Consider the following 112,982-nt stretch of genomic DNA (forward strand, 5'->3'; position numbering starts at 1 on the left):
GGCGGCGCGCGACGCTGGCGGTGGTGCCGTAGGCGAGGAAGACGCACAGGCCCACGGCGGTCTGCAGCACCACCGCGGCGATGCCCAGACCGGCCAGCTCGGTGGTGCCGAGCCGGCCCACGACGGCCGCGTCGCCGAGGAGGAACAGCGGCTCGGCGACCAGGGCGAGGAAGGCCGGGACGGCCAGCCGCCAGATCTCGCGGTCGGTGGCCCGGTGCTCGGATCGACCGGGTCGTGGGCTCACCTGCGGATCGTAGGCGGCGGGCGGACCAGACCGGCCGGCGGTCTCTCTCCCGAATTGGGGACAAGTTGTGGAAAGTGCGCTAGCGGAACCATTGTCGACAAACCTCCAGGGCGGCATCGAGGTGACGGGCCGGTGAACGAGACGACCGCGCCACAATTTTCTGTCCACAGGTGGGGACAAGCATCGCCGCAGGTCAGAGGGTGTGTGTGACATGGTTTGATCGCTTTTTCCACAGCTGTGTCCCCAGGCAGTGCACACGCCACCGCGTGTCGTCCACGGGTGCAGGGCAGTTATCCCCAGGGCCTGTGGACAACTGGCTTTCGGCTACGGCCGATCGGCACGTACGGTCACGCGGACGAGGTCCTCGAGACGTCGTGCGGGACCGGTCTCCACACGGTCCGGCGCCGGTCTGTCGGTGGCCGGACCTAGCGTCGTGGGCACCGGCCCAGCCGGCACGGGGTCGATCCGGGACCAGCATGGGAGAGCACGTGAGCATCACCGAGCAGAGCGGTCGCACGGCCGAGGAGCCGCCGTACGAGGACTGGGGCGACGGCCCCGTCTCCTACGCTCCCGGCGAGCGTCCGCGCAGCGGTCCCAACGATCGCACGCCGCCGCAGGACATGGCGGCCGAGCAGTCGGTGCTGGGCTCGATGCTGATCAGCAAGGACGCGATCTCCGAGGTCACCGAGCGGGTCCGGGGCGGCGACTTCTACCGGCCCTCGCACGAGACGATCCACGACGCGATCATCGACCTCTACGGTCGCAGCGAGCCCGTCGACATGGTCACGGTCGCCGCCGAGCTGCAGCGCCGCGGCGAGCTGCAGAAGGTGGGCGGCGCGCCCTACCTGCACACGCTGTCGGCCAACGTCCCGATCGCGGCCAACGCCGGCTACTACGCCGAGATCGTGCGCGAGAAGGCGGTGCTGCGCCGCCTGGTCGACGCCGGCACCAAGATCGTGCAGATCGGCTACGCCGGCGAGGGCGAGGTCGACGACATCGTCGACCAGGCCCAGGCCGAGGTCTTCAAGCTCGCCGAGAAGCGCTCCGGCGAGGACTACGCCCCGCTCTCCGACATCATGGACGGCGTCCTCGACGAGATCGAGGCGATCGGCAACCGTGAGTCGGGCATCTACGGCGTGCCCACCGGCTTCGCCGACCTCGACGAGCTGACCAACGGCCTGCACAAGGGCCAGATGATCATCGTGGCGGCGCGTCCCGCCATGGGCAAGGCGCTGGCGCTCGACACCCCGCTGCCGACCCCGACCGGGTGGACGACCATGGGCGACGTGGCGGTCGGCGACCTCCTGTACGACGCCGAGGGTCGCCCGACCCGAGTCGTCGCGGCCACCGACGTGATGACCGGGCGCCCCTGCTTCGAGGTGGAGTTCTCCGACGGTTCGCGGATCGTCGCCGACGCCGAGCACCAGTGGTTGACGGAGACGCGGGCCGCCCGCAAGTCGCGCTGGGCCGCAGCGAACCAGTACAACCGCGCCCGCAACCAGCGGATCCACTCCCAGGTCGTCACCACCCAGGAGATGGCAGCCACGGTCCGGGTCGGCGGGGAATCACGGGCCAATCACGCCGTGCTGAACGCCGCCCCGTTGTCGGGGTCCGTCGCTGACCTGCCGGTTCCCCCATACGCCCTGGGTGCTTGGTTGGGCGATGGACACAGCGCCAGCGCTCGCATCACCTGCGAGACCGATGAGATCCCGATGTTCCTGGAGGGATGCGGTCTGCGGGTGGAGCCGCACGGCAACATGTCGTACACGATCCGGCTGCCCGAGCGCAGCGGAGACATGGCGGCTCGGACGTGCCCCGACTGCGGTGGGTCCTTCGCCGGTGGCGTGATGTGTCGTGACTGCCGAGCTGACCACGGCAGCTTCCAAGCCCAGCTGCGGACCCTCGGTGTGCTGGGGAACAAGCACATTCCGATGAACTACCTGCGTGCCTCCGAGGCAGCCCGACGCGAGCTGCTCGCGGGTCTGATGGACACGGACGGGACTGTGGTGAAGGGAGTGGGCTCGTGTCAGTTCGCCGTCACCAACCAGCGGCTCGCTGATGATGTGTACGAGCTGGTGGTGAGCCTGGGCTATCGCTGCGGTCGTACGACCAAGCGGGTTGCGGGCCGCTCGGAGGACTCGTCCACCTGCTTCATCTTGAACTTCTCCACGACCGACGACGTCTTTCGCCTCGAGCGCAAGCGCATCTTGCACAAGGAGGAACGACCCACCTCGACCGTGCGGATCGGACGTCGCTACGTGACGGACGTACGGCCGGTCGAGTCGGTCCCGGTGCGCTGCGTGCAAGTGGACAACGAGGACCACCTCTACCTCGCGGGACGCTCGATGATCCCGACCCACAACTCGACCCTGGCCCTGGACTTCTGCCGCGCGGCGTCGATCCACAACAACCTGACCAGCGTCTTCTTCAGCCTCGAGATGACGCGCTCCGAGATCACGATGCGCCTGCTCTCGGCCGAGGCGAAGGTGCCGCTGAACCACATCCGCAACGGCGCGATGGGCGACGACGACTGGACCAAGCTGGCCCGCAAGATGGGCGAGGTCTCCTCTGCCCCGGTCTTCATCGACGACAGCCCCAACATGACGATGATGGAGATCCGCGCCAAGGCGCGGCGGCTCAAGCAGAAGCATGACCTGCAGCTGATCGTCATCGACTACCTGCAGCTGATGAGCTCGGGCAAGAAGGTCGAGTCGCGCCAGCTGGAGGTCTCGGAGTTCTCCCGCCAGATCAAGCTGCTGGCCAAGGAGCTCGAGGTCCCGATCATCGCCCTCTCGCAGCTCAACCGTGGCTCCGAGCAGCGCGCCGACAAGCGACCGGCGATGAGCGACCTCCGCGAATCGGGCTGCCTGACCGCCGAGACGCGGCTCCTGCGCGCCGACACCAACGCCGAGATCAGCCTCGGCGAGCTGATGGAGACGGGCGCGACCGACATCCCGGTCTGGGCGCTCGACGAGCGGCTCAAGCTGGTGCCGCGCACCCTGACGCACGCGTTCCCGAGCGGGACCAGGGCGACGTACCGGGTGACGTTGACCTCGGGCCGCACGGTGGAGGCAACCGGCAACCACCCCTTCCTGACGTACGACGGCTGGGTGCCGCTCGCCGAGCTGACCGTCGGCTCCCGCGTGGGGTCGGTGCGCCACGTGCCGCCGCCGCTGCAGATCACGCCGCGTGACCCTGACGAGGTCGTGCTGCTCGCGCACCTGCTCGGCGACGGATCCTTCGTCAAGCGCCAGCCGCTGCGCTACGCCAGCATCGACGAGGCCAACCTCGCCGCGGTGGCGGAGGCGGCGCACCGCCGCTTCGGCATCACGGCCGTGCGCGACGACTACCCGGCGGCCCGGGTGACGACGCTGCGGCTCCCGGCGCCGTTCCGGCTGGCGCGTGGTCGTCGCAACCCGATCGCGGCCTGGCTCGACGAGGACGCTCTCTTCGGGCTCCGCAGCCACGAGAAGTTCGTGCCCGACTGGGTCTTCGGACTCCCCAAGGAGCAGGTCGGCCTCTTCCTGCGCCACCTGTGGGCCACCGACGGGTGCGTGCACCTCGACGAGAAGCGGCGGATGGGCCGGGTCTACTACGCCTCCACCAGCCGGCGCCTTGCCGACGACGTGGCCCGGCTCCTGGCGCGCTACAACGTCTTCACGCGGATCAAGCGGTCCCGCAAGGCCGGCTACCGCGACGGCTGGCAGGTGCACGTGGTCGGCGCCGAGAACCAGCTGCGCTTCCTCGACGACATCGGCGTGCACGGGGCCCGCGGCGAGCAGGTCACCCGCCTCGCGGCGGCGCTGCGCGACGTCCGGCCCAACACCAACCTCGACACGGTGCCGCAGGAGGTGTGGGGACGAGTGCGCCAGGAGCTGGCGGATCGCCAGATGACGCACCGCGAGTTCGCCACCGCGATGGGGACCTCGTTCGGCGGCTCGACCATGTGGAAGCACGCGCCGAGTCGAGAGCGGCTGGCCAAGGTGGCCGGCGTCCTCGGCGACGCCGACCTCGAGGTCCTGGCCACCAACGACGTCTACTGGGACGCCATCGCCAGCGTCGAGCCGATCGGCGAGCAGGCCGTCTACGACGCCACCGTCCTCGGCGTGCACAACTTCGTCGCCAACGGCATCGCGCTGCACAACAGCATCGAGCAGGATGCCGACATGGTGATCCTGCTGCACCGCGAGGACGCCTACGAGAAGGAGTCGACCCGCCCCGGCGAGGCCGACCTGCTCGTGGTCAAGCACCGCAACGGCCCGACCCGCGACATCACCGTCGCCTTCCAGGGCCACTACTCGCGGTTCGTCGACATGGCGCACTGACCTCTGCGGTCAGGGGTCTGCCGTGGGCCCGCCGTCCGGACCTGTCACTCGTCTATACGGCAGCCTGTGGACTCCGCGCACTGGGCCGTGACGGTCTTCGCCTGTACGAGCGCCGACGTCGACGGCAGCGTTCTCGGATGGCAGGAACGCGGAAAATCCCTAGTCCATCGTGCCGGCGTGCTGACTGAGTAGCGCGCCGTTACTACGATCCGTCGAGCTCGAGACCGCGGATGTCGCGCCACATCTCGGCGACATCACCAGTCATGGCCCAGTACACCTCGTGGGTCAGTCCGAGTTTTTCGCGTCCACCAACCGCAACCAGCGGCCAAGAGTCCAGCGGAACGACCTCGGGGTAGTGCTTCTTGAGGTGGTTGGGGAGCTTGCGGGGCGCGTCGCGCCACTGGTTCAGTTCCAGCGTGGTCGCTTCGACGACCTGAGAAGTGGAGAAGAACGTGTTGGGCTCCACCGCGCAATGGTCCATGACCAGCTTCCACCGCTCTACCGTCTCGTACTCGGAGCGAGCGAACCTCTCCAAGGACTCCCGCGGCCATGCCGGGTGCTGGATCAGCGCCGTCTGCGCCGCCTCACAGGTCTCGCGGTTCCACGCCAGCCACGGCTGCAACGCGCGAGTCGAACCAGACCCGTCCTGCACCTCGGCGTCAGTGCGTCCGGCCCCCGCCATCGTAAAAGGGTGCTCGCCCTGAAACTGCCCGGACGCTGAGTCGCGCTCCAGACCACGACGGCGAACCGTCGCCGCGAAGTCCAAGAAGTCGTCCGTGTGAACCATGAGCGGGATGTAGGTCATGTGTAGCTCCTTATGTGCGATCCATTACGTTCTCCATAACGTAATGGATCACGTAGTGCGGTGCAAGCGATAGCCACAACATCGCCGCTTGAGGATGCGAGTCCTCGACGGCCGGCGTCTCCCGAAGCACCGCTGGACTGGCCGCGGCCGAGCGCGCCGAGAAGTGTGGAGTCCTGTATCAACCAGGTTCATCCGCGACTCCACACCCTCGCGGACCCACCGCGGATACCCTCAGGGGTTCCCCCCTGTCGTTCATCCCCCGGAGCAGCCCCCATGCCCCTGACCAGTCCTGCGCGCCCACTGGCGCTCGTCCTCGCAGCCGTCCTCGCTGGATCGGTGCTGCTCGCCGCGCCCTCCGCGCAGGCCAAGGAGGTCGACGCCTACCCGACGTACCAGGGGCAGGTCTCCTGCGACCCGGTCGCCAAGCCCGGCGTGCTGGCGGCGCGCCGGCTGCTGCTGGGCAAGTTCGGGGGCGGCAGCGGTGGGATCACTCGGTCCTGCAGCAGCGGCGGGCTCTCGGAGCACAAGGAGGGGCGGGCCTGGGACTGGTCGCTGCGGGCCTCGAAAGCCAAGGACCGGCGCATCGCCCGCCGAGCGACCACGTGGTTGACGCGTGGCGTGAAGGGCGAGGCCGCGGCTCGTGCCCGGCGGCTCGGGGTGATGTACATGATCTGGAACCGCAAGATCTGGCGCGGGTACGACGCCGGCTCCGGGTGGCAGCCCTACGGCGGCGAGGACCCGCACACCGACCACATCCACCTGTCCTTCACCTGGAACGGCGCCACCAAGCGCACCTCGTGGTGGGCCGGCTCGCCGCGTGCCCTCGACCACGGGCCCTGCGCGAAGTGGGTCGGCGAGCTCGCCCCCGCCTGGACCGCGCCCACCCTCTCGCCCTGCCCGACCCCGCTGCGCCGCCCCGTCGCCAACCACCGCGGCATCTACCGCGCCCAGGAGGGCGAGACGGTCGCCCGGGTCTCGCGCTGGTTCGACCGGTCGAGCACGAAGATCCGTCGCTGGAACGGCTGGCCGGCCAAGGGACGGGTGGACATCGAGCCCGGGCAGAAGGTGCGCGTGCGCCCACGGTCCTGACGACCCACACGGATCCGTGGCGTGTCGCGGTGAGGTTCGTCAGGACGGGTGACAGGGGTTGAGCAGGCCCGCCGGCCTGCGGCACCGTGGGCCGTACGACGCCGACGACCGGAGGTGAGCATGCTCCCGACATCGACGACCCGTCCCGCCACCAGGCTCCTGGCGCTGCCCGCGGCCACGCTCGTGGCCGCCGCCGGGTGCGCGGGCGAGGAGGACCTGGACACCGCCCCCGCCCCGACCGCGACGGCGACAGCCACCGCCACCGTCACCGCGACGGCGACAGCGACGGCGACCGCGACCGCGACCGCGACGGTCACCAAGACGCCGGGCAACGGTGGACGCTCCCGCGACTGCGGGGACGTGGCCTTCGAGCCGAACACCGACGCCGGTGCCTTCGACATCACCGCGAGCGGCGTCGGCTGCAACGTCGCACGCCAGGTGGCCCGCGCCGCGGAGGAGGCCGGCGGCGAGGCCTACCGGTCGGGCCCCGGCTTCCGGTGCGAGCCCGTGGGCACCGTCGGGCAGCTGCCCAGCGTCGTCTACGAGTGCGACCGGGCGGCCGGGGGCAGCCTCAGGTTCGAGGCGAGCTGACCCGGGCGCGGCTAGCATCCGCGACATGGCCGACTCCCTGCTCGACGTCCTGACCCGCCTGCGGACCTGCGAGTGGGTCGACCTGACCCATGCGTTCGGGCCGGGCATCCCGCACTACTTCGCCTTCCCCGACGAGGAGCGCGAGACGCTCTTCCACTTCGACGAGGGGGTCGGGTCGGTGGGCACCGGCTTCCTGGCCCACCGCTACACCCACATCGGCCAGTGGGGCACCCACGTCGACCCGCCGGCGCACTTCGCGCGCGGGGGACGCACGCTCGACGAGCTGCCGGTCACCGAGATGATCCTGCCGCTGGTGGTCGTCGACGTACGCGCGCAGGTGGCCGCCGACGTCGACCACCTCGTCACCCCGGCCGACATCGAGGCCCACGAGCAGCAGCACGGGCGCATCGGCCCGGGGTCGTTCGTGGCGCTGCTGACCGGGTGGGGCGCCCGGTGGCCCGACGGCGAGGCGATGGCCAACCGCGACGCCGACGGGGTCGCGCACTACCCCGGCTGGGGCGTGGACGCGCTGCGCTGCCTCGTCGAGGAGCGCGAGGTCGCAGCCGTCGGCCACGACACGACCGACACCGACCCCGGCGCGGTGGTCGGTGGCGGCTCCGCGCCCGCCGAGACCTACATCCTGGCCGCCGACAAGTGGCAGATCGAGCTGCTCGCCGACCTCGACCGGGTACCGGCCACCGGTGCCCTGGTGGTCGCGACCTGGCCCAAGCCGCGCGAGGGCTCCGGCTTCCCCGCGCGCGTGTTCGCCATCGTCGAGCGCGAGGAGACCCGACCGACCGGTGGCTAGCGGGTCGTGACGACCCGGGTGCCGACGGCCTTGTCGTGCCAGCCGCGGCGCTGCGGGTCTTGGGCGAGCAGGATGGCGTTGACGATCTGCGGCAGGTAGCAGAAGAAGTTCAGCAGGGCCAGGATGACCTGGCGCCCTGCCGCCTTGCCCCAGCCGGGCACCTGGCCGTCGTCGACGCGCACCACCTTGGTGCCGAGCAGCTTCTTGGCCAGGGTCTGGCCGTAGAGCGCGGTCGGCACGATGTAGTACAGCGCCGAGACGACCAGGCCGGCGAGCATCCCGCTGCCGCCGACCGACATCCCCATCTCGCCACCGCCGCTGGTCGTGGTGGCGAAGGGGAGCATGACGACGGCGGCGATGATGGCCAGCACGACCACGTCGAGCACGAATCCGCCGATGCGCACCCCGGTGGAGGCGACGTCGCCGACGCCGGCGGGGGCGCCGTACCCGGGCTGTCCCGGCTGTCCCTCGGGGGGCGGGGGGTAGCTGCTGCCGTACTGGTCGCTCATGGGTCTCTTCCGTCGACGGTGTCGCTGCACCCGGGACCGGGCGGGCCCAGGCTAGGGGTGCGCGACACCGTCGGCGACGGCAGCCGGGTCAGCGCACGTGCCGCAGGGCCTCGTCGATGGGGGAGTCACCGTCGTTGAAGGGGATCTTCAGCCCGGCCACGGCGGAGGGGTCGGAGCCGACGACGGCGCGGATCACCTCGGCCACGTTGCCGCGCGAGACCTGGCCGGCGTCGTTGGCGTGCACGTCGATCTTGCGGGTCGTGGGGCCCTCGGTCAGCCCGCTGGGCTGCAGGATCGTCCACTTCAGGGCCGACTCCTCGAGGTGCGCGTCGGCCTGGGTCTTGGACTCGGCGTAGGCGTAGAAGTCGTTGTCGGGCGGGACGCCGTGGTCGGGCCCGGCGCCGAAGTAGGAGACCATCACGTAGCGCTCGGCGCCGGCGGCCGCGGCGGCGTCCATCGAGCGGATCGCGGCGTCGCGGTCGAGGGCGTAGGTGTTCTCGGGCGAGCCCCCACCGGCGCCGGCGGCCCACACGACGACGTCGTGGCCGCGCAGCAGCTCCTCGAGGTCGTTCTTCTGCATCGACGCCACGTCAGCGATCGCCGGCTCCGCGCCCAGCTTGGTGATCGTCTTGGACTGGTCGGGGTCGCGGATGACCGACGTGACCTCGTGGCCGTCCTCGACCAGCAGCGGCGTCGCCTTGCGGGCCACCTTGCCGTGGCCTCCGATGATGATGATGCGCGTCATGCGTCCTCCTCGAACGTTCGTGGGGGACGGGCCGCGGTCCGCGACCCGACACCGGGCCCAACCGCGGGCCCGACCGCGATTGTTCCGAGCCGTGCGCGTCGCGAGCACACCCGGACGTGTCCCGTCGGGGCGCACCGGTCGTGTGCTCTGATGAGCCCCGACGAGAGGAGCGCCGATGCCGACGCTGAGCCAGGACGGTGCGCTGTGGACGCTGCACCTGGGTGACGACGAGAACCGCTTCACCCCCGCCTTCCTCGACGAGACCGACGGCTTCCTGGCCGACCTGGCCTCCTCGAGCGAGCCGGCCGCGCTGGTGACCACCGGCGGGGGCAAGTTCTACTCCAACGGCCTCGACCTCGAGTGGCTCGGCGCTCACCCCGAGCGCCTGGGCGAGTACGTCGCGCGCGTGCAGCAGCTCTTCGAGCGGGTGCTGACCCTGCCGGTGCCGACCGTGGCCGCGGTCAACGGCCACGCCTTCGGGGCCGGTGCGATGCTGGCGCTGGCCCACGACCACCGCGTGATGCGCGACGACCGTGGCTACGTCTGCCTGCCCGAGGTCGACATCCACATCCCCTTCAGCCCCGGCATGAACGCCCTGGTCATGTCGACGCTCCGCCCCCGCGCCGCGGTCGACTCGATGACGACCGGGCACCGCTTCCCCGCCGACGAGGCGCTCGCGGCCGGCATCGTCGACGCCACCGCCAGCCTCGAGGACCTGCCGCAGGCGGCCGCCGCGCGGGTCGAGCACCTGGCCGGCAAGGACCGCACCACCCTGGGCACCATCAAGCAGCGCATGTACGCCGACGTGGTCGCCGCCCTGCGGCTGCCCGAGGTCTGAGCGGGCCTCAGCTGTTGCCCAGCGCCGCGGCCTCGGCCACGGTGCCGACCACGGCGGGGCGGATCCCGTCGCCGCAGTCGGGGTCGGGCAGCGTCGTCTCGGGGTCGACGAGCGTGACCCGGATGTCCTCGAGGTGCAGGCGGCGCACGGTCTCGAGCAGCATCCGCCGCGCCACGTCGTTGATCGAGTGCACCCGGCTCAGGTCGAGCACCACCGCGTCGGCGAGCCCCCCGTCGGCGTCGGCGTCGCTCAGGTCGCGCACCAGCCGCTCGGCACCCGCGAACTGCAGCGAGCCGTGCAGGGCCACGACCATCGCCGGGCTGCCGTCGACGTACTGCACGGTGTGGGTGCGGCGGATCGTCGAGCGCGCCGGCTGCGGCGGGTCCATCATGTGCAGGCCCATGTCGGCGGAGAGCCGCCGGCAGACCTCGACGCCGCGCACGCTGGAGCCGTGCGGGTCCAGGCGGGGCGAGAACGCCGCGATGCCGAGCTGGCCCGGCAGGGCGCCGATGATGCCGCCCGAGACGCCGCTCTTGGCGGGGAAGCCCACGGTCGAGATCCAGTCGCCGGCCGAGTCGTACATGCCGCAGGTGGCCATCACGCTCATCACCTGGCGCGCCACCCACTCCTCGACGACGCGCTCCTCGCTGAGCGGGTGCACCCCGCCGTTGGCCAGGGTCGCGGCCATCAGGGCCAGGTCGCGGGTGGTGACCCGCACCGAGCACTGCCGGGTGTAGGCCGCCACCACGTCCTCGGGGTCCTCGACGATCGAGTCGCGGCTGCGCAGCATGTTGGCGATCGCGTAGTTGCGGAAGGCCGTCTCGCTCTCCGAGGCGTACGCCGCCTCGTCGACGCCCAGGGGGCGCCCGGCGAAGGCGGAGAGCCCGGCCAGCACCTGCTCGCAGCGCCCCTGCGGGTCGCCGGGGTCACCGAGCATCGTGTGCACCACGATCGCGCCGGCGTTGATCATCGGGTTGAGCGGGCGCCCCGAGCCCTTCTCGAGCGACAGCTCGTTGAACGCCTCGCCGGAGGGCTCCACGTCGACCTGGGCGAGCACCGCCTCGAGGCCGCGCTGCTGCAGGGCCAGGGCGTAGACGAACGGCTTCGAGATCGACTGGATGGTGAAGCCCGCGTCGGCGTCGCCGGCCTCGTAGACCGCGCCGTCGACGGTGGCCAGCACCACGCCGAGCTGCTCGGGCTCGACCTGCGCGAGCTCGGGGATGTAGTCGGCGACGGCGCCGCTGGCGTCGGCGGCACACGCGGCGAGGACCTCGGCGAGGTAGTCCGGGATGGGGGTGTCCACCCGGGCAGGATGCCGCCTGCGGCGCACGCCCCGTGAATCGTGGTGGGGCTGTGGTGGGGTTGGTGGTGGGATGGGGGTCATGGACGCCACCGCTGCCCTCGCCCGCTGGCACGCCGTCGCCGAGGCGGGCGACGTCACCGCCCTGCCCGACCTGGTCGCCGCCGACGCCGTCTTCCGCTCACCGGCGGTGCACACGCCGCAGGAGGGCCGCGACAAGGTCGTGGGCTACCTCAGTGCTGCCTTCACGGTGCTCGGCCCGGGGCTGCGCTACCACCGCCAGTGGGTCGCCGAGGACTCCGCGGTGCTGGAGTTCAGCACCCTGGTGGGCGGCAAGCAGGTGCAGGGCGTCGACATGATCACCTGGGACGAGTCGGGGCTGATCGTCGACTTCACCGTGATGGTGCGCCCGCTCCAGGGCCTGCACGCGGTGGTCGAGGAGATGGGCGCCGAGCTGCTGCGGATGCTCGAGGCCGCGGACGAGTGAGCCCGCGTCAGCGGCGTACCCACTCCTGCACGGCGCGGTAGACCGGCTTGGGCCGCAGGGCGTTGGTCATCAGCCCGTAGCCCTTCATGTGCCGGCCCGCGTCGGTGCGGGCGCGCTCGTTGTAGAGGAACGCCTTGCGCACGAACGGGAAGCGGGTGCGCAGCGCCTCGAGCGCCGCGACGGTGAAGGTGGCCTGCTGGCGCTTGCTGACCCCGCGCTCCCAGGGCTGCTCGTCGCCGCGGTCGCGGTGGGAGGACCAGCCGAACTCGGTGACCCACACCGGTCGCCGGTCGCCGTGGCGGCGCATCAGCTCGCGCACCTGCGCCAGGTGGGAGAACTCCCACTCGGCCTCGCCGGAGCCCGACATCGGCCCGGTGTCGGAGGGCGACTGGTAGGGGTGGGTGGCCATCACGTCGAAGCAGCCGCCGGCACCGGCCTCGTAGGCGGCCTCGATCCAGTCGGAGTCGTTGTGCATGGTGCCGCCGAACACGACCGGGGTGGCGCCGGCGGCCGAGGCCTGCACCGCGTCGTGGGCGGCGCACAGCAGGTCGGCGTACGCCGCCGGGTCGGCGCCGGTGAGGAAGTCCTCGCTGTTGGGCTCGTTCCAGACCTCCCAGGCGCGCACCTGGCCGCGCCAGCGCTCCGCGGCCCAGGCCAGGGCCTTCGCGTAGTCGCGGGGGTCGGCGGGCAGCGAGCGCGCCCCGGCCTCGGGGCCGGCCCAGTCGGGGGTCAGCCAGAAGGTGGCCAGCACCTTGAGCCCGCGGTCGGAGGCCATGGTGACGACCCGGTCGACGAAGCGCACGCCCCAGCCCTGCGGGTCGATGCGGCCGCGCTCGGGCTGGATCATCGACCACGACATGTCCAGGCGCACCCAGCCGGCGCCCATGTCGACCAGCCGGTCGAGCGCCGTGGCGCGCTCGGCGTCGGTGTAGGAGGTCCAGAGGCCGTGGAACTGCACCCCCACCTCCGGGCCGCGCGCCGCGCGCCGGCGCTGCGGGGCGTCGTACGACGCCGCGGTGGGCGCCGCAGCGGATGCGGGGACCTGGGCCGGCACGGAGGTGGGGAGGGGGGCGGGGCCGGCCGTGGCGGGCAGGCCGCCGGCGAGCAGGCCGACGCCGACGACGGCGGCGGCGAGGCGATGCGTCGCGCGGGGGCGCGACGCTGCGGGCGAAGGACGCACGAGCGGTCTCCAGGGGGGTGGGGGGAGACCGCAGTCTGACCGGCGCCGATGTCAGGGCGCCTCCGCCGATCGGTCAGTCGTGGACCACCGGTGGGGTCAGGCCGGCGCGTCGAGCGGCAGCAGCACCCGCACGGTCGTGCCCGCGCCGGGGGCGGACTCCAGGGCGATGCTGCCGCCGTGCCGGTGCACCACCCGCCGGGTGATGGCCAGGCCCAGGCCGCTGCCCGGCACCTCGACGTCGCCGGTCTGCGGGGCCCGGGTGAACTCGTCGAAGATGCCCGGCTGGTCGGCGAGCGGGATGCCCTGGCCGGTGTCGGCGCAGGTCAGCTCGACGCCGTCGTCGCGGGTGGCCAGGCCCAGGCGCATCGAGCCGCCGGCCGGGGTGTACTTCAGGGCGTTGCTGAGCAGGTTGGAGACCACCATCGCCAGCTCGGGCGCGTCGCCGGTGGTGCGGTGCGGCCGGTCGGCGCCCTCGAGGCGCAGCGAGATCCGGCCGCGCTCGGCCTGCACCGCGGCCAGCTCGTGTGCCTCGCGGACCAGCTCGGAGAGGTCGACGCTCTCGTGCACCGGCTGCTGCTGGGGGTCGCTGACACGGGCCAGGGTCAGCAGGCTGGCCACCAGCGACTCCATCCGGCGCGCGGCCCGGCTGATCGAGGAGACGCTGCGTCCGAGCTGGGGCGCCGACCCGGCGGCGTCCTGGAGGATCTCGACGTGGCCGAGGATCGAGGTGAGGGGGTTCTTCAGCTCGTGGGTCACCGCCGCGTTGACCTGCTCGCGGTAGCGGCTGGACTCGCGCAGCCCCACGGTCAGCTCGTGCTCGCGCTCGAGCGCGCGGGCGCGGTGGATGGCCAGCCCGGCGTGCACGGCGTACATCTCCAGCACCTGGCGGGCCAGCTCGTCGGGCCGGCGCCCGTCGACGGGCAGGTCGACGCCGAGCACCCCGACCAGCGCGCCGTCGGGGCCCTGCAGCGGCGCGTAGAGCGCATCCATCGGGTGCCAGGCGTCGGGGCCCTCGATCGGCTCGAGGTCGGGCACCCAGGTGCTCTGCACGTCGGCGGGCAGCCGCTCGTGGGGCACGAAGCGCAGCAGCCCCCACTCGTCGGCGAGCTCGAACTCGTCGAGGATCTCCTGCACCGGCATCCGGCGCCCGGCCATCGAGCGCTGGGCGTCCTCGTCACCGGCCACGGCCAGCACCTCGAGGACGCCGTCGTCGTCGAGGTAGTTGACCACCGCCATCTGGAAGCCGAGCACGTCGACGACGCCCTGCACCACGCTCTGCATCAGCTCACCGAGCGTCTCGGCGCTGCTGATCGAGGTCAGCAGGGCGTGCAGCTCGCGCAGCATCAGCACCTCGCGGGGCACCCCGGGCTCGGGGCGCGTCGCCGGGCTCACGAGGTCACCTCGGCCAGGTGCACCACGGCGTCGCCCGAGCTGACGAGCGGGGCCTCGGTGCGCCCGACGACGATGCCGTCGCGGTCGGCGTGCACCAGTCGCACCCGCTTGCCGAAGGAGTCGAAGAGGCCACCGAGGCGCTCGCCCTTCTCCACCCGCTGGCCCAGCTCGGCCTCGAGGTGCAGCATCCCGGTGCCCCGGGCGCGGACCCAGCCGCTGCGCCAGCTCTCGAGGCTGGGCGTGGGCGGCTCCTCCTCGACCGGCTCGGTCATCTCCAGCGCCGCGAGCACGCGTCGTACGCCGCGCACGCCGGCGTCGATCGCCCACGAGTCCATCCGCCAGGCCTCGCCGGCCTCGTAGAGCAGCACCTTGGCGCCCTCCTCGCGAGCCGCGTGGCGCAGCGAGCCGTCGCGCAGCCGCGCGTGCATCATCACCGGCGCGGCGAACGCCTCGGCGAGCCGGCGGGTCTCGGGGTCCTCGAGGTCGGTGCGGATCTGGGGCAGGTTGGTGCGCCGGTCGGAGCCGGTGTGCAGGTCGATGCCCACCGAGCACTTGGCCACGACCTCGGTCATCACCAGGTGCGCGATCCGCCCGGCCAGCGACCCGCGGGCCGAGCCGGGGAACGAGCGGTTCAGGTCGCGGCGGTCGGGCAGGTAGCGGCTGCCGGTCATGAAGCCGAGGACGTTGACGATCGGGATCGCGATCAGGGTGCCGCGCAGGGTGCGGGGGTCGAGCTCGGCGAGCACCTGGCGCACCACCTCGACGCCGACAGCCTCGTCGCCGTGGATCGCGGCGTCGATCCACACCGTGGGGCCGTCCTCGCGCCCGTGCACGACGCGCACGGGCAGGTCGACCTCGGCGCCGGTGACCAGGCGGGTGATCGGCAGCGACAGCGACTGGCCTCGGCCGGGTCGCACCCGGACGGTCCCGATCTCGAAGGAGGGGCGGGCCACGTCAGCGGCCCCGGTTGCGGCGGCGGGTGGCCACGGGCGGGCGGTCACCGAGGTAGGAGCGGCCGGGGTCGACGACGAAGCCCTGGCGCAGCGCCTCGCGGCCCACCAGCATCCGGAAGCCCATCTCGTCGCGGCGGCTCAGGCTCATCTCGACGCTGACGGTGCGACCGACCAGCGTGATCGCCATCGGCACCACGTAGCGCTCCTCGACGTGCCCCGACGACGAGCGCACCTCGCGCCTGTCGAGGACCGTGCTCTCGACGACCACGGCGTCCTCGTCGGTGGCCTGCCAGGGGTGCACCGAGTAGCGCACCATGTCCACGCCGTCGCGCTCGAAGCCCTCGAGGTCGAAGGCGTGGATCGCGGAGGTCCGCGCGCCCGTGTCGAGCTTGGCCTTGATCCACTCGACGCCGGCGTCGGGCAGGCTCACCCACTCGCGCCAGCCTGCGAGGGTGTAGGAAAGGTCCGTCTCCACCGTCGCCTCTCAGTCTGGGTACCCATGAAACTCGCGATCCTGTCCCGCGCGCCCCGGTCGTACAGTACGCAGCGACTGCGCACGGCTGCCCTCGACCGGGGTCACGAGGTCAAGGTCCTCAACACGCTGCGCTTCGGCATCGACCTCTCGGGTGACGAGCCCGACCTGCAGTTCCGCGGCAAGCGGCTCTCCCACTACGACGCGGTGCTGCCGCGCATCGGCAACTCCATCACCTACTTCGGCACCGCGGTGGTGCGCCAGTTCGAGCAGATGGACGTCTACACGCCCAACACGTCGTGGGGGATCACCAACTCGCGCGACAAGCTGCGCGCCACCCAGATCCTCTCGCGCCACCACATCGGGATGCCGGCCACGACCTTCGTGCGCGACCGCGCCGACGTGATCGCGGCGATCGAGCGGGTCGGCGGCGCGCCGGTGGTGATCAAGCTGCTGGAGGGGACCCAGGGCATCGGCGTGATCCTGGCGCCGACCATCAAGGTGGCCGAGGCGATCATCGAGACGCTGCACAGCACCCGCCAGAACGTGCTGATCCAGCGCTTCGTCAGCGAGAGCAAGGGCCGCGACATCCGGGCGCTGGTCGTGGGCGACCGGGTGGTGGCCGCGATGCGCCGGGTCGCGCAGGGCGACGAGTTCCGCTCCAACGTGCACCGCGGCGGCACCGTCGAGGCGGTGACCCTCGACGAGGACTACGAGCGCGCCGCGGTGCGTGCCGCGCAGATCATGGGCCTGCGGGTGGCCGGCGTCGACATGCTCGAGGGCAACGAGGGCCCCCTGGTCATGGAGGTCAACTCCTCCCCGGGCCTCGAGGGCATCGAGCGCGCCACCGACCTCGACATCGCCGGCTCGATCATCGACCACATCGACAACCAGGTCGCCTTCCCCGAGATCGACGTGCGCCAGCGCCTGACCGTCTCGACCGGGTACGGCGTCGCCGAGATCGCGGTCCAGGCCGCCTCCGACCTGGTCGGCAAGACCCTGGGCGAGTCGGGGCTGCGCGAGCGCGACATCTCCGCGCTGACCCTGCAGCGCGGCACCAGCGTGATCCCCAACCCGCACAGCCGCCACGTGCTCGAGGCGGGCGACCGGCTGCTGTGCTTCGGCAAGCTCGAGGAGATGCGCTCGATGATCCCGGGCCGGCGCCGTCGTACGCGCCGGGTCAAGAAGCTGCCCGCCGAGCCCATCCACGAGGCCTGAGCCCGGGTAGGACAGGCTGGGGGCCATGCACTACGTCGGCGTCGACCTCGCCTGGGGCGAGCGCGCCCCCACGGGCATCGCCGTGCTCGATCCCGACGCGCGCCTGGTGCACGTCTCGGCGCAGCGCAGCGACGAGGAGGTCGTGGCCGCGATCGAGGGCGTCGTGGCGGGCGGGACCTGCCTGGTCGCCATCGACGCGCCGCTGATCGTGCGCAACCCCACCGGCAACCGCGGCTGCGAGGCGGCGCTCAACAAGGACTTCGCGCGCTTCGACGCCGGTGCGCACCCGGCCAACACCGGCAAGCCCGAGTTCGCCGAGACGCCTCGGGGCGCCCGGGTCGCGGGGCTCCTCGGTCTCGACCTCAACCCGCGCTCCGGCCGCCAGCGCCGGGCGATCGAGGTCTACCCGCACCCGGCGACGGTCTCGCTCTTCCGCCTGGGCCGCACGCTGAAGTACAAGAACAAGCCCGGCCGCGACCTCGAGAGCCTGCGCAGCGAGCTGCTGGCGCTGATGGGCTACCTCGAGACGGTGGTGGTCACCGCGGGCGAGCCGTGGCTCCGGCTGCGCGACGCCGTCGAGAGCGCCACCCGCAAGAGCGAGCTGCGGGTCGTCGAGGACCAGGTCGACGCCGTCGTCTGCGCCTACGTCGGGCTCTTCGCCGACAGCCACCCCGAGGCGACCACGACGTACGTCGGCCCCGACGGCGGCTGGGAGGACGGCTACGTCGTGGTGCCCACGCTGCCCGACGACCTCGAGCCCAGCCCGCGCCGCAGCCGCCCGCGCGCCGACCCGGTGCAGGCCGCCACGCAGGCGTACGCCGCCCGCCTGCCGCAGCTGCGCGACGCCGGGGAGCGCTACGTGCAGCTGGTGCAGTCGATCCTCGACGAGGCCGGCATCAACTACCTGTCGGTGACCGGGCGCACCAAGTCGGTCGCCTCCTTCGCCGCCAAGGCCGCGCGCACCGCCGACGGCCGCCCCGGCGGCAAGCCGCTCTACCGCGACCCGCTGGTCGAGGTGACCGACCAGCTCGGGGTCCGGGTCATCACCTACGTCCAGCGCGACGTCGAGACCGTCGCCGACCTGCTGGGCGACCAGCTGGTCGTGCACGACGACCGCGACATGGGCCGCGAGACCGCCAGCGAGGGCCGCTTCGGCTACGCCAGCCGGCACCAGGTCATCGGCATCGACGCCGCCCGCGAGGGCGACCCGGCGTGGGCGCCGCTGCGCGGCCTTGTCGCCTCGGTGCAGATCCGCACCGTGCTGCAGCACGCGTGGGCCGAGTTCGAGCACGACATCCGCTACAAGGGCGTGGTGCCCGAGGAGCACGCCCGCGACTTCGACCGCCGCTTCACCCTGGCCGCCGGGCTCCTCGAGCTCGCCGACCGCGAGTTCGCCACGATCCGCGACCGGCTGCAGGCCACCGACCCGCGCACCGACGAGCCGGTCGCCCCCGACGCCGACCCCCGCCTCGACCCGCGCGAGCTGGCGGCCTTCCTCGCCGGCCAGTACGCCGACGCCGGCTGGTCGCGCACCGACCACTACGCCTGGATCTCCGGGCTGCTGCTCGAGCTCGGCGTCACCAGCCTCGGCGAGCTCTCCGAGGTGCTGGTGGGCGTCGACGAGACCGAGATCAACGCCCGGATGGACTACCGCTACCCGCCCGGTGCGGTGCGCCGGCTCGACGACGCGCTGCTGGCGTCGTACGCCCAGGCCTACGTCGACCTGCACGGCAACGCCCACCGCGTCGACCTGCTGCGGGCCCGGCTGGCCAAGCTCACCGGCTGAGGGCCGCGGGAGTTTCATCGGGCGCCCGATGGAACTCCCGCCGGGACGATGAAGCTTTGTCGTCCCGGCACCAGTTCCGTGCTGGTGACGTGGTGGTGACGGGGTCGGCGGGGTGGTTCTGCGGGGTCAGACCCGCACCAGCACCTCGTCGAGCGGCTTGCGCTCCAGCGCCGGCACCCGCGCGTCCTCGGCCGGGTGACCCACCGCCACGACGACGAAGCCGCGCTCCTCGGGCGGGCGGCCCAGGACCTCGCCGAGGAAGCGCATGGGGCTCGGGGTGTGGGTGAGGGTGGCCAGGCCGGCCTGGTGCAGGGCGGCGAGCAGGAAGCCGACGGCGATGCCGCACGACTCCTTGACGTAGTAGGGCTTCGGTGAGGTGGGCCCCGCGTGCACCTCGAAGACCACCACCAGCGCGGCGGCGTGGGTCAGGAACGGCTTGGTGGCGTCGGTGCCCAGCGGGGCGAGGGCGTCGAGCCACTCCTCCGAGGCCCGGCGGTCGTAGAACTCGCGCTCCTCGGCCTCGGCGGCCTCGCGCAGGCGCCGGCGTACGTCGGCGTCGGTGACCAGCACGAAGCGCCACGGCTGCACGTGCGCACCGCTCGGCGCGCTGGCCGCGGCCCGTACGGCGTCCTCGAGGACCCCCGCGGCGACCGGGCGCGAGGAGAAGTCGCGCACCGTGCGCCGGCGCGCCAGGTCGTCGGCGAAGGCCGCGACCCGGGCGCGCGCCTCGTCGTCGGGCAGGGACAGCTGGGGGGCGGGCACGCTCTCGGGCACGAGTCCAGCCTCGCAGACCCGCGGCGGCGTGAGGGCCCAGCAGGGCCTTGCGAGGGCCCGGCGAGGAGTCAGTCGTCGTCGATGCGCAGCCCGGCGGCCTGCGCGGCGCGGTCGGCCAGCTCGGTGCCCGCGCCGTCGTAGAGCTGGAAGCCCGTCGAGGCGCCGAGCGCGCGCGCTTGGCGCAGGTCGGCGTCGTACTGCGTGACGATCGCGACGGTGCCGCCGAAGCCGCTGGAGCGCAGCAGCTGCAGCGCGTCGAGGTTGTTGCCGTGGAACGGCATCGCCAGCAGCACCATCCGCACGTCACCGGTGCGCAGCCGCTCGTAGAACTCCGGGTCGGTGGCGTCGCCCTCGACCACGTCGACGCCCTCCTCCACCAGCCGGTGCACCCGCTCGCCGGAGCTCTCGACGCCGACGACCCCGAGGCCGTGCAGGTGCTCGAGCCGCTCGTAGGCCGAGCGCCCGACCCGGCCCATGCCCAGCACGACCGCCTCGGCGTGCCCCACGTCGAGGGGGCGGTCCTCGGGGTGCAGCCGGTGCTCGGGGCGCTCGGGCACCAGGTGCGAGAGCAGCCCGACGAGGTACTCCGGGCGGCGGCCCACCGCGGTGCCGACCACGAAGCTCGCCGCGATGGCGGTCGCCAGCGTGACCACCCACTCCTCGCCCAGCACCTCGGCGGAGGAGGCGACGGCCACGATCAGGCCGAACTCCGAGAAGTTCGCCAGGCTCGTCCCGGCCAGCACCGCCGTACGCCGCCGCAGCCCGGTCAGGCCGAGCAGCACCGCGAACCCGACGGCCTTGAGCGGCAGCAGCACCAGCACCAGCAGCAGGGCGACCAGCAGGTGCTCGACGCTGGGCAGCGCGCCGATGCCGATGGAGACGAAGAAGCCCACCAGCAGCAGGTCCTTGAGCGTGAAGAGGCTCTTGGAGAGGCTGTCGGCCCCGGGTCGCCCGGCCAGCAGCATCCCGACCACGAGAGCGCCGAGGTCGCCCTTGAGGCCGACGGCGTCGAAGAGCGCGTAGCCCGGCACCAGCGCCAGCACCAGGCCGAAGAGCGGTCGCAGCTCGTCGTGGCCCAGGCGCGCCAGGACCGTGCGCAGCACCCACGCGCCGGGCAGCAGCAGCAGCACCAGCACGGCGTACGGGCTGGGCGGCTCGCCCGCCGACGCGGCCAGGTAGGCCACCGCGGCGAGGTCCTGCACGATGAGCACCCCGATCGCGGTGCGCCCGCCCAACGAGCGCGAGCCGCTGCGCTCCTCGAGCGTCTTGACCACGAAGACCGTGCTCGAGAAGGACAGGGCGAAGCCGACCAGCACCCACGTGCGCCAGTCGCTGCCCTCCAGCAGCGCCACCCCGGCCAGGGCCACCAGCGCCACGACTCCAGCGCCGACCAGCGTCGAGCCGACCATGTGCACCGTGGCGGTCGCCCAGACCTGGCGCTCGGCCAGCTGGCGCAGGTCGATCTTGAGCCCGACCCCGAAGAGCAGCAGCGTCACGCCCAGGTCGGCGACGACGTCGAGCGCCGGCACCGACTCGACCCCGGCGACGTTGAGCACGAACCCCGCCACGAGGAAGCCCATCAGCGGCGGCAGGCGCACCACGGCGGCGGCCATGCCGCCCAGCAGCGCCACGACCAGGATCGCCGTCATGTCCTCCATGGGGTCCTTCCCGCCGTCACCGACGATCCTCCCAGCCGGGCGGCCGACTCACCCCATGAGGGTGGCACCGCCTGTCAGGCTGGAGCGATGACTCGCCGCGTACGCCGCCCCCGCGCCGCCGTCCCGCTGCTCGCCGTGGCCCTGGGCCTGGCTCTGGGCCTGGCCGGGTGCGGGGACGACCCCGAGCCGGGTGATCGCGCCAACGCGCCCAGCGAGACGACGCGCACGGCCGGCGCCGACGACGACGTCGACGCCGGTGGCCCGGCCGCCCTGGAGAGCCGCACGGTGACCACCGGGTTGACCAGCCCCTGGGGGCTGAGCGCGACGTCGGAGGAGGCGGTGCTGCTCAGCGAGCGCGACACCGGACGGATCCTGCGCCTGGACCCCGGCTCCGGCGAGCGCGAGGAGCTGCGTACCCTGCCCGACGTCGTCCCCGGTGGTGAGGCGGGCCTGCTCGGCCTGGCGCTGACCCCCGACGAGTCGCAGCTGCTGGCCTACTACACCGTCGAGGAGTCCAGCCGGATCGTCGCGATGCCCTGGGACGGGGAGAGCCTCGGCGAGCCCGAGGTGCTGCTCGAGGGAATCCCCGGTGGCGCGGGCTACCACCAGGGCGGGGCGCTGGTGGTCGGGCCCGACGACCTGCTCTACGTCGGCACCGGCGACAACGGCGTGCCGGAGTCGGCCCAGGACCGCGGGTCGCTGTCGGGCAAGGTGCTGCGGCTGACCCTCGACGGGCAGCCGGCCCCCGGCAACCCCTTCGACGACGAGGTCTACAGCTACGGCCACCGCAACGTGCAGGGCCTCGCCTTCGACGACGAGGGCCGGTTGTGGGCCTCGGAGTTCGGCGCCAACGCCTGGGACGAGCTGAACCTCATCGAGGCCGGGGCCAACTACGGCTGGCCGCAGGTCGAGGGCAGCGGCGGCGGGGAGGGCCTGACCGACCCCGTCGTCGTCTGGCGCACCGAGGACGCCTCGCCCTCGGGCCTGGCCTACTGGGACGGCTCGCTGTGGATGGCGGCGCTGCGCGGGGAGCGGCTCTGGGAGATCCCGCTCGCCGAGGGTGCCGATCTGGTGGAGCAGTCGGTGGGCCACCTCGCCGGAGAGCTCGGGCGGCTGCGCAGCGTCCTGGCCCTGCCCGATGCCCTGCTGCTGGTCACCTCCAACACCGACGGGCGCGGCGAGGTCCGCGACGGCGACGACCGCGCCCTGCTCCTGACCCGCTGACCCGACGGGCGATCCGGGCCGGCTCGACGCGAGGTTCGGGCCGGGTCAGGGGGACATTGGGGCCGGGTCAGCGGGAGGTTGGGGCCGGGTCAGGCGGAGGCGCGGGCGAACTGCCGGGTGGAGAGCGGCACGAAGACCGCGAGGATCAGCACCACCCAGCCCAGCGTGTAGAGCGCGGGGTGCTGCATCGACCAGGCGTCGGGCACCGGGGTCGAGGGGTCGACGTTGCCGAAGAGCTCGCGACTGGCCTGGGTCAGCGCCGAGACCGGGTTCCACAGCACGAACTGGCGCAGCACGCCGTCGAAGGAGCTCAGCGGCACGAACGCGTTGGAGACGAAGGTCAGCGGCATGATGACGATGAACGAGGCGTTGTTGATGACCTCGACCGAGGGCACCAGCAGGCCGACGTAGGCCATCACCCAGCTGATCGCGTAGGCGAAGAGCAGCAGCAGCGCGAAGCCGAGCAGGGCGTCGAAGGCGCCCTCGCGGATCCGCCAGCCGACCAGCAGCCCGGTCAGCGCCATGATGATCAGCGACAGCAAGTTGTAGACGACGTCGGAGGTGGTGCGGCCCACCAGCACCGCGGCGTGCGACATCGGCAGCGAGCGGAACCGGTCGATGATGCCCTTCTGCATGTCCTCGGCCAGCCCGGCGCCGGTGAACGTGGCGCCGAAGACGACCGTCTGGGCGAAGATGCCGCCGATCAGGAACTCGCGGTAGCCCACCGCGCCCTCGGGGTCGATCGCACCGCCGAAGACGAAGGCGAACAGCAGCACGAACATGATCGGGCTGATCAGCACGAAGACCAGCACCTCGGGCACGCGCTTGATCTTGACCAGGTTGCGCTTGGCGACGATCCAGCCGTCGGTCAGCGCGCGCACGAGCCCGTTGGGCCGCTCCGGCACAGGGGTCGGCTCGGGCAGGCGCCCGGTGTGGGCCTCGCCCGTGGTGCCGGGAGTGGTGGTGCTCATCGCAGGGCCTCCTCGGCCGCGTCGGTGTTCTCGTCGGTGTCCTTCTCGGCGGCGTGGCCGGTCAGGCTCAGGAAGACGTCGTCGAGGGTGGGGCGGCGCAGGCCGATGTCGAGCACCTCGAGACCCTCGGCCTCGAGGCCCTCGAGCACGTGGCGCAACGAGCGGACGCCGCCGTCGACGGCCGCGGTCAGGTCGCGCCCGTTCTCGGCGGTGCCGACCTCGCCGACCGCCACTGCGCCCAGCAGCCGGACGGCCGCCTCGCGGTCGGAGGCGTGGGCCAGCACCACCTCGACGCGCTCGCCGCCGGTCTGCGACTTCAGCTCGTCGGCGGTGCCGCGCGCGATCGCGCGACCGTGGTCGATGACCACGATGTCGTCGGCGAGCCGGTCGGCCTCCTCGAGGTACTGCGTGGTCAGCAGCAGCGTGGCGCCGTCGCGCACCAGCTCGCGGATGACGTCCCACATGCCGACCCGGCTGCGCGGGTCGAGGCCGGTGGTGGGCTCGTCGAGGATCAGCACCGGCGGCGCGGCCACCAGCGACCCGGCCAGGTCGAGGCGGCGGCGCATGCCGCCGGAGTAGGTCTTGGAGGGCCGGTCGCCGGCGTCGACGAGGTCGAAGCGCTCCAGCAGCTCGCGGGCCCGTGCGCGTGAGCGGCTGCGGCCCAGGCCGTAGAGCCGACCGACCATCTCGAGGTTCTCGAAGCCGGTCAGGTGCTCGTCGACCGCGGCGTACTGGCCCGACAGGCCGATGCGCGCGCGCACGCCGTCGGGGTCGGCGCGCACGTCGACGCCGGCCACGTGGGCGGTGCCCTCGTCGGGCTTGAGCAGGGTGGTCAGGACCCGCACGGCCGTGGTCTTGCCGGCACCGTTGGGCCCCAGCAGGGCCAGCACCTGGCCCTCCGGCACCGCCAGGTCGAGACCGGCGAGCGCCGTGACCTCCTTGTACCGCTTGACCAGGCCGTGGGCCTGGATCATGTCCACCATCAGTCGTCCTCTCCTGGGCCTCGCCCCTCGACCTTGCAGCCTAGGGACCGGTGCCGACAACCGAATTCATCGCCCGACGACGGCTGGCTGCTCAGGAGGAGGGCGACAGGTCCAGCAGCGGCAGCACGGCGGGGTCGGCGACCAGGTCGATCTCGTGGACCAGCGCGTCCTCCACGGTGAAGCCGACGACCATCCGCTCGGCCTCGTCCTCGCGCCACACGGCGGCGGCGTAGCCGTCGAGCAGCGTGGCCCGCAGGTCGTGCACGTGCTCGACGAGGTGGGCCGCGACCGCCTCGGGGCCCTCGACGATCGCCTCGGCGCCCAGGTCGATGGCCGCACCGTCGGCGCGCAGGCGCACCTCCGGGTGCAGGGCGGCCCGCAGCGCGGCGAGGTCGTGGGCGCCGGCGGCGGCGACGACCCGGCCGACGACGGCGAGCTGGCGGGCCCGGGCCCCCGACCCGCCGTCGGCCGCCTCGTGGTCGCTGCCGGCGGAGACGGCGTAGCGGCCGCGGATCGCCAGCTCGCGGGCCGCGACGGGGGTGCGGCCCAGCGCCCCGGCGACGTCCTCGAAGTGCCAGTCGTAGAGGTCGTGCAGCACGAACGCCACCCGTTCGGCCGGGGCCAGGCGCTCGAGCGCGGCCAGCAGGTCGGCACCCACCCCCTCGCGCAGGCCCGCGGGGTCGGCCTCGCCGGCCGGGTCGACGGGGTCGAGCGGCTCGTCGAGGTCCACCGTCACCGGGTCGCCGGCGGTCGCGGCCGGACGACGCGCGCGCAGCCGGACCAGGCTGAGCCGGGCCAGGGTCGTGCAGGCCCAGGTGCGCTCGTCGATCACCGAGCCGGGCTCGGCCTCGGCCAGCCGGCGCAGCGTCAGCGCCAGCACCTCGTCGGCGGCGCCGAGCGAGCCGAGCAGCCGGAAGGCCAGGGAGCGCAGGTACGCCGCCCGCTCGTCGGTCTCGCCGTGCTCGAGCAGGGGGGAGTCGCCGACCGGGTTCACCGGCCCATCATCCCTCATGCACTCCGTCGTCCACCAGGGGAGCGGGAGGGGTGCGGGTGATCCGGTAGCGCACGAAGGAGGGCACCACCAGGGCGGCCACCACGGTGCCGACGACGACCAGCACGCCCCCGCCCGCGGCGGCGGCGCCGGCACCGACCCCGGCCGCGGTGGCCCCGTGGAGCACGTCGGCCACCCGCGGGCCACCGGCGACCACGACGATGAAGACGCCCTGCAGCCGCCCGCGCATCGCGTCGGTGGCGGCGCTCTGCAGCATCGAGGTGCGGAACGCCGCCGAGGCCATGTCGGCCGCGCCGCCGACGACCAGCATCAGCAGCGCCGCGACCAGCATCGGGGTGCGCCACTGGTCGGCCAGCAGCACGGCCAGGCCGAAGCCGGTCATCGCCACGCCCCAGACCAGGATGCACACCACCACGGCCAGGCCCTGGCGCGAGACGTGCGAGACCCAGCCGCTCAGCACCCCGCCGAGCACCGCGCCGGCGGGGATGGCGGCGAAGAGCAGGGCGAAGACCATCCCGCCCTCGTCGGGCCCCCCGAAGTCGACCGCGGCGATCTCGGGGAACAGCGCCCGCGGCATCCCGAAGACCATCGCAACCAGGTCGACCACGAAGGACATCAGCAGCACCGGCTGGGTGCGCAGGTAGGCGAAGCCGTCGACCACCGCCCGCAGCCCGGGCACCTGGGCCACGGCGCCCTCGACGGCCAGCGCCGGCAGCCGCAGCACGGCGGCCAGGGTCGCGAAGAGGGTCAGGGTGTCGATCGCGTAGAGCCAGGCGAAGCCGGTGAAGGGGATCGCGATGCCGGCCACCAGCGGCCCGGCGATCGCCCCGGCCTGGAAGACGGTCATGTTGAGGGAGTTGGCCGCCGGCAGCAGGTCGGCGGGCAGCAGCTTGGGCAGCACCGCGCTGCGGGTGGGCTGGTTGACCGCGAAGAACGCCTGCTGCACCGCGAAGAGGCTCAGCAGCAGCCACACGTTGGTGGAGCCCGCGAACGCCTGCACGGCGAAGAGGCCGCTGGTCACGATCAGCCCGACGGTGGTGACCCGCAGGATGCTGCGCCGGTCGAAGACGTCGGCCAGCGCGCCGCCGTAGAGCCCGAAGACGACCAGCGGCACCAGGCCGAAGAGCCCGGTGAGCCCGACGTACGCCGAGCTGCCGGTGTCGGCGTAGATCTGCGCCGGCACCGCCACCACCGTCAGCTGGGCGCCGACGACGGTGATGATGTTGGCCACCCACAGGCGCCGGAAGTGGTCGTTGCGCAGTGGCCTCGTGTCGGCCACCAGACCGCGCACCCGCTCCCTCACGGGCGCAGAACCTACGCCGTGGCCGCCCGCCTCACGACGGCGACCAGCTCGTCGGGCGCCAGCTCCTCGAGGTCGCCGACCCGCTGCCCGTCGACGAGAACCGAACCGGCGCGGGTGGCGCCCAGCGCGCAGCGCAGCGCGCCCAGGGTGCCGACGCGCGCGCGGGCGCGGCGCAGCACCGCCGGCAGCAGCCAGGCGGTGTTGGCGACATCGACGACCTGCACGTCGAGGTCGGGCAGCTCACCGCGCAGCGCCCGGTACGCCGCCCCCACGGGGTCGCCCGAGGCGTCGTGCGCGTGCGGGCGCGGCACCGGCCCGGCGCAGCAGCCACCCCCGGACCTCGCGTCGGTCCAGGGCCGCACCAGCACGACCCGCCCCACCGCGCGGGCGGGGCCGGCGGTGCCCGGGGCGCCGCTCATCGCCGCTGCGGGCTGTCGTCGGGCACCGGCTCGTGCTCGCTGCCGGTGCTCGAGCCGCTGGCCCGGCGCAGGGCGAGCGCGGCCTCGACGACCAGCCACACGGCCAGCACGAAGATGATCGCGTCGAGCGGGGCGAGCACCCACTGCCCGTCGTCGACGAAGTTGCGCAGGTTGACGATCAGCGCCCACGACGTCATCACCAGCAGGAACGCCAGCGGCACCAGCACCGCGACCGGGTTGCGCCCGCGCTGGACGACCCAGACCGCGACCACCGCGAGCGCGAGCCCGGCGGTGAGCTGGTTGGTGGTGCCGAAGAGCTGCCAGAGCACCCCGAAGGTGTAGCCGGCCTCGCCGCCGCCGGGCAGCAGCGCCATCGCCAGCGGCACCACGACGGCCACGATGCCGGCCAGCGTCAGGTTGCGGGCCAGGCGCTGCCAGCCGAGCACCTCGGCGATCTCCTGCACCACGTAGCGCTGCAGCCGCACGCCGGTGTCCATGGTGGTCGCGGCGAACGAGATGACGACGACCGCGGCGAAGATGACCGCGAGGTCGAGGGGCACGCCCAGGTTGTTGGCGAAGACGCCGACGCCGTTGACGAAGTTGCCCACGGCGCCGCCCGAGGCGGTGTCGAAGTCGGGGTAGAGCGCCGTCCAGTCGGCCCGGGTCGCAGCGACGCCGGCCGTCACGGCGAGCAGGGCGCCCACGGCCAGGGCGCCCTCGCCGACCGCGCCGAGGTAGCCGACGTGGCGCACGTCGGCCTCGTTGTCGATCTGCTTGGCGGTGGTGCCGGAGGCCACCAGCGAGTGGAAGCCCGAGATCGCACCGCACGCGATGGTGATGAAGAGGAACGGGAAGATCGAGGGCGAGCCCTCGGGCACGTCGTTGACCAGCGGCGCCGCGATGGTGTTCCAGCCGACGGCGATGCCGGCGACGATCACGCCGAGGGCGATGAAGAGCTGGTGGGAGTTGATGTAGTCGCGCGGCTGCAGCAGCACCCACACCGGCAGCCGCGAGGCGATGAAGGCGTAGGCGAACAGGATGACCACCCACACGTTGCGCGGGTTGTCGACGCCCAGCGCGTCGGCCAGCCCGGTCACCTCGATCGGCACCTGCAGACCCACCCAGATCAGCGCGTAGAGGACCACGACCCCGATGAGCGAGGGCACCAGGGCCGCCGAGCGGGAGCGGTAGATGTACTGCCCGATCCCGATCGCCAGCGGGATCTCCACGAAGATCGGGATGACCGCACCCGGGTTGGCCACCAGCAGGTTGCCGATGACCACGGCGAAGACCGCGTTCACCAGGGTCAGCAGGAAGAAGATGATCAGCAGGAACAGGGTGCGGGCCCGCTTGCTGATGACGTCGTGGGCGATGCTGCCGATGTTGCGGGCACCGTGGCGCACCGAGACCGCCAGCGAGCCCATGTCGTGCACGCCGGCGGCGAAGATGGTGCCGACCACGATCCAGGCCAGCGCCGGTCCCCAGCCCCAGAACGCCGCGATCGCGGGCCCCACGATCGGCGCCGCGCCGGCCACCGACGTGAAGTGATGGCCGAAGACGACGTGCTTGTTGGTCGGCACGAAGTCGATGCCGTCGGAGAACCGGTGCGCCGGGGTCACGAAGGCCGCGTCGGAGCCGTAGACACGGCGGGCCAGGTAGCTCGAGTAGTGGCGGTAGGCCAGGAAGAACAGCACGCCCACGGCGGCTGCGACGACGATGGCGGGCACGACGACTCCTCCTGGCCCGGGCGGTCGAGGAAGCGGGCACCGGGTCGGCCGACATCATGCTCTTTACCTGTGAGCGCTGTCACCCCCTGTCCGGGCGAGCGCTGCTGCCTACAGTGACGCCGTGCCCCCCGACGCCGTACGCCGCCACCCCGACGTCGAGGCGGCCCTGCGCGCCGCGGTGGTCGCCGACGTGGCCTGGACGGTCGAGGGCCGGCCCCGGCTGCACGGGGTGCTGCCCCTGGTCGGGCCGGACGGGCCGGTGCTGGCGCTGCCCTTCTCCGAGCTCGCGACGGCCCGGTCGCTGGCCGCGGCGGGCCGGGCGTTGGTGTGCCTCAGCGAGCCGGAGGGCGTCGGGCGCTCCTGGCGCCCGCTGGCGGTGCGGGCGCGGACCCGGCTGCACGAGGACCCCGACGGCGACGTCTTCACCGCCATCCTGCTCGAGCAGGAGCTGCTGCGCTGGCCGCCGTCGCGGCTGCTGGCCGACTCGGTGCTGCTGCGCCGCGAGCACTGGTGGTGGCTGCCACGCCTGCTCGTACACCTGGAGGTGCTCGAGGAGCGCCCGCTCGCCGCCCGGGAGGGTCCCGACGACCACCTGCTCGTGGTGGCCGGTGACGGTGCCGGCGACGGTGCCGGCGACTGGCCGGAGGCGGCGGTGACCGGGCCGACCGGCGCCGTCCGCGGCGCGGCCCCCGCTCCCGGGCCCGCCGTGCTGCTGGGCCAGGAGCTGTCGTGGCCCGACCTCGAGCGCTGGGGCCGCTGGAGCTGGCAGGGCCGCTGGGACGGCGAGGCGCTGCAGGTCGAGCAGGCCCCGGAGTCCACCGGGCTGCCCCCGGTGCCGGGCCTGCTGAGCCGCTGGCGCCGCCACCGCGCCCTCGAGCGGTCCTGCCGCGCCGGCCTGGCCGCCGCGCGGCGGGAAGCCGCGGGAGTCACAGGTCCTTAACGAAGCGGGCCCGGTGTTGCGCCGCCGGTGACCGGTGGGGTCTGCTGTGCCGCGGACAAGGGAGGCGCAGACGTGGCAGTGCTCGAGCCGGGGGTCGACATCGGCGAGCTCGACCACCCCGGCGGCATCGGGGTGCGGTGCTCCGGAGTGGTGCACCTGTACCGCACCTTCGAGGGCCACGACGTCGTGGCGCTGCAGGGCGTCGACCTCGCGATCCGGCCCGGCGAGCGGGTCGCCTTCCTGGGCCCGTCGGGCTCGGGCAAGTCGACCCTGCTGACCCTGCTCGGCGGCATCCAGAAGCCCAGCGCCGGGCGGATCTTCCTCGGGGAGCACGAGATCTCCCGGCTGCCCGAGCCGCAGCTGGCCCGGCTGCGCTCGCGCCGGGTCAGCACCATGCTGCAGGGCGCCACCCGCAACCTGCTCTCCTACGCCACCGCCCGCCAGAACATCGCCTTCGCACGGCTGGCGCTCAGCGCCGCCGAGCGCAAGCAGGCCGTCCCCGAGACCGACCTGCTGGCCCGGGTGGGCCTCGAGGGCGTCGCCGACCAGGTCGTCTCCACGATGTCGGGCGGCCAGCGCCAGCGCCTGGCCCTGGCCTGCGCGGTCTCCACCTCGCCGCAGCTGCTGCTCGCCGACGAGCCGACCAGCCAGCTCTCCCACGACGACCGCGACGCCGTCATCGGGCTGGTCCACGAGCTCGGCGACGAGCTCGGCACGACGATCGTCGTGGTCACCCACCAGCCCGAGGTCGCGGCCACCTTCCCGCGCACGGTGACCATGAAGGGTGGGCGCGTGGGGCTCGAGGGCCGCGACGGCGCGGAGTACGTCGTGATCGGCGCCGAGGGCGTCGTGCACCTGCCCACCCACCTGGCCGAGCAGTGGCCGCAGGGCACGCTGGTGCGCATCGAGCCCGAGACCCACGACGACGCCGAGCGCCTGGTCGTCTCGCGCCCGCCCGAGGAGCAGGGGGAGCGGCCGTGAGCGACGTGCACGTGCGCGGGGTGCGCTACGAGGTCGACCGGCCGCTGCTGGCCGACATCGACCTGGTGCTGCGCGCCGGTGAGATGACGGCGCTGTCGGGGCCCAGCGGCTCGGGCAAGACCACCCTGCTCTCGATCGTCGGCGGGCTCCTCGAGCCCACCGCCGGCGAGGCGACGTACGACGGCGCATCCACCTGGCGCGGCACCGGCGACCCGCGCCCCGAGGTGGCCTTCGTGCTGCAGGTCTACGGCCTGGTGCCGATCCTGTCGGCGCGCGAGAACGTGTCGGTGGCGCTGCGCGCCCGCGGCGTCGACCCGGTCGCGGCCGACGAGCAGGCGGTCGCGGCGCTGACCCGCTTCCACATCGCCGACCTCGCCGACCGCCAGGTCGAGGAGCTCTCGGGCGGGCAGATGCAGCGCGTGGCGCTGGCCCGCGGGCTGTGCGTGGGCGCCGGGGTGCTGCTGGCCGACGAGCCGACCAGCGAGCTCGATGAGGGCAACCGTGCGCTGGTGCTGGCCGAGCTGCGGCGCGAGGCCGAGCGCGGCGCGGTGGTGGTCGTGGCCACCCACGACCCCGCGGTCGTCGACGCCTGCGACGCCCACCACGCACTCGACGACGGCCGGCTGGTCGACCACACCGAGCCGGTGCACCTGCCCGGGCACCCCGAGCCGGCCCCCGAGCCGGGGCCCCCGAGCCGGCACCCGAGCCCGGCACCCGAGCCGGCACCCGAGCCGGCCCCCGAGCACCAGCACGAGCCGGAGCAGCACCGACCGGAGCAGCACCAGCCCCCGGCCCCGGTCGACCACTCCGCCTTCCGGCGCCCGCCGGCCGGCCGGTGACCCGCGCCCTGACCCGCGACCTGGCCCGGACCCTGCGCGGGGCCTGGTCGCGCCGCGGCACCCTGGCGCCGCTGCTGGCGCTGACCACCGTCGTGGTCGCGGGCGTGGTGGCGGTGCTGGGCTTCTCCGAGGCCGCCGGCACCTCCGGCGCTCTCGCGGTGCCGCTGCTGCTGCTGGCGCTGGTGGCGCTGCCCACCACCGGGCGTGAGCTGGCCGCGGCCCGGCGCGACGAGATCGCGCTGGCCCGCCTGCGCGGGCTCGAGGGCGGCGAGCTCTACGTGCTGCTGGCCCTCGAGCCGCTGCTGGTGCTCGTCCTGGGTGGGCTGCTGGGCGGCGGCCTGGGGCTGCTGGTCGCCCACCGCAGCGCCGGCGCCTGGCTCACCGACCCCGCGGCACTGACCGGACTGGTCGGCGCGGACGCGCTGACGGCCGCGGTCCTGGTGGTGCTGGCCGGGCTCGTCGCGCTGCTGGTGGGCATGGGCGCGGCCCTGCGCGAGCCGCTGGCCGACCAGGTCGCCGCGGTCGCCAGGCCGCGGCGTACGACGCTCGCCTCGGCCTTCGCCCAGGTGCTGGTCGTCGTCGGCGCCGCGGTCGCGGTCTACCGCAGCTCGGTGACGCCCACCGACGGCACGGGCGGCCCCGACCTCGTCGTGCTGGCCGGGCCGGCCCTGGTCGGGCTGGCCGTCGGCGCCGCTGCGCTGTGGCTGCTGCGGCTGCTGGCGCGCCGGTGGGTGCGCCACCGTGGTCCGCGCGCCGGGCTGGCCGGCTTCCTGGCCGCCCGCCGCCTCGCCCGGGTCGCCGGCGCCGGGGCTGCGCTGCAGGTGCTGGTGGCCGCGGCCGTCGTGGCCGGGGTCGCGCTCACCGCCGCGATCCAGGTCGAGCAGTGGACCGAGCGCAGCGCCCGGCTGGTGGCCGGCGCCCCGCTGCGCATCGATCTCGAGACCGGCGCCGAGCCCGCGCTCGAGCTGACCCGTCGCCTCGACCCCGACGGCCGCTGGCTGATGGCGGCGGTGCTGGTGCCCGGCGAGGGCAGCGTCCCCGCCCGCCGCGCCTTCCTCGACCTGTCGCGCCACGAGCGGGTGCTGGGCGGCTTCCACGACGACACGTCCGCCGCCGGGCTGGCCACGGTCGTCGACGAGCTGGTCGCCGACGAGGCCGCGGCCGGCACCGCCGGGCCGGTCGAGGGCACCGAGGTCGTGGCCACCGTCAGCGGCGTGAGCCGCCGGCTCGAGGGGCGGGTGCGCCCGGAGGTCCTGCTGACCCTGCGCGACGTCACCGGCGGCTCCCGCCAGGTGCGGCTGCGGCTGGAGGTCGGCCTCGACGGCGCGCCCGACACGGCCTCGACCGAGGTGCGCTGCGCCGAGGGGTGCGAGCCGGTGGCGGTGACCCTGCAGCGCCGACCGGGTGACAGCCAGCTGCCCTGGACCCTCGACTCGCTGGTCCTGGGCGACCAGGACCTGCTCGAGCGCGACTGGTCGCCCGCCGAGGAGACCCGCGGCGACCGCCCCGGCGGGCCCGTGCCGGTCGCGGGGGGCCTCCTCGCGGTCGCCTCCTCGACCCCGCTGGTCGCCGTGCCCGACGCCGGCTCGGCCGCCGTGCCGGTGCTGGCCACCCGCAGCGCCACCTGGGACGGCGACCCGGTGCTCGACTCGCCCGGCGGGCTCGACCTGCCCGCGCAGGTCGTGGCCCGGGTGCCGGCGCTGCCGCTGGTGCAGGCCGACGGGGTGCTGGCCGACCTGCCGCGCGCGCTGGTCGGCTCGCCGCCGACCGTGCCGGTCGCCGACGTGGTGGTGCTGGCCCGTGCCGACACCCCGTCGGCACTGCTCGACGAGGTGCTCGACGAGACGGGGGGCGAGCTGCGCACCCTCGAGCAGGTGCGCGCCTCGCTCAGCGACGACACCGGCGCCGCCCAGGCCCGCGTCTACCTGCTGGTCGCCGGCTTCGGGCTGCTCGTCGCGCTGCTGGTCCTCGGCACCGCCGTGGCCCGCGAGCGGCCGGCCTGGCTGCGCGACGTCGCCGCGCTGCGCGTCGTGGGCCTCGACGTACGCCGGATCCGCGGCGCCGGCCGGCTCGAGGTGGCCGGCCTGGTCGTGGTCTCGGTGGGCGCGGCGCTGCTCGGCACCGCGGCCGGCGTGCTGTGGCTGCTCGGCGACCTGGCCCTGGTCGAGGTGCCCGACCACGCCGTGGCGCTGCGCACCTCCCTCGACCCGCTCCCGGTGCTCCTGCTCGGCCTCGTCGTGGCCACGGTGGTGGCGCTGGTGGTCGGTCGCGGCCGCCGGCCCTCCGCCGAGCGCTCGCGCCCGGCCATCCTGCGCGAGGAGGCGGCTCGATGAGGACCCTGGTGGCGACGGTCGTGCGCGGCCTGCGCGCCCGGCTGCTGCTCTCGGTCGGCTCGGTGCTGCTGGTCGCGCTGGCCGTCGGCTCGGCCGTGCTCGGCCCGGTCTTCCAGGTGGCGGTGACCAACTCCTACCTGGTCACCCGGCTCGCCGAGGCGCCCAACGCGCTCACCGGGCTCAGCTGGGTCCACACCCCGGCGCCGGGCACCGGCCCGGCCGAGGCGGCCGCCGACGCCGTCGCGCTCGCCGAGCAGGCCGGGGCCGGCGCCGGCGGGGCTTACGTCGCCCCGCAGACCTTCGTGCGCACCGACGAGACGCCGGGCCTGGGCGGGCTGGTGCGGCTGGCCACCAAGGACGGCTACTGCGAGCACCTCGAGGTCGAGGGCCGCTGCCCGGCGGGCCCGCGCGAGGTGCTGATGCTCGCCGGCGACGCCGGGCTCACCGACTTCTCGGTCGGCTCCACCTTCGACGTCGGCGGCGCCGGCACCCTCGAGGTCGTCGGCCTCTACCGGGTGCCCGGGCCCGAGGAGGCCGACTGGTGGTTCGACCTGTCGCGCTTCTCCTCCCGCACGCCCACGCCCCCGCCGAGCAACCAGCCCTACCGCCCGGCGCCGCTGCTGACCGGCCCCGAGACCTTCGAGCAGCTGTCGGGGGTCGGGTTCGAGGTGCTGGTCGACCGCCGGCTCGAGCCGCCGGCCGACCTCGACCTCGAGGGGCTCGACGAGGTGCGCGCGGTCGCCGCCGCCCAGGACGACCTCGCCGCGCTCGACCTCGACGTCCGGGGGGGCGGCTTCGAGACCCGGTCTATCAACGACGTCGACGGGGTGGCCGCCGAGGTGCGCGCCCAGCAGGAGACCGCCCGCAGCTCCGTGGCGCCGGCCGTGCTCTCGCTCGTGCTGGTCGCGCTGGCGCTGCTGCTGCGCCTGCTCACCGCGGCCGCCGACCTGCGCCTGCCCGAGCTGGCGCTGGCCTCGCTGCGCGGGCTCCCGCGTCGCCGGATGTGGTCGCTGGGGCTCTCGGAGCCGCTGGTGCTCCTCGGCGCGGCCGTGCCCGCGGGCGCCGCCCTCGGCCTGGGCGTCTCGTGGCTGCTGGTCGAGGCGTGGCTGGTGCCGGGGCTGCCGGTGCCGCTGCCGTGGAGCTCGGCCGTGGCCGGTCTCGGCGTCGGCCTCGGGGCCGCCCTGGTCGCGGTCGTCGCGGTCGGGCTGGTGCTGCGCGTCGACCTCGCCGCCCAGCTCAGCGGCGTACGCCGCCCGGTGCGGGCCCGCCGCGGAGCGGTGCTGGCCCAGCTCGCGCTGGTGGCCGCGGCCCTGGTGGTGCTGCTGAGCAAGCTGTCGAGCACCGGGCCGGGCGAGCCCGACGTCACCGACCTGGTGCTGCCGGTGCTGCTGGCGGTGGTCGCCGGGCTGGGCGGTGCCCGGGGCACCGCGGCGCTGGCCGGCTGGTGGACCCGGCGCGGGCCCCGCGACACGTCGCTGTCGACCTTCGTGGCCTCCCGGGCGCTGAGCCGGCGGCGCGAGGGCACCCTGGTGATCCTGCCGGTGACCGCCGCCATCGCCATCTGCGTCTTCGGGGCCGGCGTCTACGACTCGGCCGGGCAGTGGCGCGCCAGCGTCGCCGCCACGCGCGCGCCCGCGGCCGTCGTGTGGGCCTCCGACCTGTCGCTGGACCGCACCGTCGCGCTGAGCCGCGCCGCCGACCCCGAGGGCCGGTGGCTGATGGCCGCCGGCACCCTGTCGAGCACCGGCCCGGTCTTCACCGTCGCCGACACCTCCCGGCTCGAGCGGGTCGCGCAGTGGTCGGACCAGTGGACGCCGGGCACCTCTCCCGGCGAGATCGCCGACCGGCTGCGCCCCCGCGGCGTCGTACCGGTGCTGGAGGGCGCGCGGATCGGGGTCGAGGTCGACAACCGGGCCCGTTCGGGCGACGACCTGGTGCTGCGGCTGCGGCTGGTGACCGCCGAGGGCGAGGTCCGCTTCGCGTTCCTCCCGGTGTCACCGGGCACCGGCACCACCGAGACCCGGGTCGGTGCCTGCCGCGACGGCTGCCGCCTCGAGGGCCTGACCGTCGGCGGCCCGGCGGCGCTGCGCACCACGGTCGAGGGCACCATCGAGGTGCGCGACGTGCTCGTCGACGGAGAACCGGTGGAGGGGGCCGTCACCGGCGCCGGCTGGGGGGTCTCGCCCGACGCCTCCGCCCCCGAGGCGGTCACCCGGCTCAGCGACGAGGGCGGCGTGCTGCGCATCGAGGCCGCCGCCGAGGAGCCCGCGATCCTCCAGCTCACCGCCGGCGACCTGCCCGCGGCCCTGCCGGTCGTCAAGGGGGTCGACGCGCGCACCGAGCCCGACCCCAACGCCTTCTCGACCAGCTCGCCGCTCAGCTTCCCCGTCGACCCGGTGGTCGAGGCCGCCAGCGTGCCGCTGCTGGGCCCGCGCGGGCTGCTCATCGACTACGAGACGGTCAGCATCGACCGCGAGGTCTACGACCAGGACTCCTCCGAGGTGGTGGTGCTCGCCCGCGCCGACACCCCCGGGCCCGTCGTCGACGAGCTGCGCGCCGCCGGGCTGGTGGTCGACCGCACCTACGCCGAGGTGCGCGAGGGTCTCGACGGCGAGGCCTACGCCCTCGCGCTGCGGCTCTACGCCGTGGTGGCGGTGCTGGTGCTGGTGATGGCGGTCGCCGCCCTCGGCGTCAGCACCGCGGTGCAGCTGCCGGCGCGGCGCAGCGACGCCGCCTCGCTGCGCGTCGTGGGCGTCTCGCGGCGCGAGGTCGTGCGCGCGGTGCTGCTCGAGCTGTCCGTGGTGCTGGGCAGCACCGCCGTGGCGGGGCTGGCCGCGGGCGCGCTGGCGCAGTACGTCGTGCTGCGCACCGTGACCCTGGGCTACGCCGAGACCCTGTCGACCCCCGCGCTGGTCGCGGGCATCGACCCGGCGCGCCTGGCGCTGCTGGCGCTGGTGACCGCGGTGCTCTTCGGCGCGGTGGCGGTGACCAGCGCGGTGCTGACCGTGCGCGGCGCGCGGGGCGCGACGCTGCGCGAGAACGCCCGCTGAGCCGGGCGGCTCAGCGGCCCAGGTACCAGCCGCCGGGGGGCAGGTCGAGGGCGGCCTGCGGGCCCCACGAGCCCTGCTCGTAGGAGTGCACCTCGGGGCTGGCGTCGAGCACCGGCTGGCAGACCTCCCAGATCCGCTCGACCTCGTCGGAGCGGGTGAACAGGGTGCGGTCGTCGCGCAGCACGTCGAGCAGCAGCCGCTCGTAGGCCTCGAGCGGGTCGCCCTCGTCGACGTCCTCGGCGAAGTCGAGGCTCATCGTCGCCTTGACCAGGTCCATGTCGGGCCCCGGCTTCTTGGCCTGCAGGTCGACGTGCACCCGCGGGTCGTCGGTCAGCTCGAGCACCAGCTCGTTGGAAGCCACGGAGCCGTTGAAGATCTCGGTGTGCGGGGTGCGGAAGCGCAGCGTGATGGTGCGCCGGCCCTGGGCCAGCGCCTTGCCGGTGCGCAGGTAGAACGGCACGTCGCGCCAACGGTCGTTGTCGATCCACGCCTCGAGCGCCACGAAGGTCTCCACGTCGGAGTCGTCGTCGACGTCCTCGTCGTCGCGGTAGCCCTCGAACTGGCCCAGCACGACCCGCTCGGGGTCGAGCGGGCGCATCGCGGCGAAGACGGCCGACTTCGCGTCGCGCAGCTCGTCGGCGTCGAAGCGGCAGGCCTCCTCCAGCGCCACCAGCCCGAGCAGCTGGGCCAGGTGCGTCGAGATCATGTCGCGCAGCGCGCCGGTGGACTCGTAGAAGCTGCCGCGCCCCTCGAGCCCGAGGTCCTCGGGCACGTCGATCTGCACCGACTCGATGTGCCGGGCGTTCCAGGCCGGCTCGAAGAGCCCGTTGGCGAAGCGGAGCGCCAGGATGTTCTGCGCCGCCTCCTTGCCCAGGAAGTGGTCGATGCGGAAGACCTGCTCCTCCTCGACGACCTCCTTCAGCGCCGCGTCGAGCTCGCGGGCGGAGTCGAGGTCGAGCCCGAAGGGCTTCTCGACCACCAGCCGGGCGCGCTCGTGCAGCCCCTCCCGGCCGAGCATCGCGATCATCGAGGTCATCACCGCCGGCGGCACCGACAGGTAGACGAGCCGGCGGACCCGGCTCGCGTCGTCCCCACCCAGGCGCTCCTCGGCCTCGCGCACGGCCGCGGCGAGGTCGGCACCGTCGTCGGCGTCGGAGGTGCAGAAGGAGACCCGCTCGAGCAGGGCGCCCGCCACGTCGTCGTCGAGGTCGTCGACGCCCTCCTCCAGCGCCTCGCGCACCTGCTGGCGGAAGTCGTCGTCGCTGCCGGGGGAGTGCCGCCCGCTGCCGATGACGGCGTACTGCTCGGGCAGCCGGCCCTGCGCGGCCAGCTTGTAGAGGCCCGGGAAGAGCTTGCGGGCGGCCAGGTCGCCGGTGGCGCCGAAGAGCACCAGGACGTGCGGGGCGAGGTCCTCGGAGGTCGCGCTGCTGGAGTGGGTCACCCACCATGCCTACCGGGTCGCCGATGGGCACCGTCCATCCCCAAGGGTGGGGAGGTGGGCCAAGGAATGGGCGCGCGACTCCCCTCACCCTTTCTGGCCTGGCACGATGGGGCTATGACGCTCGACACACGACAGGCCGCGGAGGCCATCGAGGAGTACTTCGGCAGCGACGTGCTGACCGACGAGCCCACCTGGGCAGGCGTGCTCATCGACCAGGCGCCCGAGGCGTACGAGAGCGCCGAGGACCTCACCGCCGCGCTCGACCTGATGCACCTGCGCCCCGGCGCCGACCACTGAGCCGTCGGGTGCACCCCCGCCCGGAGAAGCCCGGCCCCGGCCAGGAGTCGGTGTGGGACTACCCGCGCCCGCCGGCCCTCGACGAGTCCTCCGAGAGCGTGGAGGTCGAGGTGGGCGGCGTGGTCGTGGCCCGCACCACCCGGTCGTGGCGGGTCCTGGAGACCAGCCACCCGCCGACCTACTACCTGCCGCGCGAGGCGTTCGCCGAGGGGGTGCTGCGCCCGACCGACGGCTCCTCGACGTGCGAGTGGAAGGGCCGCGCCGCCTACTTCGACCTGGTCGGCGGCACCGGTGCCGACGGCCGGCCCGTCGTCGCCGAGCGTGCCGCCTGGACCTACCCCACGCCGACCCCCGCCTTCGCGGCGCTGGCCGACGCGGTCGCGGTGACCCCGTTGGCCGTCGACGCCTGCCGCGTCGACGGCGAGCTGGTGGTCGCGCAGGAGGGCGGCTTCTACGGCGGCTGGATCACCAGCCGGGTGGTCGGCCCCTTCAAGGGGATCCCGGGCTCCTGGGGCTGGTGATCCTCAGCAGCCGGGACCAGGGTCGGAGCGACCCAGCAGCCGGTCGGCCAGCAGGTCGCACCACTGGCCCGCCGCCCCGCCGTCGTTGAACCACCCGTCCGACTCGCCGGGGTGCTTGACCCACAGGGTGGCGTCGAAGCGGCCGTCGAAGCGCAGCCGCGGCGCCCTGCCCAGGCGCGCCCACGTCGGGTTGGTGACGTCGCCGTCGACCGGCCTGTGGGCCCCGTTGCGCGAGGTGTCCACCACGTAGCGCAGACCCGTGACCCCCTCGCTGCGCAGCTCGCGCAGCAGGGTCTCGGCGTAGGCCTTCTCCCGGGGCAGGCGCCGGAAGTTGGACACGTTGGTGCTGATGCCCCGGCCCAGGCCGACCCCGGCCTTCTTGAGCAGCCGCGCGCGGTCGGCGTACGGGGTCCAGCCGGAGTGGGCGGCGTCGAGGTAGACCCAGGCGCCCGCACTGTCGAGCCGGCGCACGGCGGTGCGCAGCAGCTTGAGGCGCTGGCGGCCGTTGGCGCACTCGTCGTGGCCGTAGAAGCCGATGGCGTCGGGCTCGACGACCACGAGCGGCTTGCTGCCCCGGATGCCGGCCGCCACCTGGGCGACCCAGTCCTTGTAGGCGTCGCCGCCGGGCAGCCCGCCCGAGGAGTGCAGGCCGCAGTCGCGGTCGGGGATGGCGTAGACCACGAGCATCGGCGTCTTGCCGGCCTGCTCGGCGCGCGAGGTGTAGGCGCGCACCACGTCGGCGACCTGGTCGCGGGGGTAGTACTCGTTGGAGAGCCACAGCGCCTGGGCCCGCTTGGCGATGGCGGCGTACGCCGGGCCCTGCTGGGCGGCGGGCATCAGCGGGTCGACGAAGAGCCGCTGGGTGCGGCGCGGGTCGCGCTCGGCGACCGCGGGCGCCCCGTCAGCGGCACCGGCGCCGGCGGGGGCCGGGCCGAGGGCCAGGACGGGCGCCAGCCCGGCGACGGCGAGCAGCGCGACGAGCCGGGAGCGGAGGTGGGGCACGCGTCGAGGGTACGGACGGACAGCCGCCCTGGTGCCGGTTCGGGCCGACTGGGCGCGAAGTACGGGCCGGGTCAGCGGGCCGCGCGGCGCTCGTAGGCGGCCCGGGCGCCGGCGTCGACGTGGGTCAGGGCGGCGTCGGCGCCCATGGCGTGGCTCAGCAGGTCACGGGCGCGCCGGGGCAGGGCGTTGGAGGTGTGGAAGAGCGCCTTGGCGTAGCCGGGCACCCAGGTCTCGAAGCGGGGCCGGCGCACGACGTCGAGCACCGTGTCGGCGACCTCCTCGGGGGTGCACGGGCGCATCCCCCGGGTGGCGTGCACGCCGGCGGCGAGCTCGGTGGCCACCACGGTCGGCAGCACGCAGGAGACGTGCACGCCGTGCGGGGCCAGCTCGCCCCGCGCGGCCTCCGAGAAGCCGACCACCCCGAACTTGGACGCGGAGTAGACCGCGCCCCCGGCCAGCCCGACCCGTCCGACCGCCGAGGCGACGTTGACGACGTGGCCGCGGCCGCGCTCGACCATGCCGGGCGCCACCAGGCGGGTGCCGGTCACCACGGCGCGCAGGTTGACCTCGAGCGTGGTGTCGATGCTGGCCTCGCCCTGCTCGAGCAGCGGGCCCAGCGGCATGATCCCGGCGTTGTTGACCAGCACCTCGACCGGTCCCCAGGCCTCGGCCTCGGCGACCAGGGCGGCGTACGACGCCCGGTCGGCGACGTCGACGCGCACGCCGCGCACCCGCGCGGGGTCGCCGACGCTCGCGCCGATCGCCTCGGCGGCCTCGCGGGCCGCCGCGGTGTCGAGGTCGCCCACGAGCACCCGGGCGCCGGCCCCGGCGAAGCGGGCGGCGGTGGCACGGCCGATGCCGCGCCCGGCGCCGGTGACGACGACGACCCGGTCACGGACGGCGGGCAGGTCGGGGCGGCGGGCGGAGGAGGAGGGCACGCGCCGATCCTGATTCAGGCAGGACATCCTGTCAATGTCTGGTCCGGACAGCCGGGCGGGTGACGAGGGCGGCTCCCGGCTCGTGGCACCATGCCCCCATGGCCGTCAAGGCGGGTCGCTACCGCGGGCAGAGCGCCCAGGAACGGGTGGCAGCGCGCCGCGAGCAGCTCGTGGCCGCCACGCTCGAGGTCTGGGCGCGCGTCGACGGCCCCCCGGTGACGATGACCCGCATCTGCCACGAGGCCGGCCTGACCGAGCGTTACTTCTACGAGCAGTTCGCCAACCTCGACGAGGCCCTGCTGGCCCTGCTCGCCGAGATCACCGACGAGATCCGCACCGTGGTCGACGAGGCCATCACCCGCACCGAGGGCGGGCCGGCGGAGCGGGTGCGCGCCGCCGTCGCCGCCTTCGTCCACGTCATCACCGACGACCCGCGCAAGGGACGGGTGGCGATCCTGCGCGGCGCCGCCCGCCCCACCCTCAGTGCCCCGCGCAGCGCGATGCTGCGCGGCTTCGGCGCGTACGCCGCCTCCGAGGCGGCCGCGCTCTACGGCACCGACGCCCTGCAGGGCCGCGACGGCGAGCTCGCCGGCCTGATGTTCATCGGCGGCGTCGAGAAGCTCGTCTCGGCGTGGCTCGAGGGCTCGATCGACGCCGAGCCCGACGACATCGTCGACGCCGCCACCCGGGCCTTCGACCGGCTGGGCCACAACTAGCCGCATGCGCCAGCGCTTCCACGGCCGGATCGCCGGCGTCGGCTCGGCCTCGGGCGTGCGGGTGGTGGTCGGGCGCTGGGACCGCACCCCCTGGGGCCCGTTCTCCGACGCGATGGTGGCGCTGCCGTCGGGCCACCGGCTGCTGCTCGCCCCGACCGAGCGCGTCGCCGAGTTCATCGCCTCGACCTACACCTTCGACGAGGTGCGGGTCGAGGCCTTCGAGACGACCGGCCCGCCGGGTGCCTGGTCGGTGCGCTCGGCCTCGCTCGAGCTCGACCTGGCGGTCGGGGCGCGCACGCCGCTGGGCCGGCTGCTGGCGCTGGTGCCCGACGCGGTCGCGACCGCACCGCTCTTCTGTGCCGCCGTCGACCCGGTGGCGCGGGTGGTGATGCGCGGCGTGCGCACCCGCGGCTCGGCGGGCCACGGTCGCCGCGAGTGGTACGGCGCCACCGACCACCACGCCGTCACCTCGCTCACCGGGCGCCTCGAGGGCCGCGACCTCGGTGCCCTCGCCGAGGTGCACCCGGCGCCCGACTTCGGCTTCTCCTCCACCCCGCGCCGGCCCTCGGTGACCTCGGTGGTCACGACCGTCGAGGTGCCGTGATCCTGCCCAGCCGCAGCATCGCCAGCGCCCCCAGCGCCGGGCCCGGTGCCAGCAACCAGAAGGCCCAGCGCCAGCCCACCTCGTCGGCCAGCAGCGGCAGCAGCTGGATGGTCACCACCGAGAGCGTGAAGCCGATCGCGGTCTGCACGCTCAGCGCGGTGCCGACGTAGCGCTGGTCGGTGCTCTCGCTGAGCGCCGTCGAGAAGACACCCGAGTCGGCGATCACCGACGCGCCCCACACCAGCAGGAAGACCACCAGCAGCAGCGGGCTGCTCGACCAGAGCAACGGCGCCAGCAGGCAGCAGGACGCGCTGGTCGTCATCGCGGCCACCGCAGCGGGCGAGCGGCCGTACCGGTCGGCGCCCCACCCGCCCAGCAGCGCGCCCACCAGTCCGGCGACCCCGACGGTCAGGAAGGTCAGGGCGCTCACCCCGGCGCCCGAGAGCTCCCACGCGGGCTGGTGCACCAGGAAGGCGGGCAGCCAGGTCCAGAGGGCGTAGAGCTCCCACATGTGCCCGAAGTAGCCCAGGTTGGCCAGCAGCGGGGCGCGGGTGCGCAGCCCGGCGAGGGCGTGCCGGGCGCGCGGGCGCTGCCCGGGCGCCAGGAGCGGCCCGGGGCGCAGCACCGTGAGCGCCACGACGCCGGCGCCGAGCGTGAATGCGGAGGCGGTGAGCATCACCGCGCGCCACGGCAGCGGCCCCGAGGCGCTGATCAGGTGCGGCAGGGCCGAGCCGAGGGTCAGCGCGCCGACCAGCACACCGAAGGCGCGACCGCGGTCGACCGGCAGCGACCACGACGCCATCAGCTTCATCCCGACCGGGTAGACCCCGGCCAGGAACGCCCCGGTCAGGAAGCGCAGCGGCAGCGCGAGCCACAGCCCGTCGGCGAGCGCGGCCAGCAGGGCGGTCGAGCCCGCCGCGCCGAAGGCGCACAGCGCCACCAGCCGCTGCGGCGGCATCCGGTCGGGCAGGTTGAGCACGCTCGAGGTCAGCGCGCCGACCACGAAGCCGATCTGCACCGCACCGGTCAGCCACACCACCGACGTGTCTCCGAGGTCCCACTCGCCGCGCAGCGTCGGCGCGATCGCGGTGGCCGAGAACCACACGGCCAGGCCGAGCACCTGGATCAGCGCCACCAGCGAGCGCTGGAGACCGGCCCCCCGCAGGTCGGGGCCCGTGGTGCTCGCCGGGCTGGTCACCGAGACAGCCTCCCAGACCTGCGGAGGGCGGCGCTCAGAGATCGATCGCGCGGTTCACCCAGGTCGAGGAGACCACCATGCCGACGTGCTCGTAGAGCCCCAGCGCGCCGGTGCGCGAGTCGGTGGAGAGGTAGCAGCGGGTCGCGCCGTGGCGACGGGCCAGCGCGAAGGCGTCGACCAGCATCGCCGCGGCCAGGCCCTGCCCCCGCCGCTCGCGGCGTACGCCGACCTTGGCGACGTAGCCACCCCCGCCCGACAGGTGCACGTGCGTGGCGCCGACCAGCTCGCCGGCGCCGTCGTGGACCAGGCGCAGGTTCCAGGGCTGGTGCCCCTCGCGGCCCCAGATCCGCGCGCCGAAGTCGGCCAGCGGTTGGCGGGGCCGCTCGGCCCACTCCAGGAAGCAGTCCTCCATGAGCGTCCAGGCGGCCTCGTGGTCGTCGGGGGCGGCGTCGCGCAGCGTGTGCCCGGGCGGCAACGGTGCCACGGGCATCCGCACGTCGTCGGGCAGCTCGAGGTCCCAGGCCGTCCAGCGCTCCCGGTAGCCGAGGTCGGCCATCAACCGGTCCGCGGCACTGCCCTGCGGCACCTGGCTGCCGACCCGGGTGGCGCCGCGCTCACGGGCCCGCTGCTGGACCCAGGACGCGAGCCAGGTGCCGACGCCGCGGCCCTGGTGGGCCGGGTCGACCGCGGCGTAGGCGACGTCGTCGCCCGCGTGGTCGACGTACCCGACCAGGCGTCCCGCGGGGTCCTCGACCCCCATCGTGCTGGAGGTGATGTCGTAGCTGGGGCGCAGCCAGTCGGAGCGGATGTCGTCGACGTCGACCTCGGGCGCGCCGAGGTCGACGGTCTCCTCGGCCCGCACGAGGGCCGTGACGGCCTCGGCGTCGTCGAGGACGAGGGGCCGGGTGCGCAGCCCCGGAGGCAGGACCGGGGCGGCGGTGCGGGTGCTCACCTGCTGATGATGCGCCCGTCCCGCCGCCCCGGCACCTGATTTTCCGCGTCGGCCTCTCGGCCGGCCCGGCGCGACTCAGGCGTTGCGGATCGCGGAGACGTCGAAGTCGAGCTTGATCTTCTCGGAGACGAGCACGCCACCGGTCTCGAGCGCGGCGTTCCAGGTCAGGCCCCAGTCCTTGCGGTTGATGGCGGTGCCGCCCTCGAAGCCGATGCGCACGTTGCCGAAGGGGTCCTGGGCCGAGCCCGTGGGCTCGAACTCGATGGTGACCGGGCGGGTGGTGCCCTTGATGGTCAGGTCGCCGGTGATGGTCCAGTCGGCGCCGTCGCGGGCCACGGCGGTGGAGACGAAGGTGATCTCGGGGTGGGTCTCGGCGTCGAAGAAGTCGGCCGAGACGAGGTGCCCGTCGCGGTCGGCGCTGCCGGTGTCGATGGAGGCCGTCTTGATGGTGAGGCTGACCGAGGAGGCGGCCGGGTCGGCGGTGTCGACGTGGGCGGTGCCCGACCAGTCGGTGAAGTGTCCGCGCACGGTGGTGACCATCGCGTGTCGGGCGCTGAAGCCCAGGCGGCTGTGGCTGGCGTCGATCGTGTAGTCGCCCGAGATGTCCTCGAGGACGCTGGTGGGGGCGTCGAACCCGGCGGCCGGCGCGGTGCCGGTCGTGGTGCCGGTCGTGGTGCTGGTCTCGGTGCCGGCGGGGGCGTTCTTGCGGAAGAGGGCCATGGGGGTCTCCTGAGGTTTGTGGGTGAATCTTCAACTACCTCAAGGCGGCGGTGCGCCGATCCATTCCCGGTGTGGGACAAATAGTTCGCACGCGCCACGAGCCGCGCCCCGGCGGGGGCGCGGCTCGTGGTGTGGATGCGGTGCGACGCCTCAGGCGGCGTGCGCAGCGGGCGCGGCGTGGGCGGGCTGAGCAGTCGGGGCGGGCGCGGCCACCGGGGCGGTCTCGGGCATCGTCCAGCGCGACTCCAGGTGCGGACGCCCGTCCGCGTCGGCCACCATCACCCAGCTGCGGGTCGGGCCACCGGTCATCTGTGAGTCCGTCATCGGACACCTCCTGTTCACCTTCTGTTCACCTAAGTTAGCACGGTGGATGTGGCCGGATCCACCCAGAGTGAAGGAATGGGCGCCTCGACGGCTTCCTGCCCGAAATCGGGCAGGATGTTGCACAAGAAGTGGTGGATCCCGCAGATTGTCGACGTGACGGTCCCACGACGAGCGGTCGGCGCCCCCGACCCGGTGACGCCGCTGCTGCAGCACCTCGTCGCGACCACCGGCCTCGACGAGGCCGAGGCGCGCCGGGTCGTCGGCGACGTCGTGGCCTTCCACCGCGAGGGTGTCGACGACTACGTACGCCGCCGCCACGCCGCGCTGCAGGCGCGCGGACTGCGCAACCCCGAGATCTTCACCCGCGTCGCGGCCGAGCTGGCCGAGCGCGTGGTGGCCCCACCCACCCTGTCCGAGCGCCAGCTGCGCCGGATCGTCTACGGCTGAGCCGTCCACCCCGGCTCGCTCACCCACCGCCCACCCAGCACCCACCCAGGAGACACCCCATGTGCGGAATCGTCGGCTACATCGGCACCCAGCAGGCCGCCCCGCTGCTCCTCGAGGGCCTCGGGCGCCTCGAGCACCGCGGCTACGACTCGGCCGGCATGGCGGTGCTCGGCACCGGCGGCGCGCTGCGCGTGGCCAAGCGTTCGGGCCGGGTGCGTGACCTCGCCGAGGAGGTGCCGGCCCGCTTCGGTGGCAAGGTCGGCATCGGGCACACCCGCTGGGCCACCCACGGCCCGGCCACCGACCACAACGCGCACCCGCACACCGACGGCGCCGGCCGCGTCGCGGTCGTGCACAACGGCATCCTCGACAACGCCTCCTCGCTGCGCGCGATGCTCACCGACGACGGCGTCGAGCTGACCTCCGACACCGACACCGAGGTGCTGGCCCACCTGGTGGCGCGCTCGGGCGCCGAGACCCTCGAGGGCCGGGTCGCCGACGCGCTGAGCGCCGTCGAGGGCACCTACGGCCTGGCCGTCGTGCACGCCGACTTCCCCGACCGGATCGTGGTGGCCCGCAACGGCAGCCCGCTGATCGTCGGCGTCGGCGACAAGGAGATGCACGTGGCCAGCGACCTGGCCGCCCTGGTGCGCTACACCACCACGGTCGCCTACCTCGACGACGGCGAGATGGCCACGGTGACGGCGCAGGGCTTCACCACCTACCGCCACGACACCGCCCAGCTGCACCGCACCCACCGCGACGCCGCCCGCGTCGACGTCGACCCGGCGGCGTACGAGATCGGCGAGCACGAGTCGTTCATGCACGCCGAGATGCTCGAGCAGCCGCGCGCCGCCGAGCGGGTGCTGCGCGGCCGGCTCGACGAGCGCTTCGGCACCTCCCACCTCGGTGGGCTCAACCTCGACGCCCGCGAGCTGCGCGCCATCCGGCGGGTCAAGATCCTGGGCTGCGGCTCGGCCTACTACGTCGGGCAGATGGGCGCCTCGATGATCGAGGAGCTGGCCCGCATCCCCGCCGACGCCGAGGCCGCCAGCGAGTTCCGCTACCGCGACCCGGTGATCGAGCCCGACACGCTCTACGTCGCGGTCAGCCAGTCGGGCGAGACCATCGACACCCTGCTCGCGGTGCAGGAGATCCGCCGCAAGGGCGGGCGCGTGGTCGGCCTGGTCAACGTCGTGGGCAGCGCGATCGCCCGTGAGTGCGACGGCGGCATCTACCTGCACGCCGGCCCCGAGGTGGCCGTGGCCAGCACCAAGGCGCTGACCACGATGTTCCTGGCCTTCTCGCTGCTGGCCCTGCAGCTGGGCCGGGTGCGCGACCTGTCGATCGCCGACGGCAAGCGGCTGATCGCCGGCCTGCAGCAGCTGCCCGAGCAGATCCAGTCGGTCCTCGACCGCGACGACGAGCTCGCCGAGGTCGCCAAGCGGCTCGCCGTCAGCGACAGCCTCTTCTTCATCGGCCGCGTGCGCGGCTTCCCCGTGGCCCGCGAGGGCGCCCAGAAGTTCAAGGAGATCACCTACCGCCACGCCGAGGCGTACCAGACCTCCGAGCTCAAGCACGGCCCGCTCGCGCTGATCAGCGAGGACGTGCCGACCGTGGCGCTGGTGCCCGACGACGAGCTGGTCGAGCGCAACGTCGCGGCCCTGCACGAGATCGCGGCGCGCCGCGGCCCGCTGGTCGTGGTCACCCACGAGGGCGTCGACCTCGGCGACCTGTCGGCTGCGCCGGGCATGCACCGCATCGACGTGCCGCGCAACGAGCGCGAGATCGACCCGATCCTGCTCACGATCCCGCTGCAGGTGCTGGCCTACCACGCCGCCAAGCACCTGGGACTCGACGCCGACAAGCCGCGCAACCTGGCCAAGTCGGTCACCGTGGAGTGACCCGTGCGGCGGGGCGTGATCCAGGCCACCGCGCGCAGGAATCGGGGCCGACGGCCGAGACGCACTACCTTATGGCAGTGACTTCCTCTGACACCGACCCCACGACCGTCGACGATCAGGTGCCGACCTTCGTCGATCTCGGTCTGTCCGAGCCGGTGCTCAAGGCACTGTCCGACGTGGGCTACGAGACCCCGTCGGCCATCCAGGCCGCGACGATCCCGACCCTCCTCGAGGGTCGCGACGTCGTCGGCCTCGCGCAGACCGGCACCGGCAAGACCGCCGCGTTCGCGCTGCCGATCCTCTCCAACCTCGACGTCTCGCAGAAGAGCCCGCAGGCGCTGGTGCTCGCCCCCACCCGCGAGCTCGCGCTGCAGGTCTGCGAGGCGTTCGAGAAGTACGCCTCCCGGATGCGCGGCGTGCACGTGCTGCCCGTCTACGGCGGCCAGGCCTACGGCGTGCAGCTCTCGGCGCTGCGCCGCGGCGTCCACGTGGTCGTCGGCACCCCCGGCCGGATCATGGACCACCTCGAGAAGGGCACGCTCGACCTGTCGCAGCTGCGCTTCCTGGTGCTCGACGAGGCCGACGAGATGCTCAACATGGGCTTCGCCGAGGACGTCGAGACGATCCTGGCCGACACCCCCGACGAGAAGCAGGTGGCGCTGTTCTCGGCCACCATGCCCGCGCAGATCCGCCGGCTCTCCAAGCAGTACCTGACCAACCCGGCCGAGATCACCGTCAAGCGCAGCGCGACGACCGCGGCCAACATCACCCAGCGCTACCTGACGGTCTCCTACCCGCAGAAGGTCGACGCGCTGACCCGCATCCTCGAGGTCGAGAACTTCGAGGGGATGATCGTCTTCGTCCGCACCAAGAACGAGACCGAGACGCTGGCCGAGAAGCTGCGGGCCCGCGGCTACTCCGCGGCCGCCATCAACGGCGACGTCGCCCAGGCCCAGCGCGAGCGCACGGTCAACCAGCTCAAGGCCGGCAAGCTCGACATCCTGGTCGCCACCGACGTCGCCGCCCGTGGCCTCGACGTCGAGCGGATCAGCCACGTCGTCAACTACGACATCCCCACCGACACCGAGTCCTACGTGCACCGCATCGGCCGCACCGGCCGCGCCGGGCGCACCGGCGACGCGATCTCGTTCATCACCCCGCGCGAGCGCTACCTGCTCAAGCACATCGAGAAGGCCACCAAGCAGCCGCTGACCCAGATGCAGCTGCCGACCGCCGAGGACGTCAACACCACCCGGCTGGCGCGCTTCGACGACCAGATCACCGAGGCGCTGGCCGACACCGCGACCATCGACCGCTTCCGCGACGTCGTGGCCCACTACGTGCGCGAGCACGACGTGCCCGAGGTCGACGTGGCCGCGGCGCTGGCGGTGCTCTCGCAGGGCGAGACCCCGCTGCTGATCGACCCCGAGGCCGACCGGGCCCGCGCCCAGCGCGAGGAGCGCCGCTCCGCGCCGAGCGGGCGCGACGAGCGCTCCGGCCAGGCCCGCGCCGAGCGGGCCCCGCGCCGCGGCGGCGACACCAACCTGGCGACGTACCGCATCAACGTGGGCAAGCGCCACAAGGTCGAGCCCCGCCAGATCGTCGGCGCGCTCGCCAACGAGGGCGGTCTCTCGCGCGGCGACTTCGGCAAGATCCAGATCCGCCCGGACTTCTCGCTCGTCGAGCTGCCCGCCGACCTGGGCCCCGAGGTCTACTCGGCGCTGGCCGACACCCGCATCTCGGGCAAGCTGATCGAGCTGCGTGCCGACAACGGCCCCCGCGGGGGCGGCTCCCGCCCGCCGCGCGGCGACAAGCCCGCGGGCGACTTCGACCGCAGGAAGCCGCGCCACAAGAAGCCCTGATCCTGCCTGCACCCGTCCTGGGGGCGGGTGCTGGTAGGAACGTCGCATGCGACGTCTCGGGACCCCTGCCCTGCTGAGCGCCGGTGCGCTGGTCGTGGCGAGCCTCGCCGGCTGCGACCAGGTCGCCGACACGGTGGGCGGGCCCGACCCGCGCCCCGCTGCCGAGGCGTACGCCGCCGCCCTCGCCGCCGGCGAGCCGGGCGCGGTGCCCTTGGCCGAGCCGACAGCCGCCGAGGCCGACGAGGCCCACGCGGCCGTGGTCGCGGGGCTCGAGCCGGCCTTCGCCGGCCTCGAGCCGCAGGTCGAGGTGCTCGAGGTCAGCGACACCCGCGACGTGGCCGAGGTCGACCTGGGCTGGACCTGGCGGCTGCCGGCCGGGGAGTGGTCCTACGAGACCTCCACCAGCCTGCGCCTGGTCGACGACGAGTGGCGCGCGGTGTGGCAGCCGGCGGTGGTCGAGCCCAGCCTGGTCGAGGGCGAGGTGCTCGACGCCTCCACCCTGGGCGCCTCCCGCGGCGACGTCCTCGGCGCCGGCGGCGAGCCGATCGTGACCCAGCGGCCGGTCGTGCGCCTCGGGGTCGACCGCGGATCGGTCTCGCCGAAGCAGGCGCTGCGCGCCGCCGAGCGCCTGGCGGGGGTCGCCGACCTCGACGTGGCGGCGTACCGCGGCCGGGTCGAGGGCGCGGGCGAGCAGGCCTTCGTCGAGGCCATCGTCTACCGGGCCGACGAGGTGCCGGGACCGGTGGCCCGGGCCGCCGAGTCCACCGCGGGCGTGGTCGCGATCGCCGACGAGCAGCCCCTGGCCCCGACCCGCGACTTCGCCGCCGAGCTGCTCGGCAGCGTCGGCGAGGTGACCGCCGAGATGATGGCCGACCAGCCCGGGGTCTACCGGGTCGGTGACCGGGCCGGCCTCTCGGGGCTGCAGGCGCGCTACGACGAGGAGCTGCGCGGCAGCCCGGGCATGCTGGTGCGCGCCGTCGACGACGCCCCGGGCACGAGCGGGGGCGAGCGCGAGCTGGTGGCGCTGCCGGCCACCGACGGCGACGACCTGGTGCTGAGCCTCGACGTCGACCTGCAGCGCACCGCCGAGCAGCTGCTGGCCGACGTCGGCCCCGCCAGCGCACTGGTCGCGCTGCGGCCCAGCACCGGCGAGGTGCTCGCTGCCGCCAACGGGCCCGGGGTCGGGGCGACCAACGTCGCCACGTTCGGCCAGGCCGCGCCCGGCAGCACCTTCAAGATCGTCACCAGCCTGGCGCTGCTGCGCTCCGGGCTGACCCCGGGCTCGACCGTGCGCTGCACCCCCGGCGTGGTCGTCGACGGGCGCCGCTTCACCAACTACTCCGACTACCCCACGGCCGACCTGGGTCCGATCCCGCTGCGCCGGGCGATCGCCAGCTCGTGCAACACCGCCCTGATCGCCGAGGGCGGGCGCATCGACGGCACCGACCTCTACGACGCCGCCGCCACCCTCGGCCTGGGCATCGACCACGACCTCGGCTTCCCGGCGTACTTCGGCAGCGTGCCCCAGCCCGAGACCGACACCGAGGCCGCCGCCTCGCTGATCGGCCAGGGCCGGGTGCTGGCCTCGCCGATGGCGATGGCGGCCGTGGTCGCCAGCGTGCAGGAGGGCGCGACGGTGGTGCCGACGCTGGTCGAGGGCTACACCGACGACCCGCCCGAGGGGGCCGCGCCGCTGACGAAGGGCGAGGCCGAGGCGCTGCGCTCGATGCTGCGCGAGGTGGTGGTCTCCGGCAGCGGGCGCGGCCTGGCCGACGTGCCCGGCCCGGCCGTGCTGGCCAAGACCGGCACCGCCGAGTTCGAGCGCGACGGCGAGGTGCTCACCCACGCCTGGATGGTGGCCGCGCAGGGCGACCTCGCGGTCGCGGCGTACGTCGAGGTGGGCGAGTCGGGCTCACGCACCGCCGGCCCGCTGGTCGAGGCCCTGCTCCGGGCGGGGTGAGACCGCTCAGGAAGAGGTGAACCCCTCGTCGCATGGGGTCGACGAGGGGTCCACAGCCGTCTTCTGAGTGCTCCCTCCGAAGTCGACGTCTCCGAGTATGCCACGACCCGCCGGTCGGGTGAAGGCGTTGGGCGGAGCGGATCGTGGTGCGAGGATCGCGCCATGACCGGTCCCGACCTGACCCCCGACCTCGCCGCCCTGCTGCCCGACGAGCACCGCCGACTCCTCGTGGGGGGCCGGTGGCGCGACGCCGAGGACGGCGCCACCTTCGCCGTGCACGACCCGGCCGACGGCTCGGTGCTGACCCGGGTCGCCGACGCCTCCGTGGGCGATGCCGTCGAGGCGCTCGACGCCGCGGTCGCCGCACAGGCCGGCTGGGCCGCGACGCCGCCGCGCGAGCGCGGCGAGATCCTGCGCCGTGCCTTCGAGATGATCGCCGACCGCGCCGACGACCTGGCGATGCTGATGAGCCTCGAGATGGGCAAGACCGTCAAGGAGGCCAAGGGCGAGGTCGGCTACGGCAACGAGTTCTTCCGCTGGTACTCCGAGGAGGCCGTGCGCATCCACGGCCGGTGGATGCAGGCGCCCGCGGGCGGCAGCCGCCTGCTGACCATCAAGAAGCCGGTCGGGCCGTGCTTCTTCGTCACGCCGTGGAACTTCCCGCTGGCGATGGGCACCCGCAAGATCGGGCCGGCGGTGGCCGCCGGCTGCACGATGGTGATCAAGCCCGCCGCCCAGACGCCGCTGACGATGCTGGCGCTGGCCGCGATCCTCGGCGAGGCCGGGCTGCCCGACGGGGTCCTCAACGTGCTGCCCTCCACCCACGCCAAGGAGATGAGCCAGGCCCTGCAGGGCGACGACCGGCTGCGCAAGGTCTCCTTCACCGGCTCGACCGGCGTGGGCCGCACCCTGGTGCGCCAGTCCGCCGACCAGCTGCAGCGGGTGAGCATGGAGCTGGGCGGCAACGCCCCGTTCCTGGTCTTCGCCGACGCCGACCTCGACGCCGCGGTCGACGGCGCGATGGTGGCCAAGATGCGCAACATGGGCGAGGCCTGCACCGCGGCCAACCGGTTCCTGGTGCACCAGGACGTCGCAGCCGAGTTCGCCGAGAAGCTCGCGGCCCGGATGGGCGGCCTCACGCTGGGCCGGGGCCAGGACGACGGCGTCGACGTCGGCCCGCTCATCGACGAGGACGCGGTCGACTCGGTCGCCCGGCTGGTCACCGACGCCGTGCACGACGGGGCCCGGGTGGTCACCGGCGGCGCACGGCCCGACGGTGCCGGGTGGTTCTACCAGCCGACCGTGCTCCTCGACGTGCCCGCCGACTCGGCCATCAACACCGAGGAGATCTTCGGGCCGGTCGCGCCGATCACCACGTTCAGCACCGAGGAGGAGGCCGTCGCGGCCGCCAACGCCACCGAGTACGGCCTGGCCTCCTACGTCTACACCCGCGACCTGTCCCGCACGATCCGGATGGCCGAGTCCCTCGACTTCGGCATGGTGGGCGTCAACACCGGGCTGATCTCCAACCCCGCCGCGCCGTTCGGCGGCGTCAAGGCCTCCGGCTTCGGCCGCGAGGGCGGCTTCGAGGGCATCGAGGAGTACCTCGAGACGACGTACGTCGCCCTCCCCGCCACCTGACCCACCCCGCGACCAGGCCCCCATCTCGCGCTGACCCGGCCCCAACCTCGCGCTGACCCGGCCCGAGCTTCGCGCCGACCCGGCCCGGACCTCCACCTGCGGAGGTCCGGGCCGGTCGTCACTGGTCGGTGCCGGAGGCCTCGAGGCCGCTGCTCGCGGCGGCCTTGCCCACCGAGCTCTTGATGAGCGCCTCGAGGTCGAGGCCGGTGGTGGCCTTGAGCATGCTCATCGTCTGGGTGACGTTGTCGGTGACCTGCTTGGGCATCGCGCCGGCACCGTCGGTCGAGATCACGGTGAGCTGGTCGATGGCGCTGATCGGCGCCGCGACCTCCTTGGCGACCTTGGGCAGCACCTCGATGAGCATCTGCAGCACCGCGGCGTCGTTGTAGTGCGCGAACGCCTCGGCGCGCCGGTCCATCGCCTCGGCCTCGGCCTGGCCCACGGCCAGGGTCGCCGCGGCCTGGGCCTCGCCCTCGGCCCGGGTCGCGTCGGCCTCCGCCGTACGCCGCGCGCGCTCGGCGGCACCGCGCCGCTCACCTTCGATCGCCTCCGCCTCGGCGAGCGCCGCGCGGCGGGACTTCTCGGCCTCACCGGAGAGCCGGGCCTCCTGGGCCTTGGCCTCGGCGGCCGCGATGGTCGAGGCCTTGCGCGCCTCGGCAGCCGCGATCTCGGCGCTGCGGCGGGCTTCGGCCTCCTGCTCGACGCGGTAGCGCTCGGCGTCGGCGGGCTTGCGGACCTCAGTCTCGAGCTGGCGCTCGGTCAGCGCCGCCTGCCGCACCGCCACCTTCTCCTGCTCGGTGAGGATCGACTGGTCGCGGTCGGCCTGGGCCAGCGGACCGGCGGCCGCGGCCTGCGCGGACGCGGCGTCGGTCTCGGCCTTGATCTCCGACTGCTTGAGGGCCAGCACGCGCTGCGAGATGGCGATCTCCTGCTCGGCGGCGATCTGGGCCTGCTCGGCGGCCTGGCGGGCATTCGCCTCGGCGATGCGCGCCTCCTGCGCGACCCGGGCGGCCTCGGGACGACCCAGGTCGGCCAGGTAGGTGCCGTCGTCGGTGACGTCCTGGATCTGGAAGGTGTCGAGGATCAGCCCCTGGCCGGTCAGGGAGTTCTCGGACTCGTCGGCCACCCGCTGGGCGAAGGCCGCGCGGTCGCGGATGATCTGCTCGACGGTCAGCCCGCCCACGATGGAGCGCAGCGCGCCGGCGAGCACCTCCTGGGTGTAGGACTCGACGTCGGCCTGCTGGGACAGGAAGCGCTGGGCGGCCAGGCGGATCTGGTCGGCGTTGCCGCCGACCTTGACGATGGCCACGCCCTCGACGTTGAGCTTGATGCCCTGCCCCGAGACGGCGCCGCGGATCTGCACCGAGATCCGGCGCGAGGACAGGTCGAGGGTGCCGAGCTTCTGCACGAACGGGATGACGAACGTGCCGCCGCCGAGGATCACCTTCTGCCCCGACAGGTCGGTGGTCAGCTCGCCGGTCTCGGGGTTGACCACCGCCTTGCCCTTGCGGCCGGTGACGATGAAGGCCTCGTTGGGCCCGGCCACCTTGTAGCGGCTGGTGACCAGCAGCACCAGCAGGACGAAGAGGACGACGAATCCGCCGACGGGGATCAGCACGGACGTCTTCACACGGGGCTCCTTGGGAGACTGGGGCGAGGTGGTGCCGGGTCGTGGTGCTAGGTCGTGGTGCCGGGGATCAGCCGAGCTCGCGCCAGGTGGGCGCGACCGTGACGGCGGTGGGGGAGACGCTGCCGGTGACGTGCACCCGGGTGCCGGGCTCGACCGGGATCGGGTGGTCGGTGTCGAGGCGGGCGTTGAGCCGCATCTCGTGCCCGCCGACCAGCACCTTGACCGTGCCGTAGCCGTCGGCGGGGATGGCCGTGAGCACGACCGCCTCGCGGCCGACGGTGTCGTCGGTGCGCGGAGAGGTGCCCGAGGTGTCGTCGCGCAGCAGCCGGGTCAGCCAGGCGGCGAACCAGGCGAAGCCGACGCCCGCAGCCACTCCCGCGGGCACCGAGACCAGCAGCGGTGCCCCGAGACCCTCGGCCAGCGCACCGCCGAAGCCCAGCGCCGAGAGGAAGGCCCCGATCACCGCGCTCGAGAACGTGTCGCCGGCCAGTGCGTCGAGCGCACCGTCGAGGAGGTCGCCGACGGCCAGCGAGACCAGGAGCAGCAGGAGGCCGAGCACACCGATGATGAGGTACGTCGTCACGTGCCCAGCCTCCCTCACTCCGACGGCCGGCGCAGCACCGGTCTTTACCCAGGACGGTCCGGGCCGGCTCGGAGCGAAGCTCGGGCCGGGTCGGCGGGAAGTTCGGGCCGGGTCAGCGGGAAGTTCGGGCCGGGTCGGCGGGAAGTTCGGGCCGGGTCGGATACTGGGGCGCATGCTGGTCGAGGGCGACGTGGTCGCGGTCTACGAGGACTTCGCCAGGTACACCGACGACTCGCCGTGCTTCACCGAGTGGGCGCTCGGGGTGGTCGGCGACGCGGAGGTGCGGGCCTGGCTCGAGACCCTCCCGGCGCCGCGCCGCCAGCCCAACCTGGTCTTCGCGGCCGCACGCTGGCACGGCGTCGCGACCCCTGCGCCGTACGCCGCGCTGCGGGCGGCGCTGCTGGGCGACGACGGGCCGGTCCGGGCCACGATCCTGTCGCGGCGCACCCAGACCAACGAGGCCGGCCGGATGGCCACGCTGCTGCCGGCGCTGGCCACCCTGGCCACGCTGGGCCCCGAGCCGCTGGCGCTGGTCGAGGTCGGGGCGAGCGCGGGGCTCTGCCTCTACCCGGACCGCTGGGGCCACCGCTACCTCGACCACGACGGGCGGGTCGTGCACGAGGTCGGCACCGACGGTGCCCGGCCGGTGCTGGAGTGCCGGGTCGGGAGCCACGACGGTGCCCGTGCCCCACTGCCCCGGGAGCTGCCCACGATCGCCTGGCGCGGCGGCGTCGACCTGCACCCCCTCGACGTCACCGACCCCGACGCGACGGCGTGGCTCGAGACGCTGGTCTGGCCCGAGCACGACGACCGGCGCCGGGTGCTGGCCGCCGCGGTCGACGTGGCGCGCAGCGACCCGCCGCACCTCGTGGCGGGCGACCTGCTCGAGGAGCTGCCGGCGCTGGTGGAGCGGGCCGCCGCCCACGGGCGGGTCGTGGTGCAGCACAGCGCGGTGCTGAGCTACCTGCCCGAGCCGGCCCGGCGCGAGGCCGAGGAGATGCTGCGGGGGCTGGTCGCCGACGGGGCGTGCCACTGGGTCAGCAACGAGGGCCCCGACGTGCTGCCGGCCGTCACCGGCACCGGCCCGACCCCGCCGCCCGGGTCGTTCGTGCTCGGCCTCGACGGGCGGGCCGTGGCCTGGACCCACGGCCACGGCCGCACCCTGACCTGGACCGACCTCAGCTCATGAGCGCGCCGGCGAGCTCGCGCCGCGAGGTGATCCGCACCTTGCGGTAGACCCGCGACAGGTGCCACTCGACGGCCTTGACCGTCACCACCAGCGTGGTCGCGATCTCGCGGTTGCTGAGCCCCTGCACGGCCAGCTCGGCGACCCGGCGCTCGGCCACGGTCAGCGCCGCCAGCGCCTCGCTGCGTCCCTCGGCGCCGGCGCCGACGAGGTCGAGCAGGCGCCGGGCCCGCTGGCGCAGCGGCCACAGGCCCTCCGTGGCGGCGTACGTCTCGGCGTCGCGCAGCAGGCGCAGCACCCGCAGCGAGGACCCGCTGCCGGAGAGCACCAGCAGTCCGGCGAGGTCGGTGTCGACCTGCGCCCCGAGCCGGGCCGCGCCGACCGAGCCCAGCGCGTCGCGCGCCTCCTCGAGCAGCGCGACCCCGTCGACGGTCGGGCTGACCGTGGCCAGGGCGCGCAGGCCGTGCGCGACGGCGTACGCCGACCCCACGGCCCGGCCGACCCGCAGGTGGGCCCGGGCCTGGCGGGCGGCGTCGTCGCCGCGGCGGGCCCGAGCCAGCGCCAGTGCCTGGTTGGCGCGCCAGGGCAGCTGCTCGGGGTCGGCCCCGGGGGCCAGCACGCCGACCCGGGCGTGGTGCTCGACCGAGGAGTCGACGTCACCGGCTGCGGCAGCGAGCTCGCCGAGCGCGTGGTGGGCCACCGCTGCGCCCGCCTGCCCGCTGGGTCCCGGCACGGTGACGAGCTCGAGCAGCGGCCCGACGAGGGTCGCGGCGGTGGTCAGGTCGCCCCGCCCGACGAGGACCTCGGCCCGGGCCGCCAGCAGGCCGGCCCGCTCGATGTGGCCGCGGGGCGGGTCCGCCGTGAGCGCGGACAGCGCCGCGGACGCCTCGCGCACCCGGCCGGCTCGCAGCAGTGCTCCGGCGTGCTGGAGCGGGGTGGCGGGCGCGATGCGGGTGGTCGGGCCCCCCGATCGGGTGTGCGGCATGCGAGCAGCGTAGGAAGGTAAAACTTTGCCCGCCGCTTCTTCCCCGGGAACGCCCGGCCCGGTCCAGTCAGGCCCCACCTGTCAGGCCCGGCCCACCAGCGCGAGCAGGGTCTCGACCGGCCCGGCGCCGGGCCGAGCGGCGCCGACGTCGGCGAAGTGCCCCTCGGCGCGCCCGCACGCGACCGTGCAGCGCGCCACTGGCAAGAGCGCCGCGGCCAGGTCGGGCGGCAGCGCCCCGGTCGCGCCGTCACGGTCGCTCGGCTCGCCGAGGCTGCGTGCCACGTCCCAGCCGTGCACGGCGACCTCGAGCGCGGCCGTCGAGACCAGCAGCTCGGCGGGCAGGCCCACGCGCTGGCCACCCGGGCCCGCCAGCTCGACGTCGTCGAGGCCCTGCTCGGCGGCGGCGGACCAGACACCGAGCAGCGTGCAGGCCCGGGCCCGCAGCCGCGCCGCGGGGTCGTCGTACGTCGGCGCGGCGGCCCGGTGAGCCGGCAGCAGCCGCAGCGCGCCGTGGCTGGCCTCGAGGTAGGCCCCGAGCGAGTCGTCCATGTGGTCCAGCAGGGCTGCGAGGTCCCAGGCGGCGCAGGGCGTGGGTCGCCCCAGGTCGCCGGGGCCGACCCGGCCCAGCACCGACCGGGTGCCGACCAGCGAGCGCTCCAGCAGCCCGACCGCGTGGTCGAGCCGCGTGCTCATCCGGGGACGCCGGGCAGGGTGTCGGTGCCCTGCGGTACGTGGTCGGCCGGGAGGCTCGCGGGCAGGCCGAAGGCGGTGAAGAGCCGGGGGTCGAAGAACGCGTCGACCTGGCGGATCTCGGGGGCCTCGGGCGGGCCGGTCATCTCGAGGACCTGCAGCTGGAACGGCGTGAAGTCGCCGCCGGGACCGCGCATGTACATCCCGAAGGCGGGCTGGCCGTTGGCGCGGGTGGCGAGCATCGGCATGTCGCGGGTGCCGCCGGGGCACTCGTTGCCGATCAGCCAGGCGATGTTGGCGCGCCCCCGGAACCAGCTGGTGAAGGGCGGCATCTCCCACACCGCCTCGGCGGTGAGCATGGAGACGATCTGGTCGACGTCCTTGCGCCAGAACGCGTCGACGTAGCGCTCGAGCAGGTGCTGCTGCTCGGGGCTCAGGTCGGGCTCGACGGTGTCCTGGGTCAGCGCCCGGGCGCTCATCTGTGCGTGCGCGCGCTGCAGCGCCGAGTTGACCGCGGCGCTGGTGGTCTCGAGGGCCTCGGCGACCTCGGCGGCGCTCCAGCGCAGCACGTCGCGCATGATCAGCACCGCCCGCTGGCGGGCGGGCAGGTGCTGCAGGGCCGCGACGAAGGCCAGCCGGATCGAGTCGCGCTCCTCGACCACCACCGCGGCGTCGGGCACCGGCTCGAGCCAGGCGATCTCGTGGTCCTGCTCGAGGGCGTCGCCGGCGGGCTGGTCGCTGGTGCCCAGGCCCGTGGGCAGCGGCCGCCGGGGCCGGCCCTCCAGGTTGGTCAGGCACACGTTGGTGGCGATGCGGTAGAGCCAGGTGCGCACCGAAGAGCGGCCCTCGAAGGCCGCCGAGGCCCTCCACGCGCGCAGGAACGTCTCCTGCACCAGGTCCTCGGCCTCGTGCACCGATCCGCTCATCCGGTAGCAGTGCGCCAGCAGCTCACGCGAGTAGCGCTGGGTCAGGGCCGGGAAGTCGCCCAGCTCGGCCTGTGCCGAGGTGGGTGTCGGAGTGGGTGCCGCGGTGGGTGTGGTGCGAGAGGTCATGCGCGGGGTCTCCGTCGCCGGTGCCGTCATCGGGTGTGCTCCTCACAGTGTGCGCCTCACTGCTCCGACCCGGCCAGGCTCACGAACTCATCGCTCGCCCCACCAGCGCGAGGGCCCGCTCGGCGAGCGGCTCGGCGAGCGCCCGGTCGGCGGCCACCAGTCCCACCCTCGTACGCCGCTCGAGCAGGTCGTCGACGTCGTGGGCGCCCTCGTGGGTCACCGCGAAGACCAGCTCGGCCAGCGTCACCGGCACCTGCTCGGCCGCGGGGGCCAGCAGCTGCTCGTCGTCGAGCGGCTCGCCGGCCCGGGCCGCGACCTCGCGGGCGGTGGCCAGCACCAGGGCGGCGTCGGTGCCGAAGCGGCGTACCAGCCGGGCGGGCTCCTCGAGGGCGTCGAGCACCGGTCGGGGCGCGGCGCCCAGCAGCGGCAGGGTCGCGGTGGTGCACGGCCCGGCCGCCAGCCCACCCGTCTCGACCGCGGCGTCGACGGCGTCCTGGGCCATCCGCCGGTAGGTGGTGAGCTTGCCGCCCACCACGGTGACCATGCCGCTGCGCCCGGTCAGCACCGCGTGCCGGCGCGACAGGTCGGCGGTCTGCCCGGAGCCGGCGGCCCCGTCGGGGCCGGTGACGTCGAGCAGCGGGCGCAGCCCGGCGTACGCGCCCACGACGTCGTCGCGGCGCAGGGGGGTCGCGAAGGTCGCCGCGACCACGTCGAGCAGGAAGCCGATCTCGGGCTCGGTGGGTTGCGGCACGTCGGGCACCGGGCCCGGCGCGGGCTCGTCGGTCAGCCCGACGTAGATCGTGCCGTCGGGCTGGGGCAGCACCATCACGAACCGGCTGGTCGAGCCCGGCACCGGGGCGAAGACGCTGGTGCGCAGCCCCGGCAGCCGGTCGCCGCGCAGCACCAGGTGGGTGCCCCGGCTGGGGCGCAGGGTCACCTCGTCGGCCAGGTCGCCGGCCCACACGCCGGCGGCGTTGACGACCGCGCGGGCCCGCACGGTCGTCGTGGCGCCGGTGGTCTCGTCGCGCAGCGTCACCTCGGTGCCGCCGGCCCGCAGCACCCGGGCGCGGGTGCGCACGTGGGCGCCGTACGACGCTGCGGTGCGCGCGATGGTGGTGACCAGGCGGGCGTCGTCCTCGAGCTGGCCGTCCCAGCCGAGCAGGCCCCCGCGCAGCCCGGCGGGCCGCAGGCCGGGGGCCATCGAGAGGGTCTCGGTGCGCGAGAGGCGGCGCGGGCGGGGCAGCGTCTCGGCGCTGGTGCGCGCGCCGCGGCGCAGCAGGTCGCCGGCGGCCAGCCCGCTGCGCGACAGCAGCCGCTGCAGGGGAGCGGTGCCCGAGGTGATCGGGATCAGCATCGGCATCGCGCGGGTCAGGTGGGGCGCGGTGGTCTGCATCAGGATGCCGCGCTCGACGGCGCTCTCGTGGGCGACGCCGATCTGGCCCTGGGCCAGGTAGCGCAGCCCGCCGTGGACCATCTTCGAGCTCCAGCGCGAGGTGCCGAAGGCGAGGTCGTGGGCGTCGACGGCCAGCACCGACAGCCCGCGGGTGACCGCGTCGAGGGCGACCCCGGTGCCGGTGACGCCGAGGCCGACGACGACGAGGTCGACCTCGGTGGGCGCCCCGGCCAGGCCGGCGCGGATGCCGGTCTCGGCGCTCACGGGCGCAGCGCCCGGGCCAGCAGGTGGCGCAGCTCGGCGTCGAGGTCGGCGGCCGACACGTCGTCGTCGACCATGGTGTGGGCCGAGAGCACGAACCCGTGGGCGGCCAGCACCAGGCTGCGCGCGATCGCCAGCGGCGACCCCGACCGCACCTGGCCGGCGGCCTGGCCGCGGGCCAGCTCGTCGGTGAGCAGGGTGGCGATCAGCTCCTGGGAGCGGCCGCGGCGGTGCAGCAGGTAGGGCAGCACCAGCTCGGGGTCGAGCTCGACGATGCGCACGAACAGCTCGTTGCGTCGCAGCGCCTCGACGGTGCGCGCCACCTCGTCGACGATCCGCTCGACCGCGCCGGCCGGTCCGCTGCCCGTGTCAGTGGGGTCGTCGGCGACGGTGCGGGCGACCAGCCCCGACCACTCGCGGGTCATCAGGTCGCCGAGCAGGGTCGGCATGTCGGCCCAGGAGCGGTAGATCGTCATCCGCGAGACGCCCGCGCGCCGCGCGACCTCGGTGAGCGTCGTACGCCGCCAGCCGACGTCGAGGATGCACTCGCGGGCCGCGTCGAGGTAGGCGTCGCGAGGATCTTGCGGCGTATCGTTGTGACACAGTGACGTCATGTGTCACACTGTAACACGTGACCCACGACACCGCTGCTCCCCACGGCTCCCCGACCACCGGTGCGCACCCGCGCGAGATGCACCCGCAGCGCTGGGGCGACCCGGGCGCCGCGACCGCGCTGCCCGAGGCCGCCCGCGGGCTGGTCGAGCTCGCCTTCGGCCTGCACGAGACGCCCGCCGCGACCGACGTCGAGCTGCCCCCGGTGGGGCTCGGCGACAGCGTGCTGGCGGCGCTGGGCGACGTGGTCGGCACCGACCACGTGCACGTCGACGACGCCTCGCGACGGCTGCGCACCCGGGGCAAGTCGACCCCCGACCTGCTGCGTGCCCGCGCCGGCGACCTGGCCGACGCCCCCGACGTCGTGGTGCGCCCGGGCAGCCACGACGAGGTCGCCGGCGTGCTCGCCCTGGCCGTCGAGCACCACCTGGCGGTCGTGCCCTTCGGCGGCGGCACCTGCGTCACCGGTGGCCTGGCGGCCCGCCGCGACGGCTACGCCGGCCTGGTCTCCCTCGACCTGGTCCGCCTCGACGCGCTGCTCGAGGTCGACGAGGTCTCGATGACCGCGACCCTCGAGCCCGGCCTGCGCGGCCCCGAGGCCGAGGCGCTGCTCGCCGAGCACGGCCTGTGCCTGGGCCACTACCCGCAGTCCTTCGAGCACGCCTCGATCGGCGGCTTCGCCGCCACCCGCTCCTCGGGCCAGTCGAGCGCCGGCTACGGGCGCTTCGACCAGATGGTCGTCGGGCTGCGGGTGGCCACGCCTCGTGGGGAGTGGCGGCTCGGCTCGTCGCCCGCCAACGCCGCCGGCCCCGACCTGCGCCAGCTGGTGCTGGGCTCCGAGGGCGCCTTCGGCGTGATCACCGCCGTCACCGTGCGGGTGCGCCGGCTGCCCGAGGTGAAGGTCTACGAGGGCTGGCGCTGGGACTCCTTCGTCGAGGGGGCCGCCGCGATGCGCACGCTCGCCCAGGCGGGGACGCTGCCCACCGTGCTGCGGCTCTCCGACGAGGCCGAGACCGGGCTCAACCTGGCGCGGCCCGACGCGATCGGCGAGGAGTCCACCGGCTGCCTGATGATCGTGGGCCACGAGGGTGCCCCCGCCCAGGTCGAGGCCCGCCGAGCCGCGGTCACCGAGATCCTCAGCGGCCTCGGCGGCACCCCGCTCGGCGAGGAGCCGGGCGAGTCGTGGGTCCACGGCCGCTTCCACGCGCCGTACCTGCGCGACTCGATGCTCGACGTCGGCGTGCTGGTCGAGACCCTCGAGACCGCCACCTTCTGGTCGAAGGTCGACGCGCTGTACGCCGACGTGCGCGCCGCCCTGGAGCGCGAGCTCGGCTCCGAGGGCGGGTCGGCGATCGTGCTGTGCCACATCTCCCACGTCTACGAGACCGGCTGCTCGCTCTACTTCACCGTCGCGACCAGCGCGGGGGAGGCGCCGATCGAGCGCTGGGGTCGGGCCAAGGCCGCGGCCAACGACGCGATCGTCGCCAACGGCGCCACCATCAGCCACCACCACGCCGTCGGCACCGACCACCGGCCGTGGCTGGGCGCCGAGATCGGTGACCTGGGCGCCTCGGTGCTGCGCGCGGTCAAGGCCGACCTCGACCCGACCGGCGTGCTCAACCCGGGGGTGCTGGTCCCGTGAGCGCCGCCGCCGAGCGCTCCTTCACGTTCCTGGTCAACCCGGCCTCCGGGGGCGGAGCGGCACCCGAGGCCGTGGTGCCGGTGGCCCGCCTGCTGCGTGAGGCGGGCGCCTCGGTCGACGTGACCTACTCGCCGGGCCCGCGCGCGACCGACGACCTCGTGCGGGCCGCCGTCGAGCGCGGCGACGTCGTGGTCTCGGTGGGCGGCGACGGCATGCTCTCCCACCTGGCCGGCGCGGTCTCGACCGCGGGCGGGGTGCTCGGGGTGCTGCCGGCCGGTCGTGGCAACGACTTCGCACGGATGCTGGGGCTGGCCTCCGAGCCGGCCGCGGTCGCCGAGCACCTGCTGCACGCGCCGGTGCGCGAGGTCGACCTGCTGGCCTGGACCCTGCCCGGCGAGCCGAGCAGGCTGGTGGCTGGGTCGGTCTACTCCGGCATCGATGCTCGTGCCGCTGCGATGGTCGACCGGATGCGCTGGACCCCGCAGAAGCTGCAGTACCCGCTGGCCGCGGTCCGCGCGATCGCGACCTACCGGCCCGGCCGGTTCCGGGTGGCGGTCGACGGCGACGCGCGCGAGTACGCCGCCGGGCTCGTCGTGGTGGCCGGCTCCGCCTACTACGGCAAGGGCATGAAGGTCGCCCCCGGCGCCGTCATCGACGACGGCCTGCTCGACGTCGTGGTCGTCGAGGCCGCGTCGCGGACCGCGCTGGTGCGCTCGTTCCCCAAGATCTACGACGGCTCCCACGTCGACCTGCCCCAGGTCACGGTGCTGCGCGGCGCCCGGGTCGAGCTCAACGCCGACGGCCGCAGCCCGCTGCCGGTGGGCGGCGACGGCGAGCCGCTCGGCGAGCTGCCCGGCCTCGGTCGGGCGCCGGCTGTGGTGGAGGTGCGCCCCGGCGCGCTGCGGGTGATCGGCTAGGAACTGGCGCCGGCTCGGCGGGAACTGGCGCCGGCTCGGCGAGCGTCAGCCGTCGCCGCTGAGGGTGCGCGCCAGGCGCTGCGCCGCGCGGCGTACGACGTCGACGTCGGCGGGGTCGTGGCTGCCGGCGGCCTGCTCGGGCACCAGCCCCGCGGCCAGGGCGGCGGGCCGGGTCAGCCAGGCCCAGGCCCGCCAGCCGTCCATGCCCGCGCCGAGCAGCGGCTCGAGCAGCGGTGCGAGCTCGGGGCGCGGCTCGCCTGCGGCGTCGAGCTGGAAGGCGGGCACCATCGCGCCGGTCGGGCCGGTGACGACCAGCAGGCGGTGCAGCCCGGCCGCCTTGTGCACCGCGAAGCGGGTGCGCTCGACCGAGGCGCCGCGCAGCCGGGCCAGGGACTCGTAGGTGTGCCACGGGCTGGTCAGCAGCTCGTCGTGCACCCGCGCCTGCTGGGCGATCTGCAGCAGCGGCACCGGCACCGCGTGCGCGGGGTCGCTGCCCTCCTGGTGCAGCACGGCGTCGAGGTCGGCGACCTGGTCGTCGCTGAGCTCGTCACCGGTGACCGGGTCGGTCCACACGGCACGGCCCTCGGGGTCGCGCGCCATCGTCGGCAGGCCGGCCTCGGCGAGGTGGTCGACGAGCCCGAGCTCCTCGAGCCAGGTGGCCAGGCGCTCGCGGGTGCCGTCGGGTTCCATGGGTCCAGCCTGCCGCATCGCCGCAGGCGGGCCGGGCCGGGCACCTCACTACAGTGAGGTCGTGAGCGATCCCGCGGAGCCGACCGGCTCGACAGGCACCCGTCCGGCCCGGCTGGCGCGCCGCGGGGGCTGGACGATCGCGATCGCGACGGCGGCCGCGCTGGTGCTGGTGCAGGTCACCGGGGACCTCCAGGCACCCGGCATGGTGCTGGTCGCCGGACTGGTCTGGGGCGGCTTCCTGCTGCTAGTCGCGCTGGCGACCCACCTCGGCGGGCTCGGCGACGAGGACCGCCGGCAGGAACGGCGCCCCGGCGGCAGCGACTGAGCGGACCAGGGCCCGCGGGGTCTAGACCGCTGGTGCGTCCCGAGTCACCCCAGAGGTGAAGGCGCGTTGGACCTAGACCCCGTGGTTCCCCCTCCGGAAGCGAGTCCCCCATGTCAGCCCTTCCCTCCCGAAGGTCCCGCACCCGGTCCGCGGCGGTCGCCACCGCCCTCGGGACCGCGCTGGTGGGCCTGCCCGTGCTGGCCGTCGTCTCCGCCGTGGGCGGACCCGCCGGCCCGGCCCAGGCGCAGAGCGCCTGCGCCTTCGACGCCCGCTTCACCGACCCCGCCGGCGACGTCAACGACCTGCTGATCGTCCCGGTCGACCCCGCGCTCGACCCCGACGGCCTCGACCTGCGCGAGGCGTGGGTCTCCACCAACGACACCGACGACGCGATCACCTTCCACATCAAGGTCACCGACCTCTCCGTTCTCAGCGGCGGGCTCCGGGGCACCAGCGAGCTGTTCCACTGGGCCTTCGTGCTGGGGGGCAAGGACTACGTGGTGGTGGCGGACCGGCCGCTGCTGCAGCCGGAGGTCCCCATCGAGGCTCCCGGCACCTACACGCTGACCGACGGGTCGGGCGCGACGCTCAAGACCGGCCTGGCCGGCAGCTTCGACCCGGCGCTCGACCTGGTGACCGTGACGCTCGCCGCCAGCGACCTGACGACGGCGACCCCGGCCCAGGACGCCTTCGAGGTCGGCGACGTGCTGAGCGGCTTCAAGATCACGTCGCTGCGCTCCCTGCTCGTCACCGACGCCGTGGCCGACAACGCCAAGACCTCGTGCACCTACCGGGTCGGGGACAAGACGCCCTCGCCCGACCCGACCGCCACGGTGACGGCGACCGCCACCGCGACGACGACGGTGACCAGCCAGCCCACCGCCACGGCGACCACCACGGTGACCAGCCAACCGACCGCGACGGCGACGACCACGGCGACCACCACCGCCACGGCGACCACCACCGCGACAGCGACAGCGACGGCCACCGCCACGGAGACGGTCACCACACCGCCGGGCAACCGGGTGCCGCAGGTCAAGCGGATCGCCGCGAAGCCGCTGGAGGGCCAGGGCAAGGCCCGCGCCAAGTCGCCGATCCGGTTCCGCGTCAAGGCCACCGACCCCGACGGTGACCCGCTCACCTACCGCTGGGACTTCGGCGACGGCAACAAGGGCCGCGGCGTCCGGGAGATCAACCGCTACGACTTCCGCGGCCAGTACCGGATCATCCTCAAGGTCAACGACGGCACCGAGACCGTCAAGACGCGCTTCATGATCAAGATCGGCAAGCCCAAGAAGCGCTGAGCGCTACCGCGCGGGCCGGCCCTCCGGGCTCAGGACGCGAAGGTCCACACCAGCAGCTGGGTGTCGACCGCCGCGACCACCGGGTGGGCCGGCTCGTCGGTGAAGCAGAAGGCGTCGCCGACCACCAACGGCTCGGCGAGCGAGGAGCGCAGCAGCGCGCCCCGCGTCACGTAGGCGTGCACCCGCGGCGCCGCGGGCAGCTCGAGGGTGTCGCCGCCCCGCAGCTGTGCCACCGCCAGGCTCGCGCCCTCGACGCCCACCCCCAGCGGCGCCGGCACCAGCCCGCGCGCACCCGGGTCGACCGGGGCGACGGCGTACGACGGCTCGGTGCCGGTGCTGTCGGGCCGCAGCCAGGTCTGCACCCAGCGGGTCGGGCCGGCCCCGGCCACGGCGGTCTCGGCGTGCCGGACCCCGCTGCCGGCCGACAGAACGGCCAGCGTTCCGGCTGGCACGACCTCCTCGCGCCCCGCGTCGTCGACGTGGCGCACCGCGCCCGAGACGACCCAGGTGACGATCTCGAGGTCGCTGTGGGCGTGCTCGTCGAAGCCCTGCCCACCGCGCACCAGGTGGTCGTCGTGGCACACCATCGGCCCGAAGGAGAGCCGCTCGGGGTCGTAGTGCTCGCCGAACGAGAAGGCGTGCCGGGTCAGTCGCCCGGGCACCCGGGTCAAGAAGCGGGTGTTCCCCCGACGGATCTCCACGGTCACAGGCATCATTGTGCCGGTGCGAGCCTCCTATCCCGAGCTGCCGCCGGGCTTCAGGCTCGGCACGGCCACGTCGGCGTACCAGACCGAGGGCAGCACCGACGTCGACGGTCGGGGCCCCTCGATCTGGGACACCTTCACGAGCCTGCCGGGCAGCGTCCTCGACGCCACCTCCGGTGAGCCGGCCTGCGACTCCTACCGCCGCTACCGCGACGACGTCGCGCTGATGGCGCGGCTGGGGGTCGGCGGCCACCGTTTCTCGATCTCGTGGTCACGCGTGCTCCCGACCGGGCGCGGCGCGGTCAACGCCGCGGGGCTGGACTTCTACGACCGGCTCGTCGACGAGATGCTCGCGCACGGCGTCGCCCCGATGGCCGCGCTCTACCACTGGGACCTGCCCCAGGCGCTCGAGGACGAGGGCGGCTGGCTCAACCGTGCCACCGTCGAGGCCTTCGCGGAGTACGCCGGCGTGGTCGGCGAGCGGCTCGCCGACCGGGTCGAGCACTGGATCCCCGTCGTGGAGCCCAACGTCGCCACGATCATGGGCCACGCGACCGGCATGCACGCCCCCGGCCGCGAGATCGGCTTCGACTCCCTGCCGGTGGCTCACCACCTGCTGCTGGCCCACGGCCGCGCGGTGGTCGAGCTGCGCGCCGCCGGCGCCACCTCGGTGGGCTGCGCCAACAACCACGCCCCGATGTGGCCGGTCAGCGAGGACCCCGCCGACGTGGGGGCCACCAAGCTCTTCGACGCGCTGTGGAACGGGCTGTTCCTCGAGCCGATGCTGCTGGGGCGATACCCGGTCGACCTGGCACCGCTGGTGGAGGAGGCGGTGCGCCCGGGCGACCTGGCCACGATCCGCCAGCCGCTCGACTTCTACGGCGTCAACTACTACAGCCCGATCAAGATCGGCGCCGCGCCCGAGGACTCCCCGATCCCGTTCGAGGTGTGCGAGCTGGTCGGCTACCCGGTCACCGACATCGGCTGGCCGGTGGTGCCCGACGCGCTGCGCGAGTGGCTGATCACCCTGCGTGCGCGCTACCGGGCCGCGCTGCCGCCGCTGGTCATCACCGAGTCGGGGGCGGCGTACTCGACCGGGCCCGACGAGGCGGGCGTGGTCGACGACCAGGAGCGCATCCTCTACCTCGACGCCCACCTGCGCGCCGTGGCCGCGGCCTGCCAGCGCGGGGTCGACGTGCGCGGCTACTACGTGTGGTCGTTGCTCGACAGCTTCGAGTGGGTGCACGGGCTGGAGCAGCGCTACGGGCTGGTCCACGTCGACCACGAGACGCAGGTGCGCACCCCGAAGGCGTCGTTCGAGTGGTACGCCGCGTTGATCGCCGCCCAGACCCGGTCGGTCGGCTGAACGGCCCGACCTCGTTAGTCTGAGGCCCATGGTCGACGCGCCCACCCCCTCGGAGTCCCCTGCCCAGCTCGTCGACCCGGCCCCGCCGCAGCGACGTGTCGTCTTCGTGGTCGGGTCGGGACGCAGCGGCACCAGCACCATGGCCGGTGCGCTGCAGACCCTCGGCATGACCGTGCCGGCGCCCGAGGTGGCCGCCGACGACACCAACCCCAAGGGGTTCGCGGAGTCGCAGTGGGTCGTCGACCTGCACGACGAGCTCCTCGAGCGCACCAACGTCTCGATGGCCGACGCCCGGCCCTCGGCGTGGTTCGACACCGGCCGGCTCAACAACTTCGAGCCGCTGCGCACCCGGTTGCACACCTGGCTCGAGGAGCAGCTGGTCGCCGGCGGGCCCGAGCTGGTCGTCAAGGACCCCCGCCTCGCGTGGTTCCTGGGCCTGTGGCGCTCCGCGGCGATGCGCAGCGAGGCGGAGGCCGGCTACGTGACGATGCTGCGCCCGGTCACCGAGGTGGTCGGCTCCAAGCAGCGCGTCTACGACGCCCGCACCAGCGAGGTGCACCGCACCGCCGCCTGGGTCAACATGATGCTGCACGTCGAGCGCAGCACCCGCGGCTCGGCCCGCGCCTTCGTGCGCTACCACGACATGCTCGACGACTGGACCGTGCCGGTCTTCGGCCTGGGCCAGCGCTTCGACCTCGACGCCGTGAAGTCGGCCTCGGCCAACGACATCCGCCAGGTCCACCAGTTCGTCGACCCCTCGCTGCGGCGCGTGTCGCTGACCTGGGACGACGTCGAGGTGCCCCGCAGGCTGCGCGACATCGCCCAGGAGACCTGGGAGGCCCTCGACAAGCTGCCCGACGAGGGCGGCGACACTCCGCAGGTGCAGGCCACCCTCGACGAGCTGCGCGCGGCGTACGCCGAGATGTACGACGAGGCGCAGGCGCTGACCCGCTCGACGGCCGACGCGTCGCGCCGCGAGGGCGCCCGCACCCAGCCGGCGCCGCCGAGCGCCGTCGACAAGGTGCCGCACTCGGTGCGCGCGATGGTGCCGCCCTCGGTGCGCCGCGGCCTGCGTCGCGCCGCCGGGCGGGAGCGCGGATGAGCCCGGTGCGCGGCGCCGACATCGCCTGCCTCGAGGGCGAGAGCGCCTACGACGTGCGCTGGCCCTGGAAGGACGGCGCGCTGCGGCCCGGGCTGACCTGCGTGTTCCGGCTCAAGAACGAGGCGCACAACCTGCCCTGGGTGCTGCCGCCGATGCTCGAGGCGGTCCAGCACGTCGTCATCGTCGACAACCTCTCCGACGACGGCACCCCCGAGGTGGCCCAGCGGGTCGCCGAGGAGTGCGGGGCGGGGGAGCGGATCACCGTGACGTCGTACCCCTTCCAGGTCTCGCGCGCCGGCAGCGAGCACCTGGCCACCCGGCCCGACTCGGTGCACTCCCTGACGCACTTCTACAACTGGTCGTTCTCCCACGTGCGCACCGCCTACTCGATGAAGTGGGACGGCGACATGGTGCTGACCCGCGAGGGCGTGAGCATCCTGCGCGACCTGTCGTGGCAGCTCGAGGACTCCAACGCCATCGTCGCCGTGCCGCGCCACCCGCTGTCGGTGGAGAGCGACCAGGTCGCCTGGCTCGACCTCGGCTTCCGCTTCCTCGAGCCGTGGATCTACCCGATGGGCCCGGAGTTCACGTTCGTGAAGGCCTTCGAGTGGGAGGTGCGCGAGTTCCCCGAGTCGACCACCCGCATCGTGGCCCCCGAGGGTCTGTGCGTGGAGCTGAAGTGGCTCGACCGCGACGAGTTCGCGCACTGGAGCGACATGGACTTCGACACCTCCCGCGCCCCCCGCAAGCGCCGCGAGTGGCAGGTGTACTCCGCGCTGCGCGACGGCCTGGGCCACGAGGTGCCCGGCCTCCACCGCATCGAGTCGCCCCCCGGCGTCCACGTCGTCGACCACGTCACCCGCACCTGGCTGCCCCGCGCCGAGCGCCCCCTCGTCCGCCGCAAGGGCCGCCTCGAGGTCTGACCCCCCGCGAGCCGGCTCGTTCGAACCGGCCGGGTCGGCGCCGGTCGTTGGTTGAGCAGCGAGGGCCGAAGGCTCGAGCGTCGCCGAAACCGGGTGAGTCCATGGCGTACGGCGAGCACGGTTGCGGTCTGCGAGTGACTCACGGGGTCTCGGCGACGGTCGTCGCTGGCGCTCCTCCCTGCTCGACCAACGGTGGTCGCCGCCGTTGGTCGAGGAGGTTGCGCAGCAACCGTCTCGAGACCCGGTGACGACACGGCGTACGCCGACCCAGAGGGTGCAGAAGTGACCGCTCGCTGGTGCGGAAGTGACCGCTCGGCCGTCAGGGGAGGGCGGCGGCGAGCCTCTTCACGATCTCGATCAGCCGCTGCTCGGAGGTGGCGAAGTTGAGGCGCACGTGCCCCTCGAGGCCCGGCTGGTAGTCGTGGCCGGGGGCCAGGCGCACGCCGTGCTCGAGCGCGGCGGCGGCCGGGTCGGCGACGCCGTAGGCGCGCAGGTCGAGCCACGCCAGGTACGTCGCCTCGAGCGGGCGCAGCCGTGCCTGGGGCAGGTGCTCGGCGACCAGGTCGTGCAGGTCCTCGGCGTTGACCCGCAGCCGGGAGCGCAGGGCGTGCAGCCACAGGTCGCTGTCGCGCCAGGCCGCGGAACCGGCGACCATCCCGAGCCCGGAGTGCCCGTGGTTGGCGGCCACCGGCACCGCGCGCAGCCGCCGGGTCTCGTCGGGGTCCATCAGCACGACCTGCGCGGTGTGCAGGCCGGGGGTGCCGAAGGTCTTGGAGTGGCTGGTGACCAGCACGGCGTCGGGGTCGACGCTCAGGTAGGGCACGAACCGGTCCTGCCCGGGCAGCACCAGCGGCGCGTGGACCTCGTCGACCAGCACCCGGGCGCCGTGCGCGCGCACGAGGTCGCGCAGCGCCTCGAGCTCGGCGCGGTGCGCGACCCGGCCCAGCGGGTTGTGCGGGTGGCAGAGCAGCACGGTGCGGGCGCCGGCCTCGAGGTGCCGCTCGACCGCGGCCAGGTCGAGGGCCGCCGCGGCGCGGTCGTCGTGGTCGTGGTCGGGGTCCAGACCGACGTACGCCGCCTCGCGCCCGGCCAGCGCGACGACCTCGCGGAACGGCGGGTAGCACGGCAGCGGCACCACCACCGGGCCCGGCGGGCACAGCTCGTCGAGGGCCAGGCGCATCCCGGCGACCACGTCGCCGACGGGAGTGGAGGAGTCGAGCGGCACGTCCCAGCCCCAGTGCCGCTCGGCGAAGCCGCGGAAGGCGGCGTCGAGGTCGGCGGGCTGGGCGGTGCCGGGGAAGGCGGAGTAGCCGAGCATCCCGCGACCCACCGCGGCGGTGAGGGCGGCGGTGACGGCCGGCGGGGGCGCGAAGTCCATCTCGGCCACCCAGGCCGGGATGGTGCCCTCGGGCACCGCGCCCCACTTCAGCGGCAGCGCCGCCCGCGCCTCGGAGTCGGTGAGGTCGCGCAGCATCCTCAGGCCCCGCCCTGCAGGGTGCGGCCGGTCGCGGCGATGCGGTCGGGGTCGCCCGGGGCGGGCGTCCACGGCAGCGACAACCCGTCGCGGTCGGGGTCGCCGGCGTAGCGCGGCACCACGTGCAGGTGGAAGTGGAAGACGCTCTGCCAGGCGGCCTCACCGGTGCAGTTGAGCAGGTTGACCCCGTCGGCCCCCAGCACCTCGAGCTGGCGCTTCGCCAGCCGCTGGGCGGTGACCGCACAGGCCGCCAGGTCCTCGGGCGTGATGTCGGTCAGGTCGACCGCGTGCGCGCGCGGCACCACGAGCAGGTGCCCGTCGGTGGCGGGGTTGATGTCCATGAAGGACACCGTCCGCTCGTCCTCGTCGACCCTGGTGGAGGGGATGGTGCCTGCCACGATCGCGCAGAACAGGCAGCTGTCGTCTCGGTTGACCTCGCCCGGCATGCCCCGACCCTAGCCACCCGACCGGCAGCCGCTCAGAGCGCGGCCGCCACTCGCGTGCCCTGCTCGATGGCGCGCTTCGCGTCGAGCTCGGCGGCCACGTCGGCCCCGCCGACCAGGTGCAGGCCGGGGTGGGTCTCGGCGGCGGTGAGGTCGTCGAAGAGCGAGCGCACCGACTCCTGCCCGGCGCAGAGCACGACGTGGTCGACGACCAGCTCGCGCGCCTCGCCCTCGACGGTGACGTGCAGGACGACCGCGTCGTCGCGCCCCTCCACCCGCTCGTACGTCGCGCCCGCGACCTGGACGACCCCCGACTGCTTGAGCACGGCGCGGTGCGCCCAGCCCGAGGTCTTGCCCAGGTCCTTGCCGATCATCGAGGTCTTGCGCTGCAGCAGCGTCACCTCGCGGAACGGCGCGCGCGGCTTGCGCTCGGTCAGGCCGCCGCGGTGCAGGCTGGGGTCGCCGACGCCCCAGTGCGCCATCCACTCCTCGACGCCGGCCTCCTCGTCGGGGCCGGGGGAGGCGGGGTCGTGGACCAGCCAGTGGCTGACGTCGACGCCGATGCCGCCGGCGCCGATGACCGCGACCCGCTTGCCGGGCACCACCCGGCCGGAGAGCACGTCGGCGTAGGAGACCACCCGCGGGTCGTCGCCGCCCGGGATCGCCGGCAGCCGCGGCTCGACGCCGGTCGAGACCACGACCTCGTCGAAGCCGGCCAGGTCGGCGGCGGTGGCGCGGGTCGAGAGCCGCACGTCGACGCCGAGCACCTCCAGTCGCCGGGTGTAGTAGCGCAGCGTCTCGGCGAAGTCCTCCTTGCCGGGCACCGCCATCGCCAGGCGGAACTGGCCGCCCAGCGCGGGCTGGGCCTCGAAGAGGGTCACCGCCAGGCCGCGCTCGGCCGCGGAGACGGCCGTCGCCAGGCCCGCCGGGCCGGCGCCGACCACGGCGACCGAGCGGCGTACGCGGGTCGGGGCGAGCACCAGCGTGGTCTCGCGGCAGGCGCGCGGGTTGACCAGGCAGGAGGCGGTCTTGTTGGAGAAGGTGTGGTCGAGGCAGGCCTGGTTGCAGGCGATGCAGGTGTTGATCTCGTCGCCGCGCCCGGCGGCGGCCTTGGTGACGAACTCGGGGTCGGCGAGCAGCGGGCGGGCCATCGAGACCAGGTCGGCGCCGCCCTCGGCGAGGATCGACTCGGCCAGCTCGGGGGTGTTGATCCGGTTGGACGCGCAAACCGGCACCGAGACCTCGGCCTTGAGTCGCGCGGTCACCGAGCGCCACGCGGCCGGCGGCACCTGGGTGATGATCGTGGGGATGCGGGCCTCGTGCCAGCCGATGCCGGTGTTGAGCACGCTGACGCCGGCCTCGGTCAGCTGGTGGGCCAGGGTGATGACCTCGTCCCAGCTCTGGCCGCCCTCGACGAGGTCGAGCAGCGAGATCCGGTACATGATCGGCAGGTCGTCGCCGACCAGGTCGCGGGTGCGGCGCACGACCTCGAGCGGAAAGCGCATCCGCTTCTCGGCGCTGCCGCCCCACTCGTCGTCGCGCTGGTTGGTGCGCTCGGCGAGGAACTGGTTGATCAGGTAGCCCTCGGAGCCCATGATCTCGACCGCGTCGTAGCCGCCCTTGACCGCCAGCGCGACGGTCCTCGCGAACGCCGTGGCGGTGCGGTCGACCTGGCGCGACGACATCGCCGACGGCTTGAACGGCGTGATCGGGCTCTTGCGGTCGGAGGCGGAGTGGATGAAGGGGTGGTAGCCGTAGCGGCCCGCGTGCAGCACCTGCAGCGCGATCGCGCCGCCCTCGTCGTGCACCGCGTCGGTGACCTGGCGGTGCCGCATCGCCTGCAGCCGGGTGGTCAGCTCGGAGGCGAACGGCTTGAGCCAGCCGCGCTTGGTCGGGGCGTAGCCGCCGGTGACGATGAGGCCGACCCCGCCCCGCGCACGCTCAGCGGCGTACGCCGCCAGCTTGGGCACGTCCCACGGCGCGTCCTCGAGCCCGGTGTGCATCGAGCCCATCACCACGCGGTTGCGCAGGGTCAGCGACCCGAGCTGCAGCGGCTCCAGCAGGTGGGGGTAGGGGCCGTGCTGGTCGGGGTCGGGGTTGCTGCTCATGCGTGTGCCTCCAGGTACTCGGTGAGCCAGGTGATCGAGGTCTGCTCGGCCAGCACGCCGCCGCGCAGGACGAGGTACTGGTCGAGCTCGAGGCCGCTCAGGGTGGTCGGGTCGGGGTAGTCGCGGGTCATCAGCTGCTCGTAGCGCTCCAGGCGGGCGCGGTGCTCGGCGAGGTCGGCGCGCACGACGTCGAGCACGGCCGTCCGGTCGCCGAAGGAGGCGCCGCGCATCTTGACCGCCAGGTCGGAGCGCAGCGGCGGGGTGGCGGTGGGCTCGCCGAGCCAGGCGGCCAGCACCTCGCGTCCGGTGTCGGCGACCTCGTAGACCTTCTTGGCCGGGCGCCCGGCCTGCTCGACGGTGGTGGCGCGCAGCCAGCCGTCGGCCTCCATCCGGCCCAGCACCCGGTAGATCTGCTGGTGGGTGGCGCCCCAGAAGTAGCCGATCGAGCGGCTGAAGCGTCGGCTCAGCTCGAGTCCGGCGGCCGGCTGCTCGCTCAGGGCGACCAGCAGGGCGTGCTCGAGGGCCATGCCCGTATCGTGCCCGACCTATGCAACGAGTTGCAAGCCTGGGTTCGTCCTACGATTCGTCCATGCTGCGCCGGTCTGCGGTCGTCCCCGCCCTCGCCTCCCTGCCCCTGCTGCTCGGAGCGGTCGCCTGCGCGCCCGCCGACGAGGAGCCGACCACCGCCGCCGACGCTGGCTCCGACGCTGGCTCCGAGGAGCCCGCCGCCGAGGTCGACCCGGCCACCTGCGTCACCGACGACATGCTCGAGGAGCCCGGCACCCTCACCGTCGGCACCGACTCCCCGGCCTACGAGCCGTGGTTCGCCGACAACGACCCGACCAACGGCGAGGGCTACGAGTCGGCGGTCGCCTACGCCGTGGCCGAGCGCCTCGGCTTCTCCGAGGACGAGGTCGAGTGGGTCCGGGTGCCCTTCAACACCTCCTACGCCCCCGGCGCCAAGGACTTCGACTTCGACATCAACCAGATCTCGATCACCCCGAAGCGCGCCGAGGTCGTCGACTTCTCGCAGGGCTACTACCAGGCCGCGCAGGCCGTCGTGGCGCTCGAGGGAACCGCGGGCGCCGAGGCCACCAGCCTCGAGGACCTCGCCGACCTGCGCCTGGGCGCGCAGACCGGCACCACCTCGCTGACCGCGATCCGCGACATCGTCGACCCCCAGGTCGAGCCGGCCGTCTTCGAGGACACCAACGCCGCCAAGCAGGCGCTGGCCAACGACCAGGTCGACGCCGTGCTGGCCGACCTGCCCACCGCCTTCTACATCTCCGCCGTCGAGATCCCCGGCAGCACCATCGTCGGGCAGTTCCAGCCCGAGACCGGCGAGCAGGAGGAGTTCGGAATGCTCTTCGAGAAGGGCAGCGAGCTGGTGACCTGCGTCGACGCCGCCATGACGGCCATGGAGGCCGACGGCGAGCTCGCCGACATCGAGCAGGAGTGGCTCTCCGACGTCGTCGGCGTGCCCGAGCTGCAGTAGTGCCGGCCAGCCCCGCGGCCTGGCGTCCCAGCGAGCGCGAGCTCGCCCGGCGCGCCGAGCGCCGCCGCCTGCACGTACGCCGCTCCGGCACCGCGAGCGCCTCGACCGTCGTCGTCTTCGCGCTGCTGGGCCTGGGGCTGGTGCTCTCGCCGGGCTGGGAGCGGGTGCAGGAGACCTTCTTCTCGTGGTCCGACGCCAAGGAGTCCTTCCCGCTGGTGCTCGAGGCGTTCTGGCTCAACGTGCGGATCTTCCTGGTCGCCGAGCCGGCGATCCTGGTGCTCGCCCTGCTGGTCGCGATCATGCGCGGCACCCGCTCGGCGTGGCTGGCGCCGCTGCGCATCGTGGCCGTCGGGTTCACCGACGTGATGCGGGGCATCCCGACGCTGCTGCTCGTGGTGCTGCTCGGCTTCGGCGTGCCGGCGCTGGAGCTGCAGGGCCTGACCAACGACCGGCTGGTCTGGGCCACGGTCGCGCTGATCCTGTCGTACTCCGCCTACGTCGCCGAGGTCTTCCGCGCCGGCATCGAGTCGATCCACCCCTCCCAGATCGCCAGCGCCCGGGCGCTGGGGCTGGGCCCGGTGCGCACCCTGCGCCACGTGGTGGTGCCCCAGGCGGTGCGCCGTGTCGTGCCTCCGCTGCTCAACGACTTCATCTCGCTGCAGAAGGACACCGCCCTGGTCTCGCTGGTGGGCGTCTACGACGGCGTCTTCGCCGCCCGCGACTACGCCTCCTACAACTTCAACTACACCTCGCTGGTCGTGGTCGCGCTCTTCTTCATCGTGCTCACGGTGCCGCTGGCCCGGTTCACCGACTGGCTGCAGCGCCGGGTCGCCGAGCGCGAGCGGGCGGGGGCGCTGTGAGCGCGCCGACGCACTCCCCGCCCCCGGGGCCGCTGGTCGAGGTGGCCGGCCTGCGCAAGTCGTACGGCGACCGGGTCGTCCTCGACGACGTCGACCTGCGCGTCGAGCCCGGCGACGTGGTCTGCCTGATCGGCTCGTCGGGCTCGGGCAAGTCGACGCTGCTGCGCTGCCTCAACCTGCTCGAGGAGATCGACGACGGGGTGATCACCTTCGAGGGCCGCGAGATCTCCGACCCGCGCGTCGACCCGATGCAGGTGCGCCGGCGCATCGGGATGGTCTTCCAGGCCTACAACCTCTTCCCGCACCTGACGGTGCTCGAGAACTGCACGCTCGCCCCGCGCCACGCCCACGGCCTGGGCCGCCGCGCCGCGCGCGAGCGGGCCCGCGAGCTGCTGGAGCGCTTCGGGCTGGCCGAGCACGCCGACAAGCACCCCGACCGGCTCTCCGGCGGGCAGCAGCAGCGCGCTGCCGTCGTACGCGCGCTCTGCACGCAGCCGACGCTGCTGCTGCTCGACGAGGTCACCGCGGCGCTGGACCCCGAGCTGGTCGGCGACGTGCTCGGCATCGTGCGCGACCTGGCCGCGGCCGGCACCACCATGGTGCTGGCCACCCACGAGATGGCCTTCGCCCGCGAGGTCGCCACCAAGGTCGCCTTCCTCGACGGCGGGCGGATCCTCGAGCAGGGCCCGCCGGCGCAGATCTTCGCCGACCCGCGCGAGGAGCGCACCCGGGCTTTCCTGCGCCGCGTGCTAAATCCCGGCGGGCACTGAGCCGCGCCGCGGGAGTTTCATCGGCCGGCCGACGAACCTGGCGGCGGGACGATGAAGTTTCATCGGCCACCCGAGAGCTTCATCGGCCGGCCGACAAAACTCCCACCGGCCGCTCGTGAGACCGGCCCTGGCACCGTGACAGCGATGCTGTCAGGATGCACGCCATGAGCATCGAGCTGGGCAGGGGCACGGGCCCGTTGAAGGGCGTCAAGGTCGTCGAGATCGCGGGGATCGGGCCGGGCCCGCACGCCTGCATGATCCTGGCCGACCTCGGCGCCGACGTGATCCGCGTCGAGCGCCCGGGCGGGCAGATGCTCACCGGCGGCAGCCACGACCTGCTCAACCGGGGTCGACCCAGCGTGGCGCTGAACCTGAAGGACCCCGAGGCCGTGGCCACCGTGCTCGACCTGGTCGAGGGCGCCGACGTGCTCGTCGAGGGCATGCGCCCCGGCGTGCTCGAGCGGCTCGGGCTCGGCCCCGAGCAGTGCCACGAGCGCAACCCCGCCCTGGTCTACGGCCGGATGACCGGCTGGGGCCAGGACGGCCCGCTGGCCACCGCGGCCGGGCACGACATGAACTACATCGCCATCACCGGCGCCCTCCACGGCCTGGGCCAGGACCGGTCGCGCCCGCACTTCCCCGGCAACCTCGTCGGCGACTTCGGGGGCGGGTCGACCTACCTGGTCATCGGCATCCTCGCGGCCCTGCTCGAGGCGAAGGTCTCCGGCCAGGGCCAGGTCGTCGACGCCGCGATCGTCGACGGCACCGCCCACCTCAACGCCATGGGCGCCGCGTTCCTGGCCTCGGGCACCTTCAGCGAGCAGCGGGCCGCCAACCTGCTCGACGGCGGCGCCCCCTTCTACGACGTCTACGAGACCTCCGACGGCGAGCACATGAGCGTCGGCGCGCTCGAGCCCCAGTTCTTCGCCGAGCTGGTGCGCCTGCTCGGGGTGGAGGAGCGCTGCCCGGGCCAGCTCGACCTCGAGCGGTACGACGAGATGCGCGCCCTCTTCGCCGAGACCTTCGCCCAGCGCACCCAGGCCGAGTGGGTCGAGCTCTTCGAGGGCACCGACGCCTGCGTGGCCGGCATCGTGCCGCTCAGCCGCGCCGTCGAGCACCCGCACCTGCAGGCTCGCGAGACGTTCGTGACCAAGGACGGCATCGCGCAGCCGCAGCCCGCGCCGCGCTTCTCGCGCACCGCCGCCACCCTCGACCTCCCGCCCGCGCCGAGGGCCGGGGCGCACACCCGCGAGGCGCTGGCCGCGTGGGGCGTCGCCGACGTCGAGGGGCTCCTCGAGCGCGGGGTCGCGGTGCAGGCCGACTAGTCTGCGCGGCGTGCGGCCCTTCCTCTTCCTCGGCACCCGTGCCGAGGACGACGCTGCCGACGGCGAGTACGACGCCATGCGCCGCTGCGCCGGTCTCGACGAGCCAGGGCTGCGGCGCGTGCGGCTCGAGCGGGCGCCGCTCGAGGAGCAGCTGGGCGGACCGGTCGACCCCGCCGACTGGTCGGGCATCGTCCTGGGCGGCAGCCCCTTCAACCTCTCCGACCCGCCCGAGGTCAAGAGCGCGACCCAGCACCGGGTCGAGGCCGAGCTGCGCGCGCTCGCGCTGCGCGTGATCGGGGCCGACACGCCGTTCCTGGGCGCCTGCTACGGCATCGGCACCCTCGGCTCGCTGCGCGGCGGCCTGGTCGACCGCACCCACGGCGAGCCCGTCGGCGCGGTCGACGTACGCCTGAGCGAGGCGGGGGTCGCCGACCCGCTCTTCGGGGTGCTGCCGGCGCGCTTCGACGCCTTCGTCGGCCACAAGGAGGCGGTCAGCCGGCTGCCCGAGGGCGCGGTGCTGCTCGCCGGCTCGGCCACCTGCCCGGTGCAGGCCTTCCGGCTCGGGCGCCACGTCTACGCCACCCAGTTCCACCCCGAGCTCGACGTCGACGGGCTGGTGCACCGCCTGACGATCTACCGCGACCACGGCTACACCGCGCCCGGCGGGCTCGACGACGCGCTGGCGGCCGCCCGGGCCGCCACGGTGAGCGAGCCGCCCCGGCTGCTGGCCCGCTTCGTCGAGCTCTTCGCCCGGTGACCGGGCCCACCCGGAATCCTTGCTGAACATCTGTCAATAGAGCCGGATCTCGACTACCGTGCTCGACCATGAGCACTCCCGAGCCCACCCCCGCCCCCGAGGACCAGGCCCAGCAGGCCGAGGCGCAGGTCGAGCACGTCGACGTGCTCGTCGTCGGCGCCGGCCTCTCCGGCATCGGCGCGGCCGCGCAGGTCCTCTCGCGGGTCCCCGGCACCAGCGTCGCGGTCCTCGAGGGCCGCAGCGCCAGCGGCGGCACGTGGGACCTGTTCCGCTACCCCGGCATCCGCTCCGACTCCGACATGTTCACCTTCGGCTACCGCTGGCGCCCCTGGCCCAGCGACACCGCGCTGGCCGACGGCGGGCTGATCCTCGACTACGTGCGCACCGTGGCCCGCGAGTACGACGTCGAGCGCCGCATCCGCTACGACCACTGGGTCAGCGCCGCGTCGTGGAGCAGCGACGAGCGCCGCTGGACGGTGACCTACGAGCACGAGGGTCGCGAGCAGCAGATCACCTGCTCGATGCTGTGGGGCGCCTCGGGCTACTACGACTACGACCAGGGCCACGCCCCGGAGTTCCCGGGCGTCGAGGAGTTCGGCGGCCAGGTCGTGCACCCGCAGTTCTGGCCCGAGGACCTGGACTACTCGGGCAAGAAGGTCGTGGTGATCGGCTCCGGCGCCACCGCGATCACGCTGGTGCCCGCGATGGCCGGCACCGCCGAGCACGTCACGATGCTGCAGCGCTCGCCGTCGTACGTGCTGACCCGCCCGGGCACCGACCCGGTCGCGGCGAAGCTCTCGCGGCTGCCCGCCAAGCTCAAGCAGCCGGTCGTGCGGTGGAAGAACATCCTCGAGGCCGTGGTGTCCTACCAACTCTTCCAGCGCAAGCCCGAGTGGGGCAAGAAGCTGATCCGCGACCAGACGGTCAAGCAGCTGCCCGACGGCTTCGACGTCGACACGCACTTCCGTCCGGCCTACAACCCGTGGGACCAGCGGTTGTGCTTCGTGCCCGACGGCGACCTGTTCCGCTCGATCCGCAAGGGCGAGGCCTCCGTGGTCACCGACACCATCGAGACCTTCACCGAGAAGGGGATCCGGCTCAGCTCGGGCGAGGAGCTCGAGGCCGACGTCGTGGTCACCGCGACCGGCCTGAAGCTCAAGGCCTTCGGGGGCATCCGCTTCAGCGTCGACGGCGCCGAGGTCAAGATGCACGAGACGATGGCCTACAAGTCGCTGATGCTCTCGGGCATCCCCAACTTCGTCTACACGATCGGCTACACGAACGCCTCCTGGACCCTCAAGGCCGACCTGGTCGCCGACTTCGCGGTACGGGTGCTCGAGGAGATGCGCGAGCGTGGCGCCTCGATGTTCGTCGTCGACAAGGACCCCACGGTGGGCGAGCGCCCCTTCATGGACTTCCAGTCCGGGTACGTCGTGCGCGCCCTGGACCAGCTGCCCCGCCAGGGCGACCGAGCGCCGTGGATGCTCAAGCAGAACTACCTGACCGACCTGCGCACGATCCGCCACGACAAGATCGACGACGGGGTGCTGGTCTTCCGCTGACCCCTCCCGCCGGGCGGTCAACCGCGGGGGTGAGCAGGGGTGGAGGGGTGCCTGGTTCATTGGGGGCACGTCATCCGCTACCAGGAGGTAACACCATGGGCATTGCTGACAAGGCGTCGAACAAGGCCGAGGACCTCAAGGGTCAGGGCAAGGAGGGCGCCGGCAAGGCCACCAACGACCCCGAGCTCGAGGGTGAGGGCAAGGGCGACCAGGCCTCCGCCTCGGTCAAGGACGCCGGCGAGAAGATCAAGGACGCCGGCAAGGACATCAAGGACGGCTTCACCAAGTAGCAGCAGGTAGCGAGTGGTGACCCGCGCTCGACCGCCGCGGCGGTAGTGGCGCGGAACACCCTGCGTCGAATGGGTCGTCCCGGGCTGCTCCCCCTATGCTGGGGAGCAGCCCGTCCAGTCTTGCCTCGGGCCCCCCGCGCGCCTCGGCGCTGCGTCCCTCTCCTGCGAGAGGCTGCTGTGCGTCACATCGAGCGCAGCACGTTCTGGCGAGACACGCCAACAGTGAGTAGTCCTAACGTGTCTTCACCCTCCTTCGCCGATCTCGGCGTCCCCACCGACCTGACCCGCGTCCTCGACGCGGCCGGCATCACCAGCCCCACCCCGATCCAGGCCGCCACGCTGCCCGACTCGCTGGCCGGACGCGACGTCCTGGGCCGCGGTCGCACCGGCTCCGGCAAGACCTACGCCTTCCTGCTGCCCCTGGTGGCCCGCCTGGCCGCCTCCGGGCGCACCGCGCGCTCCGGCAAGCCGCGCTCGCTCGTGCTGGCACCGACCCGCGAGCTGGTCGCCCAGATCCAGGAGTCGCTGGCCCCGTTGGCCAAGGTGCACGGCTTCACCATGCAGACCGTCTTCGGCGGCGTGGGCCAGGGCCCGCAGGTCGCCGGCCTCAAGCGCGGCGCCGACATCGTGCTCGCCTGCCCCGGTCGTCTCGAGGACCTCATCAAGCAGGGCCACTGCCGCCTCGACGACATCGAGGTCACCATCCTCGACGAGGCCGACCACATGGCCGACCTCGGCTTCCTGCCCGCGGTGCGCCGCCTGCTCGACGCGACCCCGCGCGACGGCCAGCGCCTGCTGTTCTCGGCCACGCTCGACAACGCGATCGACGTGCTGGTCAAGCGCTACCTGAGCCAGCCCGTCACCCACCAGGCCGACTCCGCGCAGTCGCCGGTCGTCCAGATGGACCACCACGTGCTGCGGATGCCGCGCGAGCACCGGGTGCCGGTGCTGGTCGACCTGACCAGCGCCCCGGGCCGCACGGTCGTCTTCACCCGCACCAAGCACGGCGCCAAGGCGCTGGCCCGCCAGCTCAACAAGAGCGGCGTCCCGTCGGTCGAGCTGCACGGCAACCTGAGCCAGAACGCGCGTACCCGCAACATGGACGCCTTCCACTCGGGCAAGGCCACCACGCTGGTCGCCACCGACATCGCCGCGCGCGGCATCCACGTCGACGACGTGTCGCTGGTCGTGCACGCCGACCCGCCGGCCGAGCACAAGGCCTACCTGCACCGCTCGGGCCGCACCGCCCGTGCCGGTGCCGCCGGCACCGTCATCACCCTGATGACCCCCGAGCAGGAGCGCGACGTGCGCGACCTGACCCGGGCCGCCGGCATCAAGCCGACCATCACCCGCGTCGACGCGCTCGGCCACCCGGTCCTCTCCCAGCTCGCCCCCGGCGAGCGGGTGCTGGTGCCCGGCGGCATCGTCGTCGAGGCCCCGCGTCCGGCCACCGGCTCCACCGGTGGCGGCGGCAACGGCGGGGCTGGCGGCGGTGGGGGCGGCCGCAACCGCAACCGTCGCCGCTCGGGCTCCGGCTCGGGCGCGGGCGCCCAGGGAGGCCCGCGCGGCCAGGGCGGCCAGGGCGGCTCGCGCCAGGGCGGCAAGCCCGGCTCGAAGCCGGCCGCCAAGCAGGGCGCCAAGCCCGCCGCCCGCCGCGGCGGGGGTCGTCCCGCCGGTGGTGGCTCCCACAACGCAGCGAGCTTCAGCGCAGGGGTGCGCTGATCCACCCGACGAGAGGATGAGCCCGGTGCGCGAGTTCGTACGCCGCAGCCTGTGGGAGATGGTCCCACGCGACCAGCGCCAGACCCCCACGGCGCTGCGCCGTCGCCAGCTCGTGACCATCGGGTTCGTCCTCGTCGGGGCGGTCGTCCTCGGCTTCACGCTGCGCACCGACCCGGGCAGCCAGCAGTTCTACCTGCTGACCCTGGTGCTGGCGGGGGTGTGGACCGTGGGCGCCTTCACCTCCGGCCCGCTGCACCTGGGGCGGATCGCGCGCGGTGACGGACTGCGCCGCCCGGTGCTCTCCCCGATCCTGCTCGGGGCGCTGCTGGTCGGGGTCTTCGTCGCCGGCGCCCTGGTGATCCGCGAGATCCCCTTCGCCGACCCCCTGGTCAGCCAGATCCGCTCCGTGCTGCGCTACACAGAGGAGACCCCGATCGGGCTGCTCGTCGTGGTGACGGCGCTCAACGGCGTCGCCGAGGAGCTGTTCTTCCGCGGAGCGGGCTACGCCGCGGTGACCAAGCACCCCGTCACAGTGACCTCGGTGGCCTACACCGTCGCCACGCTGGCCACCGGCAACGTGATGCTCGGCTTCGCGGCCGTGCTGCTGGGCGTCGTGGTGGGCCTGCAGCGCCGGGCCTCCGGCGGCATCCTCGCCCCGGTGCTGACCCACCTGACCTGGTCGCTGTCGATGCTCTTCCTGCTGCCGCTGATCTTCCTGTCCTGACCCCGCCCCACGACTTCGTGAATCCGTTCACAATGTCTGGGATCGGCGGGCTCGTCGTCGTAGCGTCGACGTCGTGGACCTTCTCACCGGACTGACCACCCTCGCGGCCGACATACCCGACCCGGCCGGGCTCCTGCCCGCGCGGCAGCAGATGGCGCTCTCGCTGGGCTGGCATATCGTGCTGGCCTGCTTCGGGGTCGCCTTCCCCACCATGATCCTGGTGATGCACTGGCGCGGGGTCTACCGCGGCGACCCGCTCGCGCTCGTGCTCGCCCGGCGCTGGGCCAAGGTCTCCGCGGTGCTCTTCGCGATCGGTGCGGTGTCCGGCACCGTGCTGAGCTTCGAGATGGGGCTGCTGTGGCCCGGGCTGATGGGTCGCTTCGGAGACGTGCTGGGGCTGCCCTTCGCCTTCGAGGGGGTCGCCTTCTTCCTCGAGGCGATCTTCCTGGGCATCTACCTCTACGGCTGGGGCCGGATCCCGCCGCGCCGGCACCTGCTGATGCTGGTGCCGATGGCCATCACCGGCGTCGCCGGCACCTTCAGCGTGCTGGCGGTCAACGGCTGGATGAACAACCCGACCGGCTTCCGCATCGTCGACGGCGAGGTCACCGACGTCGACCCGTGGGCCGCGATGTTCAACAGCGGCGTGTTCCTGCAGTTCCTGCACATGTGGGTCGCCGCCTTCATGGTCGCGGGCTTCTCGATCGCCGCGGTGTACGCCGCAGGCATGCTGCGGGGCCGACGCGACCGGCACCACCGGCTCGGCTTCACGGTCCCGTTCGCCTTCGCCTCGGTGGCGGCGCTGGTCCAGCCGGCCATCGGGCACCTGCTCGGCTCGCGGCTGGCCGAGACGCAGCCGGCGAAGCTGGCCGCCTTCGAGCTCGCCACCGAGACCGAGAGCCCCTCGCCGCTGCGGCTGGGCGGGCTGCTGGTCGACGGCGAGGTGCGCTGGGCGATCGACATCCCCTACCTGGGCTCGCTGATCGCGAGGAACTCGCTGACCGCCCCGGTCCAGGGCCTCGACACGATCCCGGCCGACGAGCAGCCCCCGGTCAACATCACCCACCTGGCCTTCCAGTCGATGGTCGGCATCGGCACCGCGCTGGCGCTGCTCGCCCTGGTCTACTGGGTCGCTCGCTGGCGCGGGCACGACCTCCTGCGCCCGGAGGCGCGCGGCGGCACCTGGCTGCTGCGGGCCGCAGTGGCCGCCGGGCCGTTGGCCGTGGTGGCGCTCGAGGCCGGGTGGATCGCCACGGAGGTGGGTCGCCAGCCCTGGGTGGTCTACGGAGTGATGCGCACGACCGAGGCCGCGGGCAACAGCTCCACCGCGCTGTGGTGGGTGCTGGGCGCCTCCGCGGTGCTGTACGCCGCGATGACGGTGGGCGCCGTGCTGGTGCTGCGCTCGATGGCCCGCCGCTGGCGGGCGGGCGACGAGAGCCTGCCGAGCCCCTACGGCCCCGAGCTGGAGCACGCGGAGGAGCAGCGCTGATGGGGCTCGAGATCGCGGTCGCCGCGGCCCTGTTCACCGGGGTGGTGGCCTACTCCGTGCTGGGCGGGGCCGACTTCGGCTCCGGCTTCTACGACCTCACCGCGGGCGGGACCCGACGAGGTGCCGAGCTGCGGCGCCAGGTCGACCACAGCATCGGCCCGGTCTGGGAGGCCAACCACGTCTGGCTGATCTTCGTGCTCGTCGTGTGGTGGACGGGCTTCCCCTCGACCTTCGCCGCGGTGGCGACCACGCTGGCGGTGCCGCTGGTCCTGGCCCTGGTCGGCATCGTGCTGCGCGGCTCGGCGTTCGCGTTCCGCAAGTACGCCGCCACCTTGGGCCAGGCGCGGTTCTTCGGGGTGGTCTTCGCCGCCTCGTCGGTGGTCACGCCCTTCTTCCTCGGCACCGTCGCCGGGGCCATCGCCTCGGGGCGGGTGCCCGCCCAGGGCGACGGCGACCCGTGGTCGTCCTGGACGGGCACCACGTCGCTGGTCGGCGGGATCGTGGCCGTGGGCACCTGTGCGTTCCTGGCCGGCGTCTTCCTGGTCACCGACGCGGCCCGGGCCGGCAAGACCGGGCTCTCCGACGCCCTCCGTCGCCGGGTGCTGGTCGTGGGCCTGTTCACCGGAGCGGTGGTGCTCGCGGCCCTGGTGCCGCTGCACGACGACGCACCCACGCTGTGGGCCGGGCTCACGGGCCGCGCGCTTCCCCTGGTGCTGCTCTCGTTCGTCGCCGGCACCACCACCGTGGCCCTCGTCGCCGTACGCCGCTTCGGCCCGGCGCGCTGGAGCGCGGTGCTGGCCGTGGCGTCGGTGGTCAGCGGCTGGGGCGTCGCGCAGTACCCGTGGCTGCTGGTCGACGAGGTCACGCTCGCGCAGGCCGCGGGCGCCCCTGCGACGCTGCAGGGGCTGCTGGTCGCGGTCGGCCTCGCGGTGGTGCTGGTGCTCCCGTCGCTGGCCTACCTGCTGTGGCTGACCCAGACCCAGGCCTGGAGCGGTGCCCCCGAGGAGCGGGCCGTCAGCGCGGGCCCTCCTCCAGCGCCCGACGCACGGCCTCGGCGTAGGTGAGCGGCTCGCCGGGCACCAGGTCGCGGATGGTGTAGTCGGTCTGGACGACCTCGGTGCCCATCGAGTCGATGAGGTTGCCGGCGGTGGTGGCGTTGACGCCGGTGATCAGCTTGATCCACCACGACGAGAGCAGGGGGGTGCCCACCGGCACCTTCAGCACCGGCACCTTCCGGCCGAGCATCACCTCGCCGGCCTCCTGCATCATCCCGACGTAGCTCAGCTGGTCGGCGCCGCCGATCTCGAGCACCTGGCCGTAGGCCTTCTCCAGCCCGGTGACCCCCACGATGTAGCGGATCACGTCGTCGAGGGCGATCGGCTGGGTCAGGGTGGCGGCCCACTTGGGCACCACCATGGCCGGCAGGTTCTTGACCAGCTTGCGGGTCATCTCCCACGAGATGCCACCCGCGCCGACGACGATCGCGGCGCGCAGCACGGTGACCGGCACGTCGGAGCCGGCCAGCAGCTTCTCGACCTCGCGGCGCGAGCGCAGGTGGGGCGAGAGCTGCGAGCCCTCCTTGCCGAGCCCGCCGAGGTAGACGATCTGGTGCACCCCGTTGGCCGCCGCGGCCAGGGCGAAGGTCTTCGCTGCCTCCGCGTCCTTGCGCTCGAAGTCGTTGTCGTCGAGGGAGTGCACGAGGTAGATCGCCACGTCGACGCCCTCGAGCGGAGCGGCGAGGCTGCCGGGGTCGTTGACGTCGCCGAAGACCGGGTCGCCCTGGCCCTCGTAGGTGTCGGGGTGCCGCGTCATGGCCTTGACCTGGTGGCCGGCCTCGACGAGAGCGGGGACGAGTCGGCGACCGACGAATCCGGTGGCGCCGGTGACCAGGACGGTGAGGCTCATGGGTCCCACACTAGGGACTCGACCCCTGCGTCGGGGTCACCCAGCGGTGGAGCCCCGACCGGCGCGGTCGGCGCGGGCGCGGATCTGCTCGCGCCGGGTCTGGTCCATCGCGGCCTCGTACGCCGCCACCAGGCTCGAGATCGACAGCGGCTTGATGCGCTCGACGACCTCGCGCACGGTCTCGGCCGAGGCGCCCGCCTCCTTGTAGGCCGGCCACACCACGGTGCGGAAGAGCTCGTTGAGCTCCTCGGCCACCTGGCGGCCGTGCCGGGCGTAGACCTCGGCGGCGGCCGTCGCGGCGGCGGTGGGGAAGCCGAGGTCGAGCAGGCCCAGGCCCACGGTCAGCTGGGTGGGGGTGACGTCGAGCAGGTCGCTGCCGCTGCGCCGGCGCACGATGCCCAGCGCGACCAGCAGCGCCACGTCGTCGTCCTCGAGGCCGCGCCCGGCCCGGGTCGCGAGCTCGGCGTGGGTCATCGTCTCGGTGGCCTCGGCCTGCCAGGGAGCGAGCATGGTGCGGTGCAGCGCGATCTGCTCGGGGGTGGCCTCGTCGGGCACCGCGGCCAGGTAGCGCTCGATCGCCGAGAGCGTGAAGCCGTGGCCCTGCAGCTCGCGCACGAGCTCGAGCCGGGCCACGTGGTCGTCGCTGTAGTAGCCCGAGCGGCCCTGGCGGATCGGCGGCGGCACCAGGCCCTTGGTGGTGTAGAAGCGCACGTTGCGCACGCTCATCCCGACCCGGGCGGTGAGCTCCTCGAGGGTCAGCAGGCCCACGGCCCCGGACTCCGACGTGGTGCCCATCACACTCCTTCCGACCATCCCGGTCGTCATGGTCCTTGACGACACTGACAGTAATAGTGTCACAATCGAGTCAGCACGCGCGCGCCCACGCCTCCCGGCGGTCGCGGCGCTCCACGAGAACCGAGGACGGTCATGGCAGAAGCATTCGTGTACGACCACATCCGCACGCCGCGAGGCAAGGGCAAGGCGGCGGGCTCGCTGCACGAGGTCAAGGCCATCGACCTCGCCGTCGGGCTCCTCGACGAGCTGCGCACCCGCAACCCGGGCCTCGACCCGCACCGCGTCGACGACGTCGTGCTCGGTGTCGTGACCCCCGTCGGCGAGCAGGGCGGCGACATCGCCAAGACCGCCGCGCTGGCGGCCGGCTACCCCGAGACCGTGGCCGGCGTGCAGCTCAACCGCTTCTGCGCCTCCGGGCTCGAGGCCGTCAACCAGGCCGCCGCCCGCATCCGCGGCGGCATGGAGGACCTGGTCCTCGCCGGTGGCGTCGAGTCGATGTCGAACGTGCCGATGGGCTCCGACGGCGGCGCCTGGGCGATGGACCCGGCCACCGCGTTGACGACCGGCTTCGTGCCGCAGGGCATCGGCGCCGACCTGATCGCCACCATCGAGGGCTTCAGCCGCGACGACGTCGACGCCTACGCCGCCGAGTCGCACCACCGCGCCGCCAAGGCGTGGGCCAACGGTTACTTCGCCGACTCGGTGATCCCGGTGCGCGACCTCAACGGCCTGACCATCCTCGACCACGACGAGACCGTGCGCCCCGACACCAGCCCCGAGGGCCTGGCCGGGCTCAAGCCGTCCTTCGCCCAGCCCGGCCGCGACGCCGGCTTCGACGACGTGGCGCTCGAGAAGTACCACTGGATCGAGAAGATCGACCACGTCCACCACGCCGGCAACTCCTCCGGCATCGTCGACGGCGCCGCGCTGGTGGCCATCGGCAGCGAGCAGGTCGGCACCGACCTGGGGCTGACCCCGCGGGCGCGCATCGTCTCGATGGCCGTCTCGGGCGCCGACCCGACGATCATGCTCACCGGCCCCGCCCCGGCCGCCCGCAAGGCGCTGGCCAAGGCCGGCCTCGAGGTCGACGACATCGACCTGTTCGAGATCAACGAGGCCTTCGCCGCGGTCGCGATGCGCTTCATGCGCGACATGGGCATCAGCCACGAGATCACCAACGTCAACGGCGGCGCCATCGCCATGGGCCACCCGCTGGGCGCCACCGGCGCGATGATCCTCGGCACCCTCATCGACGAGCTGGCCCGCCGCGACCAGAAGCGCGGCCTCGCCACGCTCTGCGTCGGCGGCGGCATGGGCATCGCCACCATCGTCGAGCTGGTCTGACGGCGACCCGCAGCGCCGTACCGACCAGACTTCCCTGAGACCGAACAGGACACGAACACAGACATGAGCAGCACCGAGACCCAGACGGCAGTCCGCTACGACAAGGACGCCGACGGCATCGTCACCCTGACCCTCGACGACCCGAACCAGTCCGCGAACACCATGAACGACCTCTACCGGTCGTCGATGGACGCCGCGATCGACCGCCTGTACGACGAGCTGGCCGCCGACGAGTCGTCGGTCACCGGCGTGGTCGTGGCCAGCGCCAAGAAGACCTTCTTCGCCGGCGGCGACCTCAAGGGCATGGTCAGGACCAGCCCCGAGGACGCCGCGGCCGTCTTCGAGATGGCCGAGGGCATGAAGGCCGCCCTGCGCCGCCTCGAGAAGCTGCCCCGCCCGGTCGTGGCCGCCATCAACGGCGCCGCGCTCGGCGGCGGCCTCGAGATCACCCTGGCCTGCAACCACCGCATCGTCGTCGACGACCCCAAGGTCGCGCTGGGCCTGCCCGAGGTCACCCTCGGCCTGCTCCCGGGCGGCGGCGGCGTGACCCGCACCGTGCGGATGCTGGGCCTGCAGGACGCGCTGATGGGCGTGCTGCTCGAGGGCAAGCAGTTCAAGCCCGCCCAGGCCAAGGAGGTCGGCCTGGTCGACGAGCTCGTCGCCACCCGCGAGGAGCTGGTGCCCGCGGCCAAGGCCTGGATCCAGGCCAACCCCGACGCCCACGCCAACCCCTGGGACGCACCCGGCTACAAGATGCCCGGCGGCACCCCGCGCTCGCCCGGCCTCGCGGCGTTCCTGCCGGCGTTCCCGGCGCTGCTGCGCAAGCAGACCAAGGGCGCCGTCTACCCCGCGACCCGCGCGATCCTCTCGGCCGCGGTCGAGGGCGCCAGCCGCGACTTCGACACCGCCTCGCGCATCGAGTCGCGCTACCTGACCAACCTGGTCGTCAACCAGGGCTCGAAGAACATGATCCAGGCGTTCTTCTTCGACCTGCAGGCCATCGGTGCCGGCAAGCTGCGCCCCCAGGGCGTCGAGCGGTTCCAGGCCACCAAGGTGGGCGTCCTGGGCGCCGGGATGATGGGTGCGGGCATCGCCTACTCCTGCGCCCGCGCCGGCATGCAGGTCGTGCTCAAGGACGTCTCGGCCGAGAACGCCGCCAAGGGCAAGGCCTACTCCGAGAAGCTCAACGCCAAGGCCGTCGAGCGCGGCAAGCTGACCCAGGAGAAGTCCGACGAGCTGCTCGGGCGCATCCACGCCACCGCCGACCCGGCCGACCTGGCCGGCTGCGACCTGGTGATCGAGGCCGTCTTCGAGGACCCCGCGCTGAAGGCCAAGGTCTTCGCCGAGGTGGCCCCGCACGTCAACCCCGACGCGCTGCTGTGCTCCAACACCTCGACGCTGCCGATCTCCGAGCTCGCCGAGGGCGTCGACCGTCCCGCCGACTTCATCGGGCTGCACTTCTTCAGCCCCGTCGACAAGATGCCGCTCGTCGAGATCATCAAGGGCGAGCAGACCTCCGACGAGGCGCTGGCCAAGGCCTACGACGTGGTCCAGCAGATCCGCAAGACCCCGATCGTGGTCAACGACTCGCGCGGCTTCTACACCTCGCGCGTCATCGGCTTCATGGTCAACGAGGGCATGGCGATGCTCGCCGAGGGCGTCGCCCCCTGGACCATCGAGCGGGCCACCAGCCAGGCCGGCTACCCGGCCCCCGTGCTGCAGCTCTCCGACGAGCTCAACCTCGAGCTGATGGGCAAGATCGCCAAGGCCACCCGCGAGGCCAACGAGCGCGACGGCAAGCAGGTCGCCGAGCACCCCGGCACCGCCGTGGTCGACCGGATGCTCGAGGCCGGCCGCGCCGGCCGCCTGCGCGGCGCCGGCTTCTACGACTACGACGAGCAGGGCAAGCGCGTCACGCTGTGGGAGGGCCTCTCCGAGATGTTCCCGCTCGCCGAGGAGCAGCCCCCGATCGCCGACTGCCGCGACCGGATGCTCTTCGCCGAGGCGCTCGAGACCGCCAAGTGCTTCGAGGAGGGCGTCATCACCTCCGCCGCGGCCGCCAACATCGGCTCGATCATGGGCATCGGCTTCCCGCCGATGACCGGTGGCGCCGCGCAGTTCATGCAGGGCTACACCCACGCCGACGGCGAGGTGGGCCTGAGCGCGTTCGTGCGTCGCGCCGACGAGCTCGCGGCGGCGTACGGCGACCGGTTCCGCCCCACCGACCGCCTGCGCGAGATGGCCGAGAAGGGCGAGTCCTTCCCCGCCTGACCCGGCCCCGACATCGCGCCGACCCGGCCCGAACATCGCGCCGACCCGGCCCGGACCTCCACCACGGGTGGAGGGACGGGTCGGGTCGACGCGCGCCGGGGGAGGACCGGTCAGACGTCGATGCCCCGCACCCACCTCTCGCCGGCATCGCCACCCCAGGCGTCCCAGGCGACCCGGCCCGGTGAGGGAAAGCCCTCGCTGCCGCGCTTGAAGCCCTTCGCGTCCTTGTCGACCCGGTGGCGCGCGAAGTAGACCTGCATCTTCTTGACGTCGGCGTCGTCGAGGTCCTCGCCGTCGGCCAGCTGGTGGGCACGTCGCCGACCGACGTCGGTGAAGCCCGCTCCGGCCCTGCCCTCCTCGATCCACCTGACGGCACGCTGACCGACCTGCTGCACGCCCTTGGGCGGGGTGTGGCCTGAGCTGCTCATCTCTCGATGCTGCGCGAGGACTGACGTCCCGGGACCACCCGCTCGGGCGTGAGATCTGGGACGGGTGGGCGCGAGACATGGGCCGGGTCGGCGGTGGTGGGGCGGGGGATCAGTAAGGTCGTGCCCCGTGAGCACTCCAGAGAACAAGAACGCGCACCCCACCTACGCCGACCTCGTCGCCCTGCCGGCCTGGGCCGAGCAGCCGGTGCCGGTCGCCTTCGAGGACGCCAACGGCCACCTCAACGTGCGCCACTACACGGGCATCGCCAGCGAGGGCCTCGACTACTCGCTCGTCGAGCTCGGCATCCCGCAGATGTGGCCCGCCGAGGGGCACGCGATCTTCTCCGCCGAGCACCACCTGACCTACCTGGCCGAGCTGCGCACCGGTGACCGGATGTCGGCGCGGGTGCGGCTGCTGGGCCGCTCCGAGCGGGCCGCGCACGCGCTGGTCTACCTGCTCGACGACACCCACGAGCGGGTCAGCTACGTGATGGAGGAGATCTTCCTCCACATCGACATGGAGACCCGCAAGACGGCTCCGTGGCCCGAGGACGTCGCCGCCAACCTCGACCGCCGCATCGCCGAGCACGCCGAGCTGCCCTTCGCCGCCGACGTGTCCGGCTCGATGGCGCTGCGCTGAGCCCGGCTCGCAGGAGACGCAGGAGACACAGCCGATGCAGCAGGACAACCCGGCCGGGCGGGTCCGCGACGAGGACGCCTTCGACACCGACGCGCTCGCGGCGTGGCTCGCCCCGCGCACCGGGATCGACCAGGTCACCGAGGTGCGCCAGTTCCGTGGCGGCGCCTCCAACCTGACCTACCTGGTGCGCCAGCCGCGCCCCGACGGGTCGACGTACGACCTGGTGCTGCGGCGCCCGCCGAGCGGGCGCAAGGCCGCCGGGGCCCACGACATGGGTCGCGAGCACGACATCCAGGCCGCGCTCGCGCCGGTCTTCGACCACGTCGCGCGGATGGTGGGCCACGAGAGCGACGAGTCGGTGCTGGGCTCGGAGTTCTACGTGATGGAGCAGGTGCCGGGCACGATCCTGCGCCAGGACCTGCCCGCCTCGTGGGGCGAGGTCGACCCGGCCGCGGTGGGGCTGCTCTGCGAGCGGGCCCTCGACGTGCTGGTCGAGCTGCACTCCGTCGACGTCACCCAGGTGCCGGCGCTGGCCGCCCTGGGCCGTGGCGAGGGGTACGTCGCCCGCCAGGTGCGCGGCTGGACGACCCGGCTCGAGGGCTCGCGCACCGACGACACCGGCGACTGGTCCGACGTGCTGGGCTGGATCGAGGAGCACCAGCCCGCCGACGTCGCGCAGGTGCTGATCCACAACGACTACCGCTTCGACAACCTGGTGCTCGACGGCGGCCCCGACGACCCGCGGGTCGTCGCGGTGCTCGACTGGGAGCTGGCCACCGTCGGCGACCCGCTGATGGACCTGGGCTCGACGCTGGCCTACTGGGTGCAGGCCGACGACGACGACATGTTCCAGCTCTTCCGCCGCCAGCCCACCAACGCGCCGGGCATGTGGACGCGCGAGGAGCTGGTGCGGCGCTACTGCGAGCGCACCGGCCACGCCCCCTCGGCCGACGACCTGGCCTTCTACGAGGTCTTCGGGCTGTTCCGGCTCGCGGTCATCGCCCAGCAGATCTGGTACCGCTACGTGCACGGCCAGACCACCAACGAGGCCTACGCCCCGCTGGGCCAGGTCGTGGCCTACCTCGAGCAGCGCTGCCGACGCCTCCTGGCCCAGCGATGACGACAGCGATGACGACAGCGCTGATGCCAGGGATGATGGGCAGCTGATGGGACTCGTGCTGATGGTCCGCCACGGCCAGGCCTCCTTCGGCGCCGACGACTACGACGTGCTCTCACCGACCGGCTGGGAGCAGGCCCGCACGCTCGGGGGCTGGCTCACCGAGCGCGGCGTGGCCCCCACCGGCGTCGTGCACGGCTCGATGCGCCGGCACCGCGAGACCCTCGAGGCGCTCGCCGAGGGCGCCGGGTGGCAGGCGGGCCCTGCCCACGAGCAGGACGAGCGCTGGGACGAGTTCGACCACCTCTCCGTGGTCGGCGCCTACCCCGACCTGCCCGAGGGCGAGCTCGACCGCCGCGCCTTCCAGGAGGTCTTCGAGCGGGCCACCGAGCGCTGGAGCGCCGGGCACCACGACGCCGACTACGACGAGACCTACCGGGGCTTCCGGGCCCGCACCCGCGCCGCCCTCGACGCCGTGACCGAGCAGGCCGGCAGCGGGCGCAGCGTCGTGGTGGTCACCTCGGGCGGGGTCGTGGCCGCGGTCGGCGCGGCGCTGCTGCTGGGCGAGCAGGCCGACGACGCGACGTACGCCGCCACCTGGCAGCGGCTCAACACCGTGTGCGCCAACACCTCGGTCACCCGGGTCGTCGTCGGGCGCGGCGGGCCGCGGCTGCTGACCTTCAACGAGCACGAGCACCTCGCGCCCGACCAGCTGACCTACCGCTAGCCGGGCCACCGCGATGTCGACCCAGGCGATGAACGCCCTCTACGCGGTCGGGCTGGGCTCGGTCGTCGCGGTGCTGCTCCTGGTGCCGACCGCCGCGGTGCGCTACCGCCGCACCGGCCGGCTGCCGCCCGGCGAGCTGCTGCTCCTGCTGGCCGCGGCCGTCTACGGCCTGGCGCTGTGGACCTACACGCTGCTGCCGCTGCCCGACCCCGGCTCCTTCACCTGTCGGCCCACCCAGCTCGACCCGCTCACCTCGGTGGGCCGGGTCGCGCTGCCCGACGAGGGCGGCGTGCGCGCGCTGCTGCGCCAGCCCGCCTTCCTGCAGGTCGCCCTCAACGTGCTGCTCTTCGTGCCGTTCGGGTTCTTCGTACGCCGCGTGCTGCGGCGTGGCGTGGTCGTGGCGGGCCTGCTGGGGCTGGCGGCCTCGGCGCTGGTCGAGACCACGCAGGGCACCGGCATCTGGGGGCTCTACGACTGCGCCTACCGGCTGCTCGACGTCGACGACCTGTTGCTCAACGCCACCGGTGCGGTGCTCGGCTCGCTGGCCTCGTGGGCGGTGGTGCGGCGCCGAGGCCCGCAGGCCCGCCCGCTGCCCGAGCGGGTCACGTGGGGGCGGCGGGTGGTGGGGATGGCCTGCGACGCGGTCTTCGTGGTGGCCGTGGGCGCCGCGGTGGCGATCGGTGTGCGGTTCCTCAACGTCTACGTGCTCGACATGGGGCCGTGGCGCGACCTGCAGGTGCTGCTGCAGTGGAGCGTGCCGTTCGCGCTCGAGGCGGTGCTGGTGCTGGGGGCCGGGCGCACCGTGGGGGAGTGGGTGGTCTCGCTGCGCACCACCGGCCGCTCGCGCTGGCTGGTGGGCCCCCAGCGGGTGGTCAAGCTCGCGACCGGGCTCGGGCCGGTCTTCGCGCTCGGCCTGGCCGACCTGCCGTGGGGCGGGGCGGCGCTGGCGGCGTACCTGGCGCTGACGCTGGCGGCGGCCTGGCCGACCCGCGAGCACCGCGGCCTGAGCCACGTGCTCGCGGGCCTCGAGCTGAGAACGGGGCTCAGAGCAGGCGCTTGAGCACGCCCAGCGGCGCGTGCTTCATCACCACCGACAGCGGCGCCCACGGCAGCGCGGGCACGCACGCGGAGTCGGCGCGCTTCTCGATGGCCGCGACCATCGAGCGCACGCCCTTCTCGGTGGAGACCATCAGCGGGGTCTGCTGGGCGACCTGCTCGTTCATCTCCGAGGCGATGTAGCCGGGGTAGAGCACGGTCACGTCGACGGTGCGGCCCAGCTCGGTGCCGTGCAGCTCGGTGCGCAGGCCCTCGGCGAGGAACGCGGCGCCGATCTTGGTGGCGGCGTAGGTCGTCATCGACTTGGGCATGCCGCGCATCGCCGACATCGACGAGACCATCACCAGGTGGCCCGAGCGCTGGGCCCGAAAGACCTCCACCGCGGCCTCGGTCTGGGCCAGCGCGCCGAGGAAGTTGGTGGTCGCGGTCTCGCGGTTGGCCGCGGCCTGGCCGGTGCCCAGCGCGGCCCCCTTGCCCAGGCCCGCGTTGACGACGACCCGGTCGAGGCCGCCGAGCTCGGCGCGCAGCTCCTCGAAGACCACCGGCACCTGGTCGGGGTCGGTGACGTCGAGGGTGCGCAGCGCGACGCGGCGCTCGGGGTGGGCGGCGAGGATCTCGGTGCGCAGCTCCTCGAGCCGGTCGGTGCGCCGGGCGCACAGGGCGAGGTCCTCGCCGCGTGCGGCGAGCTGGCGGGCCATCTCGGCGCCGAGCCCGGAGGATGCGCCGGTGATCAGGGTCGTGGTCATGGGGACAGTCTCGGCGACGCCGTCGACACCTCACCCGGGAGGTCACGCGACGGTCACTGTTACGAAACCGTTGCCATGCCCCCGGGGGCAATCCCTTGACCTGAGGGGGGGTGATGAATTGTGGTCTATCCCACCCCCGTGTTCACGACCGACCGTCTCGGAGTCGGCGCACGGACGGTTTCTCGGGCAGCTACAGGAGACATCACACTCGTGCACACCACTGCAGCGAGCCGTTCCGCGCGCCAGCGCGGCATCGGCCTCATCTCCGCGGGACTCCTCGCGGCCGGAGTCGCGGCCTCGGTGCCGGCGGCCTCCGCCGCCGACGACACCGCCACCCCCCAGGCGCCCACCGGCGCCGACGCCCTGACGTCCTACGACGCCGGGCGCTACGTCGTCGTGCTGCGTGATCCCGCGGCCGCGACGTACGCCGGCGGCGACCGCCGCTTCGCAGCCACCCGCGCCCCCCAGGGTGGTCAGTTCCGCGCCGACAGCGCCAACGTGCGCGCCTACACCGCGCACCTCGAGCGCACCCAGCGCACCGTCGCCGACGACGCCGGCGTCGAGCCGGTGCTGAGCAACACCATCGCCAGCAACTCCTTCGTCGCCGACCTCAGCGCGAAGCAGGCGCTCGAGCTGGCCGGCGACCGCCGGGTGCTGCTGGTCGAGAAGAACGAGGCCCGCGAGCTCGACACCTGGAACACCGGTGACTTCCTGGGCATGACCGGCAAGAAGGGCGCCTGGAAGGCGCAGGGCCCGCGTCCGAAGGCCGGCGACGGCGTGGTGGCCGGCGTCATCGACTCGGGCTACTGGCCCGAGTCGGAGTCGTTCTCGGGCAACGCCATCAACGAGTCGCCCCGCACCAAGTGGGACATCACGATGGACGCCGAGGGCAACACCCGGATGGAGAAGCTCGACGGCGGCGTCTTCACCGGCGCCTGCGAGGCCGGCGAGGAGTTCGAGGCGACGCTGTGCAACGACAAGGTCGTCGGGGCGCGCTACTACTCCGACTCCTTCGAGGCCCAGATCGCCTCGGGTGCTGCCGAGAAGGCCGAGGACGAGTTCCTCTCCCCGCGTGACGGTGGCGGCCATGGCTCGCACACCGCCTCGACGACCGCCGGCAACATCGTGCGCGGCGTCGAGGTCGAGGGCCGCGAGTTCGGCAAGCTCTCGGGCATGGCCCCGGCCGCGAAGATCGCGGTCTACAAGGTCTGCTGGGAGGACACCGACCCCAACTCGGGTGGCTGCTACACCGACGCCATCCTCGGCGCCATCGACGACGCCGTCGCCGACGGCGTCGACGTGCTGAACTTCTCGATCTCGGGTGCGACCGACACCGTCGTGGACTCCGTCGAGGTGGCCTTCGAGGGTGCGGCCGAGGCCGGCATCTTCGTCGCCGCCTCCGCCGGCAACAGCGGCCCCGACGCCTCGACGGTCGCCCACAACAGCCCGTGGCTGACCACCGTGGCCTCGACCACGCACGTGAACTTCGAGAACACGCTCAAGCTGGGCGACGGCACCAAGCTGGTCGGCGCCTCGATCTCGGGCACCCGCCTGCCGCAGACGCCGCTCGTCGACTCGGTCTCCGTGGCCGGCACCGACGACCTGGCCGACGCCGCCCTGTGCGGTGCCGGCACCCTGGACCCCGCGCTGGCCGAGGGCAAGATCGTGGTCTGCGACCGCGGCGCCTACGCCCGCGTCGACAAGTCCGCCGAGGTCGCCCGCGCCGGTGGCGTGGGCATGGTCATGGTCAACCCGTCGCCGAACAGCCTCGACGCCGACTTCCACTCGGTCCCGACCATCCACCTCGACGAGGTCGACGGTGCGAGCGTCTACGAGTACCTCGACGAGGCCGGCACCGAGGCCACCGCCGCGTTCCGCCTGGGCAACAAGACCGACAAGGTCACCCCGCTGCCGCAGGTCTCCGGCTTCTCCTCGCGCGGCCCGGCCGTCGCCAACGAGTCCGACATCCTCAAGCCCGACATCGCCGCGCCGGGCTCGAGCGTGCTGGCCGCCGTCTCGCCCCCGACCAACGCCGGGCGCGACTACGACCTCTACTCCGGCACCTCGATGGCCGCGCCGCACGTCGCGGGCCTGGGCGCCTTCCTGATGGGCACCTACCCGACCTGGTCGCCCCAGGACGTCCAGTCGGCCATGATGACCACCGCCAACCGCACCCGCACCGCCGACGGCAAGGGCTCGGGCGAGGCCCTGGCCCAGGGCGCCGGCATCGTGAACCCGAAGAAGTTCTTCGACCCCGGGTGGCACATCGGCTCCGGGGCCCGCGAGTGGCGCGGCTTCCTGACCGGCCAGGGCCTGCCCACCGGTGTCCCGGCGATCCCGGCCACCGAGGTCAACCTGCCCTCGATGGCGCAGGGCCAGGTGGCCGGCACGACCTCCTTCACCCGCACCATGGTCTCGACCATGACCGGCACCTGGAAGGTCAAGGTCGACCTGCCCGGCTTCGAGGCGAGCTTCCCCGAGACCGTCACCGCCAAGCGCAAGGGCGACATCGAGGACCTCACCATCGAGTTCACCCGCACCGACGCGCCGCTCGGCGAGTTCGCCCAGGGTGTCGTCACCCTCAAGGGCCCGACCAAGCTCCGCCTCCCGGTCGCGCTGCGCCCGGTCTCGGTCAAGGCTCCGCTCTCGGTCGAGGGCACCGGCACTGACGGCTCGACCACGGTCGAGATCACCCCGTCGACCACCGGTGAGCTGGCCATCGGTGCCGCCGGCCTGGCCCAGGGCATCTCTGCCGACGGCTCGGTCGCCGAGGGCGACAGCGTGCTGTCGGACTGCATCGAGGTCCCCGAGGGCGTCGACTACGCCCGCTTCGACCTCGACGCCATCGACGACAGCAGCGACCTCGACCTCTACGTGTACGCCGCCGACTCGTGCGACCCGGCGACGATCTACGCCTACGCCGGCCAGTCCGCGACCGGCTCGGCCGACGAGCGGGTCGACATCACCGCTCCCGAGGCCGGGGCGTACTTCTTCGAGGTCGACGGCTACGCCGCCGGCTCCGAGGGCAGCCCGATCGAGTACGACTTCGACACCTTCCTCGTCGGAGGCGGCGCTGACCTCGGTGACCTCACCGTCGAGCCCAACCCGGTGCCGACCCAGGCCCAGCAGCCCACGTCCTTCGACGTGAGCTGGACCGGTCTGGAGGAGGGTGCGGAGTACCTCGGCCTGCTGACCTACGAGGGTGCGCTCGCGCCGACCGTGCTCACGGTCTCCACCGATTGACCAGCTAGGACCAGCACCACCCAGCACGCAGAGGCGGCCGTCCCGGGAGACCGGGGCGGCCGCCTCGTGCGTGGGGAGCGGCGACTCCTACCTACAGGGTATGCATACGTGGTATACATACCCGGTAGGCAAGTTCCCAGGACGCGGGTCCTCGACGGGTGGAGGCACGAGATGTCGGTCAAGCAGGCGCTGCTGGCGCTGCTGGAGCAGGAGCCGATGTACGGCTACCAGCTGCGCACGGAGTTCGAGGCCCGCACCGGGTCGGCGTGGCCGCTCAACGTCGGGCAGGTCTACACGACCCTGACCCGCCTCGAGCGCGACGGCCTCGTCGAGCCCGCGGGCGCCGACGACGAGGGCCACGAGATCTGGCGCCTGACCGCCGCCGGCCACGACGAGGTCGCGGCCTGGTTCACCACCCCGGTCGCGCGCACCCAGCCTCCGCGCGACGAGCTGGCGATCAAGCTGGCCCTGGCCGTCACCGTGCCCGGTGTCGACGTCGGCACCCTGATCCAGCGCCAGCGCAGCGCCACCATGGGTGCCCTCCAGGACTACACCCGCCTCAAGCGGCAGGCCGACGCGTCGACCGGTCGCACCGACCTGGCCTGGAGCCTGGTCCTCGACTCGTTGGTCTTCGCCGCCGAGGCCGAGATCCGCTGGCTCGACCACTGCGAGGCCCGCGTACGCCGCGTGGCCACCGAGTCCACGCCGCTGATCGCCCCCGCCCGCTTCGAGCGCGACGAGCAGGAGGCCGGACGATGAGCGGGGAGCTGCAGGTCGCCCAGGCGGCCCGGCTGCGCCGCGAGGAGCAGCGCTGGCTGGCCCAGTCGGCCGACCGGCTGCGCGAGGCGGTGGCGCGCTCGCGCGCCCGCCGCGAGACCTCGACGGAGGCGACCCGATGAGCCCCAGCAGTGTGGTGCTGCGCCTGCACGGCGTCACCCGGGTGCACGGCGAGGGCGCGACCCGCGTCGAGGCGCTGCGCGGCGTCTCCTTCGCCGCGCACGCCGGCGAGCTGGTCGCCGTGATGGGCCCCAGCGGCTCCGGCAAGTCGACCCTGCTGACCATCGCCGGCGGCCTCGACCAGCCCACCGAGGGCCGGGTCGAGGTGGAGGGCACCGACCTGGTCGCCCTGCCCCGGGCCGGGCGCTCGCGGCTGCGGCGGACGTCGATCGGCTACGTCTTCCAGGGCTTCAACCTGATCCCGGCGCTGAGCGCCGCCGAGAACGTCGCCCTGCCCCTCGAGCTCGACGGCACCCGCACCCGCGCGGCTCGGCAGGCCGCGCTGCGGGCGCTGGAGGAGGTCGGCATCGTCGAGCTGGCCGACCGCTTCCCCGACGACATGTCCGGCGGCCAGCAGCAGCGCGTCGCCATCGCCCGCGCCATCGTGGGCGAGCGCCGGCTGGTCCTGGCCGACGAGCCCACCGGTGCCCTCGACAGCGAGACCGGCGAGGAGGTGCTGCGGCTGCTGCGGGCGCGCTGCGACGCCGGGGCCGCCGGGGTGCTGGTGACCCACGAGTCGCGGCACGCCGCCTGGGCCGACCGCGTGGTCTTCCTGCGCGACGGCGTGGTCGTCGACGAGTCCGGCTGCGAGCCGGTCGAGTCGCTGCTCGAGACCAGCGACGCCCGGTGAGCCCGCTGGGCTGGCTGCGGGGGTGGCTGCGGGGGTGGCGGCTGCCGCTGCGGGTCGCGGCGCGCGATGCCCGGCGGGCGCGTGGTCGCAGCCTCCTGGTGCTGGTGATGATCGCGCTGCCGGTGGCGGCCGTGGCCATCGCCGACACCGTCTACAGCACCGCCGACGTCTCCGGCACCGAGGTGCTCGAGCGGCGCCTCGGTGGCGCCGAGGCGCTCGTGGAGGTGCAGGCCGGGGGCGGGCAGGCCTACCAGAAGCCCGACCCCGAGGACGGGTCGGCGTACGACGGCGAGGGCGACGCCCGGCCGCTGACGCTCCGGGCCGTGCAGCGGATCCTGGGCGGGGAGCGTCCCGGCGCGGTGCTCGCGCAGGGCTGGGTGCGCTTCGACACCGAGCTGGGCCTCGGGGAGGCCGACGTCGTCGAGACGGCGCTGGGCGACCCGCTCGCCGAGGGGCTGGTCGAGCTCCTCGACGGTCGCTGGCCCGACGACACCACCGAGGTGCTGGTCAGCCCCGAGCTGCTCGACCGCGGCCCCGGCGACGAGCTGGTCCTCGACGACGGGTCGCGGCTGAGCATCGTCGGCACGGCGCAACGCGCCCGCTACACCGGCCAGCCCCGGGCCTTCGGCCTGCCGGGCACCTTCGGGCTCGGGCGCGACGCGTCGCGCGAGTACCTCGTGGGTGGCGACCCCGTCACCTGGGACCAGGTGCTCGAGCTCAACGCCGCCGGCGCCACGGTGCTCTCCCGCGCGGTGCTGGCGGACCCGCCGGCCGACGACGAGCTGCCGATGGAGGTGCAGTGGGGCTCCCAGCTGCTCGAGGCGTCGGTGATCACCGTGCTGGTGCTGGTCGTGGTGATGGTGCTGCTCGAGGTCGTGCTGCTCGCCGGACCGGCGTTCGCCGTCGGTGCGCGCCGCCAGGCCCGCACCCTGGCACTGATGGCCGCCGCGGGCGGCACCCCGGCGCAGGCACGTCGGGTCGTGCTGGCCTCGGGGGTCGTGCTCGGCGCGGTGGCCGCCGTGCTCGGTGTGCTGCTCGGGCTGGTCGGCGCGCTGGCGCTGATGCCCCTGGTCCAGCGCTTCTCCAGCACCCGCTTCGGGCCCTTCGACGTCTCGTGGAGCCACCTGGTCGTCGTCGCCGGCTTCGGCCTGTTCAGCGCCCTGCTGGCCGCGATGGTGCCGGCGTGGCTGGCCTCGCGCCAGGACGTGGTCGCGGTGCTCAACGGGCGGCGCGGCGACGCGCGCGCCTCGCGCCGGTCCCCGCTGGTCGGCCTGGTGCTGCTGGGCGCCGGTGTCGCCGCGGCGGTGTGGGGTGCCCGGACGGGCACCGGCGACGGCGGCGAGGTGGCCATCGCCGCGTCGGCGCTGCTCAGCGTGCTGGGCATGGTGCTGCTGGTGCCCGTCGTGGTCGTCGTGGTGGCGCGGCTGGCCAGGGGGCTGCCGCTCCCGCTGCGCTTCGCGGCCCGCGACGCCGCCCGGCACCGCAGCCGCACGGTCCCGGCCGTGGCGGCGGTGGCGGCGACCGTGGCCGGCGTCGTCGCGCTGGGGATCGCGATCACCAGCGACGAGGCGCAGAACCGCGAGACCTACAGCGCAGCGCTGCCGATGGAGGCGATGAGCGTCGTCGACTACGAGCGCGGCGCCGACTACGGGTTGCACGAGTCGGCAGTGACCGCGGTCGCCGAGGGCCTCGAGGTCCAACGGCTCCGTGGGGTCGACTCCAGCGGCAGGCGCTCCACGAGCGTCACCTTCCGCACCGAGGAGGGCGCCGACGTGCTGAGCGGCTACGGCGGCTCGCTCGGCTCGGGCGTGCTGGTCGCCGACGAGGTTCCCGGCGCGATCCCGGGCCTGTCCGACGACGACCGGGCCGCTGCGCAGCAGGCGCTGGACGCCGGCGGGGTGATCGCCTTCACCGACGCGCCCCTCGCGGACGACCGGCTGCGGGTGGTGCTGCGGGTGCACGGCGAGGAGCGCCGTCGCAGCGCTGCGGTGCTGCCGGCGGCGACGACGACCGTCGAGCGCGGCTACGCGCCGGTGCAGGGCGTGCTGTCGACGGCGGCCGCGGCGCGGCTCGAGGCGCCGGTGCGCGACGTGGGGCTCTTCTTGCCCGGGCCGGTCAGCGCCGCCCAGGAGCGCGACGTCGCCGAGGTGGTGCGCGGCGCGAGCGCTGATGCCTACGCCTACGCCGAGCGCGGCTACCAGGCCGCTGACGAGACCGCCATCGTGCAGCTGGTCCTGGCCGGCCTCGGGGCCGTGCTGATGCTGGGCGGCACCCTGACCGCGACCTTCCTGGCGCTCTCCGACGCCCGGCCCGACCTGGCCACGCTCTCGGCGGTCGGGGCCGCGCCGCGGACCCGGCGCGGGGTGGCGGCGGCGTACGCGCTGGTGGTGGGGCTGGTCGGAGCGGTGCTGGGGGCGCTGGTGGGTGCCGTGCCGGGCGTGGCGATCACCTACCCGCTGACCGCGCCGTACGGGTTCGGCGACGGTGCGAACGCGCCCAGCCACTACCTCGACGTGCCGTGGCTGCTGGTGATCGGCGTGGTCGTCGGGCTGCCGGTGCTGACCTCGGCGCTGGTCGGGCTGACCGCCCGGTCGCGGCTGCTGCTGGTGGCCCGGCTCGATTAGCGGAGGCCCTTGACAACATACAACCGATTGGTTGTATGTTGTGTGCATGGACGGAGAGGACAGGGCGGATGCCTGGTTCCACGCGCTGTCCGACCGCACCCGGCGCGACATCCTGCGCCGGGTGCTGGCCGGGGAGCACTCCGTCTCGACGCTCGCGGCGTCGTACGACATGAGCTTCGCCGCGGTGCAGAAGCACGTGGCCGTGCTGGAGAGGGCGGGCCTGCTGACCAAGCGTCGGCAGGGACGCGAGGCCCTCGCCAGCGGCGACGTCGCAGCGGTGCGGTCGGTGGGCGCGATGCTCACCGAGCTGGAGTCCCTCTGGCGGGGCCGCATCTCCCGGATCGACGACCTGATCGCCGAGCCCGACCCCGGTGCCGAGCAGGCACCCCCACCACCCCCACCACCCACGCAGCCACCCACGCAGGAGGACTGAGCGCCATGCCCGTCACCGACGTCACCCACGACCTCGACGCCCGCACCCTGACCATCGTCGCCGACTTCGCGGCGCCGCCGAAGCGGATCTGGGAGGTGTACGCCGACCCCCGCCAGCTCGAGCGCGTCTGGGGCCCGCCCACCTACCCGGCCACGTTCGTCGACCACGACCTCGCCCCCGGCGGGCGGATGAACTACTACATGACCAGCCCCGAGGGGGAGCGCTACTACGGCTACTGGGAGGTCGGCAGCGTCGACGAGCCCTCCGGCTTCACCTTCGACGACGGGTTCGCGCTCGACGAGCAGTTCACCAAGAACACCGACCTGCCGGTCAGCACCAACGTCTTCACCTTCGTCGAGCACGACGGCGGGACCCGGGCGACGTACGTCGGCACCTACGCCTCCGCCGAGGCGCTGCAGGCCGTGCTCGACATGGGCGTCGTCGAGGGCTCGTCGGCGGCCATCAACCAGATCGACGACCTCGTCGCCGAGTGAGCCGGCACCGGGAGTGTGGAGCCCGGGATGAACCTGGTTCATCCGGGGCTCCACACTCTCCGCGTCGGCCTCGAAGGAAAAGTCAGGCTTGACTGTTTGTTGTTGGGCGGACAGGCTGTGGCGCGTGACCAGCGCCCCCGCCCGTGTGCCCCAAGGCGAGCGCACCCGGCTGATGCGGGCGCGGCTCCTCGACGCCACGGTCGAGCTGCTGGTCGAGCGCGGCTTCGCGGGCACCACGACCACGCTGGTCAGCGAGCGGGCCGGGGTGAGCCGCGGGGCCCAGCTGCACCACTTCCCGACCAAGAACGACCTGGTCGTGGCCGCCGTCGGGCACCTCACCGAGGTGCGCGGCGCCGAGCTGGCCGCGGCCGCGGCGGCCCTGCCGCCCGACGTGCCGCGCACCCGCGGGGTGCTGCAGGTGCTCGCCGACCACTTCACCTCACCTGTCTTCGTCGCCGCCCTCGAGCTGTGGGTGGCCGCCCGCACCGACCCGGGCCTGCACGACTCCGTCGGTCCGCTCGAGCAGCGGATCGGACGTGAGACCCACCGCCTGACCGTCGACCTGCTCGACGCCGACGAGTCCGTCGACGGGGTCCGCGAGCTGGTGCAGGCCACCCTCGACCTGGTCCGCGGCCTCGGCCTGGCCAACACCGTCACCGACGACGCCGCCCGCCGCGCCCGGATCCTGGACCGCTGGGCCGACACGCTCGACACCACCCTCACGAGGAGACAGCGATGAGTGACCTGCTCGAGGCCCTGCTGGGCGACCTGCGCGCGGAGGGCGACCAGCTCTGGTCGACCGTCGCCGGGCTCGACGCCGACGGCTGGGCCACGCCCACCCCGGCCCCCGGCTGGAGCGTGGCCACCCAGGTCGCCCACCTGGCCTGGACCGACGAGGTCGCCGCCCTCGCCGCCCGCAGCAGCACCCCCGAGGGCAAGGCCGCCTGGGACGAGGTCGTGCTGGCCGCGATGGCCGACCCCACCGGCTTCGTCGACACCGCCGCCGAGGAGGTCGCCCGGCTGGCCCCCGAGGCGCTGCTGGCCCGCTGGGGCAAGGCCCGCGACGAGCTGACGGTGGCGCTGCGCGAGGTGCCCACAGGCGAGAAGATGCCCTGGTTCGGCCCGCCGATGTCGCCGACCTCCATGGGCACCGCCCGCTTCATGGAGACCTGGGCGCACGCCCTCGACGTCTACGACGCCCTCGACCAGCAGGCCGAGCCGACCGATCGCATCCGCCACGTCGCCCACCTCGGCGTGCGCACCCGCGACTTCGCCTACTCCGTGCACGAGCAGCAGCCGCCGGCCGAGCAGTTCCGCGTGCAGCTCGTCTCTCCCTCGGGGGAGACCTGGGCCTGGGGGCCGGAGGAGGCGACCCAGACGGTGACCGGGTCGGCGTACGACTTCTGCCTGCTCGTCACCCAGCGCGTGCACCGCGACGACACCGACCTGGTCGCCACCGGCGCCGACGCCGAGCACTGGCTCACCATCGCCCAGGCCTTCGCCGGTCCCGCCGGCCCCGGGCGGGAGCAGCGATGACCGGCACCCTCCTGGTCGGCAACTGCTCCGGGTTCTACGGCGACCGGATCTCAGCGATGCGCGAGATGCTCGAGGGCAGCCTCGAGGACGGGCGCACCCTCGACGTCCTCACCGGCGACTACCTCGCCGAGCTGACGATGCTGATCCTCGGCAAGGACACGATGCGCGACGCCTCCCTCGGCTACGCGCGCACCCACCTGCGCCAGCTCGAGGACTGCCTGGGCCTCGCGCTCGAGCGCGGCACCCGCATCGTCTCCAACGCCGGCGGCCTCAACCCCGCCGGGCTGGCCGACAAGGTCCGCGAGGTCGCGCACGGCCTGGGCCTCGACGTCGCCGTCGCCCACGTCGAGGGCGACGACCTGCGCGTCCGCGCCGCCGAGCTCGGCCTCGACGGCGCCCTGACCGCCAACGCCTACCTCGGTGGCTTCGGCATCGCCCGGGCCCTCACCGCCGGCGCCGACGTCGTGGTCACCGGCCGCGTCACCGACGCCTCCCTGGTCGTCGGGCCCGCCGCCGCCCACTTCGGCTGGACCCCCGACCAGCACGACGAGCTCGCCGGCGCCGTGGTCGCCGGCCACGTGCTCGAGTGCGGCACTCAGGCCACCGGCGGCAACTTCAGCGGCTTCCGCTCGCTCGCCGCCGCCGGCGTCGACCTCTCGCAGCCGCTCGGGTTCCCGATCGCCGAGATCGAGCCCGACGGCTCCTCGACCATCACCAAGCACGCCGGCACCGGCGGCGCGGTCACCGTCGACACCGTCACCGCCCAGCTGGTCTACGAGATCCAGTCCACCCGCTACCTGGGCCCCGACGTCACCACCCACCTCGACTCGGTCCGCCTCGAGCAGGTCGGCCCCGACCGGGTGCGCGTCAGCGACGTCGTCGGCGAGGCACCGCCCGAGCAGCTCAAGGTCTGCGTCAACGAGCTCGGCGGCTGGCGCAACACCCTCGAGCTGGTCATCACCGGCCTCGACGTCGAGGCCAAGGCCGACTGGGTGCGCGAGCAGCTCTCGCCGCGGCTCACCGCCCAGGAGGTCACCTGGAGCCGGCCCACCGCACCCGCCGCCGACGCCGACACCGAGGAGGGCGCCTCGGTGCTGCTGCGCTGCACCGTCACCGACCCCGAGCAGGGCCCCGTCGCCAAGGCCTTCACCGGCCCCGCCGTCGAGCTCGCCCTCGGCTCCTACCCCGGCTTCACGATGACCGGCCCGCCCGCGGCCCCCACGCCGTACGGCGTCTACCGCGCGGCGTACGTCGACCGCTCGGTCGTCGAGCACGTCGTGGTGCTGCCCGACGGCACCCGCGAGACGGTGCCCGACCCGACGGCGTACGCCGAGGCCGACCACACGCTGGGCCTGCGCCCCTCGCCCTACCCCGCACCCGCCGACACCCTCAACCGCCGGCTGCCGCTGGGCACCTTCGTGCACGCCCGCTCCGGCGACAAGGGGGGCGACGCCAACCTGGGCCTGTGGGTCTCCCACGACGGCCCCGACGACAAGTACGCCGCCCGGGTGACCTGGCTGGCCAAGATCATCAGCCCGCGCAAGATCCGCGAGCTGCTGCCCGAGACCGCCGCGCTGCCCGACGAGGCCATCGAGGTGCACGTGCTGCCCAACCTCGGCGCGGTCAACGTCGTCATCAAGGGGCTGCTCGGGCGCGGAGTGGCCGCCTCGACCCGCTTCGACCCGCAGGCCAAGGGCCTCGGCGAGTGGGCCCGGGCCCGCTCGGTGCACATCCAGGAGGGGCTGCTGTGAGCGAGATCCACGAGCTCGGCGCCGAGTTCGCCCGCCGCGAGGTCGTCGACCACCTGCAGGAGTGGGAGGACGCCGGCACCATCCCGCGCGAGCTGCACGCCGCCGCCGCCAAGCAGGGACTGCTGGGCCTGGCCTTCCCCACCGAGGTGGGTGGTGAGGGCGGCTCGATGCTCGACTCCGTCGACCTGCAGGAGGGGATGCTCTCGGCCGGCGCCTCCAGCGGCCTGCTCGCCGGGCTGCTGACCTCCGGCATCGCGCTGCCCCACATGGTCGCCGCCGCCGGCCGCGGCGAGGCCGGCGCCGACGCGCTGGTCGACCGGTTCGTGCGCCCGACGCTGGCCGGCGAGCTGGTCGGCTCGCTGGCGATCACCGAGCCCGGCGGCGGCTCCGACGTCGCGGGACTGCGCACCACCGCCGTGCGAGACGGCGACCACTACGTCGTCAACGGCGCCAAGACCTTCATCACCTCGGGCGTGCGCGCCGACTTCGTGACCACCGCGGTGCGCACCGGCGAGCCCGGTCACGCCGGTGTCAGCCTGCTCGTCGTGGAGCGCGGCACGCCCGGCTTCACCGTCGACCGCTCGCTGCGCAAGATGGGCTGGCACTGCTCCGACACCGCCGAGCTGTCGTACGTCGACGTGCGGGTGCCGGTGGGCAACCTCGTGGGCGCCGAGGGCTCGGGCTTCTACCAGATCGCCGAGCAGTTCGTCTCCGAGCGGATCGCGCTGGCCGTGCACGCCTACGGCATCGCCGCGCGCAGCCTCGAGCTGACCGCTGCCTACTGCCACCAGCGCGACACCTTCGGCAAGCCGCTGGTGGCCAACCAGGTGGTGCGCCACAAGCTGGTCGAGATGCACCGCCAGGTCGAGGTGGCGCGCACCTACACCCGGTCCGTCGTCGAGCGCGGCGCCACCGTCGCCGAGGCCTGCCTGGCCAAGCAGACGGCCTGCGACGCGGCGACGTACGTCTGCGACCAGGCGGTGCAGCTGCACGGCGGCACCGGCTACATGCACGGCACCGAGGTCGAGCGGCACTACCGCGACGCCCGCATCCTGCCCATCGGCGGCGGCGCCACCGAGGTCCTCACCGACCTCGCGGCCAAGCTGCTGGGCTACGCACCGACGAGGAGCACCACCTGATGTCCCTGAACCGACTGGTCCCCCCGATGACCGGCGAGGTCACGATCGAGATGGCCGCCCCGCCCGAGGAGGTGTGGGCCCTGGTCAGCGACGTGACCCGGATCGGTGAGTTCTCTCCCGAGACCTTCGAGGCGCGCTGGACCCGCGGCTCCACCGGCCCCGAGGTCGGCGCCAGCTTCAAGGGCCACGTCAAGCGCAACGGCGTGGGGCCGACGTACTGGACGCCCTGCCAGGTCACGGCCTGTGAGGAGCCGCGGCTCTTCGAGTTCAGCGTCGGCACCGACGACGTGACGGTCAACAACTGGGGCTACCGCATCGAGCCCGACGGCGCGGGCGGCTCGCGGGTCACCGAGTACTTCCGGCTCTCGGCCGCGCTGCCGTTCCGGGTCTACTGGCTGCTGCTCGGGCGACTGCGCCGGCGCACCAACGAGAAGGGCATGCGCACGACGCTGGAGCGGATGAGGCAGGTGGTGGAGTCGTGAGCGGCAACCGCGAGGCGATGCTCGAGAAGCTGTCGTCGCTGGCCGAGGAGCAGGCCAAGGCCGTGGCCGGCGGCGGCGAGCGCTCGGTCGCGCGCCACCACACCCGCGGCAAGCTGCTGCCGCGCGAGCGCATCGAGCTGCTCGTCGACGAGGGCTCGGCCTTCCTCGAGCTCTCGCCGCTGGCCGGCTGGGGCTCCGACTTCACCGTCGGCGCCTCCGTGGTCACCGGCATCGGCGTCGTCGAGGGCGTCGAGTGCGTGGTCACCGCCAACGACCCCACCGTCAAGGGCGGCGCGAGCAACCCGTGGACGGTCAAGAAGATCTTCCGGGCCGCGCAGATCGCCGAGGAGAACGGGCTGCCGACGGTCTCCCTGGTCGAGTCGGGAGGTGCCGACCTGCCGACCCAGAAGGAGATCTTCATCCCCGGCGGCAAGCTCTTCCGCGACCTGACCCGCGCCAGCGCCCGCAAGCAGCCCACCGTCGCGCTGGTCTTCGGCAACTCCACCGCCGGCGGCGCCTACGTGCCCGGCATGAGCGACTACACCGTGATGGTCAAGGAGCAGGCCAAGGTCTTCCTCGGCGGCCCGCCGCTGGTCAAGATGGCCACCGGCGAGGAGTCCGACGACGAGTCGCTGGGTGGCGCCGAGATGCACGCGCGCACCTCCGGGCTGGCCGACTACCTCGCCGAGGACGAGCGCGACGCCATCCGGATCGGGCGGCGGATCGTGGCCCGGCTGGGGCGCCGGCCGCGCCCCGCGCCGGCGGCGTACGCCGAGCCGGACGCCGACCCCGAGGAGCTGCTCGACCTCGTCCCGGCCGACCTCAAGGAGCCGTTCGACCCCCGCGACGTCATCGCGCGGATCTGCGACGGCGCCGGGCCGGGCAACGCGGTGGCCTTCGACGAGTTTAAGCCGCTCTACGGCACCTCGCTGGTGACCGGGTGGGCGCGGCTGCACGGGCGCCCGATCGGCATCCTGGCCAACGCCCAGGGCGTCCTGTTCAGCCAGGAGGCCCAGAAGGCCGCCCAGTTCGTGCAGCTGGCCAACCAGTCCGACACGCCGCTGCTCTTCCTGCACAACACCACCGGCTACATGGTCGGCAAGGAGTACGAGCAGGGCGGCATCATCAAGCACGGCTCGATGATGATCAACGCGATCAGCAACTCCTCGGTGCCGCACCTGACCGTCGTGCTCGGCGCCTCCTACGGCGCCGGCAACTACGGGATGAACGGTCGCGCCTACGACCCGCGCTTCCTCTTCACCTGGCCCTCGGCGAAGTCGGCGGTGATGGGCCCCGCCCAGCTCGCCGGCGTGCTGGAGATCGTGGCCCAGCAGTCCGCGGAGTCCAAGGGCGAGGTCTTCGACGCCGAGGGCTTCGGCGCCATCAAGGAGATGGTGCAGGCGCAGGTCGAGGAGCAGTCGCTGCCGCACTTCCTGTCCGGGATGCTCTACGACGACGGGGTCATCGACCCCCGCGACACCCGCACCGTCCTGGGCATCTGCCTGTCCGTCATCGAGAACCAGCCCTGGACCGGCGCCGCCGGCTACGGCGTCTTCAGGATGTGAAAACACCCCATGACGTTCTCCGCTCCTCCGCTTCGCTCCTCCGCGAACAACGCCACGGGGACCCCGAGGCCCCAGACAGAGGTGTACTCATGATCCATCGACTGCTGGTGGCCAACCGGGCCGAGATCGCCTCGCGGGTCTTCCGGACCTGCCGGGCGCTGGGCATCGAGACCGTCGCCGTGCACTCCGACGCCGACGCCGCCCTTCCCTACGTCGCCGAGGCCGACGCCGCCGTGCGCCTGCCCGGCAACGCGCCGGGCGAGACCTACCTGCGCGCCGACCTGGTGCTCGAGGCGGCCCGCGCCGCGGGCGCCGACGCGATCCACCCCGGCTACGGCTTCCTCTCCGAGAACGCCGACTTCGCCCGCGCCGTCGAGGCGGCCGGACTGACCTGGGTGGGCCCGGCTCCCGCCTCGATCGAGCAGATGGGCTCGAAGATCGAGTCCAAGAAGCTGATGGAGGCGGCCGGGGTCCCGGTGCTGACCGACCACACGGTCGAGACCGCCACCGAGGCCGACCTGCCGCTCATCGTCAAGGCCTCGGCCGGCGGCGGCGGGCGCGGCATGCGCATCGTCCGGTCGCTGGCCGACCTGCCCGGCGAGGTCGCGAAGGCCACCGCCGAGGCCGAGTCGGCCTTCGGCGACGGCACCGTCTTCGTGGAGACCTACGTCGAGCGCGGCCGCCACGTCGAGGTGCAGGTGCTCGGCGACGGCCGCGGCGCTGCGGTCGCCGTCGGCGAGCGCGACTGCTCACTGCAGCGCCGCCACCAGAAGGTCGTCGAGGAGTCGCCGGCCCCCGGCCTGCGACCCGAGGTCGCCGCCGCCATGCACGAGGCCGCGGTGGCCGCCGCGACCGCGATCGACTACCGGGGCGCGGGCACCGTGGAGTTCCTCTACGACCCGGCCACCGAGCGGTTCTTCTTCCTCGAGATGAACACCCGGCTGCAGGTCGAGCACCCCGTCACCGAGCTGGTGCACGGGCTCGACCTCGTCGAGCAGCAGCTGGCGATCGCCGAGGGCCACGACCTGCCCGCGGTGCCCGCCGCGCAGGGACACGCGATCGAGGTGCGGCTCTACGCCGAGGACCCCGCGGCCGACTACCAGCCGCAGAGCGGCCCGCTGACCCGCTTCGAGGTCCCCGGAGCGCTGGGCGAGGAGCCGGGGGTGCGCGTCGACGCGGGCTTCGCCAGCGG

General features: G+C 73.8%; 102 protein-coding genes and 1 pseudogene (1 of these 103 running past the window's edge). 62 read left to right on the forward strand and 41 right to left on the reverse strand.

What is annotated here, in order from left to right; genetic code table 11:
• Positions 1-244: pseudogene (locus QWJ41_RS00005) on the reverse strand (MATE family efflux transporter); the annotation flags it as partial.
• A gap of 650 nt (positions 245-894) precedes the next feature.
• On the opposite strand from QWJ41_RS00005, the gene QWJ41_RS00010 reads away from it, so the two are divergent.
• Positions 895-4,569: a replicative DNA helicase gene (locus tag QWJ41_RS00010; protein WP_439117295.1), complete on the forward strand. Its 3,675-nt coding sequence runs from the start codon at positions 895-897 to the stop codon at positions 4,567-4,569.
• A 202-nt stretch (positions 4,570-4,771) separates the two neighbouring features.
• Here QWJ41_RS00010 and QWJ41_RS00015 read toward each other — a convergent pair whose 3' ends face one another.
• Positions 4,772-5,374: a hypothetical protein gene (locus QWJ41_RS00015; protein WP_302705049.1), complete on the reverse strand. Its 603-nt coding sequence runs from the start codon at positions 5,372-5,374 to the stop codon at positions 4,772-4,774.
• A gap of 273 nt (positions 5,375-5,647) precedes the next feature.
• Between QWJ41_RS00015 and QWJ41_RS00020 the strand changes: the two genes are divergently transcribed.
• The 3 genes from QWJ41_RS00020 to QWJ41_RS00030 all read left to right on the forward strand — a co-directional run bounded on the left by QWJ41_RS00020 (position 5,648) and on the right by QWJ41_RS00030 (position 7,862).
• The gene (locus QWJ41_RS00020) at positions 5,648-6,463 is read left to right on the forward strand and encodes a LysM peptidoglycan-binding domain-containing protein (RefSeq protein ID WP_302705050.1); all 816 of its coding nucleotides are present in this window, start codon (positions 5,648-5,650) and stop codon (positions 6,461-6,463) included.
• A 114-nt stretch (positions 6,464-6,577) separates the two neighbouring features.
• Positions 6,578-7,054: a hypothetical protein gene (locus tag QWJ41_RS00025; RefSeq protein WP_302705051.1), complete on the forward strand. Its 477-nt coding sequence runs from the start codon at positions 6,578-6,580 to the stop codon at positions 7,052-7,054.
• Positions 7,055-7,079: 25 nt separating this feature from the next.
• Positions 7,080-7,862 (forward strand): cyclase family protein, encoded by a 783-nt coding sequence (locus tag QWJ41_RS00030; RefSeq protein WP_302705052.1) that lies wholly within the window; start codon positions 7,080-7,082, stop codon positions 7,860-7,862.
• Here QWJ41_RS00030 and QWJ41_RS00035 read toward each other — a convergent pair.
• The gene (locus QWJ41_RS00035) at positions 7,859-8,371 is read right to left on the reverse strand and encodes an RDD family protein (RefSeq protein ID WP_302705053.1); all 513 of its coding nucleotides are present in this window, start codon (positions 8,369-8,371) and stop codon (positions 7,859-7,861) included. The genes QWJ41_RS00030 and QWJ41_RS00035 overlap by 4 nt on opposite strands.
• An 88-nt stretch (positions 8,372-8,459) precedes the next feature.
• Complete coding sequence (locus QWJ41_RS00040; RefSeq protein ID WP_302705054.1) at positions 8,460-9,116, reverse strand: SDR family oxidoreductase; 657 nt, start codon at positions 9,114-9,116, stop codon at positions 8,460-8,462.
• A 175-nt stretch (positions 9,117-9,291) separates the two neighbouring features.
• On the opposite strand from QWJ41_RS00040, the gene QWJ41_RS00045 reads away from it, so the two are divergent.
• Positions 9,292-9,954: an enoyl-CoA hydratase-related protein gene (locus QWJ41_RS00045; protein WP_302705055.1), complete on the forward strand. Its 663-nt coding sequence runs from the start codon at positions 9,292-9,294 to the stop codon at positions 9,952-9,954.
• Positions 9,955-9,961: 7 nt separating this feature from the next.
• Here the strand turns inward: QWJ41_RS00045 and QWJ41_RS00050 are convergent, their stop codons facing one another.
• The gene (locus tag QWJ41_RS00050; RefSeq protein ID WP_302705056.1) at positions 9,962-11,257 is read right to left on the reverse strand and encodes a glutaminase; all 1,296 of its coding nucleotides are present in this window, start codon (positions 11,255-11,257) and stop codon (positions 9,962-9,964) included.
• A 79-nt stretch (positions 11,258-11,336) separates the two neighbouring features.
• On the opposite strand from QWJ41_RS00050, the gene QWJ41_RS00055 reads away from it, so the two are divergent.
• Positions 11,337-11,741 carry a nuclear transport factor 2 family protein gene (locus QWJ41_RS00055; RefSeq protein WP_302705057.1) on the forward strand — a complete coding sequence of 135 codons (405 nt, stop codon included), beginning with the start codon at positions 11,337-11,339 and terminating at the stop codon, positions 11,739-11,741.
• Positions 11,742-11,748: 7 nt separating this feature from the next.
• Here QWJ41_RS00055 and QWJ41_RS00060 read toward each other — a convergent pair whose 3' ends face one another.
• From QWJ41_RS00060 to QWJ41_RS00075, 4 genes are all read right to left on the reverse strand, one after another.
• On the reverse strand, positions 11,749-12,921 hold the full coding sequence (locus tag QWJ41_RS00060) for a cellulase family glycosylhydrolase (protein WP_302705059.1): 1,173 nt from the start codon (positions 12,919-12,921) through the stop codon (positions 11,749-11,751).
• A gap of 96 nt (positions 12,922-13,017) precedes the next feature.
• Entirely contained in the window at positions 13,018-14,313 is a 1,296-nt protein-coding gene (locus QWJ41_RS00065) for a sensor histidine kinase (protein ID WP_302705060.1), read from the reverse strand.
• Complete coding sequence (locus QWJ41_RS00070) at positions 14,310-15,266, reverse strand: succinylglutamate desuccinylase/aspartoacylase family protein (RefSeq protein ID WP_302705061.1); 957 nt, start codon at positions 15,264-15,266, stop codon at positions 14,310-14,312. The genes QWJ41_RS00065 and QWJ41_RS00070 overlap by 4 nt, the downstream gene beginning before the upstream one ends.
• Before the next feature lies 1 nt (position 15,267).
• On the reverse strand, positions 15,268-15,741 hold the full coding sequence (locus tag QWJ41_RS00075; protein WP_302705062.1) for an ATP-dependent zinc protease family protein: 474 nt from the start codon (positions 15,739-15,741) through the stop codon (positions 15,268-15,270).
• A 24-nt stretch (positions 15,742-15,765) separates the two neighbouring features.
• Here QWJ41_RS00075 and QWJ41_RS00080 point away from each other — a divergent pair, with 24 nt between their 5' ends.
• Both QWJ41_RS00080 and QWJ41_RS00085 read left to right on the forward strand, forming a co-directional pair.
• Positions 15,766-16,956, forward strand: a complete 1,191-nt coding sequence (locus QWJ41_RS00080) for a RimK family alpha-L-glutamate ligase (protein WP_302705063.1) — start codon at positions 15,766-15,768, stop codon at positions 16,954-16,956.
• A 25-nt stretch (positions 16,957-16,981) separates the two neighbouring features.
• On the forward strand, positions 16,982-18,742 hold the full coding sequence (locus QWJ41_RS00085; protein ID WP_302705064.1) for a DUF429 domain-containing protein: 1,761 nt from the start codon (positions 16,982-16,984) through the stop codon (positions 18,740-18,742).
• 126 nt (positions 18,743-18,868) lie between these two features.
• Here QWJ41_RS00085 and QWJ41_RS00090 read toward each other — a convergent pair whose 3' ends face one another.
• Together QWJ41_RS00090 and QWJ41_RS00095 are read right to left on the reverse strand one after the other, a co-directional pair.
• Entirely contained in the window at positions 18,869-19,516 is a 648-nt protein-coding gene (locus QWJ41_RS00090; protein ID WP_302705066.1) for a nitroreductase family protein, read from the reverse strand.
• A gap of 68 nt (positions 19,517-19,584) precedes the next feature.
• Positions 19,585-21,174: a cation:proton antiporter domain-containing protein gene (locus QWJ41_RS00095; protein ID WP_302705067.1), complete on the reverse strand. Its 1,590-nt coding sequence runs from the start codon at positions 21,172-21,174 to the stop codon at positions 19,585-19,587.
• An 87-nt stretch (positions 21,175-21,261) separates the two neighbouring features.
• Between QWJ41_RS00095 and QWJ41_RS00100 the strand changes: the two genes are divergently transcribed.
• Positions 21,262-22,398 carry a PQQ-dependent sugar dehydrogenase gene (locus QWJ41_RS00100; protein ID WP_302705069.1) on the forward strand — a complete coding sequence of 379 codons (1,137 nt, stop codon included), beginning with the start codon at positions 21,262-21,264 and terminating at the stop codon, positions 22,396-22,398.
• 89 nt (positions 22,399-22,487) lie between these two features.
• Here the strand turns inward: QWJ41_RS00100 and QWJ41_RS00105 are convergent, their stop codons facing one another.
• The 6 genes from QWJ41_RS00105 to QWJ41_RS00130 form a co-directional block, all read right to left on the reverse strand.
• Positions 22,488-23,369, reverse strand: coding sequence for an ABC transporter permease (locus QWJ41_RS00105; RefSeq protein WP_302705070.1), 882 nt, complete (start codon positions 23,367-23,369; stop codon positions 22,488-22,490).
• Entirely contained in the window at positions 23,366-24,352 is a 987-nt protein-coding gene (locus tag QWJ41_RS00110) for an ATP-binding cassette domain-containing protein (protein ID WP_302705071.1), read from the reverse strand. The genes QWJ41_RS00105 and QWJ41_RS00110 overlap by 4 nt, the downstream gene beginning before the upstream one ends.
• Positions 24,353-24,443: 91 nt before the next feature.
• The gene (locus QWJ41_RS00115; RefSeq protein WP_302705072.1) at positions 24,444-25,346 is read right to left on the reverse strand and encodes a sigma factor-like helix-turn-helix DNA-binding protein; all 903 of its coding nucleotides are present in this window, start codon (positions 25,344-25,346) and stop codon (positions 24,444-24,446) included.
• Positions 25,347-25,353: 7 nt separating this feature from the next.
• Positions 25,354-26,667, reverse strand: coding sequence for an MFS transporter (locus QWJ41_RS00120; protein WP_302705073.1), 1,314 nt, complete (start codon positions 26,665-26,667; stop codon positions 25,354-25,356).
• An 11-nt stretch (positions 26,668-26,678) separates the two neighbouring features.
• Positions 26,679-27,086 (reverse strand): hypothetical protein, encoded by a 408-nt coding sequence (locus tag QWJ41_RS00125; protein WP_302705074.1) that lies wholly within the window; start codon positions 27,084-27,086, stop codon positions 26,679-26,681.
• Positions 27,083-28,813: a carbon starvation CstA family protein gene (locus QWJ41_RS00130; RefSeq protein WP_302705075.1), complete on the reverse strand. Its 1,731-nt coding sequence runs from the start codon at positions 28,811-28,813 to the stop codon at positions 27,083-27,085. The genes QWJ41_RS00125 and QWJ41_RS00130 overlap by 4 nt, the downstream gene beginning before the upstream one ends.
• A gap of 121 nt (positions 28,814-28,934) precedes the next feature.
• On the opposite strand from QWJ41_RS00130, the gene QWJ41_RS00135 reads away from it, so the two are divergent.
• The 5 genes from QWJ41_RS00135 to QWJ41_RS00155 all read left to right on the forward strand — a co-directional run bounded on the left by QWJ41_RS00135 (position 28,935) and on the right by QWJ41_RS00155 (position 36,956).
• On the forward strand, positions 28,935-29,753 hold the full coding sequence (locus QWJ41_RS00135) for a hypothetical protein (RefSeq protein WP_302705076.1): 819 nt from the start codon (positions 28,935-28,937) through the stop codon (positions 29,751-29,753).
• Positions 29,754-29,825: 72 nt separating this feature from the next.
• The gene (locus QWJ41_RS00140; RefSeq protein WP_302705077.1) at positions 29,826-30,734 is read left to right on the forward strand and encodes an ABC transporter ATP-binding protein; all 909 of its coding nucleotides are present in this window, start codon (positions 29,826-29,828) and stop codon (positions 30,732-30,734) included.
• Positions 30,731-31,573 (forward strand): ABC transporter ATP-binding protein, encoded by an 843-nt coding sequence (locus tag QWJ41_RS00145; RefSeq protein ID WP_302705078.1) that lies wholly within the window; start codon positions 30,731-30,733, stop codon positions 31,571-31,573. Before QWJ41_RS00140 ends, QWJ41_RS00145 begins: the two co-directional genes overlap by 4 nt.
• Positions 31,570-33,906 carry an FtsX-like permease family protein gene (locus QWJ41_RS00150; protein ID WP_302705079.1) on the forward strand — a complete coding sequence of 779 codons (2,337 nt, stop codon included), beginning with the start codon at positions 31,570-31,572 and terminating at the stop codon, positions 33,904-33,906. Before QWJ41_RS00145 ends, QWJ41_RS00150 begins: the two co-directional genes overlap by 4 nt.
• Entirely contained in the window at positions 33,903-36,956 is a 3,054-nt protein-coding gene (locus tag QWJ41_RS00155; protein WP_302705080.1) for an FtsX-like permease family protein, read from the forward strand. Before QWJ41_RS00150 ends, QWJ41_RS00155 begins: the two co-directional genes overlap by 4 nt.
• Positions 36,957-36,966: 10 nt before the next feature.
• Here the strand turns inward: QWJ41_RS00155 and zwf are convergent, their stop codons facing one another.
• Complete coding sequence (gene zwf, locus QWJ41_RS00160; protein WP_302705081.1) at positions 36,967-38,397, reverse strand: glucose-6-phosphate dehydrogenase; 1,431 nt, start codon at positions 38,395-38,397, stop codon at positions 36,967-36,969.
• Positions 38,398-38,511: 114 nt separating this feature from the next.
• On the opposite strand from zwf, the gene QWJ41_RS00165 reads away from it, so the two are divergent.
• Entirely contained in the window at positions 38,512-38,694 is a 183-nt protein-coding gene (locus QWJ41_RS00165) for a hypothetical protein (protein WP_302705082.1), read from the forward strand.
• Between the two features lie 8 nt (positions 38,695-38,702).
• A complete protein-coding gene (locus QWJ41_RS00170; RefSeq protein WP_302705083.1) occupies positions 38,703-39,215 on the forward strand; it encodes a DUF427 domain-containing protein in 513 nt (170 codons plus the stop codon).
• Positions 39,216-39,218: 3 nt separating this feature from the next.
• On the opposite strand, the gene QWJ41_RS00175 is transcribed toward QWJ41_RS00170, so the two are convergent.
• Entirely contained in the window at positions 39,219-40,217 is a 999-nt protein-coding gene (locus QWJ41_RS00175) for a glycoside hydrolase family 6 protein (protein WP_302705084.1), read from the reverse strand.
• Between the two features lie 71 nt (positions 40,218-40,288).
• Positions 40,289-41,155, reverse strand: coding sequence for an SDR family NAD(P)-dependent oxidoreductase (locus QWJ41_RS00180; protein WP_302705085.1), 867 nt, complete (start codon positions 41,153-41,155; stop codon positions 40,289-40,291).
• A 98-nt stretch (positions 41,156-41,253) separates the two neighbouring features.
• Between QWJ41_RS00180 and QWJ41_RS00185 the strand changes: the two genes are divergently transcribed.
• Entirely contained in the window at positions 41,254-41,871 is a 618-nt protein-coding gene (locus QWJ41_RS00185) for a TetR/AcrR family transcriptional regulator (protein ID WP_302705087.1), read from the forward strand.
• Between the two features lie 4 nt (positions 41,872-41,875).
• On the forward strand, positions 41,876-42,475 hold the full coding sequence (locus QWJ41_RS00190; RefSeq protein ID WP_302705088.1) for a hypothetical protein: 600 nt from the start codon (positions 41,876-41,878) through the stop codon (positions 42,473-42,475).
• Here QWJ41_RS00190 and QWJ41_RS00195 read toward each other — a convergent pair.
• The 4 genes from QWJ41_RS00195 to QWJ41_RS00210 all read right to left on the reverse strand — a co-directional run bounded on the left by QWJ41_RS00195 (position 42,453) and on the right by QWJ41_RS00210 (position 45,669).
• Positions 42,453-43,673 carry an MFS transporter gene (locus QWJ41_RS00195; RefSeq protein ID WP_302705089.1) on the reverse strand — a complete coding sequence of 407 codons (1,221 nt, stop codon included), beginning with the start codon at positions 43,671-43,673 and terminating at the stop codon, positions 42,453-42,455. The genes QWJ41_RS00190 and QWJ41_RS00195 overlap by 23 nt on opposite strands.
• A 34-nt stretch (positions 43,674-43,707) precedes the next feature.
• Positions 43,708-44,625, reverse strand: a complete 918-nt coding sequence (locus QWJ41_RS00200) for a GNAT family N-acetyltransferase (RefSeq protein WP_302705090.1) — start codon at positions 44,623-44,625, stop codon at positions 43,708-43,710.
• Between the two features lie 75 nt (positions 44,626-44,700).
• A complete protein-coding gene (locus tag QWJ41_RS00205) occupies positions 44,701-45,345 on the reverse strand; it encodes a YceI family protein (protein ID WP_302705091.1) in 645 nt (214 codons plus the stop codon).
• A 150-nt stretch (positions 45,346-45,495) separates the two neighbouring features.
• Positions 45,496-45,669 (reverse strand): hypothetical protein, encoded by a 174-nt coding sequence (locus QWJ41_RS00210; RefSeq protein WP_302705092.1) that lies wholly within the window; start codon positions 45,667-45,669, stop codon positions 45,496-45,498.
• Between the two features lie 153 nt (positions 45,670-45,822).
• On the opposite strand from QWJ41_RS00210, the gene QWJ41_RS00215 reads away from it, so the two are divergent.
• The 5 genes from QWJ41_RS00215 to QWJ41_RS00235 all read left to right on the forward strand — a co-directional run bounded on the left by QWJ41_RS00215 (position 45,823) and on the right by QWJ41_RS00235 (position 53,483).
• On the forward strand, positions 45,823-46,116 hold the full coding sequence (locus QWJ41_RS00215; protein ID WP_302705093.1) for a hypothetical protein: 294 nt from the start codon (positions 45,823-45,825) through the stop codon (positions 46,114-46,116).
• A gap of 59 nt (positions 46,117-46,175) precedes the next feature.
• Positions 46,176-48,020 carry a glutamine--fructose-6-phosphate transaminase (isomerizing) gene (gene glmS / locus QWJ41_RS00220; RefSeq protein ID WP_302705094.1) on the forward strand — a complete coding sequence of 615 codons (1,845 nt, stop codon included), beginning with the start codon at positions 46,176-46,178 and terminating at the stop codon, positions 48,018-48,020.
• Between the two features lie 71 nt (positions 48,021-48,091).
• Positions 48,092-49,882 (forward strand): DEAD/DEAH box helicase, encoded by a 1,791-nt coding sequence (locus tag QWJ41_RS00225; RefSeq protein ID WP_439117288.1) that lies wholly within the window; start codon positions 48,092-48,094, stop codon positions 49,880-49,882.
• A 46-nt stretch (positions 49,883-49,928) separates the two neighbouring features.
• Complete coding sequence (locus QWJ41_RS00230) at positions 49,929-51,842, forward strand: penicillin-binding transpeptidase domain-containing protein (RefSeq protein WP_302705096.1); 1,914 nt, start codon at positions 49,929-49,931, stop codon at positions 51,840-51,842.
• A gap of 162 nt (positions 51,843-52,004) precedes the next feature.
• Positions 52,005-53,483: an NAD-dependent succinate-semialdehyde dehydrogenase gene (locus QWJ41_RS00235; RefSeq protein ID WP_302705097.1), complete on the forward strand. Its 1,479-nt coding sequence runs from the start codon at positions 52,005-52,007 to the stop codon at positions 53,481-53,483.
• A gap of 118 nt (positions 53,484-53,601) precedes the next feature.
• Here QWJ41_RS00235 and QWJ41_RS00240 read toward each other — a convergent pair whose 3' ends face one another.
• Together QWJ41_RS00240 and QWJ41_RS00245 are read right to left on the reverse strand one after the other, a co-directional pair.
• Complete coding sequence (locus QWJ41_RS00240; RefSeq protein ID WP_302705098.1) at positions 53,602-55,113, reverse strand: flotillin family protein; 1,512 nt, start codon at positions 55,111-55,113, stop codon at positions 53,602-53,604.
• 67 nt (positions 55,114-55,180) lie between these two features.
• Positions 55,181-55,696, reverse strand: coding sequence for an NfeD family protein (locus QWJ41_RS00245; protein ID WP_302705099.1), 516 nt, complete (start codon positions 55,694-55,696; stop codon positions 55,181-55,183).
• Positions 55,697-55,868: 172 nt separating this feature from the next.
• Between QWJ41_RS00245 and QWJ41_RS00250 the strand changes: the two genes are divergently transcribed.
• Positions 55,869-56,885: a DUF2332 domain-containing protein gene (locus tag QWJ41_RS00250; RefSeq protein WP_302705100.1), complete on the forward strand. Its 1,017-nt coding sequence runs from the start codon at positions 55,869-55,871 to the stop codon at positions 56,883-56,885.
• Here QWJ41_RS00250 and QWJ41_RS00255 read toward each other — a convergent pair.
• From QWJ41_RS00255 to QWJ41_RS00275, 5 genes are all read right to left on the reverse strand, one after another.
• Positions 56,875-57,867, reverse strand: coding sequence for a helix-turn-helix transcriptional regulator (locus QWJ41_RS00255; RefSeq protein ID WP_302705101.1), 993 nt, complete (start codon positions 57,865-57,867; stop codon positions 56,875-56,877). The two genes, QWJ41_RS00250 and QWJ41_RS00255, sit on opposite strands and share 11 nt — an antisense overlap.
• 81 nt (positions 57,868-57,948) lie before the next feature.
• Positions 57,949-58,560, reverse strand: coding sequence for a maleylpyruvate isomerase N-terminal domain-containing protein (locus QWJ41_RS00260; protein ID WP_302705102.1), 612 nt, complete (start codon positions 58,558-58,560; stop codon positions 57,949-57,951).
• Positions 58,557-59,609 (reverse strand): sigma-70 family RNA polymerase sigma factor, encoded by a 1,053-nt coding sequence (locus QWJ41_RS00265; protein WP_302705103.1) that lies wholly within the window; start codon positions 59,607-59,609, stop codon positions 58,557-58,559. Before QWJ41_RS00265 ends, QWJ41_RS00260 begins: the two co-directional genes overlap by 4 nt.
• 79 nt (positions 59,610-59,688) lie before the next feature.
• Positions 59,689-61,266, reverse strand: a complete 1,578-nt coding sequence (locus tag QWJ41_RS00270) for a glycerol-3-phosphate dehydrogenase/oxidase (protein ID WP_302705104.1) — start codon at positions 61,264-61,266, stop codon at positions 59,689-59,691.
• Positions 61,263-61,877: a TetR/AcrR family transcriptional regulator gene (locus QWJ41_RS00275; protein WP_302705105.1), complete on the reverse strand. Its 615-nt coding sequence runs from the start codon at positions 61,875-61,877 to the stop codon at positions 61,263-61,265. The genes QWJ41_RS00270 and QWJ41_RS00275 overlap by 4 nt, the downstream gene beginning before the upstream one ends.
• 17 nt (positions 61,878-61,894) lie before the next feature.
• Here QWJ41_RS00275 and QWJ41_RS00280 point away from each other — a divergent pair, with 17 nt between their 5' ends.
• Together QWJ41_RS00280 and QWJ41_RS00285 are read left to right on the forward strand one after the other, a co-directional pair.
• Complete coding sequence (locus QWJ41_RS00280) at positions 61,895-63,517, forward strand: FAD-binding oxidoreductase (RefSeq protein WP_302705106.1); 1,623 nt, start codon at positions 61,895-61,897, stop codon at positions 63,515-63,517.
• Positions 63,514-64,434, forward strand: a complete 921-nt coding sequence (locus QWJ41_RS00285) for a diacylglycerol/lipid kinase family protein (RefSeq protein WP_302705107.1) — start codon at positions 63,514-63,516, stop codon at positions 64,432-64,434. The genes QWJ41_RS00280 and QWJ41_RS00285 overlap by 4 nt, the downstream gene beginning before the upstream one ends.
• Before the next feature lie 45 nt (positions 64,435-64,479).
• Here QWJ41_RS00285 and QWJ41_RS00290 read toward each other — a convergent pair whose 3' ends face one another.
• A complete protein-coding gene (locus tag QWJ41_RS00290) occupies positions 64,480-65,124 on the reverse strand; it encodes a hypothetical protein (RefSeq protein WP_302705109.1) in 645 nt (214 codons plus the stop codon).
• A gap of 61 nt (positions 65,125-65,185) precedes the next feature.
• Between QWJ41_RS00290 and QWJ41_RS00295 the strand changes: the two genes are divergently transcribed.
• The gene (locus tag QWJ41_RS00295) at positions 65,186-65,449 is read left to right on the forward strand and encodes a hypothetical protein (RefSeq protein WP_302705110.1); all 264 of its coding nucleotides are present in this window, start codon (positions 65,186-65,188) and stop codon (positions 65,447-65,449) included.
• A 110-nt stretch (positions 65,450-65,559) separates the two neighbouring features.
• Complete coding sequence (locus QWJ41_RS00300; protein WP_302705111.1) at positions 65,560-66,753, forward strand: PKD domain-containing protein; 1,194 nt, start codon at positions 65,560-65,562, stop codon at positions 66,751-66,753.
• Between the two features lie 29 nt (positions 66,754-66,782).
• On the opposite strand, the gene QWJ41_RS00305 is transcribed toward QWJ41_RS00300, so the two are convergent.
• Positions 66,783-67,460, reverse strand: coding sequence for a pirin family protein (locus QWJ41_RS00305; RefSeq protein WP_302705112.1), 678 nt, complete (start codon positions 67,458-67,460; stop codon positions 66,783-66,785).
• Between the two features lie 16 nt (positions 67,461-67,476).
• Here QWJ41_RS00305 and QWJ41_RS00310 point away from each other — a divergent pair, with 16 nt between their 5' ends.
• The 3 genes from QWJ41_RS00310 to QWJ41_RS00320 are packed head-to-tail and all read left to right on the forward strand — an operon-like array spanning position 67,477 to position 70,848.
• On the forward strand, positions 67,477-68,823 hold the full coding sequence (locus QWJ41_RS00310; protein ID WP_302705113.1) for a GH1 family beta-glucosidase: 1,347 nt from the start codon (positions 67,477-67,479) through the stop codon (positions 68,821-68,823).
• 28 nt (positions 68,824-68,851) lie between these two features.
• Positions 68,852-69,925, forward strand: coding sequence for a sulfotransferase family protein (locus QWJ41_RS00315; RefSeq protein WP_302705114.1), 1,074 nt, complete (start codon positions 68,852-68,854; stop codon positions 69,923-69,925).
• Positions 69,922-70,848 (forward strand): hypothetical protein, encoded by a 927-nt coding sequence (locus QWJ41_RS00320; RefSeq protein ID WP_302705115.1) that lies wholly within the window; start codon positions 69,922-69,924, stop codon positions 70,846-70,848. Before QWJ41_RS00315 ends, QWJ41_RS00320 begins: the two co-directional genes overlap by 4 nt.
• Positions 70,849-71,167: 319 nt before the next feature.
• On the opposite strand, the gene QWJ41_RS00325 is transcribed toward QWJ41_RS00320, so the two are convergent.
• Genes QWJ41_RS00325 through QWJ41_RS00340 form a run of 4 tightly spaced genes read right to left on the reverse strand, consistent with a single transcriptional unit; the run spans position 71,168 to position 75,400 of the window.
• Positions 71,168-72,322, reverse strand: a complete 1,155-nt coding sequence (locus tag QWJ41_RS00325) for an aminotransferase class I/II-fold pyridoxal phosphate-dependent enzyme (RefSeq protein WP_302705116.1) — start codon at positions 72,320-72,322, stop codon at positions 71,168-71,170.
• Positions 72,323-72,324: 2 nt separating this feature from the next.
• Positions 72,325-72,768, reverse strand: a complete 444-nt coding sequence (locus tag QWJ41_RS00330) for an HIT family protein (protein WP_302705117.1) — start codon at positions 72,766-72,768, stop codon at positions 72,325-72,327.
• Positions 72,769-72,800: 32 nt separating this feature from the next.
• Positions 72,801-74,873, reverse strand: a complete 2,073-nt coding sequence (locus tag QWJ41_RS00335) for an NADPH-dependent 2,4-dienoyl-CoA reductase (protein WP_302705119.1) — start codon at positions 74,871-74,873, stop codon at positions 72,801-72,803.
• Positions 74,870-75,400, reverse strand: a complete 531-nt coding sequence (locus QWJ41_RS00340) for a PadR family transcriptional regulator (protein WP_302705120.1) — start codon at positions 75,398-75,400, stop codon at positions 74,870-74,872. Before QWJ41_RS00340 ends, QWJ41_RS00335 begins: the two co-directional genes overlap by 4 nt.
• A 62-nt stretch (positions 75,401-75,462) precedes the next feature.
• On the opposite strand from QWJ41_RS00340, the gene QWJ41_RS00345 reads away from it, so the two are divergent.
• The 11 genes from QWJ41_RS00345 to QWJ41_RS00395 all read left to right on the forward strand — a co-directional run bounded on the left by QWJ41_RS00345 (position 75,463) and on the right by QWJ41_RS00395 (position 86,931).
• Entirely contained in the window at positions 75,463-76,368 is a 906-nt protein-coding gene (locus QWJ41_RS00345; RefSeq protein ID WP_302705121.1) for an ABC transporter substrate-binding protein, read from the forward strand.
• Positions 76,368-77,228 (forward strand): amino acid ABC transporter permease, encoded by an 861-nt coding sequence (locus QWJ41_RS00350; protein ID WP_302705122.1) that lies wholly within the window; start codon positions 76,368-76,370, stop codon positions 77,226-77,228. The genes QWJ41_RS00345 and QWJ41_RS00350 overlap by 1 nt, the downstream gene beginning before the upstream one ends.
• Positions 77,225-77,998: an amino acid ABC transporter ATP-binding protein gene (locus tag QWJ41_RS00355; protein ID WP_302705123.1), complete on the forward strand. Its 774-nt coding sequence runs from the start codon at positions 77,225-77,227 to the stop codon at positions 77,996-77,998. Before QWJ41_RS00350 ends, QWJ41_RS00355 begins: the two co-directional genes overlap by 4 nt.
• A 164-nt stretch (positions 77,999-78,162) precedes the next feature.
• Positions 78,163-79,323 (forward strand): CaiB/BaiF CoA transferase family protein, encoded by a 1,161-nt coding sequence (locus tag QWJ41_RS00360; RefSeq protein WP_302705124.1) that lies wholly within the window; start codon positions 78,163-78,165, stop codon positions 79,321-79,323.
• A gap of 10 nt (positions 79,324-79,333) precedes the next feature.
• Positions 79,334-80,080, forward strand: a complete 747-nt coding sequence (locus QWJ41_RS00365; protein ID WP_302705125.1) for a glutamine amidotransferase — start codon at positions 79,334-79,336, stop codon at positions 80,078-80,080.
• Between the two features lie 68 nt (positions 80,081-80,148).
• On the forward strand, positions 80,149-81,642 hold the full coding sequence (locus QWJ41_RS00370) for a flavin-containing monooxygenase (protein WP_302705126.1): 1,494 nt from the start codon (positions 80,149-80,151) through the stop codon (positions 81,640-81,642).
• A 95-nt stretch (positions 81,643-81,737) separates the two neighbouring features.
• Positions 81,738-81,932, forward strand: coding sequence for a CsbD family protein (locus QWJ41_RS00375; RefSeq protein WP_302705128.1), 195 nt, complete (start codon positions 81,738-81,740; stop codon positions 81,930-81,932).
• 237 nt (positions 81,933-82,169) lie between these two features.
• Complete coding sequence (locus QWJ41_RS00380) at positions 82,170-83,654, forward strand: DEAD/DEAH box helicase (protein WP_302705129.1); 1,485 nt, start codon at positions 82,170-82,172, stop codon at positions 83,652-83,654.
• A gap of 16 nt (positions 83,655-83,670) precedes the next feature.
• On the forward strand, positions 83,671-84,378 hold the full coding sequence (locus QWJ41_RS00385) for a CPBP family intramembrane glutamic endopeptidase (RefSeq protein ID WP_302705130.1): 708 nt from the start codon (positions 83,671-83,673) through the stop codon (positions 84,376-84,378).
• Positions 84,379-84,451: 73 nt separating this feature from the next.
• Complete coding sequence (locus QWJ41_RS00390) at positions 84,452-85,867, forward strand: cytochrome ubiquinol oxidase subunit I (RefSeq protein WP_302705131.1); 1,416 nt, start codon at positions 84,452-84,454, stop codon at positions 85,865-85,867.
• The gene (locus QWJ41_RS00395) at positions 85,867-86,931 is read left to right on the forward strand and encodes a cytochrome d ubiquinol oxidase subunit II (RefSeq protein ID WP_302705132.1); all 1,065 of its coding nucleotides are present in this window, start codon (positions 85,867-85,869) and stop codon (positions 86,929-86,931) included. The genes QWJ41_RS00390 and QWJ41_RS00395 overlap by 1 nt, the downstream gene beginning before the upstream one ends.
• Here QWJ41_RS00395 and QWJ41_RS00400 read toward each other — a convergent pair.
• Positions 86,882-87,772 carry an NAD(P)H-binding protein gene (locus QWJ41_RS00400; protein ID WP_302705133.1) on the reverse strand — a complete coding sequence of 297 codons (891 nt, stop codon included), beginning with the start codon at positions 87,770-87,772 and terminating at the stop codon, positions 86,882-86,884. The two genes, QWJ41_RS00395 and QWJ41_RS00400, sit on opposite strands and share 50 nt — an antisense overlap.
• 36 nt (positions 87,773-87,808) lie before the next feature.
• Positions 87,809-88,567, reverse strand: coding sequence for a MerR family transcriptional regulator (locus tag QWJ41_RS00405; RefSeq protein WP_302705134.1), 759 nt, complete (start codon positions 88,565-88,567; stop codon positions 87,809-87,811).
• Positions 88,568-88,699: 132 nt separating this feature from the next.
• Here QWJ41_RS00405 and QWJ41_RS00410 point away from each other — a divergent pair, with 132 nt between their 5' ends.
• Positions 88,700-89,911 carry an acetyl-CoA C-acetyltransferase gene (locus QWJ41_RS00410; protein ID WP_302705135.1) on the forward strand — a complete coding sequence of 404 codons (1,212 nt, stop codon included), beginning with the start codon at positions 88,700-88,702 and terminating at the stop codon, positions 89,909-89,911.
• 63 nt (positions 89,912-89,974) lie between these two features.
• Positions 89,975-92,182, forward strand: a complete 2,208-nt coding sequence (locus tag QWJ41_RS00415) for a 3-hydroxyacyl-CoA dehydrogenase NAD-binding domain-containing protein (RefSeq protein WP_302705136.1) — start codon at positions 89,975-89,977, stop codon at positions 92,180-92,182.
• 110 nt (positions 92,183-92,292) lie between these two features.
• On the opposite strand, the gene QWJ41_RS00420 is transcribed toward QWJ41_RS00415, so the two are convergent.
• A complete protein-coding gene (locus QWJ41_RS00420; protein ID WP_302705137.1) occupies positions 92,293-92,610 on the reverse strand; it encodes a hypothetical protein in 318 nt (105 codons plus the stop codon).
• Between the two features lie 127 nt (positions 92,611-92,737).
• On the opposite strand from QWJ41_RS00420, the gene QWJ41_RS00425 reads away from it, so the two are divergent.
• The 4 genes from QWJ41_RS00425 to QWJ41_RS00440 are packed head-to-tail and all read left to right on the forward strand — an operon-like array spanning position 92,738 to position 96,154.
• Positions 92,738-93,250: a thioesterase family protein gene (locus QWJ41_RS00425; RefSeq protein WP_302705138.1), complete on the forward strand. Its 513-nt coding sequence runs from the start codon at positions 92,738-92,740 to the stop codon at positions 93,248-93,250.
• Positions 93,251-93,284: 34 nt separating this feature from the next.
• A complete protein-coding gene (locus QWJ41_RS00430) occupies positions 93,285-94,370 on the forward strand; it encodes a phosphotransferase family protein (RefSeq protein WP_302705139.1) in 1,086 nt (361 codons plus the stop codon).
• Positions 94,371-94,416: 46 nt separating this feature from the next.
• Positions 94,417-95,094, forward strand: a complete 678-nt coding sequence (locus tag QWJ41_RS00435; protein ID WP_302705140.1) for a histidine phosphatase family protein — start codon at positions 94,417-94,419, stop codon at positions 95,092-95,094.
• A gap of 13 nt (positions 95,095-95,107) precedes the next feature.
• The gene (locus QWJ41_RS00440) at positions 95,108-96,154 is read left to right on the forward strand and encodes a VanZ family protein (RefSeq protein WP_302705141.1); all 1,047 of its coding nucleotides are present in this window, start codon (positions 95,108-95,110) and stop codon (positions 96,152-96,154) included.
• Here QWJ41_RS00440 and QWJ41_RS00445 read toward each other — a convergent pair.
• Positions 96,138-96,896: an SDR family oxidoreductase gene (locus QWJ41_RS00445; RefSeq protein ID WP_302705142.1), complete on the reverse strand. Its 759-nt coding sequence runs from the start codon at positions 96,894-96,896 to the stop codon at positions 96,138-96,140. The two genes, QWJ41_RS00440 and QWJ41_RS00445, sit on opposite strands and share 17 nt — an antisense overlap.
• A gap of 210 nt (positions 96,897-97,106) precedes the next feature.
• Between QWJ41_RS00445 and QWJ41_RS00450 the strand changes: the two genes are divergently transcribed.
• The 14 genes from QWJ41_RS00450 to QWJ41_RS00515 all read left to right on the forward strand — a co-directional run.
• The gene (locus tag QWJ41_RS00450) at positions 97,107-100,139 is read left to right on the forward strand and encodes a S8 family serine peptidase (RefSeq protein WP_302705143.1); all 3,033 of its coding nucleotides are present in this window, start codon (positions 97,107-97,109) and stop codon (positions 100,137-100,139) included.
• A gap of 171 nt (positions 100,140-100,310) precedes the next feature.
• A complete protein-coding gene (locus tag QWJ41_RS00455; RefSeq protein ID WP_302705144.1) occupies positions 100,311-100,898 on the forward strand; it encodes a PadR family transcriptional regulator in 588 nt (195 codons plus the stop codon).
• Positions 100,895-101,038 carry a hypothetical protein gene (locus QWJ41_RS00460; protein WP_302705145.1) on the forward strand — a complete coding sequence of 48 codons (144 nt, stop codon included), beginning with the start codon at positions 100,895-100,897 and terminating at the stop codon, positions 101,036-101,038. The genes QWJ41_RS00455 and QWJ41_RS00460 overlap by 4 nt, the downstream gene beginning before the upstream one ends.
• Positions 101,035-101,766 (forward strand): ABC transporter ATP-binding protein, encoded by a 732-nt coding sequence (locus tag QWJ41_RS00465; protein WP_302705146.1) that lies wholly within the window; start codon positions 101,035-101,037, stop codon positions 101,764-101,766. Before QWJ41_RS00460 ends, QWJ41_RS00465 begins: the two co-directional genes overlap by 4 nt.
• Complete coding sequence (locus QWJ41_RS00470; protein WP_302705147.1) at positions 101,763-104,390, forward strand: ABC transporter permease; 2,628 nt, start codon at positions 101,763-101,765, stop codon at positions 104,388-104,390. The genes QWJ41_RS00465 and QWJ41_RS00470 overlap by 4 nt, the downstream gene beginning before the upstream one ends.
• A 46-nt stretch (positions 104,391-104,436) precedes the next feature.
• Entirely contained in the window at positions 104,437-104,823 is a 387-nt protein-coding gene (locus QWJ41_RS00475) for an ArsR/SmtB family transcription factor (RefSeq protein ID WP_302705148.1), read from the forward strand.
• Between the two features lie 5 nt (positions 104,824-104,828).
• Positions 104,829-105,317, forward strand: a complete 489-nt coding sequence (locus QWJ41_RS00480) for an SRPBCC family protein (protein WP_302705149.1) — start codon at positions 104,829-104,831, stop codon at positions 105,315-105,317.
• Between the two features lie 124 nt (positions 105,318-105,441).
• Positions 105,442-106,056: a TetR/AcrR family transcriptional regulator gene (locus tag QWJ41_RS00485; RefSeq protein WP_302705150.1), complete on the forward strand. Its 615-nt coding sequence runs from the start codon at positions 105,442-105,444 to the stop codon at positions 106,054-106,056.
• The gene (locus tag QWJ41_RS00490) at positions 106,053-106,853 is read left to right on the forward strand and encodes a TIGR03084 family metal-binding protein (protein ID WP_302705151.1); all 801 of its coding nucleotides are present in this window, start codon (positions 106,053-106,055) and stop codon (positions 106,851-106,853) included. The genes QWJ41_RS00485 and QWJ41_RS00490 overlap by 4 nt, the downstream gene beginning before the upstream one ends.
• Positions 106,850-108,604 carry an acyclic terpene utilization AtuA family protein gene (locus QWJ41_RS00495; protein WP_302705152.1) on the forward strand — a complete coding sequence of 585 codons (1,755 nt, stop codon included), beginning with the start codon at positions 106,850-106,852 and terminating at the stop codon, positions 108,602-108,604. Before QWJ41_RS00490 ends, QWJ41_RS00495 begins: the two co-directional genes overlap by 4 nt.
• Positions 108,601-109,743 (forward strand): acyl-CoA dehydrogenase family protein, encoded by a 1,143-nt coding sequence (locus tag QWJ41_RS00500; protein WP_336623268.1) that lies wholly within the window; start codon positions 108,601-108,603, stop codon positions 109,741-109,743. The genes QWJ41_RS00495 and QWJ41_RS00500 overlap by 4 nt, the downstream gene beginning before the upstream one ends.
• The gene (locus tag QWJ41_RS00505; protein WP_302705153.1) at positions 109,743-110,225 is read left to right on the forward strand and encodes an SRPBCC family protein; all 483 of its coding nucleotides are present in this window, start codon (positions 109,743-109,745) and stop codon (positions 110,223-110,225) included. Before QWJ41_RS00500 ends, QWJ41_RS00505 begins: the two co-directional genes overlap by 1 nt.
• A 17-nt stretch (positions 110,226-110,242) precedes the next feature.
• The gene (locus tag QWJ41_RS00510) at positions 110,243-111,790 is read left to right on the forward strand and encodes an acyl-CoA carboxylase subunit beta (RefSeq protein WP_302705662.1); all 1,548 of its coding nucleotides are present in this window, start codon (positions 110,243-110,245) and stop codon (positions 111,788-111,790) included.
• A gap of 89 nt (positions 111,791-111,879) precedes the next feature.
• On the forward strand, positions 111,880-112,982 hold the 5' portion of the coding sequence (locus tag QWJ41_RS00515; protein ID WP_302705154.1) for an acetyl/propionyl/methylcrotonyl-CoA carboxylase subunit alpha. 835 nt of this gene lie beyond the right edge of the window; only the first 1,103 of its 1,938 coding nucleotides appear in the window; it begins with the start codon at positions 111,880-111,882; the stop codon falls past the right edge of the window.

This window comes from Nocardioides cremeus, assembly GCF_030518195.1.
Lineage (GTDB): Bacteria > Actinomycetota > Actinomycetes > Propionibacteriales > Nocardioidaceae > Nocardioides > Nocardioides cremeus.

Excerpts from the sequence above, each read along its gene's own strand:
- QWJ41_RS00035 (WP_302705053.1), bottom strand. The coding sequence starts at position 8,371 with ATGAGCGACCAGTACGGCAGCAGCTACCCCCCGCCCCCCGAGGGACAG.
- QWJ41_RS00480 (WP_302705149.1), top strand. The coding sequence starts at position 104,829 with ATGCCCGTCACCGACGTCACCCACGACCTCGACGCCCGCACCCTGACC.
- QWJ41_RS00435 (WP_302705140.1), top strand. The coding sequence starts at position 94,417 with ATGGGACTCGTGCTGATGGTCCGCCACGGCCAGGCCTCCTTCGGCGCC.
- QWJ41_RS00040 (WP_302705054.1), bottom strand. The coding sequence starts at position 9,116 with ATGACGCGCATCATCATCATCGGAGGCCACGGCAAGGTGGCCCGCAAG.
- QWJ41_RS00345 (WP_302705121.1), top strand. The coding sequence starts at position 75,463 with ATGCTGCGCCGGTCTGCGGTCGTCCCCGCCCTCGCCTCCCTGCCCCTG.
- QWJ41_RS00290 (WP_302705109.1), bottom strand. The coding sequence starts at position 65,124 with ATGGAACCCGACGGCACCCGCGAGCGCCTGGCCACCTGGCTCGAGGAG.
- QWJ41_RS00420 (WP_302705137.1), bottom strand. The coding sequence starts at position 92,610 with ATGAGCAGCTCAGGCCACACCCCGCCCAAGGGCGTGCAGCAGGTCGGT.
- QWJ41_RS00100 (WP_302705069.1), top strand. The coding sequence starts at position 21,262 with ATGACTCGCCGCGTACGCCGCCCCCGCGCCGCCGTCCCGCTGCTCGCC.
- QWJ41_RS00205 (WP_302705091.1), bottom strand. The coding sequence starts at position 45,345 with ATGGCCCTCTTCCGCAAGAACGCCCCCGCCGGCACCGAGACCAGCACC.
- QWJ41_RS00015 (WP_302705049.1), bottom strand. The coding sequence starts at position 5,374 with ATGACCTACATCCCGCTCATGGTTCACACGGACGACTTCTTGGACTTC.
- QWJ41_RS00190 (WP_302705088.1), top strand. The coding sequence starts at position 41,876 with ATGCGCCAGCGCTTCCACGGCCGGATCGCCGGCGTCGGCTCGGCCTCG.
- QWJ41_RS00490 (WP_302705151.1), top strand. The coding sequence starts at position 106,053 with ATGAGTGACCTGCTCGAGGCCCTGCTGGGCGACCTGCGCGCGGAGGGC.
- QWJ41_RS00265 (WP_302705103.1), bottom strand. The coding sequence starts at position 59,609 with ATGACCTCTCGCACCACACCCACCGCGGCACCCACTCCGACACCCACC.
- QWJ41_RS00080 (WP_302705063.1), top strand. The coding sequence starts at position 15,766 with ATGAAACTCGCGATCCTGTCCCGCGCGCCCCGGTCGTACAGTACGCAG.
- QWJ41_RS00325 (WP_302705116.1), bottom strand. The coding sequence starts at position 72,322 with ATGCTGCGCGACCTCACCGACTCCGAGGCGCGGGCGGCGCTGCCGCTG.
- QWJ41_RS00395 (WP_302705132.1), top strand. The coding sequence starts at position 85,867 with ATGGGGCTCGAGATCGCGGTCGCCGCGGCCCTGTTCACCGGGGTGGTG.
- QWJ41_RS00360 (WP_302705124.1), top strand. The coding sequence starts at position 78,163 with ATGAGCATCGAGCTGGGCAGGGGCACGGGCCCGTTGAAGGGCGTCAAG.
- QWJ41_RS00385 (WP_302705130.1), top strand. The coding sequence starts at position 83,671 with ATGAGCCCGGTGCGCGAGTTCGTACGCCGCAGCCTGTGGGAGATGGTC.
- QWJ41_RS00105 (WP_302705070.1), bottom strand. The coding sequence starts at position 23,369 with ATGAGCACCACCACTCCCGGCACCACGGGCGAGGCCCACACCGGGCGC.
- QWJ41_RS00045 (WP_302705055.1), top strand. The coding sequence starts at position 9,292 with ATGCCGACGCTGAGCCAGGACGGTGCGCTGTGGACGCTGCACCTGGGT.
- QWJ41_RS00415 (WP_302705136.1), top strand. The coding sequence starts at position 89,975 with ATGAGCAGCACCGAGACCCAGACGGCAGTCCGCTACGACAAGGACGCC.
- QWJ41_RS00085 (WP_302705064.1), top strand. The coding sequence starts at position 16,982 with ATGCACTACGTCGGCGTCGACCTCGCCTGGGGCGAGCGCGCCCCCACG.
- QWJ41_RS00340 (WP_302705120.1), bottom strand. The coding sequence starts at position 75,400 with ATGGCCCTCGAGCACGCCCTGCTGGTCGCCCTGAGCGAGCAGCCGGCC.
- glmS (WP_302705094.1), top strand. The coding sequence starts at position 46,176 with ATGTGCGGAATCGTCGGCTACATCGGCACCCAGCAGGCCGCCCCGCTG.
- QWJ41_RS00410 (WP_302705135.1), top strand. The coding sequence starts at position 88,700 with ATGGCAGAAGCATTCGTGTACGACCACATCCGCACGCCGCGAGGCAAG.
- QWJ41_RS00275 (WP_302705105.1), bottom strand. The coding sequence starts at position 61,877 with ATGACGTCACTGTGTCACAACGATACGCCGCAAGATCCTCGCGACGCC.
- QWJ41_RS00505 (WP_302705153.1), top strand. The coding sequence starts at position 109,743 with ATGTCCCTGAACCGACTGGTCCCCCCGATGACCGGCGAGGTCACGATC.
- QWJ41_RS00010 (WP_439117295.1), top strand. The coding sequence starts at position 895 with ATGCTGATCAGCAAGGACGCGATCTCCGAGGTCACCGAGCGGGTCCGG.
- QWJ41_RS00225 (WP_439117288.1), top strand. The coding sequence starts at position 48,092 with ATGGCAGTGACTTCCTCTGACACCGACCCCACGACCGTCGACGATCAG.
- QWJ41_RS00235 (WP_302705097.1), top strand. The coding sequence starts at position 52,005 with ATGACCGGTCCCGACCTGACCCCCGACCTCGCCGCCCTGCTGCCCGAC.
- QWJ41_RS00455 (WP_302705144.1), top strand. The coding sequence starts at position 100,311 with ATGTCGGTCAAGCAGGCGCTGCTGGCGCTGCTGGAGCAGGAGCCGATG.
- QWJ41_RS00460 (WP_302705145.1), top strand. The coding sequence starts at position 100,895 with ATGAGCGGGGAGCTGCAGGTCGCCCAGGCGGCCCGGCTGCGCCGCGAG.
- QWJ41_RS00495 (WP_302705152.1), top strand. The coding sequence starts at position 106,850 with ATGACCGGCACCCTCCTGGTCGGCAACTGCTCCGGGTTCTACGGCGAC.
- QWJ41_RS00250 (WP_302705100.1), top strand. The coding sequence starts at position 55,869 with ATGCTGGTCGAGGGCGACGTGGTCGCGGTCTACGAGGACTTCGCCAGG.
- QWJ41_RS00375 (WP_302705128.1), top strand. The coding sequence starts at position 81,738 with ATGGGCATTGCTGACAAGGCGTCGAACAAGGCCGAGGACCTCAAGGGT.
- QWJ41_RS00255 (WP_302705101.1), bottom strand. The coding sequence starts at position 57,867 with ATGCCGCACACCCGATCGGGGGGCCCGACCACCCGCATCGCGCCCGCC.
- QWJ41_RS00465 (WP_302705146.1), top strand. The coding sequence starts at position 101,035 with ATGAGCCCCAGCAGTGTGGTGCTGCGCCTGCACGGCGTCACCCGGGTG.
- QWJ41_RS00030 (WP_302705052.1), top strand. The coding sequence starts at position 7,080 with ATGGCCGACTCCCTGCTCGACGTCCTGACCCGCCTGCGGACCTGCGAG.
- QWJ41_RS00020 (WP_302705050.1), top strand. The coding sequence starts at position 5,648 with ATGCCCCTGACCAGTCCTGCGCGCCCACTGGCGCTCGTCCTCGCAGCC.
- QWJ41_RS00335 (WP_302705119.1), bottom strand. The coding sequence starts at position 74,873 with ATGAGCAGCAACCCCGACCCCGACCAGCACGGCCCCTACCCCCACCTG.
- QWJ41_RS00475 (WP_302705148.1), top strand. The coding sequence starts at position 104,437 with ATGGACGGAGAGGACAGGGCGGATGCCTGGTTCCACGCGCTGTCCGAC.
- QWJ41_RS00300 (WP_302705111.1), top strand. The coding sequence starts at position 65,560 with ATGTCAGCCCTTCCCTCCCGAAGGTCCCGCACCCGGTCCGCGGCGGTC.
- QWJ41_RS00165 (WP_302705082.1), top strand. The coding sequence starts at position 38,512 with ATGACGCTCGACACACGACAGGCCGCGGAGGCCATCGAGGAGTACTTC.
- QWJ41_RS00210 (WP_302705092.1), bottom strand. The coding sequence starts at position 45,669 with ATGACGGACTCACAGATGACCGGTGGCCCGACCCGCAGCTGGGTGATG.
- QWJ41_RS00400 (WP_302705133.1), bottom strand. The coding sequence starts at position 87,772 with ATGAGCCTCACCGTCCTGGTCACCGGCGCCACCGGATTCGTCGGTCGC.
- QWJ41_RS00330 (WP_302705117.1), bottom strand. The coding sequence starts at position 72,768 with ATGCCGGGCGAGGTCAACCGAGACGACAGCTGCCTGTTCTGCGCGATC.
- QWJ41_RS00445 (WP_302705142.1), bottom strand. The coding sequence starts at position 96,896 with ATGACCACGACCCTGATCACCGGCGCATCCTCCGGGCTCGGCGCCGAG.
- QWJ41_RS00370 (WP_302705126.1), top strand. The coding sequence starts at position 80,149 with ATGAGCACTCCCGAGCCCACCCCCGCCCCCGAGGACCAGGCCCAGCAG.
- QWJ41_RS00430 (WP_302705139.1), top strand. The coding sequence starts at position 93,285 with ATGCAGCAGGACAACCCGGCCGGGCGGGTCCGCGACGAGGACGCCTTC.
- QWJ41_RS00320 (WP_302705115.1), top strand. The coding sequence starts at position 69,922 with ATGAGCCCGGTGCGCGGCGCCGACATCGCCTGCCTCGAGGGCGAGAGC.
- QWJ41_RS00440 (WP_302705141.1), top strand. The coding sequence starts at position 95,108 with ATGTCGACCCAGGCGATGAACGCCCTCTACGCGGTCGGGCTGGGCTCG.
- QWJ41_RS00055 (WP_302705057.1), top strand. The coding sequence starts at position 11,337 with ATGGACGCCACCGCTGCCCTCGCCCGCTGGCACGCCGTCGCCGAGGCG.
- QWJ41_RS00315 (WP_302705114.1), top strand. The coding sequence starts at position 68,852 with ATGGTCGACGCGCCCACCCCCTCGGAGTCCCCTGCCCAGCTCGTCGAC.
- QWJ41_RS00405 (WP_302705134.1), bottom strand. The coding sequence starts at position 88,567 with ATGGGCACCACGTCGGAGTCCGGGGCCGTGGGCCTGCTGACCCTCGAG.
- QWJ41_RS00185 (WP_302705087.1), top strand. The coding sequence starts at position 41,254 with ATGGCCGTCAAGGCGGGTCGCTACCGCGGGCAGAGCGCCCAGGAACGG.
- QWJ41_RS00095 (WP_302705067.1), bottom strand. The coding sequence starts at position 21,174 with ATGGAGGACATGACGGCGATCCTGGTCGTGGCGCTGCTGGGCGGCATG.
- QWJ41_RS00155 (WP_302705080.1), top strand. The coding sequence starts at position 33,903 with ATGAGGACCCTGGTGGCGACGGTCGTGCGCGGCCTGCGCGCCCGGCTG.
- QWJ41_RS00110 (WP_302705071.1), bottom strand. The coding sequence starts at position 24,352 with ATGGTGGACATGATCCAGGCCCACGGCCTGGTCAAGCGGTACAAGGAG.
- QWJ41_RS00125 (WP_302705074.1), bottom strand. The coding sequence starts at position 27,086 with ATGAGCGGCGCCCCGGGCACCGCCGGCCCCGCCCGCGCGGTGGGGCGG.
- QWJ41_RS00510 (WP_302705662.1), top strand. The coding sequence starts at position 110,243 with ATGCTCGAGAAGCTGTCGTCGCTGGCCGAGGAGCAGGCCAAGGCCGTG.
- QWJ41_RS00260 (WP_302705102.1), bottom strand. The coding sequence starts at position 58,560 with ATGAGCACGCGGCTCGACCACGCGGTCGGGCTGCTGGAGCGCTCGCTG.
- QWJ41_RS00230 (WP_302705096.1), top strand. The coding sequence starts at position 49,929 with ATGCGACGTCTCGGGACCCCTGCCCTGCTGAGCGCCGGTGCGCTGGTC.